The following is a 112,929-nucleotide window of genomic DNA, read 5'->3' on the forward strand; positions in this document are numbered from 1 at the left end:
GCCCCGGCGGGTTCGGTGGCCGCGGCGGTGGCCGCGGCGGGTTCGGCCGCCGGGCCCTCGGCCCGCGCCACCGCCCCCGGGGTGGCCGGGGCCAGCGGGCTGCTGCGGATCTCCAGCGGACGCGCGGTCACCCCCCGCGCCCCGTACACCAGATCCGGCCGTACGGCCACGACGGCACCGACCGTCAGCGCGGTGATCGCCGCCTCGCCGATGCCGATCAGCACATGCACACCGACCATCGCCGCGAAGACCTTGCCGATCGCCACATCGGCCGTGCCGCCGAGCGCGTAGATCGCCGTGAAGGCCACCGCCGCGGCCGGTACGGAGATCAGCGCGGCCACGAAGGACGCGACGGTGACCGTACGGCGGCGATGCGGGGCCAGCTTCACGATCGCGCGGAAGAGTGCGTACGCCACGACCGTGGTGACCAGGGCCATGTCGGTGATGTTGACGCCGAGCGCGGTGAGCCCGCCGTCCGCGAACAGCACGCCCTGCATCAGCAGCACCACGGAGACGCACAACACCCCCGTGTACGGCCCCACGAGTATCGCGGCCAGCGCCCCGCCCAGCAGATGGCCGCTGGTGCCGGCGGCCACGGGGAAGTTCAGCATCTGCACCGCGAAGATGAACGCCGCGACCAGCCCGGCCAGCGGTGCGGTCCGCTCGTCGAGCTCCCGTCGGGCACCGCGCAAACTGACCGCGACGGCCCCGGCCGCGACCACACCGGTCGCCACCGACACCGGTGCGTCGATGAATCCGTCGGGCACATGCATGGCGGGACTCCGCTCCTGAGCTGCAACTATCGGCCCGATGGTAGCCCGTACCTGCAAGTCGTTCGCAAGAGCGCCGACGTCGCGGGATCGCGCGGGCCCGCGGAAAACGCCGAACGGCGGCCTTCCGGGTTCGGAAGGCCGCCGTCGGGCCGAGGCATGACACCAGGTGTTCAGCCGCGGATCAGACGCGGATCAGACGCGGGGCCAGACGCGGGTCAGACGCGGGTCAGCTCGGCGTCGGAGTCCCTGTCGCGCCGCTGGTCCGCGGAGGGCTGCTCGAGCTGCTTGCGCAGGCCCTCGCCCTCCACATCCACGTTGGGCAGCGCCCGGTCCAGCCAGCGCGGCAGCCACCAGGCCGCCTTGCCGAGCAGTGCGAGCACCGCCGGGACGATGGCCATACGGACCACGAAGGCGTCGAAGAGAACGGCGGTGGCGAGGCCGAAGCCGATCATCTTGATCATCGACTCGGACGAGCCGATGAATCCCGCGAAGACGCTGATCATGATGACCGCGGCCGCGGTGACCACCCGGGCGCCGTGCCGGAAGCCGGTGACGACGGCCTGGCCGGGGCGCTCGCCGTGGACGTACGCCTCCCGCATCCGGGTCACCAGGAAGACCTCGTAGTCCATGGCCAGACCGAACACCACACCGATCATGAAGATCGGCATCATGCTCATGATCGGGCCGGTCTCCTCGACTCCGAACAGATCCGCCAGCCAGCCCCACTGGAACACCGCGACCACCGCGCCGAGCGCCGCGACGACGGAGAGCAGGAAGCCGAGCGCCGCCTTGAGCGGGACCAGGACGGACCGGAAGACCACCATCAGCAGCAGGAAGGCCAGTCCGACGACGAGCACCAGATAGGGCACCAGCGCGTCGTTGAGCTTCTGCGAGATGTCGATGTTCATCGCGGTCTGGCCGGTCACCAGCACCTCAGCGCCGGTGTCGGACTTGAACCCGCTCGCCTTGTCCCGGATGTCGCCGACCAGGTTCTCGGTGTCGATGCTGCTCGGCTTGTACTTGGGGACGACGGTGAGCGTCGCGGTGTCACCGGCCTTGTTGAACGCGGCCGGGCTGACCCCCGCCACCCCGTCCAGACCGGTGATGGTCTTACGGACCTGCTGGGCCGCGCCCTTGGCGTCATCGCTGCCCTTGGCGTCGACGACCACCATCAGCGGACCGTTGTAGCCGGGGCCGAAGCCCTCGGAGATCGCGTCGTACGCCTGGCGCTTCTGGCTGCTGACCGGCTGCGAGCCGTCGTCCGGCAGGCCGAGTTCCAGGCTGGTGGCGGGCACGGCGGCCGCGCCGAGGCCGAGCACGGCCACCAGGAGCACCATCAGCGGGCGGCGCAGCACGAAGCGGGCCCAGCGGGTGCCCATGTTGGGCTTCTCCTCGGGGGCGCCCCCGCCGCTCGCGGCGGCCGCCGCGGCACGCTCCTCCATCCGCCGGCGCGCCTTGCGCCCGAACACCCGCTTGCCCGCGAAGCCCAGCACCGCCGGAATGAGACTGATCGCGATGAGGACGGCGATGACGACCGTACCGGCCGCGGCGAAGCCCATCTTGGTGAGCATCGGGATGTTGACGACGGCGAGGCCGACGAGCGCGATGACGACCGTGAGGCCGGCGAAGACGACCGCGGAGCCCGCGGTGCCCACGGCCCGTCCGGCGGCTTCCTCCCGCTCCCGTCCCTCGGCCAGCTCGGCTCGGTAGCGGGAGACGATGAACAGCGCGTAGTCGATGCCGACCGCGAGGCCGATCATCATCGCCAGTGTGGAGGTGGTGGTGGACAGCCCCAGGGTGGTGGCGAGCGCGGTGATCGACGAGATGCCGATGCCGACGCCGATGAGCGCGGTCAGCAGTGGCAGTCCGGCGGCCACCAGCGAGCCGAAGGTGATGGCGAGGACGACCGCGGAGATCGCGATGCCGATGATCTCGGTGGAGCCGGTCTCCGGCATCTCCTGGAGCGCGTCACCACCGATCTGCACCGTCAGCCCCGACTTCTGGGCCTTCTCCCCCACCTCCTTCAGACCGTCCTTGGCGGGGTCCTTCAGCTCCATGGCGTTGACCTTGTAGCTGGTCAGGATGTACGCCGTGGTGCCGTCCTTGCTGACGGCCCGCGCCTGGTAGGGGTCGGCGACCGAGGCGACCTGCGGCGAACTGGCCTTGAGCTCGGCGACGGTCTTGGTGACCACCGCCTTGTTGGCCGGGTCGGTCATCTTCTCGCCGCTCGGGGCGCGGAAGACCACACGGGCGGTGGCGCCGTCCGCGTTGCCCCCGGGGAACCGCTGTTCCAGCAGGTCGAATGCCTTCTGGGCCTCGGTGCCGGGGATGGAGAAGCTGTCGTTGGCGGGCTGGGAGGCGGTGGCGGCGCCGACGCCCGCGACCGCGAGCAGCGCCACCCATATCAGCGCGACGAAGCCGCGTCGCCGGAAGGCGAACCGGCCGAGTTTATAGAGGAAGGTGGCCACGAGAAGGGGTGCTCCCGTCGGTTGGCTGGCAGGGCAGGGATGGGTGACCGAACCGGCGACGAGAGCGGCGCGCCGGCCGGGGTCCTATGTGGTTGTGCGGGGAGATCGGGGGGAGTGAGGAGGCGAGAGGAAGGGCTATGCGGCGCCGAGCGCGGGGAGGATCACGGCGTCGATGTACTCCAGGAGATACGTCTGGTCCGGCTGCTTGCCCTCGACGAGCGGTCGGGTGATGAACGCGCCGCACATCATGTGCACGACGTAGTTCAAGGCGGGCCGGTCCGGGGCGACTTCGCCGCGGTCGACGGCGCGCCTCAGCAGCGCGTGGAGCGCGTCGATCTCGGGGAAGATCAACAACTCTCGCAGGGCCTGGTGAAGGTCCGGGTTGTCATGGCTTGCGTGGGCGAGTCCCCTCATCAGCGCGGCGTCCCGCTCATGGGCGGTCTCCGAACACCGTGCGATCTCCCGCAGGTCCCCGCGGAGCGATCCGGTGTCGACGCCTTCGAGCAGAACGGGCTTGGTGTGCCGCAGCGCGGTCGCGACCAGTTGCGGCTTGCCTTTCCACTGGCGGTAGAGCGTGGCCTTGCTGGAGCGGGTACGGGCCGCGACGGCGTCCATCGTCAGACCGTCGTACCCGACCTCACCCAGCAGCTCGACCACCGCCTCGTACAGCTCCCGCTCACGCTCGGGGGAGAGTCTGCTGCGGCGCACCCGGGCGGTGTCGCGGTCCTCCGTCGGCTGATCCGTGGTCCGCATGGGGCGTCGCCTCCCTCCGGCCTTCCAAACTTCCGAACGAAACGGTTTCGTACTCCTCCAGCATAAGCCCGGTCGTATCGAAACTACGCCGTTTCGCTCGTGGTGTCGGTCACACAACCGAGTTGCTCCGAATGGCGTAGCTCGAAAACATGGGTGGGGTGGAGCCTTACGCATGCGACGACGACCAGGCGTACCTGCGATTTCCGCATCTGCACGGCGACTTGCTGTGCTTCGCGGCCGAGGACGATCTGTGGGTCGCCCCACTGACCGCCTCGGGTGAGCCACCCGGGCGGGCGTGGCGGCTGACCGCGGACCGGACCCGTGTCGGACCTCCCCGCTTCTCCCCCGACGGCTCCCAGATCGCGTTCACCACCTGGCGCAGCCTCGACCCGGAGATCTATCTCGTCCCCTCGGCCGGCGGTCCGGCCCGCCGGCTGACCTACTGGGGCAGCACGGACGCCACGGTGTGTGGCTGGACCCCGCCGGACCAGGACGGCGCCTCCCAGATCCTCGCGGTCTCCTCCCATGAGCAGCCGTTCTCCCACTTCTCCTGGGCCTACAACCTGCCCACCGACGGCAGCCCCGGCGGGCGGCTGCCCTGGGGACCGGTGGCCGACATCGCGGTGGCCGACCTCGACGGCGAGCGCCGCACCCTGCTGCTCACCGGCAAGCCACCGCACGAGCCCGCCACCTGGAAGCGCTACCGGGGCGGGGCGATGGGCCGGCTGTGGCTGCACGGCACCCGGCTCGCGGAGAAGCTGAACGGCCATCTGGACGCGGCGATGTTCGTCGACGGCCGGATCGCCTTCCTCTCCGACCACGAGGGCATCGGCAATCTCTACTCCTGTCTGCCCGACGGCACCGAGCTGCGCCGCCACACCGACCACGCCGACTTCTACGCCCGGCACGCCTCGACCGACGGCTCCCGCGTCGTCTACCAGTGCGCGGGCGAGCTGTGGCTGGTGGACGACCTGAGCCCGGACGGCGAACCGCGCAGGCTGGACGTACGGCTCGGCGGGGCGCGCACCGGGCGACGGCCCTACCAGGTGCCCGCCGCCTCGCACATCGACTCGCTGTCGGTGGACACCACCGGCCGAGCCAGCGCGGTGTGCGTCCGCGGCAGCCTGTACTGGCTCACCCACCGCGACGGACCCGCCCGCACCCTCGCGGACACCCCGGGCGTCCGGGTGCGGCTTCCCGTGATGCTGGGCTCGACCGGCCGGGTCGCGTACCTCACCGACGCGGAGGGCGAGGACGCCATCGAGATAGCGCATCTGCCCCGGGCCACCGGCCCCGCCGAGCCGCGCCGGCTGGCCGCCGGTCGGCTGGGCCGGGTGCACGAACTGGAGCCCTCGCCGGACGGCGAACTGCTCGCGGTCGCCGCGGGCGACGGGCGGCTGCTGCTGGTGGACACCTCCCCCGACGGCGACGGCGAGGTCACCGAGCTGATCCGGTCGGACAACGGGCCGGTGGGCGACCTGGCCTTCGCCCCCGACTCGGCCTGGCTCGCCTGGTCCCACCCCGGGATAGGGCGCACCCTGCGCTCGATCAAGATCGCGCGGCTGGCCGACCGGTCCGTGGTGGACGTGACCAACGGGCGGTTCGAGGACGAGGAGCCGGTCTTCACCAGCGACGGCCGCTATCTCGCCTTCCTCTCCTGGCGCGGTTTCGACCCGGTCTACGACGTGCACACCGGCGACCTCTCCTTCCCGCTGGGCTGCCGCCCCTATCTCGTACCGCTGTCCTCCGCCACCCCCTCGCCCTTCGCGCTGTCCCCCGAGGGGCGCCCGGCGGCGGGCGGTCTCGACCCGGACGTCAGCGGGGGCGAGGGCGACGGCGACGGCACGGTGACGGTCGAGGTCGAGGGGCTGGCCAGCCGGGTGACGGCCTTCCCCGTCTCCGCGTCCAAGTACTCCTCGCTGCGCCCGGTCAGCGGCGGCGGGCTGGTGTGGCTGCGCTGGCCGATCTCCGGCGTGCTCGGCGAGACGTTCGCCACCCCGGGCGAGACCTCGAGCCGCCCCACCCTGGAACACTTCGACCTGGCGAAGGCCAAGCGCACCGAACTCACCGGTGAGCTGGACTGGTTCGTGGTCAGCGGCGACGGCACCCGGCTGGTGGCCTACGACGACGGCGATCTGCGCGCGATGCCCGCCACCGAGTCCGGCGACAGCGACTCCACCGTCCACCTCGACATGCGGCGGATCCAGCACACCGCCGATCCGGCGGCCGAGTGGCGGCAGGCGTACGACGAGGCCGGGCGCATCACCCGCCACTACTACTGGGACCCGGGGATGTGCGGTGTCGACTGGGACGGGGTGCTCGACCAGTACCGTCCGCTGGTCGAACGGGTCGCCTCGCCCGACGAGTTCGCCGATCTGCTCCGCGAGACCCTGGGCGAACTGGGCACCTCGCACGCCTATGTCAGCGCCGCCCGGCGCAACGAAGGGCCGTCCCACTACCAGCGCCCCATCGGGCTGCTCGGCGCCAACCTCACCCGCGCCAAGGACGGGCGGTGGGCGGTGGCCCGCATCCTGCCCGGTGAGTCCTCCGACTCCCGGGCGCGGTCGCCGCTGGCCGGTCTGGGCATCCGGGACGGCGCCGTGCTCACTCATGTCGACGGGCGGGCGGTGGACCCGGTGGCCGGTCCGTATCCGCTGCTGACAGCCGCGGGCGGCACGACGGTGGAGCTGACCTTCGAGTCGCCGGACGGCGAGGGGCCGCCGCGCCGGGTCGCGGTCTCCCCGCTGATCGACGACCGGCCGCTGCGCTACCAGGACTGGGTCGCCCAGCGCCGTTCCGTGGTGCGGGAGTTGAGCGACGGGCGGTGCGGCTATCTCCACATCCCCGACATGGGCGGCTCCGGCTGGGCGCAGTTCAACCGCGATCTGCGCCGCGAGATGTCGCTGCCCGCGCTGATCGTGGACGTCCGGGGCAACGCGGGGGGCAACATCAGCGAGCTGGTGGTGGAGAAGCTCACCCGCAAGGTCATGGGCTGGGACCTGACCCGTAACGCCCAGCCCGTGTCGTACTCCAGCAACGCGCCGCGCGGGCCGATCGTCGCCGTCGCCGACGAGGCGACCTCCTCCGACGGCGACATGATCACCGCGGCCTTCAAGATCCAGGGCATCGGGCCGGTGGTGGGGCTGCGCACCTGGGGCGGGGTGGTCGGGATGACCGGGCGGCACCGCCTCGGCGACGGCACGTCGATCACGGTGCCGATGAACGCCGCGTGGTTCGACGCCTACCGCTGGGGTGTGGAGAACCACGGTGTGGAGCCGGACATCGAGGCGCCGCGCTCCCCCGTGGACTGGGCGGAGGGCCGCCATCCGCAACTCGGGGTCGCCGTCCGTACGGCGCTCGATCTGCTGGAGCGGCATCCGGCCGCGACCCCGCCGGACTACGCGGACGTCCCCGACCTGCGCCGCCCCCAACTGCCCCCGCGCAACGGGAACTGAGGGTGTGGGCGCAGGGGTGTATCCCCATGGTCGAGCATGGGGATACACCCCTCCCGCCCTATGTGCCGCCCTCGGTGTGTCACATCTCTTCGAAGGGCTCCTGGTCCATCATCTCGTCGCCCATGCCCGGCTGACGGCGCTCACGGCCCATCCGCTGGGACTGCCCCTGGGCCTCCGGCCGGTCCTGCCGGCCACGGCGCTGCTCCTGCCCGGGCTCCCGGCGGGAGCGCTCCTCCATGCGCTCACCGGACTGCATGCGCTCGGCCGACTGCGTGCGCTCACCGGACGGCGACTGCTGACCGCGCCGCGGCTCCTGGCTCCGCCCGCCCTGCTGCTTCCGCTTGGCCTGCTGAGCCTTCTCGTTCGACTGGTCCTTGGGGCCCATGTGTCACTCCTCATCGGGTGAATGGCGTCGGGCCCGACAAGAGTTACATGCGCCGACTTTCTCCGCATTCCGGACCGGAGGGGCCGAAGAAAGCGCAGGTCAGGGCGGTTGACGGAGCGTTACTGGTGACGCTCCGTGCCCACGGTACCCGTCGTGCGCGCCTTCTCGTCCGCCGCGCCGCCCTCGCCCACCAGACCGCCCCGCTCCTTCCGGGTCGCCGCCAGCCGCGGCTCGGCGCGGCGCATCTCGCGCCGCCCCACGGCATGGATGAACGCCGGGAGATAGCCGCGCATCGACTGCATACCGCGCAGCCACCACTGCGCGTACACATGCGCCGACCGGCGCTCGATGCCCGCCACCAGCCGCTCCACCGCCGGGCCCAGCGGATAGGTGCGGCCCGCGGGCCAGGGCAGCCGCTGCCGCAGCTCGCGCATCACCTCGTCCCGGTCGGCGCCGCGCACCATATCGGTGTCCGTCCAGCTCAGATAACCCACGCCGACCCGGACCCCACGGTGGCCCACCTCGGCCCGCAGACTATGCGCGAACGCCTCCACCCCGGACTTGGACGCGCAGTACGCCGTCATCATGGGCGCGGGCGCGATCGCGGCGAGCGAGGCGATCTGGAGCAGATAGCCACGGCTCGCCATCAGCGCGGGCAGGAAGGCGCGGGCCGTGGTGGCGCTGCCCAGCAGATTGACCTCGATCACCCGCCGCCAGGCCGTCTCATCGGTGTCGAGGAACGGACCAGCCTGGGCCACACCCGCGTTGGCACAGACGATGTCCACCGCGCCGAACCGCTCCACGACCTCCGCCGCCACCCGCGCCATCGCCTCGGCGTCGGTGACATCTGCGTGCCAGTAGGCGGAGTCGGTGGGCAGCCGCCCCGAGACCCGCTTCAGCTCCTCGGGCTCCAAACCCACCAGGGCGACCCTCACGCCGCGTGCGGAGAGCTTGCGGGCGAGCAGCTCGCCGACGCCCCGCGCCGCGCCCGTCACCACCGCGACCTGGCCCTCGAGGCCCCTGCGCGCACTCATGCCGTCTGCTCCTTCGCTTCCTTCGGTTCCACTGCCGCTTCCACTGCTGTTGCCGCCGCTGTTGCCACCGCCGTGTGCCCGGCTTCCGTCGCTGTTGTGGGGTGGGATTCCTGAGAGGGATCGGTTTCCCGGGACGTCCCGTATTCCTGGACCAGGCCGCGGATCACGCCGGTGACCGCCTCGGGATCCTCCAGCGGGGTCATATGGCCGAGCCCCGGGAGCTCGGTCAGACCGGTGCAGTGCGGCAGCGCGGCGGCGAGGGCGTGGGCGTGCTCGGTCGGGGTGAGCCGGTCGGCGGTGCCGACGATGACGGCCGTGGGCATGGTCAGTTGACCGACCCGCGCGTCCAGTTCGAGGGCGGCCAGGACCCGGCCCCATCCGGCGCGTACGACGCGGGGGCAGGTGTGCAGGATCCGCGCGGCCACCTCCACCGTGGCCGGGTCGGTGCCGGGGCCCATCGTGACGTACCGCACCAGCCGCTTGGAGACTGACGTGACCGGGCCCAGCGGGGCGCGTGAGCCGAGCAGCAGACGGTGCACCCGCGCCCGCGCCCGCGGGGAGCGCAGCGACACCACCCGAGACCGCTCCATCAGCCGTGAGACACCGGTGCTGCACAGCACCGCGGCGGCCGCTCGCTCGCGCAGCACGGGACGGTCGGCGGCGGCGATCAGCGTCATCGCACCCATGGAATGGCCCGCCAGCACGGCCCGCCGACCGGGCGGAATGACCGCTTCCAGCACCGCCGCCAGATCGTCGGCCAGGGCCTCGGTGCTGTAGCCGCCGGGCCCCGGGGCCGGGCTGCGGCCATGGCCGCGCTGGTCATAGAGGATCACCCGGTGGTCGGCCGAGAGGGCGCGCACCACCGGCGCCCAGAAGGCCGTGGAGCAGACCCAGCCGTGCGCGAGCACGACGGCCGGGGCGCCCTCGGGGCCGTGCAGCTCCGTGTGGATCCGGCTCCCATCGGCCGAGACGACCGTCAGCTCGCGCTCCGGCACGGGCGGGACGTACGACCCCGAGGGCAGCGAAGGAGCCCGCCTCACCGCGATCCCCTCCCCGCACCGGCCGTGGACACCGTGGCCTTGACCGGCCCGGTGCGCGGCCGCACCACCGTGTACTCGCCGAGGTCCACGCGCCGGGTGACCCTCCGCAGCTCGGACGTCGTCCCGGGCCACAGGGTGGTGTTGCGGCCGTTGTCGAGGTACCAGCTGTCACAACCTCCGGTGTTCCACACCGTGCGTGCCATCCTTTCCTGGATCATGTCGGTGTAGGCGCGCACCGCCGACGGCCGGGCGTCCAGCGCGACCTTGCCGCCGAGGGTGTCCAACTGGCGCAGATAGTCGGCCATATAGGCCAGCTGCGACTCGATGACGAGGATCATCGAGCTGTTCCCGAGGCCGGTGTTGGGCCCGATGATGGTCAGGAAGTTGGGGAAGCCCGCCGGGCTGGTGCCGCGCAGGGCCTCCATCCCGCCCTTCCACTCCTCCGCGAGCGTCGTCCCGCGCGCCCCGGTCACCCGCTGGGCTATGGGGATGTCGGTCACATGGAAGCCGGTGCCGAAGATGATCACGTCGGCCTCGGTCTCGGTGCCGTCGGCACCGACCAGAGTGGAACCGCGCACCTCCTTCAGCCCCGTCGGAACCACGTCCACATGCGGCTGGGCGAGCGCCGGGTAGTAGTCGTTGGAGAGCAGGATGCGCTTGCAGCCGATGCGGTAGTCGGGGGTCAGCACCGCCCGCAGCCCCGGGTCCTTGATGGCCCGTCGCATATGGGCGCCGGCCAGCCGCTCCACGAACCGCATCTCGCCCGGCCGCTTGGTGAAGGCCCCGACCTGGAGCTCCCGGATGCCCCACAGCACCCCGCGGCGCAGCGACCGGGTGGCCGGGATCTTCGAGTGCAGCCATCGCTCGAGGCCGCTGATCCGGCGGTCCATCCGCGGCAGCACCCAGGGCGGGGTGCGCTGGAAGAGGGTGAGCCGACCGACCTCGCGCTGGATTGCGGGGACGATCTGGATGGCCGAGGCGCCGGTGCCGATCATCGCCACCCGCTTGCCGCGCAGATCGGTGGTGTGGTCCCAGCGCGCGGAGTGGAAGACGGCGCCGGGAAAGCCGTCGAGCCCCGGGATGTCCGGGATCCGGGGGTCGGCGAGCGGACCGGTGGCGCTCACCACGACATCGGCGGTCAGCGAGCCCCGTGCCGTCTCCACCTCCCAGTGCACCGCCTCGGTGTCCCAGCGCAGGGACCGCACCTCGGCGCCGAAGCGCAGATGCGGCCGTAGCCCGAAGGTGTCGGCGACCCGCTCCAGATAGGCGCGGATATGGGGCTGACCGGAGAAGTTCCGGGGCCAGTCGGGGTTGGGCGCGAAGGAGAAGGAGTACAGATGCGAGGGGACATCGCAGGCACAGCCCGGATAGGTGTTGTCCCGCCAGGCGCCGCCGACCGCGTCCGCGCGCTCCAGCACCACGAAGTCCGTGACGCCCGCGCGGCGCAGCCGCACCGCCGCCCCCAGCCCGCCGAATCCGGCCCCGATCACCGCCACCCGTACATGCTCATGCGTCAGCCCAGCCATGCCGCCGCCTTCCACGAACGCGAATACGACCGTGCCAGCAATCACTGGCACGATGGGAGCGTAGGACAGGGATCTACCAAGCGGTAGGGGCTGTGGATAACGAAGTTACCGGCGGTCGCACCCGACCGGCGGCGGCAGTCGCACCCGACCGGCCGCGGCATAGGCTTCCCCCGTGGCGACGAGCGAAGCGGACGAGGTACGCGAGTACCGCATGGCGGAACTGGCCGAGAAGGCCGGGATCACCGTGCGCACCCTGCGCTTCTACCGGGAGCGCAAGCTGCTCCCACCGCCGCGCCGCGAGGGCCGGATCGCCTGGTACAACGACCACCATCTGGCCCGGCTGCGGACCATCGCGGCGCTACTGGAACGCGGCCACACCCTCGGCGGGATCGCCGAGTTGCTCGCCGCCTTCGAAAGCGGCCGCCGGGACGTCGGCGAGCTGCTCGGACTGCCCGGCGCCGCCGCCTCCTGGCCTGCGGAGACCCCGGTCCGGCTCAGGCCCGAGGCGCTCGCGGACTACTTCCAGGGCGAGGTCACCCCGGAGAACCTCAGCACCTCCCTCGACCTCGGCTATCTGGCCGTCGACGGCGACGAGATCGTCCACCTCAGCCGCCGCCTGCTCGACGTCTCACACACCCTGGTCGAACAGGGCGTCCCGCTGGCCGCCGTGCTCGGCGCGGCACGCGAGGTGCGTGAGCATGTGGAAGCGATCGCCGAGACCTTCGTCACACTGCTGCGTACCCATGTGCTGGCGGACGCCGTGGCGCGCGGCGAGGACGTCGGCGAGACCGTGGAGCGGCTGCGGCCGCTGGCCACGAGCGTGGTGGACGCCGAGCTGACGATGGCCATGAACCGCCGGATGCGGGCGGAACTGGGCGAGGCGCCGCCCAGGGGCCACTCCGGCGATCAGTGAGCCCGCGTGGGCCGCTGAACCCGCGGGACCGATGAATCCGCGGGCCGCTGAACCCGCGGGACCGGTGAACGGAGGCCGACCAACCCACGGAGGCCGACCAACCCACGGAGGCCGACCAACCCATAGGACCGCCGCCCCGGGAGCCTCAGTGAGCCGGGCCGTAGGCCACCGTCACCGGGGCGTGGTCGCTCCACCGCTGGTCGTAGGCGGCCGCCCGCTCCACGACCGCCTTGACCGCGCGCCCGGCGAGCCCCGGGGTGGCGATCTGGTAGTCGATGCGCCAGCCCGCGTCGTTGTCGAAGGCCCGGCCGCGGTAGGACCACCACGAGTAGGGACCCGCGACGTCCGGGTGCAGGGCGCGCACCACGTCCACGTACGCCGCCTCCTCGAAGACCCCGCTCAGCCAGGCGCGCTCCTCCGGCAGGAAGCCGGACTTCTTCTGGTTGGCCTTCCAGTTCTTGAGGTCGGCCTCCTGGTGGGCGATGTTCCAGTCGCCGCACACCAGCGCCTCGCGCCCGCCGGCCGCCGCCCGCTCGCGCAGCTCCTTCAGATACGGAAGGAACTCCGCCATGAAGCGCTCCTTCTCGTCCTGGCGGTCCGTGCCGACCTCGCCCGAGGGCAGGTACAGGCTGCCGACGGTCACGCCGGGCAGATCGACCTCCACATAGCGGCCACTGCCGTCGAACTCGGACGACCCGAAGCCGACCCGGACGCCCTCCAGCTCCCGCCGGGCGTACACCGACACCCCGGCCCGGCCCTTGGCCGCCGCCGGGGCGTGCACCACATGCCAGCCGTCGGGTTCGCGGACCGCCTCGGGCAGTTCCTTGGGCTCGGCGCGCACCTCCTGGAGGCACACCACATCGGCCGCGGTACCGTCCAGCCAGGAGATGAAGCCCTTCTTGGCGGCGGCGCGCAGCCCATTCACATTCACGGTCGTCACGGTGAGCACGCCCGGCACGATACGCGACAAAATCAACGGCCCCTTCCCCCGCGTGGAAGTACGATCCACCGCATGGACGTTCGAGTCACTCGCTACGATCACCCTGACGCCCGCAAACTCGACGCGGAAGTGCAGGTGGAGTACGCCGAGCGCTACGGCGACGGTGATCTGACGCATATGGACGCGGCCCACTTCGACCCGCCGCACGGGCTCTACCTCATCGCGTACGACACGGACGGCACCCCGGTCGCGAGCGGCGGCTGGCGCAGCCAGGAGCGGAGCGAGGAGGGCTACGAGGACGGGGACGCCGAGATCAAGCGGATGTTCGTGGTGCGCGCGGCGCGCGGGCGGGGGCTGGCCCGGCGGATCCTCGCGGCACTGGAGGACAGCGCGCGGGAGGCGGGACGGGTGCGGATGGTCCTGGAGACCGGCCTTGAGCAGCCCGAGGCCATCGCGCTGTACACGTCGTCCGGCTACACACCGGTGACGAAGTTCGGTTACTACCGCTTCGAGGAGACCAGCCGCTGCTACGCCAAGCTCCTTACGGACGCCACGAACGCCACGGGCACGACGAACGCCACGGGCTCGACGGGCACGACGGGCCTTACGGACGGGCTGACGAATGGGCTGACGGGCGCGCCCGTCGGCCCATGACGAGGGGGCCCGCTCCGAACTCGGAGCGGGCCCCCTGACACCTGTCGCGTCTCCGCGCCCCGGTCAGCGCTGACCGGCGAACTTCTTGCTGATGGCGTCGAACACGCCCTTGGCCTCGGTCCCCAGGTGCGGCCCGGCGAGCCAGGTGTGTCCGTACGAGCCGATCGAACTGTTGGACACCAGCACCGTCTTACCGCCGTGGTTGACGAACCAGCCACCGCCCGAGGTCCCGCCGGTCATCGAGCAGCCGATCCGGTACATCGTCGGCGAGGTGGGCGAGAACGACAGCCGGCCCGGCCTGCTGGTGCAGTTGAACATCTTCGCCCCGTCGTACGGCGGGGCCTGCGGATAGCCATACGCGCCGATCGAGCTCACCTGGTCGGCCGACGGCGCCCCGAACCACACCGGCACCGAGGCCCCGACCGTCTCCTGCAACGACTTGCCGCCACCGTTCTCGGGCTTCAGATGCAGCACCGCGAAGTCGTACGCCGACCCCACCCCGCCGGTCTTACCGCCGTCCGCGATCCACTCGGACGAGGTCTGCGACCAGTCCGCCCACCACACTCCGTAGGGGGTGACCTCGTTCTGCGCCGCCGACTGGGTCTGCTCGGCCGGCAGTCCGTTGTCGTTGTACGAGGGCACGAACACGATGTTGCGCATCCAGCCGCCCTGCTTGCCGGAGTGCACACAGTGGCCCGCGGTCCACACCAGGTTGGACTTCCCCGGGTGGGCCGGGTCGTCGATGACCGTCCCGGAGCAGACCATCGGCCCCTCGGGACTGTCGAAGAACACCTTCCCGACCGGCGCCATGTTCTGGTGGTACGGCCGCGAAACCTGCTTGGCAGGCACGGCGGGCGGCTCGGGGTCGGTGGCCGCCTGGTCCTGTCCGGCGCTCTGCGTGGAGACGGTGTGCGACGAGTCCTTCGCCTTGGCCATCCTGGACGGCTGCCAGAAGTTCTTGATGATCGGATTGGCGAATTCCGATGCCTTGCGGGCCCACTTGTCCCAGTCCTTCCAGCCGCCCTCCTTCCACTTCTTCAGGTCGTCCAGACTCGTCGGGACGCCATCGGGCAGCTTGATCCCGTCCTTGGCCTGCTGCCCGCTGGACGCGGCCGAGGAGTTCGACGAGGAAGCCGCCTCGTCGTCGCCGGGCCCGCAAGCCGAAGCGGAGACCACCAGCAGCGCGGTCATGGCCGCGGCCGCCACGGTGGAACGGCGTATGAGTGGCATGGAGCCTTATCCCCCTGTTGTGGTGCAGTTGTTGTGCTGTGATGTGCTGTGCCGTCCTCTGCCCTACGGCGCTTTCACGCCATGGAGCCACAGGACCGGGCACCTACTATGCCCGTGCCCCTGGCCTGCGCCATCACCTGTCCCCCGGCCCGCACCAAACACGAACGCGGTAAGCACGATTCCATGACATCGCGCCCGCCCCACGCCTCCGGAACGCTCAGGGAGAGACCAGCAGCAGCATCGCCATCGTCACCTGAGCGGCCCCCTGTAGCTTGACCGCCCACGACCGCGCCGAGGGAAACGGCAGCCACTCCCGAGGACAGCCGACGGCGAAGACCCCGAACGCCGCAGACGCCAGAAACGACCCGAAGATCACCGAGCCGGGTATGGAAGAGCACTGGTTGCCGTACATGACGCAATCGGCGGCCCGCTCCGTCATGAGGGCGAGGACGATGCTGACGACGGCCGTGGGCACCAGCAGTACGAGGCCGACCTTGGCCACCGTACGGACTCTCCGGTCATGCGCGGCGCCGGCCGCCTCGTCGGCACCCGGTCCCGCGGAAGCTGTCTCGTTCACCGTTCCACCCAACCGCGCACGAGCCGCCCGCGGATCGTGCCAGGTACTCATTCCCCTTGAGTACCGCGGCTCATCCGCCCCTGCCCCGCCCCGTCGGCCGGACGCCCACCCGAGCGGATCAAGCCCGGTGGCGACGCGGAGAGACCTCCCTGAGGCTTGATCGCATACGAACACGGGCCTCCATGTGCCAGGGGTCTGCTCTGCGGCGCTTTCGAAGGAGACACACCATGGCCGCTTCTGGGGGTTCCCGACGTTCGGAGAGCGATGTCGCGGCGTTCACGGCCTCGCCACAGCTCGCCCAAGCGTTGCAGCAGATCGTGGTGGACCTCGTCGAACTGCATCTCCAGGGCAAACAGGCCCACTGGAACGTGGTCGGCCACAACTTCCGCGACCTCCACCTTCAGCTGGATCAGATCGTGGACGACGCCCGCGAGTCGGCCGACACCATCGCCGAACGCATGCGCGCCCTGGCCGCTATCCCGGACGGCCGCTCCGAGACCGTGGCGGCGACCACCACACTCCCCGCGTTCCCGGCGGGCGAGGCGAGCGTGAGCGCCGTCGTCGACCTCATCACCGCCCGCCTACGCGCCACCGCCGACACCCTCCGCACCCTCCACGACCAGGTCGACAGCGAGGATCCCGCCACGGCCGACCTGCTGCACGCGATCATCGACTCCCTGGAGAAGCACGCCTGGATGGTCAGCGCGGAAAACCGCTCAGCCTGATCCCCACCGCACGATCCCCAAACACCAAAAAGCCCCCGCCGGATTTCCCCGGCGGGGGCTTTGAGCTGCTGTGGACCTGAGGGGATTTGAACCCCTGACCCCCTCGATGCGAACGAGGTGCGCTACCAGTCTGCGCCACAGGCCCTTGCAACGAGTGAAACTCTAGCATCCCCTCCGGGGTGCTTGGTAATCCGTTCCTCGCTGGTCAGTGAAGGGCCCGTCACTCGTTGGCAGCACGCGGCCGGTCCTCGTCGGCGTACTGGTCGAAGAGGGGGGTGCGGCCGCGGTCGCGGGTGCCGCGGGGTGGGGCGGCGACCGGGTCCGGGGCCGGGGCGGGGTCATGGGCGGAGGCGGGGTCGACGGTGCTGGAGCGGGCCGAGCTCCAGGCGTCGGGGGCGGCCAGGTCGACGCTGCCGGTGGCGCGCGGGGCGACCGGGGCGGTGACGTAGGTGGGCAGCGGTACGGGCACCGGCTCCCAGCCGTCACCGGCCGCCGGGCCCCGCTCGCGCTCGCGCTCCTGGTCCACCCACTCGGCGTGATCGGTCTGCTCCACCAGCGCGCGGCGCCCGGCCGCGTGCGGCGAGGGCGCCTTCGCGGGGGCGGGCTCGGTCTCGGCGGAGGCGGGAGGGTCGATGGGGCGGTCCTCGGCGGAGGGGCCCTCGGCGGGCGGATGGGCCCGCGGACGACGGCGCTCACGCAGTCGCTGCGCGGCCTGCTCGGCGTGGCGCTGGTCCATGGTGAAGGCGAAGCGCCGGCGCTCCTGCGCACGAAGGTAGGCGATATAGGCGCTGAGCAGTATGGCCGGGATGCCCGGGGCCCACAGGAAGGCGAGGCCGCCCACGGCCGCGACGATCGCGCCGAGGGTGAAGGCGACGAAGAGGATCACAGTGGTGCGGCGGCGGCGCGCGAGCACTCGCGCGCGCCGTCCGCGGTCCAGCGCGCTCCAGCCTCCGCCGCCCGCCCCGCGTGCACCACTCGCGCCCCCGGCGCCCGCGGCCCGCGCCCCGCTCGTACCTCCGCCGCTCGCGCCGCGCGCACCGCTCGCGCTCCCGGCCGCCGGTGCCGACGCGCCCTCGGCGGAGGCGTCGGCGCCCGTGGGGGCGGGGGCGCGCAGGGTTACGGGCTCGGCGAAGGCCCGGACGTCGACCGCGTCGGTCACCGCTTCCGGGTCGGCCGCATAGCGCCCCGGCTCGGCGGGGCCACCACCCGTGACGGGGGCGTCCGCGTCCTCGGCGGTGCGCTCGGCGGGGTCGTCCGCCGGGTCCCCGGGGCGCTCGAGGTCCACACGGCTTTTGGCGTAACGACGCTCCATGCCCGCCCGTCCGGACAGCAGCCGGATGGCGGTGCTGAAGCGTTCCGTCGGACGGGCCTCATTGAGCTCGTCCTGCCTACGAAGCCACATCGGCACCAAATAGGCGGCCCAGGCCCCGACGATGACTGCGTAGATGAGGCCACTGCTGCTCACGCTCACACGGTAGAGGGGTCCGCATGAGGCCATCTGCCAATTGGCGCGGTGTGTCGCACGATCTGGCTGATATCTCGAAAGTTTTTTGTGATCGTTGGGATGATCAGGTTGGAAATGTTCTCCCGTTATTCGAACGGATATTTTATTTCTGCGATGCTCCTGGTCGGGTCCGGTGCCACCGGTTCAGCAACCCCTCGGACAGTTCCTCCACCGTGAGCGCGTAGACCAGGTGGTCGCGCCATGCCCCGTCGATGTGGAGATAGCGCGGCCGCAGCCCTTCCTGGCGGAATCCGAGTTTCTCCACCACCCGGCGACTGGGCAGGTTCTCGGGCCGGATACACACCTCGATGCGGTGCAGTCCGACGGTGCGGAAGCAATGGTCGACGGCGAGCGCGACCGATGTCGGCATCACTCCGCGCCCGGCCACCGCCTGGTCGACCCAATAGCCGACATGGCCCGAGCACATCGACCCCCAGGTGATCCCGGCGACCGTCAACTGCCCGGCCAGCCGCCCCTGGTACTCGATGATGAACGGCAGCATCCGCCCCGCGTGCGCCTCCGCCCGCAGATGGCGGACCATCTGCCGGTAGGTGGGCCGATGGGTCACGGGGCCGCCCGGAGGGGGCGGTGGGATGGTCGCCTCCCAGCGACGCAGCCACTCCCGGTTGCGCTGGTTGACCTCGCGCCAGGCGCGCTGGTCGCGCAGCTTTATGGGGCGGAGGACGGTGTCGCCGTCCGCCAGCACGACCGGCCAGGGGGCGTTCAGCGCGTGCTCCCGGCCCGCCCCGCGGGATCGGCGGGATCATCGGCGGTGGCTGCGGAATCGGCGGGTCTGCGGTGGTCCCCGCCGTGGATCTGGTCGACCGCGTGGACCAGGAGGCGCCCGAGCACCTTAAGGCCGTCACGCACCCCTCCGGTGGAGCCGGGCAGATTGACGACCAGGGTCGTGCCGACGACCCCGGCCAGCCCCCGGGAGAGCGCGGCGGTGGGCACCTTGGCGAGCCCCTCGGCGCGGATGGCTTCCGCGATCCCCGGAATCTCGTAGTCCAGGACCCGGCGGGTCGCTTCAGGGGTGCGGTCGGTCGGGGTGAGACCGGTGCCGCCGGTGGTCACCACGACGTCGTACGAGGCCGCCACGGCGTCCCGCAGGGCGGCCTCCACCGGATCGCCGTCGGGCACCACGCGCGGGCCGTCCACGGCGAAGCCGAGCCCGGCCAGCCCCTCGGCGATCAGCGGGCCCCCGGTGTCGGCGTAGACACCGGCGGCGGCGCGGTTGGAGGCGGTGACGACCAGGGCGCGGCGTGACGCCGCCGAGCCGCTCACGCCCGGCTCCAGTCGCCGGACTTGCCGCCAGTCTTCTCCTCCACCCGGACGTCGGTGATGACGGCTCCCTTGTCGACGGCCTTGACCATGTCGATCACCGTCAGGGCGGCGACCGAGACCGCCGTCAGGGCCTCCATCTCCACGCCCGTGCGGTCCGTGGTCTTCACGGTGGCGGTGATCTCGACCGCGTCGTCGGCGACCTCGAGGTCCACCGTGACGCCCGACACCGCGAGCGGATGACAGAGCGGGATCAGGTCCGGGGTCCGCTTGGCGCCCATGATGCCCGCGATCCGGGCGGTGGCGAGGGCGTCGCCCTTGGGGAGGCCCTCGCCGCGCAGCAGTTCCACGACGCGCGGCGCCACGCGCACGCGGCCGCTCGCCCGGGCGGTGCGCGCGGTGACGTCCTTGGCCGAGACGTCGACCATGCGGGCGGCGCCCGACGGGTCGAGGTGGGTGAGATGGTCCTGGGCGCTGCTCATCGTTCTCCCGGTCCGGGCCAGGTGGCTCCTGTGTGGGACGACACCGTACCCGCCGCGGTCGGCGGCTAGGCCAGCAGGACGACGTCCACCTCGGCGCCGGGGGCGACCTGGGTGACGTCCTCGGGGACGACGATCAGCGCGTTGGCGTGCGCCATGGCCTTGATCAGGTGCGATCCCGCACCGCCCACCGGGCTGACGGTGGCGGGCCCGTCGAGCGTGGCCGGCTCGTACCAGCCGCGCAGGAACTGGCGCCTGTCCTTGGGCGAGGAGGCGACGCCCTCGGGACAGACCGCCTGGGCGATGGTGCGGTGGACGTCGGTGCTCCCCAGCATGGTGCGGATGACGGGGCGCACGAAGAGCTCGAAGGAGACGTACGAGCTCACCGGGTTGCCGGGCAGGGCCATCAGCGGGGTGTTCTCCGGGCCGACGCGGCCGAAGCCCTGGGGCTTGCCGGGCTGCATGGCCAGCTTGCGGAAGTGCACCTCGTGCATCGCCTCCTTGACCACGTCGTAGGCGCCGACGCTGACCCCGCCGCTGGTGACGACGATGTCGGCGCGGACCAGCTGGTCCTCGACGGCGGCGCGCAGCGTGTCGGCGTCGTCGGCCACCGCGCCCACCCGGTAGGCGATCGCGCCGGCCTCCCGGGCGGCGGCCGTGAGCTGGAAGCTGTTGGAGTCGTGGATACGGCCCGGGCCCGCCTCCTCACCGGGCTGGACCAGCTCGCTGCCGGTGGAGAGCACCACCACCCGCGGCCGGGGCCGCACCATCACGGTGGCGCGGCCGAGCGCGGCCAGCAGCCCGAGCTGTGAGGCGCCCAGGACCGTGCCGGCGCGCAGCGCGAGCTCGCCCGCGTCCGCGTCGCTGCCCCGGGTGCGCACGTGCTGGCCCTCCCGCGCCGGGCGGAAGACGCGCACCCTGCCGCTGCCACCGTGGGGGTCCGAGCCCCGTGCGGGCATATGGGTGACCGGCCCGCTGTCGAGGCCGCCGTCGGTCCACTCGACGGGGACGATGGCCTGGCCACCGGGCGGGACCGGGGCACCGGTCATGATCCGGGCCGCCTCGCCCGGGCCCACGGCGGGCAGGTCACCGCTGCCCGCCGCGATGTCGCCGATGACGGTGAGCACCGCGGGATGGTCCTCGGTCGCGGCCGCGACGTCAGCCGTACGGACGGCATAGCCGTCCATGGAGCTGTTGTCGAACGGCGGAAGCGCGCCGGGGACGGTGACGTCCTCCACCAGGACGCAGCCCTGGGCCTCGAGCAACTGCAACTCGATCGGCTCCAGCGGATGGACGTGCCCGAGGATGTCGTCGAGGTGCTCGGCCACCGTCCAGACCCGGTCCTGGTCCGGGCCGCGGTCCGCGGCCCGTTCTGCGGTGCTGCTCAAGGTGCTACATCTCCTCGGTGACGTAACTGCGAAGCCAATCCCGGAACTCCGGGCCCAGGTCTTCACGTTCGCACGCGAGTCTGACAATGGCACGCAGATAGTCGCCACGGTCGCCTGTGTCGTAACGGCGTCCCTTGAAGACGACCCCGTGCACCGGGCCGCCGAGGTCCGGACTGGAGGCTAGCGCCTGAAGGGCGTCGGTGAGCTGGATCTCGCCACCGCGGCCCGGCTCGGTCTCGCGCAGCACCCCGAAGACGGCCGGGTCGAGCACATAGCGGCCGATGACGGCGTAGTTGCTGGGCGCGTCCGCGGCGTCGGGCTTCTCGACCAGGCCGGTGACCTGGACGACGTCGTCGTCCACGGTCGGCTTGACGGCCGCGCAGCCGTAGAGGTGGATCTGTGCCGGGTCCACCTCCATCAGGGCGATGACGCTGCCGCCATGCTGCTCCTGGACGTCGACCATGCGGGCCAGTAGCGGGTCGCGGGCATCAATGAGGTCGTCGCCGAGGAGGACGGCAAAGGGCTGGTCACCGACGTGCGGGGCGGCACAGAGCACGGCATGGCCGAGCCCCCTGGGGTCTCCCTGGCGGACGTAGTGCATGGTCGCCAGGTCGCTGGACTCCTGGACGCGGGCGAGTCGGGTCTCGTCGCCCTTACGGGTCAGGGCCTCTTCGAGCTCGTAGTTGCGGTCGAAGTGGTCTTCCAGGGGCCGCTTGTTACGACCGGTGATCATGAGGACGTCGGACAGTCCGGCGGTGACTGCTTCCTCGACGACGTACTGGATCGCCGGCTTGTCGACGACCGGCAGCATCTCCTTGGGGGTGGCCTTGGTGGCCGGAAGAAAGCGGGTTCCGAGCCCCGCGGCAGGGATGACAGCCTTGCTGATCCGAGTACGCGATTGAGTCATGTACCGAACCCTATCCGGTGCCTTTGGGACAGATGATGAGTATTCGGTGAATATGGCATGAGACAGGGAGATTGCGCACCCAGTGATCAACACTGACGCTAGTAAGCGCGCGTTGCGGAGACGTCACCTGACGATGAGGTCCAGGTTGACGGCGGATGACATCGAGACGGCCGGCGCCGCTCTGGCGTGTCGCGCCCTGGAGCTTCCCGAGCTTGCCGGGGCGGCCACGGTGGCGGCCTATGTGTCCATGGGCGGCGAGCCCGGTACGCACGCCCTGAGGGAGGCCCTGCGCGCCCGCGGGGTCCGGGTGCTGCTTCCGGTGCTGCTCGAGGACGACGATCTCGACTGGGGCGAGGACGCGGGGCCCGGTCGGCTGGCGCCCGCCCGGCGCGGCCTGCTGGAGCCCGAGGGGCCGCGGCTCGGCCCGGACGCGGTGACCGGAGCGGACGTGGTGCTGCTGCCCGGGCTCGCGGTGGACCGGCGCGGGATGCGGCTGGGCCGCGGCGGCGGCTCGTACGACCGGGTGCTGGCTCGGCTGGCTGCGGCGGGGGCCGATCCGGCGCTGGTGGTGCTGCTGTACGACGGCGAACTGCTGGACGAGGTGCCCGAGGAGGCCCACGACCGTCCGGTGCACGCGGCGGTGACGCCCTCGGGCCTCCACCGCTTCACGCCACGGCCCCACTGAAGGCGCCCGGAGGCGCCTGTCGGCGGGGCCGCGAGGGTCGAAGGGCCCGGGGACCGACCGGGGGCGGAAACGCCCCTCAGACGGCCACCGGGCCCTTCGGGGGCCCATGCGGGGCCCCGGGTGCTCCATGGATCGCTACGGGGTGAGCGCCAGCTCGTCCTCCGTCGACTTGTCCACGGCGCTCTTGTTGAACGCCCAGGGCAGCAGCTCGCCCTTCGCCCACTTCTCGGTCTGGTCCGTGTAGTGCGCGTTGTAGGCGTGGCCGGAAGCGCCGGTGAGGTTGATCCAGCGCGACTTGTCGAGGTTGTCGAGGTTGACGACCATCCGCATCGAGGGGACCCAGGTGACGTCGTAGCCGCCCGCCGCGTTCCAGCCGGTGGCGTTGACCGCCGCCTCGCCGCCGGAGAGGTTCCACGGGCCCCGGTTGAGGAGCCACTGCACCACGCCGGGGCCGTCGGTGCCCAGGGTCTGGTTCTTCAGCGTCAACCGGTGCAGCCGGCCCCAGCTCCAGCTGTTGATGTCCTTGCCCAGCTTGGCGGTGAGCTCCGAGCGCGCGGCCCGCATGGCCTGCCCCAGCAGCTCGTCACGGTTGGTGGCGCCGGGCTTGTTGCGGGTGCCCGCCGTCTTCCACCAGTCGTTCTTCGGGTCCTTGATGATCTTGCGCACGACCTCGTACCAGCGGTCGCCGCCGTCGGGCTGGGCCATGTCGGGGTCGCGCTTACCGCATTCGCGCACCAGCCGGGCGTTGCCGTTCAGGTCCTCCAGCGGACCCGAGTCGTCGGCCGGGCGCACCCGCAGGCACTCCCCCTTGACCCGCAGCTCCTTGGGGAGCTTGTCGCCGAAGGCCAGCTTGAGGGTGTTGCGCCAGACGGCGTTGAAGTACGCGGCGGCCGCCGAGTCCGAGTCCTGGGTGTAGTCCCAGCTCTCCAGCAGCTTCTGGGCCTCGCGTACGTAGTCGTCCTTGACCTCGACCTTCAGCAGATAGGGCGTCAGCAGCTTGGCGATCTCACTGCTGTTGTCCATCTGAAGGGACTGCATGTCATCCGTGGAGATCTTCCCGCCGTCCTTGACCTTCGACTCGATGAGGTCGGTGATGCGCTGGCTCCGCGCGCCGTAGCCCCAGTCGTCGGTCAGCAGATACGGGTAGTTCTTCTTGTCTATGACGGCCTGGTTGGCGGTGACGATATAGCCGCGGTCGGGATTGAGCTCCCAGGGCAGCGCCGACTGCGGAATGTACTTGCTCCACTTGTAGCGCGAATCCCAGCCGGGCGCCGGATAGCGGCCGTCGCCCTTGGAGCGCACCGGGATCTGGCCGGGCGCCTGATAGCCGATGTTGCCCTTGGTGTCGGCGTAGATGAGGTTCTGGGAGGGGACCGCGAAGTCGCGGGCCGCCTTACGGAAGTCGCTGAAGTTCTTGGCGGTGTTGAGCTTGAAGACCGCGTCCATGGTGTTGGACGGGGTCAGCGCGGTCCACTTCAGCGCCACCGCGTAGCCGTCGCCGCGGTCGGGGGCCACGTCATCGGCGCCGGTGCCCACCGGGGCGCTCTTACCGACGTCGGCGAGCTCGTCGTCGCGGTCGGAGACGATCGGACCGTTGTTGGTGGTGCGGACGGTGATCTTACGGCTCGTGCCGCCCGCGACCTTGATGGTCTCCTCGCGGGTGGTGAACGGGAGCTGCTTGCCGTCGTAGAGGTAGCCGTCGGAGGTGACCTTCTCCAGGTACAGGTCGCTGACGTCGGCGCCGAGGTTGGTCATGCCCCAGCTGATGTCCTGATTGTGACCTATGACCACACCGGGCAGACCGGCGAAGGTGAAGCCCGCCGCGTCGTACGGACACTCGCTCGTGACCTGCTTGCAGTGCAGCCCCATCTGGTACCAGACGGACGGCAGCTGGGGCGCCAGGTGCGGATCGTTGGCGAGCAGCGGCTTGCCGGTGGTCGTGTACTTGCCGGAGACCACCCACGAGTTGGAGCCGATACCGGTCCCGTTCGGGCCCAGCAGCGCCGGGACGTCGTCCAGGGTCTTGGAGAGCGAGGACAGCTGCGTTTGCAGCCCCTGAGCGGCTCCGGTGGCCCCTCCGTCCACCGAGCCGGTGCCGCCGGTGCCGCTCGTGGAGCCGGCCGGGGTGCCCTTGGGGTCGAACTCGTCCGTGACCCCGTTGACGGCGCCGCCCTGGACGATCGGCTTGTTCCGGCTGTACGGGTAGGACGGGTAGAGCTCGTCTATCTGCTTGGCGCTGAGCCGGTTGGAAGCCAGGGCGCGGTCCACCTCGTCCTGCATGTTGCCGCGCAGGTCCCAGGCCATCGCCTTCAGCCACGCCAATGAGTCGACCGGGGTCCACTTCTCGGGCTTGTAGCCGTCGTTCTTGAAGTCCAGGGCCGCGTACTCGACCGACAGCGCGTCCCCCTGGTGGTCCTTGAGGTAGGCGTTGACGCCGTCGGAGTAGGCCCGCAGATACTTCTTCGTGGCGGCTGACACCTTGGTGTCGTACTCCTGCTTGGCCACCCGGTGCCAGCCCATGGTGCGCAGGAACGCATCGGTCTCCACCTGGCCGGAACCGAACATCTCCGAGAGCCGGCCCGCCGTCATATGGCGGCGGACGTCCATCTCCCAGAAGCGGTCCTGGGCCTGGACGAACCCCTGGGCGCGGAAGAGGTCCTCGGAGGTGCCGGCGTAGATCTGAGGTATCCCGTAGCCGTCACGTTTGACCTGCACGGGGCCCGACAGCCCCTTCAGCTGAAGCGATCCCGTGGTCTCCGGGAATGAGGCTCGAACGGTACTGATACTCCAGTACGCGCCGTAGCCGACGCCCCCGACGAGCAGCAGCACGACTGCGATCACGATCAGGCGGAGACGTCGGCTCTTCTTCTTTTTGGGAGAAGAGCCGGTTGTGTTGGCGGGCATCGCTGTCCTTCGAGGGGCAGGGTGAACCTGGAGTGCTGGAGCAACCATAGGCGCAGCGCTGTCGCCGCCCCTACGCGGAGTCATGACTGACGCCCTGCACCGGCCACCGCCCGGGCTCGTACACCTCGGTGAAGCCTTCTCGTGGGAGGCTCGCGTCAAGATCCCGTAAAATGTTAGATAAGGCAATGAAGTTCCGGTCGGTGGGGACCCCTCGCAGCGTCCCCTCCGCTCCCGCGAGAAAGGGTCGGCCCCTGACTGTTCACCACCTGAATGAACTGCTGTTGATCTGCTCCCTCGTCCTGCTCTTCGCGGTGGCGGCCGTAAGGGTGTCATCACGCAGTGGACTGCCCACGCTGCTGATCTATCTCGGGATCGGCGTCGCCATCGGCACGGACGGGATCGGCGTCACCTTCAACGACGCCGAGCTGACGCAGATCCTCGGCTACGCCGCGCTGGTCGTCATCCTGGCCGAAGGCGGTCTGGGCACGAAGTGGGGCGAGATCAAACCCGCCCTGCCGACAGCCGCCGTCCTGTCCACCGTGGGCGTCGCGGTGAGCGTGGGGATCACCGCGGCGGCGGGGCACTATGTGGTGGGACTGGACTGGCGGCAGGCGCTGATCATCGGCGCGGTGGTGTCGTCCACGGACGCGGCGGCGGTCTTCTCGGTGCTGCGCACGGTGCCGCTGCCCAAGCGGCTCACGGGCGTCCTGGAGGCCGAGTCGGGCTTCAACGACGCCCCTGTGGTGATCCTGGTGGTCGCCTTCTCCAGCCAGGGCCCCATGGATTCCTGGTACTCCCTGATCGGCAAAATCGCCTTGGAGCTGGCGATCGGCGCGGTGATCGGCATCGCGGTCGGCTGGCTGGGCGCCTACGGCCTGCGGCATGTGGCGCTGCCCGCCTCGGGTCTGTACCCGATCGCGGTGATCGCCATCGCGGTGACCGCCTACGCGGGGGGTTCGCTGGCGCACGGGTCCGGCTTCCTCGCCGTCTACCTCGCCTCGCTCATCATGGGCAACGCACGGCTGCCGCACTGGCCGGCGACGCGCGGTTTCGCCGAGGGGCTGGGCTGGCTCGCCCAGATCGGGATGTTCGTCCTGCTGGGGCTGCTGGTCACCCCGCATGAACTGGGCGATGACATCCTGCCCGCCCTCGCGGTGGGGCTGGTGCTGACCGTGGTGGCCCGTCCGGTGTCGGTCCTGGTCAGCACGGCGCCGTTCCGGCTGCCCTGGCGGGAGAAGGCACTGCTGTCCTGGGCCGGGCTGCGCGGGGCGGTGCCGATCGTACTGGCGACCATCCCGGTGGTCAGCGACGTGCCCGACAGCCGCCGGATCTTCAACATCGTCTTCGTGCTGGTGATCGTCTACACCCTGGTCCAGGGGCCGACCCTGCCCTGGCTCGCCCCCCGGCTGCGGCTCGAGGAGCCCGAACCGGCCGACCTGGGCATCGAGTCGGCGCCACTGGAGCGGCTGCGCGGCCATCTGCTGTCGGTGTCGATCCCCCAGTCGTCCAAGATGCACGGCGTCGAGGTCGGCGAGTTGCGGCTGCCCCCGGGGGCCGCGGTCACCCTGGTGGTCCGGGACGAGAACAGCTTCGTACCACTGCCCTCGACGATGCTGCGGCGCGGCGACGAGCTGCTGGTGGTGGCCACGGACCCGGTGCGCGACGCGGCGGAGCGGCGGCTGCGGGCGGTGGGCCGGGGCGGCAAGCTGGCGGGCTGGCTGGGCACGGGAGCGGGTTGAGGCAGCTGTCGGAGGTCGCCTCGGGCGGTGTTTTCGATCACCGTATGTCTCGTGCCAGTGGACTGACGGACGGGAATACTGCACTATGGAGCGTCGTTAGCACTCATTGAGTGAGAGTGCCAGGAGGAAGAACGTGCCGACCTACCAGTACCAGTGCACCGAGTGCGGCGAGGGCCTCGAGGCGGTGCAGAAGTTCAGCGACGACGCGCTCACCGAGTGCCCCAGCTGCAAGGGACGCCTGAAGAAGGTGTTCTCGGCGGTCGGCATCGTGTTCAAGGGCTCCGGCTTCTACCGGAATGACAGCCGCTCCTCCTCCAGCAGCTCGAGCGGCGGCTCCAGCAAGCCGGCGGCGAAGAGCGACAGCTCCGGCTCGTCGTCCTCTTCGTCCTCGGACTCCTCTTCCTCGTCCTCCTCCTCGACGTCTTCGACGTCGACGTCGTCTTCGTCATCCTCGACGTCTTCGTCATCCTCGGCGTCGAGTTCGGCCGCCTGATCCGGCCGCCTGGTTCTTCGGCTTCACCGACACCCCGCCACCTCCCCCGGGAGGCGGCGGGATGTCGTTCGCGTGGGCGCGGATGGCTAGGGTGATCACATGGTCGAGACCAGCAGGCAAGCAGACATAGGGGTCATCGGGGGATCGGGGTTCTACACGTTCCTCGACGACGTGACCGAGATCACCGTGGAGACTCCCTATGGGGCGCCGAGCGACTCGCTCGTCCTCGGCGACATCGAGGGGCGCCGGGTCGCCTTCCTCCCGCGGCACGGCCGCAAGCACCACCTGCCGCCGCACCGCATCAACTACCGCGCCAACCTCTGGGCCCTGCGCTCGCTCGGGGTTCGGCAGGTCTTCGGCCCGTGCGCGGTCGGCGGGCTACAGCCGGAGTACGGACCTGGCACGCTGCTCGTCCCGGACCAGCTGGTGGACCGCACCAAGGGGCGCACGCAGACCTACTTCGACGGCGAGCAGCTGCCGGACGGCCGGATCCCGAATGTGGTGCACACCACTTTCGCCGACCCGTACTGCCCGGTGGGCCGGAAGGCGGCCGTGGACGCGGCGCGCGGACGCGGCTGGGAGCCGGTGGACGGCGGAACGATGTGCGTGATCGAGGGGCCGCGCTTCTCCACCCGCGCCGAATCGCGCTGGCATGCGGCGCAGGGCTGGTCGGTGGTCGGCATGACGGGCCACCCGGAGGCGGTGCTCGCCCGTGAACTGGGGCTCTGCTACACGTCGTTGACGCTGGTCACCGACCTGGACGCGGGGGTCGAGACCGGCGAGGGCGTCACCCACACCGAGGTGCTGAAGGTCTTCGGGGAGAACGTGGGCCGACTGCGCGAGGTGCTCTTCGACGCGGTGGGCAGGCTGCCGGAGACCTCCGACCGGGACTGCCTGTGCACCCACGCCCACGACGGCTGGGACCTGGGGATCGAGCTTCCGTAGCGGCGCGGGCGCAGTTGGACGGGGCATGAGGCAGCCGGACGCGGCGCGAGACCGTCGGACGGAGCGCGAAGCCGTCGGACGGGGCGCGAGACCGTCGGACGGGGCGGGTATCGCACGCTCGGGTGACCGAGTTATCCACAGCTCGCTGGCCGTCCACAGGCCCAAGCGGGATCGGGTGGGGGCGGGCATGGTGAGGGGGCCAGAAGCACCCGGACCCTCACGGCAGGCGGTGATGTGCCATGTCCCATCCGTCCCCCACTCTCGCGTTACCCCGCTCCGCTCCCCCGGCCCGTGCGGTGCCCCGCTTCGATCCGGTGCGCACCGGGCGCACCGGCGGATTCGGGCTGCGGCGGACCGTGCGGCGACGCCGCCGCGCGATGGCGGCCGGGCTGGCGCTGACGGCCGCAGCCCTCGCGGCCGCCGCACCGTCCGGCCGGGGGCACACGGACGCGGTGTCCTCCCGGGCGCCCGCGCCCGCGGGTGAGGAGCGGCGGGACGGCCCGCGCCCCGCCATGATCTCGGCGCCGGTCCGGATCGCCGACGCCGCGGCGGTACGGCTGCTGCACCCCGGCGACCGGGTGGATGTGCTGGCCACGCCGCTGCCGGACGCCGCACGGGCCCGGTCGTCCGGTACTACGGCGCGGGTGGTCGCGCGTGGTGTCCGGGTGGCCGAGGTGCCGGGTTCCCGTAACGCCCGCGCGACGGACGGCGAAGCCCACGGCGGCGCACCGGAGGCCGATGCGGACGCGAATGCGAGCGGCGACGGGGCGCTGGACAGCGGCGGCACTCTCGACGGCGCGGCGGATGGCGGCGGGGCGCTGGTGGTGCTGACGGTGCCGCGAGCGGACGCCACCACGCTGGCCGGGGCCGCGGCCGACTCCCGACTGGCGGTGGCACTATGCCGCCGCTGACTCCCAAGACTCCCCTGATGCCCCTCTCACCTGCGGGTGTAGGTTGCGGAACCGTCCGCTCAAGCACCGACGCGGCGAGAGAGAGGCAGTGGGTTGAGCCAGGAGCAGGTGACCGAGGAGAAGCAGAGCGTCATGGAAGGGTTCAAAGCCTTCCTGATGCGCGGCAATGTGATCGACCTGGCCGTCGCGGTCGTCATCGGAGCCGCTTTCACCGCCGTCGTGAACTCGATAGTGAAGGGCCTCATCAACCCCATAGTCGGAGCCTTCGGCACGAAGGACCTCGAGAAGTACCGCTCCTGTCTCAAGGCGCCCTGCGAGACCAACGCCACGGGCGATATCGTCCACGGCATCCCGATTCTCTGGGGAAGCGTGCTCTCCGCCGTGCTGACCTTCCTGATCACCGCGGCGGTGGTGTACTTCCTGATGGTGCTGCCGATGTCGCGCTATCTGGCGCGGAAGGCCGCCAAGGAGGCGAAGGCGGAGGAGGAGCAGGCCGTCGCGGACGCCGAGGAGATCATTCTGCTCCGCGAGATCCGCGACGAGCTGGTGGCACAGCGCGCCACCGTCCGCGACGGTGGCGGCAGCGGCTCCAGCGCCTAGGAATCCCTCAGAGGTGGTGGGGCGGCTTCTCGTCGAGGAACCGGGCCAGATCAGCGGCATCGTCGGCACTGTCGCCGCCGGGAACCCGCTCGCCCCACCCGTGGTCCGTATCGTCCGATGACCGCTGCGCGAAGGGATCGTCGAAGATCAGCGCGGCGGCCGGATCGCGCGGTCCAGGGGCAGGGGCGGTGCTCATGCCTCAAGAGTACGGCCCGGGCAGCGGCTCGGTGTATCGGCCGAGCTCGTCGTGCCACCACACATCACGCCCGGGCCTCCAGGACACCGGGCAGGCCAGCCGGTGGACCACCAGTACGGACCGCACCTCGGGGCAGCCGGCCAGCGCCCGGTCGACATGGCGCTTGAGCGGCTGTATCTCCCCGCCGTGCTGCCCGGCGTCCGCGGTGATGACGACCTTGGCGCCGACCTCCCTGATCCGGTCGCGCAGCTCATGGGGGCGCAGCCCCACGGGGAGGCTGGCGCGGACGACGTCGAGCCGGCCGCAGGCGAGCGTGGCGATCACGGACTCGGGCACCAGCGGCAGGTGGACCGCCACCCGGTCCCCGGCACGGACACCGAGCCGGGTGAGCGCGGCGGCGGCCCGGGCGGCCTGGTCGAGCAGCTCGGCATGGGTGAGCTCCTCGGTGCAATCCGGCTCGCTGATCCAACGGAGGGCCACCCGGGCGGCCCGCCGAGGGTCGGCGGCCGGTGTCGGGAGCTCCTCCGTCCGAGAGCTACGGGGCACGGCGGTCTTCTTTCGGACGGGGGCGAACGGCATAGGGCTCAGACTGCTGTCAGGCCATCAACGTCTGATGAACGCCCTCTATATGAGAGGTCCTCATCCCGTCCGGCGCGCTTCGGCGGCGATCGCGAAAGGGCGGATACGAGGGCGGTTCGCGCCTCGCCACTCGACCATGCCATGGCTTCCCGTGCTACGCATAGCTTCCATGGATGCCGAGCGGACAAACCCCGAATCTGCCCCCACCGGTCCGGCCGACGGCCTGACGGATGTCCACGGACTGCGGGTGGGCCATGCCCAGCGGTCCGGCGGCGGCCGACTCACCGGAACGACCGTGGTGCTGGCCCCCGAGGGCGGGGCGGTCGCCGCCGTCGATGTACGCGGCGGTGGCCCCGGCACCCGGGAGACCGACGCCCTCGATCCGCGCAATCTGGTCCAGCGCGTCGAGGCCGTCGTACTGACCGGCGGCAGCGCCTTCGGGCTCGACAGCGCCTCTGGGGTGGCCTCCTGGCTGGAGGACCACGGCCGGGGCTTCCGGGTCGGCCCCAATCCGGCGCAGGTCGTTCCGGTGGTCCCGGCCGCCGCCCTCTTCGACCTGGGCCGGGGCGGCGACTGGCGGGCCCGCCCGGACGCCACGCTGGGGCGCGAGGCGATCGAGGCGGCGGCCGGTTCGGAGACGGGGGCTCCGGTCGCACAGGGCAATGTGGGTGCGGGCACGGGCGCGGTGGCCGGTGGGCTCAAGGGCGGCACCGGTTCGGCCTCCACGGTGCTGCCGTCCGGCGTCACGGTGGCCGCGCTGGCGGTGGTCAACGCCGCGGGATCGGTGGTCGATCCCGGTACGGGTGCGCTGTACGGGGAGCACTACGGACCGTCGGAGGAGGGCGGGCCGCACCGGCCCGGCGCTGCGGTGCACGTGGAGGCGATGCGCCGACTCGCCGCCGCACGGGCCGAGTCGGAGCGGCGGCAGGCCGCGTCGGTGCGGCCTCCGCTGAACACCACGCTGGCCGTGGTCGCCACCGACGCCGTGCTCACCCGGGCCCAGGCGCAAAAGCTCGCGGGGACGGCACACGACGGTCTGGCGCGGGCCGTCCGGCCGGTGCATCTGCTCTCCGACGGTGACACGGTCTTCGCCCTGGCCACCTGCGGGCGCCCGCTGATACCGGAGGGCGACCCCGAGGACGTCGGTGATCCGGCGTTCGGGGTGCACAGGGAGAGCGGTGCGCTGAACGAGGTGCTGGCGGCCGGGGCGGACATGCTGACCCGGGCGGTGGTCAAGGGGGTGCTCGCGGCGGAGACCGTGGACGGCCCGGGCGGTGTCTTCCCCGCGTACCGGGATCTTTACGGCCTCTGATCTGCGGAGGCCGGTGGGAAGGAAGCGTCCGGCCGGTAGGAACGAAGCGTCCGGCCGGGAGAAGCGGGCCGGAGCGATGAAGAGAGGGGGCTTCGGATGGGTACGGACCTGCTGATCGTCGGCGGTGGCCCGGCGGGCTGCGCCGCCGCCGTGATGGCGTCGAGCGTGGGGATGCGCTCGGTGCTGATCGAGTCGGGCGACGCCCTGTGCGGGGCGCTGCGGCGCATCCCGGTGGTGCGCAATGTCCTCACCGCCACCAACGGCCCGGATCTGGCGGCGGCGATCGAGGCCGATCTGGCGCAGTGTGATCAGTGCCGGGTGGAGCTGGGCCGCCGCGCCACGCTGATCGATGCCTTCGACGACCGCGTCGAGGTCACGGTGGAGGCTGTGGAACCTGCCGAGTCTCCGGGGTCCGATCGGGCGGGCGAGTCGCGGCTGACGGTTCCCTATGTGGTCGTCGCCACGGGGGTTGGGCCGCTGGGCCCCGAGGGAGCGGGATGGCTCGGGGGCGCGGCGGGCTGGGCGCTGCCGCAGCTGTGGGAGGCGGATCCGGACGCGATCGACGACCGGACGGTGCTGGTTCTGGGGGCGGACCGGCCCCTGGGGACCGTGGCGCGGGCCCATCCGGAATTCAAGGCCCGCTTTGTGGTGGCGTATCCGCCCGAGGACGCCTACAAGACCGAGGAGATCCGGCGGGATCCCCGGGTGGAGCTGGTGGCCGTGCGGCGGCTGGAGTTGGGCCCCGACCCCGGCCCCGGGTCCGCGTCGGCACCGGTCACCGCCGAGGTGGCACCGGTCACCGCCGAGATCGAGACGGTGGAGGGCGAGCGGCGCACGCTCACGGCCGATCTCGCCTTCCTCAACCTGGGCAGCGCCCCGGCGCCCCCGGTCGGGGCCGTGGCGACCGACCGGTCCGGGTACTGCCCTCCCGGGAGCCAGCATCCCCGGGTCTTCACCGCCGGTGATCTGCGGTCGGTCCGCTTCCAGCGGATCGCGACCGCCATGGGGTCGGGTGGCGAGGCCGCGCTCGGCGCCTACTACGCCTCGCGCGGCCTGCCCACGGAGACCGGCGGCCCGCCCACGGAGGGGCGCGGGCCGCCGGGCCCAACAGGGGGTGACTGAGATGCGGTCAGAGATGCGGTCAGACCGCCACCGCCACCCTCGACTCGTCCTCGGTGGTACCGCCCGCGGCGGCACCGCCGCCCGCCTGGCCGGTTGCCTCCGGCTCCGCCGTCTTCCGCAGCCCCTTGAGGAAGACCACCAGACCGGTCGAGACCACCGTGCCCGCCACGATGGCCAGCAGGTAGAGGAATGGCTGACCGATCAGCGGGACCACGAAGATACCGCCGTGCGGGGCGCGCAGCGTGCAGTCGAACGCCATCGACAGCGCACCGGTGACCGCACCGCCCACCATCGACGAGGGGATCACCCGCAGCGGATCCGCCGCGGCGAACGGAATGGCGCCCTCGCTGATGAAGGAGGCACCCAGCACCCAGGCGGCCTTGCCGTTCTCCCGCTCGGTCTTGGTGAACAGCCGTCCGCGCACAGTGGTGGCGAGGGCCATCGCCAGCGGCGGGACCATACCGGCGGCCATCACCGCGGCCATGATCTTGAGGCTTCCGGTGGAGGGGTCCGACACCGCGATACCGCCGGTGGCGAAGGCGTAGGCCACCTTGTTGACCGGCCCGCCCAGGTCGAAGCACATCATCAGGCCGAGGAGGACGCCGAGGCCGATGGCGTTGGCGCCGGAGAGGCCGTTGAGCCAGTCGGTCATCGCCTCCTGCGCGGAGGCGATGGGCTTGCCGATCACCACGAACATCAGGACGCCGACGATCGCGGAGGAGATCAGCGGGATCACCACCACCGGCATGATGCCGCGGAGCGACGCCGGGACCTTGAACCGCTGGATGGCCATGACGACCGCGCCCGCGATCAGGCCCGCGACCAGACCGCCGAGGAATCCGGCCTTGATGGTGGTCGCGATATAGCCGCCCACGAATCCGGGGACCAGACCGGGTCGGTCGGCCATCCCGTAGGCGATGTAGCCCGCCAGGACCGGTACCAGGAAGGTGAACGCCGCACTGCCGATCTGGAACAGCAGCGCCGCCCAGCTGCTGGTCTCGGTCCAGACGAAGTGGTCCGCCACGGACTTGGCGCTCGCGATCTCGTAGCCGCCGATCGCGAAGGCGAGCGCGATCAGCAGACCACCCGCGGCGACGAACGGGACCATGTAACTGACGCCCGTCATCAGCCACTTGCGCAGCCGGGTGCCGAAGCCGTCACCGGCGGCACCGTCCGCGTCCATCGGTGCCGAGCCCTCCGCCGCGCCGTCGGCCGGTGCGGCGATCTCGCCCCGCGCGGCCTTCCCGCGCACCTCGGCGATCAGCTCGGCGGGGCGGTTGATGGCCGCCTTCACCCCGACGTCCACCGTCGGCTTGCCCGCGAAGCGGGCCTTCTCCCGCACCTCCACATCGTGCGCGAAGATCACCGCGTCGGCGGCGGCGATGGTGGCGGCGGGCAGCTTGTCGAACCCGGCCGAGCCCTGGGTCTCGACCACCAGCTCGACCCCGGCCTCGCGAGCGGCGTTCTCCAGCGACTCGGCGGCCATGTAGGTGTGGGCGATACCGGTGGGGCAGGAGGTGACGGCCACGACCCGGAACGGGGCCACCTGCTCCGGCGCGGTCTGGGAGGCAGCGGAGGCCGCAACCGAGCCGGAAGCGGCGGGCTCGGCCGCGGCGGGCTCGGCCGCGGCAGGCTCGGCCGGAGCAGGTTCAGCGGCCGCGGGCTCAGCGGCGGGCTCCGCAGTGGCGGACTCTTCGCCGCGGATCAGGGCGGCTACCTGTTCCGGCTGGTCGGCCGAGCGCAGCGCACCGGTGAAGTCGCCGTTCATCAGCTGCCGGGCAAGGCTCGACAGGATCGTCAGATGGTCGCTGTCCGCGCCCTCCGGGGCGGCGATCAGGAAGATCAGATCGGCCGGTCCATCCGCCGCGCCGAAGTCGATCCGGGCCGCGCTGCGCCCGAAGGCCAGGGTCGGCTCGGTGACATGGGCGCTGCGGCAGTGGGGTATGCCGATGCCGCCGTCCAGGCCGGTCGGCATCTGCTCCTCGCGCGCCGCCACATCGGCGAGAAAGCCGTCGAGGTCGGTGACCCGGCCGGCCTCGACCATGCGTTCGGCGAGCGACCGGGCGGCGGCTTCCTTGGTGTCGGCGGACAGGTCAAGGTCGACCAGATCCGCGGTGATCAGCTCACTCATCTCGCGGCTCCCTTGTGTGCGGTGCCGCCCTGGGGGAGGCGGGCGGACGGAGTGGGGACTGGGGGGTGGGAGTGGGGTCGGCCGGTCACGCGGGCTCCTTGAGCACACGGTCCAGCGGGATGTCCGACGTGGTGACCACGGCGGACGGGTCGAGGTCGGCCGGGGTCGGCATGGCGCTGCCCGGCAGCTGCACCGCGGCCGCTCCATGGGCCACGGCCGAGGCGAGTGCGGCGGGCCCGGAGCCGCCCGCCGCGAGGAATCCGGCGAGCGAGGCGTCGCCCGCGCCGACGTTGCTGCGCACGGCGGCGACCCGGGCGGTGCCGAAGTACGCGCCGGTCTCATCGACCAGCAGCTGGCCGTCGGCGCCAAGGCTGGCGAGCACGGCGCGGGCACCCAGCCCGCGCAGTTCCTCGGCCGCCTTGACCGCCTCGCCCACGGTGGCCAGCGGACGGCCCACGGCCTGGGCCAGCTCCTCTGCGTTGGGCTTCACCACATCGGGGCGCTCGCGCAGGGCGGCGGTCAGCGAGGGGCCGGAGGTGTCCAGGGCGATCCGGGCGCCCGCCCGGTGGGCCCGCGCCACCAGCTCGGCGTACCACTCGGGTGCGAGCCCCCGGGGCAGGCTGCCGCAGCAGGCGATCCAGTCGGCGCTCTCGACCCTCGTCCGGACGGCCTCCAGCACCGCCTCGGCCTCGGCGTCGCTCAGTTCGGGCCCGCTCGCGTTGAGCTTGGTGAGGGTGCCGTCCGGTTCGGCCACGGAGATGTTGACCCGGGTCGAGCCCGCCACGGGCACGCCCGCCGCCTCGATGCCCAGCTCCTCCAGCAGCCGGGCGAGCAGCGCGCCCTCCGGCCCGCCGAGCGGCAGCACGGCCACCGTGCGCTGCCCCGCGGCGGCCACGGCGCGCGAGACATTGACGCCCTTTCCGCCGGGGTCGACCCGGTCGGCCGTGGCCCGCAGCACGGCGCCGCGCTCCAGCGCGGGGATCTCGTACGTACGGTCCAGGCTGGGGTTGGGGGTGACGGTGAGAATCATGCGCGTGCCACTTCCGTGCCCTGGCGCTCGATGGCCAGGGCGTCCTGGGGGCTGAGCCCGGTGTCCGTGATGAGCAGATCGACATCGTCCAGGCCGCCGAACCGGGCGAAGTGCTCCCGGCCGAACTTGGCGGAGTCCGCGAGCAGCACCACCCGCCGGGCCGCCGCGATCATGGCGCTCTTGACGGCGCCCTCCGCGAGATCGGGTGTGGTGAGCCCGCCGTCCAGCGAGAAGCCGTTGGTGGCGAGGAAGACCACATCGGCCTTGATCTCGCCGTAGCCGCGCAGCGCCCATGCGTCCACGGCGGCCCGGGTGCGGTGGCGGACCCGCCCGCCGACGAGGTGCAGCGCGATACCGGGGTGGTCGGCGAGGCGGGCGGCGACCGGCAGGGCGTGGGTGACGACGGTGAGCTTGGCCTCCAGGGGAAGGGCGGCGGCGAACCGGGCCGCCGTCGAGCCCGCGTCGATGATCACGCTGCCGTCGGACGGCAGCTCGGCGATGGCGGCCCGGGCGATGCGGTCCTTCTCATCGGCGGCGGTGGACTCGCGCTCGGCGAGATCGGGCTCGAAGTCCAGCCGCCCGGCCGGGATGGCGCCCCCGTGTACACGGCGGACAAGCCCCGCCCGGTCGAGGGCGCGCAGATCACGCCGTACGGTCTCGGCGGTGACCTGGAACTCCTCGGCGAGGGACAGGACATCCACCCGCCCGCTCTCGCGGGCGAGCCGGAGAATCTCCTGCTGACGCTCCGGTGCGTACATGTGGGTTTACGTCCCTTCCATGCCCGAACCTGTGATTTCGCGGCCAGATTACGTGGGCGATGCGGGAAAGTAAACAGACTCGGGCACGAAACAAACTCGCCCGGGCATGCGTCCGTGGCTCACCGCCTCAACCCCGGTCGATCGCCCCAGCCCTGGCCGCCCCGCCCCCCTCCTGACCGCCCCGCCCCAGGTCGCCGCCCGCCCCCGCCGCCCTCCGACGCCGCCCGCCGACGCCGACCACCCCCGCAGCGCACCCCGCAGCGCACCGTCCGAATCCCGCCGGACTTCCGGGGCCCGCCGGGCCAGGATCGAGTCATGTCCTCCGGGACCACCGCATAGCGGAATCTTTTCCGCATTCCAGGAATACACGGAACAACAGAGGAGAAGGCATGACACTCGACGGCAAGGCGGCCCTGGTCACCGGCGGCAGCCGGGGCATCGGTGAGGCCGTGGCGATCCGGCTCGCCGAGGAGGGCGCCGATGTCGCCCTGACCTACCACAGCCAGGCCGAACGCGCGGCGGATGTCGTCGACCGGATCAAGGCGCTCGGCCGCCGCGCCTGGGCCGTGCGGGCCGACGGCGTCGACGCGCAGGCGGTGCGGGCCGCCGTGGAGGGGGCCGCCGCCGAGTTCGGCCGCCTGGACATCCTGGTCAACAACGCGGGCGTCGGCGCCCTCGGCCCCATCGCCGAGCTGTCGCTGGACGATGTGGACCGGGTCCTCGCCGTGAACGTCCGGGCGCCGTTCCTCCTGGCACAGGCGGCCACCGCGCATATGGCCGACGGCGGGCGGATCATCAACATCGGCAGCTGTATGGCCGAGCGGGTCGCCTTCCCCGGCGGCAGCCTCTACGCGACCAGCAAGACCGCGCTGACCGGCCTCACCAAGGCCCTGGCCCGTGAGCTCGGCCCGCGCGGGATCACCGCCAACCTGATCCACCCCGGCCCCGTGGACACCGATATGAACCCGGCCGACGGCGAGAACGCCGCCTTCCAGAGCGGCTTCACCGCGCTCGGGCGCTACGGCCGTACCACGGAGATCGCGGCGACCGTGGCCCATCTCGCGGGCGACAGCGGCCGCTACATCACCGGGGCATCGATCGCCGTGGACGGCGGCTTCGCCGCCTGATCAGCCACTCCCTCCTCCCCCGCCCCCAGCCCCAGACCCAGGCCCAGACCCCAGATAGACAGAAGCGAGCCCCGACGCCGGGGGGGGAGGCGCCGGGGCTCGGTCTAGGGGTTGGAGGGGGTCTGGTGGCTGCTGGGGTCTGCTGGCCTGAGAACTCAAGCCGCTGCGTCGAAACCGGTCTGGCGGGCCATCTTCTTCAGCTCAAGCAATGCGTGCTTCTCGATCTGGCGGATGCGCTCACGCGTGAGGCCATGCTGCTTGCCGACCTCGGTCAGGGTGCGCTCCCGGCCGTCGTCGATGCCGTACCGCGCCTTGATGATGGAGGCGGTGCGGTCGTCGAGGCGGCCGATCAGGTCCTCCAGCTCCTCGCTGCGCAGCAGCGTCATCACCGACTGCTCGGGCGAGACCGCCGAGGTGTCCTCCAGCAGATCGCCGAACTGGGTCTCCCCTTCGTCGTCGACCGACATGTTCAGACTGACCGGGTCGCGGGCCCAGTCGAGCACATCCGAGACCCGCTCCATCGTGGAGCCGAGCTCCTCGGCGATCTCGGCGTGCTCCGGCTCGCGGCCGTGCTCACGGTTGAACTCCCGCTGCACCCGGCGGATCCGGCCGAGCTCCTCGACCAGGTGGACGGGCAGCCGGATCGTACGGGACTGATCCGCGATCGAGCGCGTGATGGCCTGACGGATCCACCACGTGGCATAGGTCGAGAACTTGAAGCCCTTCGTGTAGTCGAACTTCTCCACCGCGCGCACCAGGCCCGCGTTGCCCTCCTGGATCAGGTCGAGCAGGGGCAGCCCACTGCGCGGATAGCGGCGCGCCACAGCCACGACGAGGCGCAGATTGGAGCGGATGAAGATGTCCTTGGCGCGGGCACCTTCGGCGGCTATCGCCTCCAGCTCCTCGCGGCTCGCACCTGCGGCAGAGGTGTCCTCAACCTCTCCGTCCAGGATCTGCTGGGCGTACACCCCCGCTTCGATGGACTGAGAGAGCTCGACCTCCTTCGCCGCGTCCAGCAGCGGGGTGCGGGCGATCTCGTCGAGATACATGCCGACCAGGTCGCGATCGGCGATCTCCCCGCCTGAGGCGCGAACACTGTTGGCCCCATCAGCGCCACCACCGGCGGCGGACTGATTACGGGCGACGGCACGGGTTGCCATGCGTGCTCCCTTACAGATGGATCGGGCGCGGACTATGGACGGACTCTCCGATGTCGGGTGCCCCGTCCGATGGAAACAACGACTGGAATCAGGACAGAATTCCCATCAGGCCCCCACCTTTTTACGATCATGCAGTATCCTGTCCAGCCACACGCGGGTCAGCGCGCCGCCGAGACACCGGGAAGCGCAGGTCAGACCCCCTGAGCGGTTGCCTCCCCCGGCTCTTCCGCCCTTCTCTCATCTGTCAAGACGAATCTCGCGGGCCGCCGGTTGCCCGTATGGCCCATCGCGCCGGGTTGCCCGGCACTCGGCATGGGTGTGCGCTGGAAAGTGACAGGCCAGGGCGGGGACACGGCGTCGAGGAGGTTCCGCCATGAATGCCCCCACAGCCCCCACAGCCCGCACCGCCCCCGTGAGCCACCACCGCCATCCACGGCTCCCGCTCCGACCGCACCCCTCGGCCTCCTGGGGTGTCCCAGCCGTTCTCGCGGTGCTCTACGGCGGCTGGGTGATGTTCGTGACCCACAACCAGGGCTCGACCATCCCCACGGCCGCCGTCTTCGGCGTGGTCTCGGCGGCGGTGGTCGGGGCGCTCTGCTACGCCCTCGGCAGGATGACGCCGGGCCTGATGCCGGAGATCCGGGCCGTGCTCTACGGGACGGTCCTCGGCTGTGCGCTCGGCTTTCTGCACTCCGTGAGCGGAGGCTCGGTGTACCGGTCAGCGGGGATCGGGCTGGGGGCGGGGCTCGTGATGGTGGGCATGTCGTTCTACGTCTTCCACGTACGGGCGGAACACCCTCGGGCGTAACCCTCAGCCTTGAGCTCGCCTGACTTCGAGCCCGCCTGACTTCGAGCCCGCCTGACTTCGAGCCCGCCCGGACTTCGAGCCCGCCTGAGGACCGGCCCCCGGCCCGGCCCGGCTTAGGTCGTTGGTCCCCGCACGCCTCCGTCCCCGGCCCGTTCCGGGGCCGTCCGGCCCTCCCTAGCGTGAGTTCATGACAGACGACACGAGTGGAACTCTCGACGAAGCCCTCGAGCGACTGCACGCCTCCGGCCCCGAGCGTCACGGATGGCTGAGCAATCACGCGCCGATGGCCGTGGAGGCACTGGTGCGCCACGGCCAGGGGCGCACCGTGCACCGCTGGCTGGACCACTATCGCGACAAGCTGGAGGAGATGCCGCGCCCGTACGCCGCGATCACCGAGGAGAACTGGCGCGAGGCGCTCGGCGATCCACGCCGGCTCGCCGACTGGCCCGCCTACTTCGACCGGGAGCTCGCCGACCGCCCGTGGCAGGACGTGCTCACCGTGTGGTGGCCGCGGCTGCTGCCGGGCATCGCCGCCGGCGCGACCCATCCGGTGATCCGGGTCGGCCACGCCGTACGGACCCTGCTGGACGACCCGGGCACGACGACCGCTCCCCGCACCGCCGAGCTGGCCCACGCCCTCGGCTACTGGGCCGCCCGCCACGCCCCGCTGCCGCCGCTCCGCCTACTGCCGGGCCCCGCCTCCGGGTCGGCGGCCGACGCGCTGGCCGCCGTGGAGCCGATCGCCGACCAGAGCGGTGGGATACGGGAGCGGCTGGCCCGGCTCACCGCCTTCCCCACCTGGCCGCCCTCCGCCCCGCGGCCCGCCCGGCCGTCCGCCTCACAGCCCAGCCGGACGACCGGCCCCGACCGCGACCGCCCCGACCGCCCCGACCGCCCCGACGGCCCCGGCGGGTCCGACGGCCCCGGCCCCGACAGTCCCGGCCGCCCCCACGGCCCCGACAACCCCGCCGACCGGCCCGAAGAGGCGCGCCAGCACCTGACGGAGCTCGTACGGGCCGCGACACACCGCTACGCCACCCACGGCCACGGCGAACCGATCATGCTGGTCCACGCCGCGACCGCGCCCAACGCCGTACTGCGCGCCCTGCCCGCGCTGCCGCGCGAGCTGTGGGCGCCGAGCCTGGACGCGGCATGGGCGGCGAGCGCCGCCGTCACGGCGGTGTACGCACCCGCGGAAGCGCTCCCGGCCGACCGGCTGCCGTCCGTGGACGGGGCGGGCGTCACCCCTGAGGAGGTCTTCGCCCACGCCGCCGCGCACGGCGATGAGCACGCCATCAAGCTGACCGACACCGCGCTCGATGTCGCCCGGACCACGGACCCGACGGCCCTGGCCGCCGCACTGCACGCCTGCGCGATGATCGACCCGGTGCTCTGACACAAGCGCCCCAGGACACAAGCGCCCCCGTGGGGCCAGGCCGTACCCGCTCAGCCACACCCGCCCGAGCGCGCCCCCTCCCCCTCCCCTCATCCGAACTGCAACGACCGCTTCGCCAGCCCCATCCAGAACCCGTCGATCACACTCCGCTGGCTGCGCAGCTCCGCCTCCGCCGCGCCCAGCGTGACGAACAACGGCGCGAAGTGTTCGGTACGCGGATGGGCGAGCCCCGCCGCCGGGGCCGTGTGCTCGAAGTCCAGCAGCGCGTCGATGTCCCGCGCGTCCAGGGCCCGCTGCCCCCAGTCGTCGAACTCCGCCGACCAACTGGGCGGCATCGGGCCCGTGTGCCGCAGCGCGGCCAGGTTGTGGGTGAAGAAGCCGCTGCCGACGATCAGGACGCCCTCGTCCCGCAGCGCCGCCAGCTTCCGGCCGATCTCCATCAGCTTCCGCGGGTCGAGGGTCGGCATCGAGACCTGGAGAACCGGGATGTCGGCCTCCGGATACATCTCGACCAGGGGCACATACGCCCCGTGGTCCAGCCCCCGGTCGGGGATGTCCTGCACCGGGGTACCCGCCGTGCGCAGCGTCTTGCGGATCCGTTCGGCGAGTTCGGGGGCGCCCGGCGCGGCGTACCGCACCTGGTAATAGTGCTGAGGGAAACCCCAGAAGTCATAGACCAGAGGCACCTGTTGGGTGGCGCCGATCGCCAGGGGCGCCTCTTCCCAGTGAGCGGAGATCATAAGAATGGCGTTGGGCCGGGGCAGACCGGCGGCCCAGGCGGCGAGCTGCCCCGGCCAGACCGGATCGTCGGCGAGCGGCGGAGCACCATGGCTGAGGTAGAGCGCGGGCATGCGCCCGTCGAGCGCGGACATGAGGACTCCTCGTCAGTCGACAGAAGCTCGCCAAGATGCTTGAAGTCTCAAGCATTCACTTATCACTGTAGCGCACAGTTATTTAAGATTCAAAGAGAATTCCCTAGAATGGACGCGTGGACGACGCCATGAAAACCCCCTCAGACGCCGACGAGCCGCGTTGGCTGACCGAAGACGAACAGCGCAGCTGGCAGGCGTATGTCCAGGCGAGCATGCTCCTGGAGGACCACCTCGACCGCCAGTTGCAGCGTGACGCGGGCATGCCCCACGTCTACTACGGCCTGCTGGTGAAGCTCTCCTGGGCACCGCGCCACCGGATGCGGATGACCGAACTGGCCGAGGCCGCCAAGATCACCCGTTCCCGGCTGTCCCATGCCGTCGCGCGCATGGAGAAGGACGGCTGGGTCCGGCGCGAGGACTGCCCCGACGACAAACGCGGCCAGAACGCGGTCCTGACCGACAAGGGGCTCAAGGTGCTGGAGGACACCGCTCCCGGCCATGTCACCGCCGTACGGACGGCCATCTTCGACCGGCTCACCCCCGAGCAGGTCGAGCAGTTCGGCGCCGTATGCCGGATCATCGCGGACGGCCTCCAGCCGGCGGGCGCCGACCTCCCCTGGCTGCGCTGACGCCACGTCCGCACCCCCTGGAACGCCATGCCCGCGAACCCCTGAAGCGACGTGCGAAGGCCCCGCTCCCCTCGAGCCTCGAGGAGGAGCGGGGCCTTCACCCGGCCCTGGGCCAACCCAGGGCCGCCCAGAAACGACAACCCAACCGGCAGGGTCTCAGCGCATCAGTGCGCCATCACCGGAACAGCGTCCTCCGCCGCACCGTCACCGGAGCCCGCGACCGCGCCGCCGCTCTCCGGCTGTCCGGCGTTGACGAACGTGATGGCGATGACCGCGGCCAGCACCAGGATGCCGACCGCCCACCAGATGGCGGCGGTGTAGCCGTGCACCATCGACTGGAGCTGGAGCGCCGTGCGGGAAGGGGCCCCCGCCGCATGCGACTTCGCGTACTCGGTGGTGGCGCTCGCCGCGATCGTGTTCAGCAGCGCGGTGCCGATGGCGCCGCCGACCTGCTGCGAGGTGTTGACCATCGCCGAGGCGACACCCGCGTCACGCGGCTCGACACCATGCGTGGCCAGGCTCATCGCCGGCATGAAGGCGGTACCCATGCCGAGGCCGAGCAGCAGGAAGCCGGGCAGGATCAGCGCCGGGTACGAGGTGTCCAGGTCGATCTGGGTCAGCAGCAGCATGCCGACCGAGGCGACCAGGAAGCCCGGACCCATCAGCAGCCGCGCCGGGACGCGGGTCATCAGCCGGGCGCCGATCTGCGTCGAGCCGGTGATCATGCCCGCGACCATCGGCAGGAAGGCGAAGCCGGTCTTGACCGGGCTGTACCCCTTGACGACCTGCATGTAGTAGGTGAGGAAGAGGAACAGGCCGAACATGCCGATGATGGCGAGGGCCAGCGAGGCGTAGACGCCGCCGCGGTTGCGGTCGGCGACCACGCGCAGCGGCAGCAGCGGCGCCTTCACCCGCGACTCGACGACCACGAAGGCCAGCAGCAGCACGGCGGCGGCGACGAACAGACCGATGGTCGGGCCCGCGGACCAGCCGTCGGACTCGGCGCGGGTGAAGCCGTAGACCAGCGAGACCAGACCGGTGGTGGCCAGGACCACGCCGGGGATGTCCAGCCGGGACGAGTTGTGGCTCTCCACCGGCTCGCGGATCACGGCGACCGCGCCGACCACGGCGATGATGGCGAACGGGATGTTCACGAAGAAGGTCCAGCGCCAGTCCATGTACTCGGTGAGCACACCACCGAGGATCAGACCGACGGCGCCGCCACCACCGGCGATGGCACCGAAGACGCCGAACGCCTTGGCGCGCTCCTTGGGGTCGGTGAACATCACGGCGAGCAGCGAGAGCGCGGACGGGGCGAGCAGCGCGCCGAACACACCCTGGAGCGCCCGCGCGCCCAGCAGCATGCCGGTGTTCAGCGCGGCACCGCCGACGGCCGAGGCGGCCGCGAAGCCGAGCAGGCCGACGATGAAGGTCTGCTTGCGCCCCCACAGGTCGGCGATCCGGCCGCCGAACAGCAGCAGTCCGCCGAAGGCGAGGGCGTAGGCGGTGATGACCCACTGCCGGTTGCCGTCGGAGATGCCGAGATCGGCCTGGGCGCTGGGCAGCGCGATGTTCACGATGGTCGCGTCGAGCACGACCATCAGCTGGGCGAGGGCGATGAATATCAGCGCTTTCCAGCGCCGGGGATCGACGAACTGAGCCGTTTCAGGCATGGATGGGCCTACCTAGCGGTGCGGAGAGTGAGAAATGGGACGTAAGGGGCCGGTCAGGGTCAGACCGGCACAGGCCGTTGGGTAAGAGGTAGCGAGAGGCGACGACGCACGTAAGGAAGACGTGTGAACGTGCGCGGAATAAGCGGTGCTCCGGGATCGGCCGGATGCGATCTATGTCACGTCACGGCCGGTGTTGCAGATCCTCCAAGGTCACGGACTTTCCGGGTAGTTCCGAGCGCGCCGGGGTCTGTAGACCGTCCAGGAACAGTTGCAGATGCCGGTGCACAAAGGGCTCGAAGTCCACACAGGCGCTGCCGGGCAGCGGCCGGGTGAGCTGGTTGAGCGCGACCATCAGGTCACCGACGCCGATGTCGGTGCGCAGTCTGCCTTCGGCTTTCGCTGCCCCCATCAGGGCTTCGACGCCGTCCGCCAGACGGTCGCGGGTGGCGATGAGATCAGGGTGCTCCTTGTCGAGGCCGTCGGAGAGCAGCAGGCACAGCGCGCCGATGTGCTCGTCCGCCGCGGCGTGGACGAAGCGCCGCAGCGCCGAGAAGGTGTCGTCCTCCTCGGCCAGGGCGGATTCGGCCTGGTCGGCGACGCGGGACATCACCGAGAGCGCCACATGGTGGATCAGCTCACGGCGGTCCGTGAAGTGCCGGTAGATCGTGGCATTGCCGACCCCCGCCCGTCGAGCGATTTCATCGAGGGGGATGTGCGCCCCGCACTCGACGATCACCTCTCGGGCGGCCGCGACAATGCGCTCACGGTTACGCAGGGCGTCCGCGCGCAGCCGGGGCTGTGCGGACTTCGCGTTCATCGTGTCGGCGGCCATGACAGCACTCCCTTCTGCGTACGGCTTCCACGCGTACCGTTCTCCGTGGCCGGCGCTCCGGCGACTTGGCGGCGGCGCCGCGCCCCGGCCCTGACGTTCGAGCTTCAACTTTTCCGGGGAGTGAGTCCCCGTTTATGCGTTCACTCGGTTAAACGGGGAATGAGTCCCCGGAATTTCTGCGTCCGTACGTGACCTGCCTCACACCTGCCCGGCACCCCCCGCCGCCCGGACGGAGCAGCTCATTCCGCCGTTCGGCGGCACCCCACGGGCGCCCCGGTCCGCGTCGTCACACCGTGGTCGGCAATGGACCAGACGCATGGGACCGCCCGCCCCCGCATACGAATACGCCGCCCCCGCAGAGGCAGCGCGTTCGCCACCGCCGCCGTGCTCACGGTGGCGGTGGTCACCCCGGCGGCGGCTCCGCTTCCCGCGCCCCCCACACCCCCCGAGCTGGCCCCGGCGCCCTCCGCGCGTCCGGCCCTCGGCTCGCTCGCGCCCTGCGCCCTCGCCTCGGGGCCGGGGCTCCAGATGGCCGACGGCATACCCACCAGCCGCGGCTACAGCCGCAGCACCGGCACCGTCCGCGCCCTCAACCTCATGATCGACTTCCCCGATGTCCGCGGCCAGGGCACCGCCCGCCAGCGCTTCGAGGAGTTCTTCCCGCAGACCTCCCGGTGGTTCGCGCAGAGTTCGTACGGGCGGCTGGACTACCGCCCCGAGATGCCGATCACCCACTGGCTGCGGATGCCGCGCCCGTTCCGCGCCTACGGCATCAAGCGCGGCAGCCCCTTCGACCCCGGCTATCGCAAACTCGTCGCCGACATCGCCGAGTCAGCCGATCCCGAGGTCGACTTCCGCCGCTACGACCTGGTGAACGTCCTGGTCACCCCGAACGCGGGGCCGCCGGCCGCGCATGCCGTGCTGTCCGTCACCTACGCCGACAACCAGCACGCCCCGACCGCCGACGGCGTTCCGCTGGCCAATGTCTCCTTCGTCTACAGCCGCCAGGACGACGGCTCCGGCTCGCTGCGCCGCACCGGCTTCCGCGTCCTGCCCCATGAGAACGGCCATGTCTTCGGGCTGCCCGACCTCTATACCCACGGCGGCGGCGACAAGGCGGGCCACTGGGATGTGATGTCCGAGGACTGGGGCCCCGGCAACGACCTGCTGGCCTGGCACAAGTGGAAGCTGGGCTGGCTGGGCCCGCGGCAGATCGCCTGCGCCGCCCGCTCCGGGGTCTTCGCCCACACGCTGTCCCCGCTGAGCCGCGCGGAGGGGACCAAGCTGGTCTTCGTCCCCGTCTCACCGTCCACCGGCTACGCCATCGAGGCGCGGGCGACCGGCGGCAATGACGAGGCCATATGCAAGCCCGGGGTCCTGATCTCCTGGGTGAACACCGGTGTCGACTCCGGCGGCGGCCCCGTCACCATCGTGGACTCCACCCCCCAAGGCCGCGGCTGCACGCGGGAGCGCAATGTCCACCCCGGACTCAGCGACGCGGCCTACGCGCCCGGCGAGACCTTCGAGGTCACGGCGAACGGCATACGGATACGGGTCCGGGTCACCGGCCGGGACGCGGTCGGCGACTACGGCGTGGAGATCACGCGTCGTGCCAGTGGCGGCGCCCGAGGCTGATCAGCAGCAGCTGTTTGCGCGCCGTGGCGGCCACCCGCCGCTCGTCCGCGGCCTCGGGATGGTCGGCCTGCGCCTCCAGGAACGCCGTCGCCGTCATCACCATGTGGTCCACATACAGCTCCGCAAGCATCCGGACATCTTCCGGTGGCCAGGATTCCGCCGGGAGCCGCGGGCAGAAGGCGGTGGCCACCTCGTCCGCGAATCGGTCCAGCTCGGCGGCTATGGCCTGGCGCACCGAGCGCACCCCGCCATGCCGCTCGCGTGCGATGAAGCGGATGTGCGCGGGGTAGCGGCGGACATGCTCGGCGACCGCCTCGACGGTGGCCTCGATCCGCTCCTCGTCCCCGTCCTGACCGGCGAGGATCGCGTTGATCATATGGTGCAGGCTGCCCAGGCTCTCCTCGACCAGCGCGACACCGAGATCGCTCAGATCCCGGAAGTGCCGGTAGAACGCGGCCGGTGCCACTCCCACCGCCCGCGTGACCTCGCGCAGCCCCAGACTGCTCAGGCTCTGGTCCTCCAGCAGCCGCAACGCGGCGTCCATCAACGCGCGCCGCGTCTTCTCCTTCTGGGCCTGCCGGACCCCGGACGTGTGACTCATATCATTCAGTAAACAGCCGTTCGCTGAATTTTTCCAGGGTTCGGCGGGGTACTCTAGAACTCAGTGAACAGTTGTGATTCCAACTGTTCACCGAACAATTACCATCCGCACGCCAACCGCATCCGGATCGTCACTTCGAGAGAGGCACACATGCTCTTCATCGTCGCGGCACTCGCCCTGATGGGAGTTCTTCTGGGGGCGGCGGCGCACACTCCGCTCCCCCTGTTCCTCGCCGCCGCGGGCGCCATCGGCGCCTGGCTGCTGGTCTTCTTCATCCGCGAACGCACCGGACACAAGGGGAGCTGAGACCCATGGCACTCACCGCACCGTCCCGCACCTCCCCGGTCCGGGCGCGCCGGGACGCCGACGGCATGGCCGTCGCCTCCTTCGTGCTCGGTCTGATCGGCCTGCTGCTGTTCAACGCGGTCTTCGGGCCCTGCGCGATCGTCCTGGGGACGCTCGCCATCGCCCGGGACACCCGCCGCAGGGGCCGGGCGCTGCTCGGACTCACCCTCGGCATCGCCGATGTGGTCCTGCTGATCGTCCTGCTGACGCTGGATCACTCCGTGTTCTGGCAGTTCGGCGGCTGACCCGCCCGGCGGACCACCGCCGGCACACCGCCGGCGGTCCGCGGCGGCACACCTCCCCGCACGGCCCTTCCACTCAGTGGAAGGGCCGTTGCCCGTGCGTGACGGGCGTCACCACGCTGGCACGCATGACCGCCTTCGCGAAAAACCAGTGGTACGTCGCCGCCTACGGCCGTGAGATCGGCCGCGAGCTGCTGGGGCGCACCATCCTCGACGAGCCCATCGCCTTCTACCGCGCCGAGTCCGACGACAAGGTCATCGCGCTCGCCGACCGCTGTGTGCACCGCCGCTATCCGCTCACCGCCGGTCGTCTCGACGGCGACACGGTCGTCTGCGGCTACCACGGCTTCACCTACGACACCGGCGGCACCTGTGTGTTCGTACCGGGCCAGAAGCGCGTCCCGCGCACCGCCCGGGTCCGCTCCTACCCCGTCGTCGAGCAGGACTCGCTGGTGTGGGTGTGGATCGGGGACCCGGCGCTCGCCGACCCCGGCGCGGTGCCGCGCGCCCCCTGGCTGGCCGATCCGCGCTGGACGACGGTCGGCGGCATGGAGCCGATCGACGCCGACTACGGCCTGCTCGTGGACAATCTGCTGGACCTCTCCCACGAGACGTATCTGCACGGCGGCTACATCGGCACCCCCGAGGTCGCCGAGACCCCGATCACCACGGAGGTCGACGAGGGTGCGGGTGTCGTCCGGGTCAGCCGCCACATGGACGACGCCGAGTGTCCGCCCTTCTACGCCCGTTCCACCGGTATCGAGGGCCGCATCACCCGCTGGCAGGACATCGAGTACCACGCGCCCTGTCTGTATCTGCTGCACAGCCGGATCGCCCCGGTCGGGGTCCTGCCGGAGCCGGACGGCTCCGACCCCAACGCCTTCCATGTGGAGATCACCTACGCCATCACCCCGTCCACCGACCGCCATGTGTACGACTTCTGGGCGGTCTCACGGGACTTCGCGCAGGACGACGAGGAGGTGTCCACCTTCCTCCACGACCTCAACCGGACCGTGGTGCTCCAGGACGTGGCGGCGCTGAACGTGCTCCAGAAGGCGCTGGACACCGAGCGCGAGGGCTACCAGGAGCTCAGCATCAACATCGACACCGGCGGACTGGCCGCGCGCCGCATCCTCGCCCGCCTCGCCGCCGAAGGGGAGAAGACCGCGCCGGTCGTGGCGTCCCCGTGAGCACGCCCACGGCGGAGGTGTACCGGATCGACTGGCTGCCCGGCACCGATGTGCTGCACGGGGTCTGCCACTGCGGCGCCGAGCGCACCGCGGAGGACCCGGTCGAGCTGTGGCAGTGGATGCTCGCCCACCCCAGCGGACACCATCCCGTCGATCCCGTCGATGATCAGCCCAACGGCCACCGTAAGGAGCCCCGTTCATGAACCCCGGCGCCGAGTACGAGGACACCCTGCTGGTGGCCCGCAGGGAGGAGGTGGCCTCGGACGTGGTGGCGCTGACCCTGCGCCACCCGGCGGGCCGTGACCTCCCCGCCTGGGAGCCCGGCGCCCATCTCGACCTCGTACTCGACGCGGGCCCGACCCGGCAGTACTCGCTGTGCGGCGACCCCGCCGACCGCGCCTCCTGGCGGATCGCGGTGCTCCGCGCCCCCGCCGGGCGCGGCGGCTCCGCCCGGGTGCACGACACCCTCACCGAGGGCAGCACGGTACGGGTGCGCGGGCCGCGCAACCACTTCGCGCTGCGCCCGGCGGCCCGCTATCTGTTCATCGCGGGCGGCATCGGCATCACGCCCATCCTCCCCATGACGGCCGCCGCCGAGGCCGCGGGCGCCGACTGGCGGCTGCTCTACGGCGGGCGCACCCGTGCCTCCATGGCCTTCGCGGACGAGCTCGCCGCCGCCTACGGAGACAAGGTGCGCCTGGTGCCGCAGGACGAGGAGGGGCTGCTCGACCTCGTGCCGTATCTCACCGCGCCGTATCCCACCGCCCCGTCCGGGCCCGGCACCCTGGTCTACTGCTGCGGCCCCGAACCGCTGCTCCAGGTCGCCGAGGAGGCGTGCCGCGACTGGCCCGAGGGGTCCCTGCGCACCGAGCGCTTCCAGCCCCGTACCGACCCCCGTACCGACGACACGGGCGCGGAATCGGGCAGCCGGGCCTTCGAGTTGGTGCTGACCCGCTCGGGTCTGACCCTCACCGTGGAGCCGGAGCGCAGCGTGCTGCGCACGGTCGAGGCGGCGGGGGTACCGGTTTTGTACTCCTGCGAAGAGGGCACCTGTGGGACGTGTGAGACGGATGTCGTCGAGGGGGAGGTGGACCACCACGACTCCGTGCTCACCGACGAGGAGCGGGCCTCGGGCGAGACGATGATGATCTGCGTCTCACGCTGCCGTGGCCCGCGATTGGTGCTGGACCTGTGAAACCGCCCTGAACGGCCGTATGAGCCCCTCGATGTGAGGTCCGGAACGACCCCGCCCACTGGACAAACAGGTTGGTTAGGCTAACCTAACTACGTCCTCGGGTTGCCGTCCCGTGACCATGTCCCCGTATGCATCGAGAGAGAGCACCTTCATGCGCCAGGCCAGAGCACTCCCCCTCTCCCGCCGCGGTCTGCTCACCGCGGGCGGCGCCCTCGGGCTCGGAGCCCTGGTCACCGCCTGCGGGGACAACGGCGGTTCGGGCTCCGGCGGCGACGACGGCGGCGGCTCCTGGTCGTTCACCGACGACCGCAAGAAGAAGATCGGCCTGGACAGCCGGCCGCAGCACATCGTCGCCTACATCGGCGCGGCGGCCGCGCTCTACGACTTCGGCATCGAGAAGCAGATCACGGGCGTCTTCGGCCCGACCACGCTGAAGAACGGCAAGCCGGACGTCCAGGCGGGCGACTTCCCCGTCGACCGGGCCACGTCCCTGGGCAACACCTGGGGCCAGTTCAACGTCGAGAAGTACGCCTCGCTCAGCCCCGATCTGCTGATCACCAACATGTTCGACCCGGGCGCGCTCTTCTACATCCCGGACGACAGCAAGAAGAAGATCCTCCAGCTGGCCCCGAGCCTCGCCATCTCCACCGGCCGGATCTCCATGCTCGAGCCCATCAAGCGCTATGCAGCGCTGGCCGAGGCGCTCGGCGCCGACCTCAAGGCCAAGAAGGTCACCGATGCCAAGGCGCGGTTCGAGAAGGCCACCGAGACCCTGCGGAAAACCGTCAAGTCGCACAAGATCAAGGTCATGGCCTGCTCCGCCAGCGCCGATCTCTTCTATGTCTCCAACCCGAAGATCAATGCCGACCTGATCTACTTCAGCGAGCTCGGCGTCGACTTCGTCGTCCCCGAAAAGCCCGACAAGGGCGGCTACTTCGAGAGCCTCAGCTGGGAGAACGCCGACAAGTACGACGCCGACGTGCTCTTCCTCGACAACCGCACCGCGACCCTCCAACCGGGGGCCCTGACCTCCAAGCCGACCTGGTCCAAGCTGGCCGCGGTCAAGGCCGGTCAGATCACCCCCTGGAGCAGCGAGCCGCGCTTCTCGTACGCGGGCGCCGCCCCGCTCGTCGAATCCCTCACCAAGGCCATCCAGGACGCGAAGAAGGTCAGCTGACGGTCAGTCGACCGGCTGGCCCCGGCCTCCCCACGGCAAGCGAAGGGAAGACCCCCCTCCCATGACCACCGCAGCCACCAAAACCGCCCCCACCACCGCCATCCCGTTCCGGTTCTTCGACGCGCGGGTCGTACGGACCCGCTCGCTCGGACCGTCCATGGCGCGGATCACCTTCGGCGGCGCCTGTCTGAAGGACTTCACCAGCGGAGGCCGCGACCAGCGCTTCAAACTCTTCCTGCCGCACCCCGGCCAGACCGCCCCGGTGGTGCCGGTCGAGGCGGGGGAGGGCTGGTTCACCACCTGGCGGGCGATGGACCCGGCCGAGCGCGGCATCATGCGCTCGTACACGGTGCGCCAACAGCGCCGCGACCCCGACGAGATCGACGTGGACTTCGCGCTCCACGACGACAGCGGCCCGGCCGCCCGCTGGGCCGCGCGCGCCGAGGCCGGCGACCGCGTCACCCTGCTGGGCCCGGTCGTGGAGGACAACGGCGGGGTGGACTTCCGGCCGCCGTCCAGGACCGACTGGGTGCTGATCACCGGCGACGAGACCGCGCTGCCCGCCATCGCGGGCATCCTCGAATGGCTCCCCGCGGACTTCCCCGTCAAGGTATGGCTCGAGGTCCAGCACGCCGAGGACATCCAGGAGCTGCGCACCGAGGCGAAAGCCGAGATCACCTGGCTGGTCCGGGACGCCGTCGCCCCCGGCACCCCGCGCTCCGCCCCGCTGCTGAACGCGGTGGGCGCCGCCGAGCTGCCCTACGGCACGCCGTACGCCTGGATCGCGGGCGAGGCCGGAACGGTCAAGGCGCTGCGCCGCCACCTGGTGCGCGAGCGCGGCTTCGACCGTAAGGCCGTCACCTTCACGGGCTACTGGCGCCTGGGCGCCTGTGAGGAGCAGCTCGTCGAGGAGGCCGTGTCGGGCACCGGCCCCGCGACCGATGACTGACCCCGTCGTCGTACCCGCTCCCCATCCCCACAGCTGAACCCGCCACCGCGACCCACAGCTGAATCCACGACCGCGGCGCACAACCGAATCCATCCGAAGGACCGCAGAGGACCGACCGCTGGACGCCGGCGGCCGACCGCTCAGCGCGCCCCCGCGCGCCCTGCCACCACGTCCAGCGCCCCCGCACGCCCACCGGGCCGTCAGGCCGCAGGCCGCCCCCTCCCCCACCCAGCCGCATGCCCGCGCCGTCCGCACGCCCGCATGCTCGTTTCCAGAAGGGACAGACCGTGAGTTTCCTCGCGCAGACCGCTGAGGACCCGTCGCCGGAGCCGATACCCGGGGCGGCGGATGGCAGGGCCCACCTCTTCAACGGCCGTACGGCGGAACGCTATCGGCGCTCCGTGACCGACGGCGTCGGCCTGGTGGCCGCCACCGTCGCCCGCGCCGAGCGCCCCTTCACCGGCATCACCCCCGCCGAGCTCGCCCCCGAGATCTCCGGAATCGACCTGGAGCGCCCGCTCGGCGATCCGGACGCCGCGCTCAAGGAGCTGGAGAGCGTCTACCTCAAGGACGCCGTCTACTTCCACCACCCGCGCTACCTCGCCCACCTCAACTGCCCCGTGGTGATCCCCGCACTGCTGGGCGAGGCCGTACTCTCCGCCGTCAACTCCTCCCTCGACACCTGGGACCAGAGCGCCGGCGGCACCCTGATCGAGCGCCGACTGATCGACTGGACCGCCGAGCGCATCGGCCTCGGCGAGGCCGCGGACGGCATCTTCACCAGCGGCGGCACCCAGTCCAACCTCCAGGCGATGCTGCTCGCCCGCGACGAGGCGTGCACCCTGGTCGAGAAGGAGGCCAGCGCCGCCGGTGAGACGATCGCCAAATCCGCGATCCTGCCCCGGCTGCGCATCCTCACCTCCCAGGTCAGCCACTTCTCCATCCAGAAGGCCGCCGCCATCCTGGGGCTCGGCTACGAGGCCGTCATCCCGGTCCCGTGCGACCAGGACCGCCGTATGCGGACCGTCTCCCTCGCCCATGAGCTGGACCGCTGCTGCCGCGAGGGCCTGATCGTCATGGCCGTCGTGGCCACCGCGGGCACCACCGACTTCGGTTCCATCGACCCGCTGCCCGAGATCGCCGAGCTGTGCGCCCGGCACGGCACCTGGCTGCACGTGGACGCCGCGTACGGCTGCGGACTGCTGGCCTCCCCGACCCGCCGCCACCTCCTGGATGGCATCGAGCGCGCCGACTCGGTGACCGTGGACTACCACAAGTCCTTCTTCCAGCCGGTCAGCTGCAGCGCCCTTCTGGTCCGCGACCGCGCCACGCTCAGCCACGCCACGTATCACGCGGACTACCTCAACCCCGAGCGCAGCGCCCGGAACCTGATCCCCAACCAGGTGGACAAGTCCATCCAGACCACCCGCCGCTTCGACGCGCTCAAACTGTGGCTGACGCTGCGGATCATGGGTGCGGACGCCGTCGGGGCGCTCTTCGACGAGGTGGTGGAGCGGGCCGCCGAGGCATGGACCCTGCTGGACACCGATCCGCGCTACGAGGTGGTCACCGAGCCCCAGCTGTCCACGCTGGTCTTCCGCTACGTACCGCCGTCCGACGGGCCGTGCGACCCCGACCTCGTCGACCGCGCCAATCTGCACGCCCGTGACGCGCTGGCCGCCTCCGGCGCGGCCGTCGTCGCCGGAACCGTCGTCGACGGCCGTCACCACCTCAAGTTCACCCTGCTCAACCCGGAGACCTCGCTGGGCGACATCGCGTATGTCCTCGATCTGCTGGCCGAACACGCCGGTCAGTACCTGGCCCTCCACATCGAGCCCGAGCTCAGCGGCCCCCGCCACTCGCGCGCCAGTTGAGCCCCTTCACCCCGCCGGAGACCCTCGTGCCCACCCCGCACACCCACGACTTCATCGCGGTCGGGCTCGGCCCCTACAACCTGGGCCTTGCCTGCCTCACCGAGCCGATCGACGAACTCGACGGACTGTTCCTGGAGAGCAAGCCCGACTTCGACTGGCATCCGGGCATGCTGCTGGACGGCGTCACCCTCCAGACCCCGTTCATGGCCGACCTGGTGACCCTGGCCGACCCCACCTCCCCGTACTCCTTCCTCAGCTACCTCAAGGAATCGGGACGGCTGTACTCCTTCTACATCCGCGAGATCTTCTATCCGCTGCGCGCCGAGTACAACGACTACTGCCGCTGGGCCGCCGCGAAACTCCCGTCCATCCGCTTCGGCCACCAGGTGACGAGCGTCGCGTACGACGAGGCCGACGGCCTCTACACGGTGCGCGCCCTGCGTCCCGCGAGCGGCGAGACCACCACCCACCGCGCCCGCCATCTGGTGCTGGGCACCGGCACCCCGCCGTATCTGCCCGAGGTGTGCCGGGGCCTGGGCGGCGATCTGCTGCACAACACGGACTACCTGGAGAACAAGCGGGAGCTCCAGTCCAAGGAGTCCATCACCGTCGTCGGCAGCGGCCAGAGCGCGGCCGAGATCTACCAGGACCTGCTCGCAGACATCGACACGCACGGCTACCGGCTGAACTGGGTGACCCGCTCCCCGCGCTTCTTCCCGCTGGAGTACACCAAACTCACCCTGGAGATGACCTCGCCCGAGTACGTGGACTACTTCCACGCGCTCCCCGAGGACACCCGCTACCGGCTGGAGGGTGAGCAGAAGGGCCTGTTCAAGGGGATCGACGCCGACCTCATCAACGGCATCTTCGACCTCCTGTACCAGAAGAGCGTGACCGGCCCGGTGCCCACGCGGCTGCTGACCAACACCGCGCTCACCGACGCGGCGTACGACGAGCGGTCCGCCACGTACACCCTGGGGCTGCGCCACACCGAGCAGGAGCGGGACTTCTCGCTGACCACCCAGGGGCTCGTCCTGGCCACCGGCTACCGCTACCAGGTGCCCGCCTTCCTGGACCCGGTGCGCGACCGCATCCGCTGGGACCGCCACGGCCGCTTCGACGTCGCCCGCAACTACAGCATCGACACCACCGGGCGCGGCATCTTCCTCCAGAACGGCGCCACCCACGCCCACAGCCTGACCTCCCCGGACCTGGGCATGGGCCCGTACCGCAACTCGTGGATCATCCGTGAGCTGCTGGGGCGGGAGCACTATCCGGTGGAGAAGTCCATCGCCTTCCAGGAGTTCGGCGCACCGGAAGGAGCCGTGTCATGACCCCCCCGCCGCTTTTCGAGCACACCGACGCGCGCCTGGGCACCTTCGCCCTGCGCGCCCTGGACCCGGCGGCCGACGCCGCGCTGCTGCACGGCTGGGTGACCCACCCCAAGGCGTCGTTCTGGATGATGCAGGAGGCGGACGAGGCGGAGGTCGCCGCCGAGTACCGCAGGATCCACGAGCATCCGCACCATGACGCGTTCATCGGCCTGCACGAGGGGCGTCCGGCGTTCCTGGCCGAGCGCTACGACCCGTCGCGGGTGGAACTCGCCGGTCTCTACCCCTCCCGGCCCGGCGACGTCGGCATGCACTTCCTGTGCGCGCCGACCGACACCCCGGTGCACGGCTTCACCCTCGCCGTGATCACCGCCGTCATGGAGTTCTGCTTCTCCGATCCGGCCGTCCGGCGCGTGGTCGTCGAGCCCGATGTGCGCAACGACGCGGTGCACGCGCTCAACGCGGCCGTCGGCTTCGAGATCGTCGAGCGGATCGCCAAACCCGAGAAGGACGCCTACCTCAGCATCTGCACCCGCGAGCGGTTCGAGGCCGCGCGCACCGCACTCGCCGCCGATGCCGACCGGACCGACCGGACCGACCGGACCGAACCGACCGCCCGAACCGAACCGACCGCCCGGACCGAACCGACCGCCCGTACGGCCCGCGACGCCCAAGGAGTGACCCGATGAGCCCCCGCGACGCCGTCGCCCACCTCACCCCCGACCTGTGGGACCGGGCTGGCCGCCTCCTCATCCGCAAGGCCCTCGCCGAGTTCACCCACGAGCGCCTGCTCGCCCCCGAGCTCGGCCCCGACGGCCGCTACGCCGTGACCAGCGACGACGGGGCGGTGACCTACCGCTTCGCCGCCCGTGTCGTCTCCCTGGACCACTGGCTGGTCGAGGCGGACAGCATCACCCGCCACGACCGGACCGGCGCCGAACTCCCCCTGGACGCCCTGGACTTCTTCATCGAGCTGCGCGGACGGCTGGGCCTGAGCGAGGACATCCTCCCGGTTTACCTCGAGGAGATCAGCTCCACCCTGTCCGGGACGGCCTTCAAACTGGCCGGTGAGCCGGAGGCCGCCGCCCAGCTGGCCAAATCCGGCTTCCAGGAGATCGAGACGGGGATGACCGAGGGCCACCCCTGCTTCGTCGCCAACAACGGCCGCCTCGGCTTCGGCATCCACGAATACCTCTCGTACGCCCCCGAGACCGCGAGCCCCGTCCACCTGATCTGGCTCGCCACCCGCCGCGACCGCTCCACCTTCACCTCCTCCGCGGACCTGGACTACGACGCCCTGGTCCACTCCGAACTGAGCGCGGAAACCCGGTCCCGCTTCGCGCGGACCCTCACCGACCTCGGCCTGGACCCGGCCGACTACCACCTGCTGCCGGTGCACCCCTGGCAGTGGTGGAACAAGCTGTCGGTGAGCTTCGCCGCCGAGGTCGCCCGGCAGTACCTGGTGTACCTGGGCCCCGGCGACGACGAGTACCTGGCCCAGCAGTCGATCCGTACGTTCTTCAACACCAGCGACCCGTCCAAGCACTATGTGAAAACGGCCCTGTCAGTCCTCAACATGGGCTTCATGCGGGGCCTGTCGGCGGCGTACATGGAGGCGACACCCGCCATCAACGACTGGCTGGCGTCTCTGATCGCCTCGGACGAGACCTTCCGCGCCGCGCGTTTCTCCATCATCCGGGAACGAGCCGCCATCGGCTACCACCACCGCCAGTACGAGACGGCCACGGCGAAGGGCTCGCCGTACCGCAAGATGCTGGCGGCCCTGTGGCGCGAGAGCCCCGTCCCGTCCCTGGAACCCGGCCAGCGCCTGGCCACGATGGCCTCCCTCCTCCACACCGACCCCGACGGCGACTCCTTCGTCAGCGCCCTCATCGAGGAATCCGGCCTCACCCCCGCCACATGGCTGCGCCGCTACCTGGACGCCTACCTCACCCCGGTGCTGCACAGCTTCTACGCCTACGACCTGGTCTTCATGCCACACGGCGAGAACGTCATCCTGGTGCTCGAGGACGGCGCCGTCCAGCGCGTGATCTTCAAGGACATCGCCGAGGAGATCGCCGTCATGGACCCCACCGCGGTCCTCCCCCCGACCGTGGAACGCATCCGCGTGGACGTCCCCGAGGACAAGAAGCTCCTCTCGATCTTCACGGACGTCTTCGACTGCTTCCTCCGCTTCCTCAACGGCATCCTCGTCAGCGAGGGCCTCCTGGAGGAAGACACCTTCTGGCAGACGGTCGCCGACTGCGTCCTGTCCTACCAGCGCTCGGCCCCCCACCTCGCGGACAAATTCGCCCAGTACGACATGTTCGCCGAGGACTTCGCCCTCTCCTGCCTCAACCGCCTCCAGCTCCGCAACAACCGCGAAATGGTGGACCTCCAGGACCCGGCGGGCGCCCTCCAGCTGATCGGCACACTGAAGAACCCGATCGCGGGATTGGGGCCAGGGGCCTGACCCACCCGACGCCCCCCGACAGCACCGAGGGCTCCGAGGGCACGGAGGGCGCGGAGGGCTCGGACGGCCCCGAGGGCTCGGAGGGCCCCGAGGGCTCGGAGGGCCCCGAGGGCTCGGAGGGCCCCGAGGGCTCGGGCCGGGACGCCCCGGCCCGAGGTGAAACCCGGGCCCCACCACCCCGGAGCACCCGAACGCCCACGTACCCGACCCGCTACACTGTGACGGCGCGCCGCGGCGGCACCATGCCGCCCTGACGCCGGGCCTCCGTAGCTCAGGGGATAGAGCACCGCTCTCCTAAAGCGGGTGTCGCAGGTTCGAATCCTGCCGGGGGCACCATGCATTACGCCGCTGACCTGGGGTTTCTCCCCCAGGGAGGCGCCTTGTTCCGGTCTCCCGCTCCGAAGGCCCGGAGGGCTAGTCGGCGGCTCGGAAGGACGGCAGGTTGTAGGGGTTGTTTCGTTCGATCCAACCCTTTCCTTCCGCCGCGATTCCTTCCAGGAGGCGGAAGGTGTGGATGAAACCGCCCGAATTGAGGTCGATCTCGGCGATTTCCTGGGCGTTCTCGTCCGGCGCGATGTGATGGGCTTCGGCGTCTTTTACGCGAATGTTCCTGGCCGGTCCGTTGCTGAGGATGAGCTCCAGGTCGTAGCCGACCTCGCTGCGTTCCGTGACCTGCACGGAGGACAACGCGTCGAACCGGTAGTTGCTTCGCTGTTCCTTCCCACGTTTTGCGTCGGTGAAATCGAATTCCTTGCTGATCTCACGAACGCCATCCTGTGTGACCAGGAAAATACGGAAGCTGTACCGCGAGTATCGCCAAGGACCGCCCTTCACACGCGCTCGCTTGTAGGGGCGTGCCGGGGTCATCAGGATGGTGTGGGTGATCAGGTCGCGCCAGGCGAGCTGATAGTGGCGAAGTGCCTCGTCGACGAGCAGCGTCTTGTCGCAGGTGAGCCAGGTCTCCATTTCCAGCTCACTGGGTCGCATGGTGTCCAGGAAGGACTTCCAGTTCCGGTACGCGACTTGCCGCGCGGCCAGCCGCTCTTGATATTCCCGGGTCTCCTCGGCCAGTCGGTGCTCTTCACCCCGGGCTTCCAGCCAGGAGGACGCCGCCGCGCGTCCGGACCAGACCGAACCGACTACGGCCAGGATGGCCAGCAGTACCTGCGCCGCGTCGCCACCTGAGGCCACTGTTCCGAGCAGGGCCAGAGTCGTGATGCCGAGAGTGATGAGGGCGACCACGCACAGCGCCTGCGCCCCCGCCGGCGTCTGGTTCTGGTTGCGGTGATCGAACAGAGTCCCTTTGTTGTAACGGTCTCGGGCATCCTCAGCGAGATAGCGGATCAGCCAGTTGACCCGCTCCACGCTGATTCGGCTCTCCCGGTAGAGAAGCGCGATCTCGGCGACGAGGCTGTTCCGGATGTGAACCGTATGATTGAGCCATACGTGCGGGACGAATCCGTAGGGCACCCGGGTCATGAAGTAGTGGTCGAACGAATGACGGACGCGGTTGGTGAACCCGTCCCCGGTAGCGGTGGGATCGCCCGTCTGCGGAATGTGGAACAAACGGTTCTTGGCCTTCAGCTGATGCGCCCGGTACCACCACTGGTGGCCGAAGTGAGCCGCGGTCAGGCCCGCACCGAGCGCCACCAGTAACTCGATGATTGCCTCAGCCGGATCCGCGACCAACGCCAGGATCCAGAGGAACGCGGTGACGACGACGAACAGACCGGCGCGGACCGGGAGGGCTGCCTTCGCGGCAGCGGCGGTGCTCGGGCGGGGCGGCAGGGCCCGTGCCCCGATCGGGTCGGGTTCGAAATAGGCCCAGACCCGTTGGGCCCGGTCGTTGCCGAAGCGAGCTTTCTCGGCCCGCTCGCGGCTCTCGGCCCACAGGCTGTCCTTCAGCCCTCCGGTGAGTACGAGGTCGAAGTGGTGGAGGATCTCGTCACGCCGACGGGGTGACAGGGCTCGCAACCGCTCCAGTACGCGTCCTGTTTCGTCGTTCGCGGTGCTGAGCATCGCCAGCAGCTCGAAAGCGACGCGCAGAGCGTCCTTCCACTCTCCCTCGGCGTAAGTCCGTACGAGCCCGGAGGCACGGCGCAGCCGCTGGATTTCTTCGGTGCTGAGGTCGTGGTAGGCGCGTGCGCTGAGCATGGCGAGCACCCAGTGGAAACGGACCTCCGCGTTGTCGTATCCGTGAGCGATCGCGTCACTGATCATGTCGCGAGCACGGCTGGGGACGCCCTCCTCCAGGCACCGCACACCGACCTTGTACTTTTCCTGAGGCGAGGCATCCGGATGGAGGATGGAAACGTTGGCGTTGTGTATGACCCCGCCCTGGATTCCGATGACGGAGTCGTATGCGGAATTGTGCGTGACGCCGCTGCCGTCGTTCATGACAGCTCACCCGCCGCGACAACCAGTGGTGCCAGCCTGGCCATCAGCTCGGGAGACTCCGCGATCAGGCCGCGTAACCTCTTGAGCGCCATGGTCGCTCGCTTGGACGATTCGGGAGTCTTCTCCCCCGCCGCCCGGCGGGCGAAGCCCAGCTCGGCCAGTGCCTCTCGGTAGGTGTCGTCGTCGAGGGCGCTCTCGGCGTGGTGACGCTTCAGGTGCTCACGGAAGTCGTCCAGCTCCGCGACCAGGTCCGCCGGACTGGTCACCTTCGGGCTCGCGTTCACGTAGACACTGCTCTCCTTGACCGAGCCGGCCATGATGCCAACAGTGCTGCTGTGGGCGGTGTTGCTGACGTGCTCTTTGGGTTTGTCGGCCGTATGGGCCTTGTCTGCCTCTGCCTGGGACATCGCTATCTGCGCCTGCTCTCCCACCAGTTCCACGGCCAGCCGGGTGGCGAATGCCGCCGCGTTCGCCGCGGCTCGTGGTTGCCAGTTACGGTCCTTCGCGCTGTTCTTCGTACCGTCCGCCCGGTCGCTGATTCCCCGGATGATGGCCACCGGTGCCCCGCTGAGATGACCGGCCTGCGCCACACCGGCGGCCTCCATCTCGATCGCGAGCGCGTCGTTGTAGTGCTGCCGGATCCACCGTGCCTCGGCCGAGATCTTCGAGTTCTGTACGACCTCGCCGGCGGCGATCGCGCCGAAGCGCACCTGCGGGGCGCGCCCATGACCGGGCGTGCCGTCGGCCCAGTCGTCCACGCGCGCCAGATGCGAGCCGAGCTGGCTGATGGCGTGCGCCGCCTCCCACACCCGGGGACGGGCCTTGAGTCCGTCGTCCTCGCTGGTCCCGCCGTGGTAGGCGTACACGTGGGTCGCCATCACCACATCGCCCAGCCTGGCGCTGTCCCACAGGGCACCCGCAACGCCGACGAACAACACGGCCACCGGTGAGAACTCCTGTATCGCGCGCTCAGCGATCACCGCGGCGGAATGATTCCCCTTGTTCGTCAGACCGAGTGCGACACGACATGAAGTGCCCGGCACGGTTCCCACCTCGAACCGCGTCCCACGCTCATGACGGTGCACCTGTGGACCGGCTAGTTTCCGGCGCACGGCCTGGTACTCGAGGTTGAGGGCGGTGAGAATCACCACCAGGTCTTTCGACATCTATTTCCCTTCCTCTCTCGTGTCCTCTTCCGTCGTGGACGGCACAGGTCGGATCAGCGGTGGAAACAGCACCGCCTTCGGCCCGGCCCGGTACAGCCGCGCGGGCCGTCCCCCCGTGGCCTTACGTCCCGGCCCGGCGGGGATGATGAATCCCTTTGCGGCCTGGACTTTTCGGTAGAAATTACGGGTGTCGAGTTCGGTTCCCCAAACCGCCTCGTACACCCGCTGCAATTCGACGATGGTGAAGACTTCTCCGCAGAATGCGGTGGCCAGCGCCGAGAATTCGAGCTTGGTACGCGCGCGCTCGATTCCCTCCGTCACAATCCGGTGGTGGTCGAAGGCCAGTTCCACCTCACCGGACAGGACGGCTTCCGCGGTAACCCACGCGGCGTCCTTGGCATCCGTTCCCGCGACCGGTTCGGGGAGTTCCGGCGCGATCGCCAAATGGGCCACGGAAACCACTCGCCCCCGTGGATCACGGCCCGCGTCCCCATAGGTGCCCAACTGTTCAAGATGCACCAACCCGGCAACCAGAGCGGTTTCCTCACGCAACTCACGGTGGGCGGCGTCCAGGATCTCCTCACCGGCGTGATTGAGGAATCCGCCGGGCAGAGCCAGCATTCCCTGAAAAGGATCTTCGCCCCGCTCCACGAGCAGGACACACAGCCGCCCCTCGCGCAGCGTCAGGATCACAAGATCGACCGTCAGTAGCACAGGTGTGGGTGACCACACGTCAGCTTGCATGCCGCTTACGGTACTTCAGTTTCTGTCAGTTTAACAAGAAGACCGACTTACGCCCCAGGCCCCAGGCCCCACGCCCCGCAGCCCACGCCCCACGCCTCAGGCCCCACGCCCCGCGGCCGTCGCGCACGGCTCGTCGGACGATCTCAACCGGGGGCTCCGCCGGATTCCGGCCCGGCGCCGCCTTTTATCCTCTCCGGGTGAGCACCACCAGTCGCATCCGCCAGCTCTGGAACACGCTGCGCAGCAGGGCGCTCCTGCCCTCCGGCGACGGGGGCCCGGCGCGGCGCCTCGCGAAGCGGCCCGTACCGCGTTCGCCCCTCCTGCCGGCGCGGGCCGCGGACCTGGTGCTGACGGTCGTCGCGTTGCTTCTCGCAATGTGGACCAGTTTCCAGAACCCCTACCTGGGACCGGCCGCTCCCTGGGCGAACCTGCTGATCGCCGCGGTGAGCGCACTGCCACTGCTCGCACGGCGCCGGGCCCCCGAACTGGTACTCGCCGTCGGACTGCTCGCCAAAATCCTCCAGGTCTCGGCTTTCGCGACGCCCCTCGCCTACTACGCGGAGGGCGCCTATCGCGGCCCGCACAGCCGCCGGACCGTCTGGGCCTCGGCCGGTATCGGGCTGGTGGTCCTCGCGCCCTGGGATGCGGCGGCATGGTCCCACTTCCGGACAGTGGCGCTCTGGTTCGCGGTGAACTTCGTCTTCTCCTGCCTGGTGCCGCTGCTGCTGGGGCTCTATGTGGGCCAACGGCGCGCCGTCGTCGCCGGTCTCGTCGAACGGGCGGAGCATGCCGAGCGGGAACAGCGGCTCGTCGTCGAGGCCGCGCGAGAACAGGAGCGCCGGCGCATCGCCGGCGAGATGCATGACGTGGTCTCCCACCAGGTGAGTCTGATCGTCGTACACGCCAACGCGCTCAGCGCCGTCGCTCACAATCCGGAGGTGACGGGCGAGACCGCGCAGATCATCCAGACGGCGGGTCGGCGCGCGCTCACCGAACTCCGCGAGATGCTGGGGCTGCTCAGGGACGGCCCGGCCGGTGGCCCGGCCACCGGGGCCGGGGGGCCACCGACACCCGTGGGAAGCGGCGTCGCGAAGGGCGAGCAGGGCGGGTCAGCGGCCGCGGTGCGCGATCCTGCCGCGTCGGCCGAGCGGAGGCCCGTCCCCGGCCCGGCCATCGGCAGGATCGCCGAGCTGGCCGACGGTTCCCGGGCCGCCGGGCTGCCCGTCACCATGCTCGTCGAGGGCGCGCCGCAGCCGCTGGACGAGCCCGTCGAGCGTGCCGCACACCGGGTCGTGCAGGAGGCTCTGACCAACGTGCACAAGCACGCCCCGGGCGCCACCACGCGGATTGAGCTCGGGTTCGGCCCGCGAACCGTGCGGGTGCGGATCGTCAACGGCCCGCCCGAGAGGCCCGCCGAGCCGGCTGCCGACGGTGAGCCGCTGCTGCCCAGCGGGGGCCACGGGCTGATCGGTCTGACGGAGCGGGTCCGCCTGGCCGGAGGCACCATCGAGTCCGGGCCCACCGGTGACGGCGGCTTCCGGATCGATGCCGCCTTGCCCACGTCGGTGCCCGGAGCTGCCACAACCGAACCTTGACAGCTCGTGGGGTGCGGGACCGCCGACGAATCGGACGTTATCGAACGTTCAGGTCAGTCCGGCGTCGTGGGTGATGAGCGCGACCTGGGTGCGGTCGGCGGCGTCCAGCTTGGTCATGATCCGGCTGAGATAGACCCTGACGGTGGACTGGCTCACCGACAAGTCGTCCGCGATCTGGATCGTGACCGCCGGGCACTGCACGGTGAACGTGAAGCCCCAGCAGCTTTCCGTCCGGGTCGGTGACCACGATCGCACGAAGGGTGCCGAGGCGAAGGTCACCAAGGTCATCGCACACCCGGACTTCTCCTACGAGCCGTTCCGCAACGACGTGGCCGTCATGAAGCTGGACCACCCCGTGGACGCGAAGCCCATCAAGCCGGCCGCCGAATCCGGCCCGCCGGGTACCGACACTCGGATCCTGGGCTGGGGAATGACCTGCGAGGACGGCAGCGAATGCCCGCACCCCCCGATCCGCCTCCAGGAACTGGACACCGAGATTGTCCCCGGTGACCGGTGCAGCGAGAACTACAACGCGGCCAACGAGCTGTGCACCGACAGCCCCACCAAGAACGCGCAGGCGTGCATACTCGACTCCGGCGGGCCGCAGATCAAGGGCCGTCCCGGGCGGTGGGAACTGATCGGGGCGACCAGCCGCGACGGCGACGCCGATCCGGAGTGTGCCACCGGCCCCGGCATCTACACCGACCTGACCGCCCACCGCGCATGGATCGAGCGGGTCACCGCGAAATGACCGCGGCCGAATTGCGCATCGCCGACCACCACCACCCGGGTGGGGCCACCGCGGCCGAGGCGGCGGGATCGTGGGTGAGCTCTGTCATCCGCAGCCGCCCACCGACCGTGCCGACACCGAGAATGTGCTCGCCTCTCATGGTCACCCTCGCGGTTCCTTCCTGCCGCGCGCTCATGTGCCCCAGCCACCTCCGACGGCCCTGCTCGACAGGTACGAGTCACGCAGCGCCTTGCGCAGGCCGGGGACGGCGTCGTCGAAATGCGCGGCGAGGGCCTTGAAAGCCTGCTCGTGCTCACGGCGTTCCCCACCGGAGAACACACTGGTCACCTCCACTTCGGCCGCGAATACGGCCATGGTCAGCTCCTCCATCGGGACCGCCGCCGGATCGGTCCCGCGGAGCGCGGCGTCGCGCACCCTCTCCTGAAGGGCGCGTACCCGCCCCGGATCGTTGACGGTGACCCGGTCGACGGCGAGTAGCCCCAGCCGCTTCTCGCGCCGGATTGTGACCACTCCCGTCGCGGCAAGCTGCTCGCGGATGGGCTTTTCGGCGGTGTGGGCCTTGTTGTGGACGAGCGGAAGCCAGCTCTTGGGCTTCTCCGCGGGTACGTCGCGCCACACCTCGGCGAAGAAGGGATCGCCCGGCGGCTCGGCGGGCAGCCGGACGACCTTCTTGCCCTCGGCGCTGAGCAGCCCGTCGAGGGTCAGCACGGTCAGTGCCGCGGCGCGCAGCAACTGGCCGCGGCCCTGGAGATTGGTGAGTTCGAATTTCTCCTTGTCCACGGTGTAGCAGAGCAGGAACAGGCTCTGGGGCAGGGACTGGTTCATCTCTCTCCTCAAGCTCCTCAGGGCTCCGGCAGGGGTCGTCGGTCAGGCCGATCGCGCGGGCCGCGGGCCGGTCAGGACCTTGAGCCGATTGCTCGAGCGGCGGCCCGCCCACAGCACGACCAGGAAGGCCAGAGCGAGAAGGGGGTAGCCCATCGCGATCTTGGTGAAGGCGAGCCAGCCGGTGGCGTCCTTTTCGTAGAGCCACTGCTGCACGGCGACCCGGGCGGCGAAGACGCCCACCAGGGTGAGGGTGGCGATGTCGTAGTAGTGGCGCGAGGGCTTGTCCTTGAGCCAGCCGGTGCCGCTGCCGTTGAGCGAACCCCAGACGATTCCGGCCAGCGGGCGGCGTACCAGGACCGAGAGCAGGAAGAGCACCCAACCACTCGATGCGGCCGTCGATCGATCTGGGCTTCTTCGGGCCGGTGAGCAAGCCCGGGTCATCGTCGCGGCCGTCTCGGACGCTACGGATCCCGCGTCCTGGAGTCGTCCCCACACAGCGGTCACCCGTGCGTGGCTCGCCCGAGGGACAGCCCCCTCAAGCCCCCTCCGACCGGCGACGAGCCGTCAGGGCCCGAAGCGCCGACGGCGAAGGGGGCCGCCGCCGGGCCTCACGTCCCGGACTGGGTGCGGCGGGCGTAGGCGCGGGCGGCGCGGGCGCGGTCGCCACAGCGGGTGGAGCACCAGTGGCGACGGCCGTGACGGAGCAGATAGCGGTTGCAGGGCGTGGAGCCGCATGCGGTGAGGCGTTCCGCGGCCGGGCCGGTGAGGAGGTCGGCGGCATCGGCGGCGACGGCCGCCAGAGCGTGGTCGACGATCTCGGTGGTGGGGTGGGGAGCCGTGCGGTAGGGGCCGGTCTTGTCGTCCCATCGCAGGAGCGGGGCCGTGGGGACGCGGGTCATCGCGTCGTTGATGGCCATGACGGCGGCCGGGAGTCCGGGGAGCCCCGCGGCACGGGAGGCGAACAGCGACCTGATCTGTTCGCGGAGCGAGCGCACCTGCGCCGCGCACATTTCCATCATCCCGGCGTCGACCGGCGCGAGGCCGCGCTCCGTCAGCCAGTGGTTGGCCCGTGCGGGAGTCCCCAGGAGATCGACCGTATGCCCACCGGCCATGGCGATGGCGCTGTTGGCGAGGGCGAGGGAGAGGTGCTCCCGCTCGCCCGGCGCGGGCGGCAGGGCCGGTTCTTCCATCACGGGCTCCTTCATGACTCTCATGGTAAGGCTTGCATGTATCCGTGAGAAGTGCCTACAGTCACCTCACGGTTCAATCGAATCCATCCGTGAGGTGTTGTTTCTCGTGACCGCTCTCCACGCGACCGACCAGTTCCCGGTCCGGGCCCTCGGCGGCCCGACGGCCCTTTTCGAGTACGGCGGCCTGCGGTTCCTGACCGACCCGACCTTCGACGGCCCCGGCGACTACGGGCCGCCCGGCCGCGGCCTGACCAAGACCGCCCCCGCCGCCGCGACCCCCGCCGACCTCGGCCCCATCGACGTGGTCCTGCTCTCGCACGACGAACACCCCGACAACCTCGACACCTCCGGCCGGGCCCTGCTCGCTGACGTCCCGCTCACCCTCACCACCCCCGGCGGCGGACACCGCCTCGGGGAGAGGGCCAAGGGGCTGGCCGACTGGGAGTCCATCGAGCTGAACCGCCCCGACGGCGGCACCGTGACCGTGACCGGCGTGCCCGCCATCCATGGGCCCGGGACGCACGCGGAGGTCGAACCGGTCACCGGTCAGGTCGTCGGCTTCATCCTCACCGGGGAGGACCTGCCCACGGTCTACATCAGCGGCGACAACGCCTCGCTCGGCGCGGTCGAGCGGATCGCCGAGCGCTTCGCCCCGGTGGACACCGCCATCCTCTTCGCCGGAGCCCCCCGCTTCCCCATCCTCTTCGACGGCGCGCTGATCGTCCTGGACAGCGCCCAGGCCGCCGAGGCCACCCGGATCCTCGACGCCCGCCGCGTCGTTCCGGTCCACTACGACAGCTGGGCGCACTTCACCGAGGGCCACGACGAGTTGGAAGCCGCCTTCACGGCCGTCGGCCTGGCCGACCGGCTGGACTGGGGCCGAGGGGCCTGAACCGCCAAGGACTGGACCCGTTCGGACCCGTTTGGCGGCACACCGGGTGAGGGACCGATCACCTGTCGTTAGAAAGAGAACGTCATCTTGCCATCCCGGTCGACCAGCATGACCGCTGGGTGCCGGTGATGCGCCGCTTCACTCCAGCGCTGAGGAAGGCGTAAGCGATGAGGTTCATTTCGCGGTCCGGCGCCATGACCGCCGCGGTCGGCACCGGGCTCTCCCTCGCGGTCCTGCCGACCGGGTCGGCCAGTGCCGCCGAAGACATCCACGTGGGATGCAACGACATCCCCGGCCTGGTGGACGCGATCAACCAGGCCAACACCAACGGCGGTCGCATCACCCTCGCGCCCCGCTGCACCTACACACTCACCACACCGGACAACCCCGACGACGGACTCCCGGAGATCACCGGAGACGTCACCATCTCCGGCAACGGCTCCACCATCCGACGCGATCCGAACGCCACGGAAAGCTTCCGCATCTTCCACGTCGTATCCGGGGGCACCCTCACCCTGAAGTCGCTCACCGTCAGCGGCGGCCTCAGCGGCGACTCTGGCGGCGGAGCCCTCAACGAGCAGGGCACGCTGAACCTCACCAACACGGCCTTCAAGGACAACTCCGCGGTCACCGGTGGCGGCGTCTCCAACAACGGTGGGCAGCTCAACCTCGACCGCACCGCCGTCGAGCGCAACACCGCGGCCAGCTTCGGCGGCGGTGTCCTCAACACCGGTGACGGCACAGCGACGATGAAGAAGGGGTCCCTGCTCAAGAACCGCGCGGTGACCAGCAATGGTGGCGGTTTTGAGAACCAAGTGGGCACCGCGTCCCTGGAGTCCGTCTCGGTCGGGGGCAACACCGCCATCGAGGGCGGGGGGATCCGCAACGTGAACGGCTCCACCCTGAACCTGAAGTCGACCACCCTCAAGGACAACATCGCCGTGAGGGGCGCGGGCCTCTCGAACCTCTCCACCACCTTCGGCAACGCCACGGCCACACTGGTCGACAGCCTGGTCACACACAACACCGCGATCACCGCCGGCGGCGGCATCGACAACCAGGCGGGTCAGGTGACGCTCACCAACACCAAGGTCATCGACAACGAGCCGGACAACTGCGCTCCCGAAGGCAGCGTCCCCGGCTGCACCAACCCCACCGCCGCCATTGACCCGCCCTCCGCTCAAGGGCTCCAGTCCGACGACGACATCAAAGACCCCGAGTGAGCCGCCCACCACAATGACCAAGAGCCCACCACGATGCCCAAGCAGGGCGGGGCCCCACTCACCGGGCCTGGACGTCGCCGAGGGATACGAGGCTCGGCGACGTCCGGCTCGCGTTATCCGCGTATTTTAGTAGCAGTTCCACTCATGTGACCCGATGAAATAGTTGCCCGCGAGATTGACCTTCTTGCCCTTGGTGACGCAGTCTCCGATCTCGCTCTCCATGCCCGGGTACCGGTAAAGACGCACGCCCAGCCCCGAAGTGCCGTGGTTGTAGACCGACTTCGGATGTGCGCTGTCGGCCCACGAACATTCCTCGTACCAATTGAAGGAATCGTCCTGCCACTTGCAGATATGGCCGGCCCCGCTGTAGCCGTCCCAGACACAGAAGTATGAGGACGGACAGTCGTCGCCCCAGGCGCTGGGAGCGGCATTGGCGGCTCCCGGCACGACCAGGGTGAACGCGGCTGACACAGCCAGGGTGAAAGCAGCTGCCACGGCGAAGGTGGCATGCCTGACAGGGCGCATGGATCCCCCTTTTCTTGGGATGCGTTGTCCCGTTCCGACAACGCGCTGACGAGTCTGCGGGCCAATCCGACGAGTCCGGCAGGGACCGTGGCGGATTGAGGATTTCCCGGGACGTCCCAACCGCTGGCCTGCTGGGACGTCGTCCTACAGGCACGCCGCCGGGACGACCGCACAACAGCGGCAAGAGATTGCGTCGGAGGTCAAAGACTCTGCGCGCGCTGCCAATGACTCCCTGAGCAGTGGGCCGCAGACTCGACACGCCCCTCGCGACCACAGCCACTATGGAGGGACGGTGCCGTGCGGATCATCTACGCCGATGGCGAATCCGAACGGGAGATGGAGCTGCGGGTCGGTCGGCCGAACGCCACGCTGGCCGACTTGGCCGCCGCTTTGGACGTACCCGCGACCGGACTGGTCATCGACGGACGGACGGCACCGCCGGAGACGGAGCTGAGCGAGTCCGGTCTCGCCCAGGGGTCGCGGGTGGCCCGCGCGGGCTGGGGCTCCGTCGGCGGGCCGCGCACCGCGGCCGCCGTGCTGCGGGTGGTCGGCGGGCTCGAGGCCGGGCGCGCCTTTCCACTGAAGGTGGGCAGAACGGTCATCGGCCGAGGTGCCGAGGCGGATGTGCGTGTCGTGGCCACGGGGGTGTCCCGGATGCACGCCGCGCTGGAGATCTCGGCCGATGGACAGGCGCACATCACCGACCTGGGATCCGCCAACGGCACCGACGTGGGCGGCGAGCGGATCTCCAAGACGGTGCGGGTCCAGCCGGAGGACCTGATCTCGCTGGGTGGCGAGGTGCTGCTGCGCGTCCTGCCGCCGGACCGTCTCGGGCCCGTCCAGCGCGTCAACGCCCTCCGTGAGGTGGGTCCCGGCGGCACCCTGCCGTTCAACCGGGCACCGCGGGGTGGCCGGCCGGCCGATCCGCCTCGGATCGCAGTCCCCACGGCACCCCGGCGTGCCGACAAGGCCCCGTTCAGCGTCTCCAGCATGCTCGGTCCGCTGGTGATGGCCGCGGGCATCGTCGCCCTCACCCACGACTTCCGGTACGCCGCCATCGCGGCTCTCACCCCATTGATGTTCCTCGGGAACTTCTTCGAGGAGCGGCTGCGCGGCCGGTTCACGCTCCGCCGCGGCATGCGTGCCCATGCCACGCGGGTCGCGGAGTTCGAACGGGAGGTGGCGGCGCGGAACGCGGCCGAGGTCCGTACCCGCCGAGCCGCCCATCCCGACCCGGCCGAGGTGATCCACCGCGCCACGGCACCGGGGGTCGCGTTGTGGGAACGGCGTCCGGGCGCCCCGGACTTCCTGCGGACCGTCGTCGGCCACGCGGACCTGCCCTGGACCCCGCCGCTGGACAACGGCACCGCCGAGCCCGCGCCGGAGGCGACCGCCATCCTCGGCGCGCGGAGCATCCTGCCGCAGGTGCCCGTGGTCGTCGGGATCGCGGCGGGCGAGGCGGCCGGATTCGAGGGGGACCGGCGCGCGTGTCTGGCCGTGGCGCGGTCACTGCTGTGCCAGGCCGTGGTCGGCAGCGGCCCCGCCGATGTGACCCTCGCGGTGTTCGCCGACCCGGACCGGCTCGCCGACTGGGAGTGGACCAAGTGGCTGCCCCACGGCGCGGATATGCGTACGGGTACGACCCGGCTGGTGGCCATCGGTCCGGAGCAGGCCGACACCTTGGCGAAGAGCCTGCTGGAGTCCACTTCCGAGCGCAAGCCCGGCGAGGACCGCCCAGGGCCGGTGCTCCTGGTTGTCGTGGACGGCGCCACGCTGCTCGAGGGACGCCCCTGTAAGCTGCGCGAGCTGTTGGCCAGCCGCTCCGGCGGCCCCGTGGAGTGCGGTGGCATCATCCTCACCAGCCGCTTGCCCGCCCTGTGCACCACCGTGATCACCGCTTCGGCCGAGGGCATCGGGAGCGTACGCGACGTGGCGTCCGGCGAGGTCGTGCGGGACGTGCTGCTCGGCGGCATGCCGACAGCCGAGGCGCGTGCCGTGGCGCGGGCGCTGGCCCGCTTCGAGGACCCTGAGCTGAGAGTGGAGGGCGCCGGGCTGCCCGACCGGGTCTCACTGCTGTCGCTGCTGGACCTCGAGAGTGTCACCGGGCCCGCTGTCGGGGACCAGTGGAAGAAGCGCCTGCCGGCGCTGCGGATCAGCGCGATTCTCGGGGTCAGCGAACGCGACCTGTTCACGGTGGACTTGGATCACGACGGTCCGCACGCCCTGATCGCCGGTACGACCGGCTCGGGCAAGAGCGAGCTGCTGCGCACCCTCATCGCGAGCATGGCCATCGACGCCGACCCCGAGCATCTGACCTTCGCCATGGTCGACTACAAGGGCGGAGGAGCGCTGGACGAGTTCGCCGAACTTCCGCACAACGTGGGCCTGGTCACCGACCTGGACGCGCAGCTCAGCGAGCGAGCGCTGCGCTGTCTGGAGGCCGAGGTCCACCACCGGGAGCGGCTGCTGCGCCAGGTGGGGCTCAGTCACATCCGCGACTACCAGCGGATGCGCGACAGCGGAAACGGCGGCCTGGAGCCGATGCCTCGCCTAGCGGTGGTGATCGACGAGTTCGCGACCCTGGTCAAGGCGCTGCCGGACTTCGTGGACGCGCTGGTGTCCATCGCGCAGCGCGGGCGCAGTCTCGGCGTCCACTTGATCTTGGCCACGCAAGATCCCGCCAGCTCGGTCAGCGACGCCATCAAGAACAACATCAAGCTGCGCATCGCGCTACGCCTGGAGTCCACCGCCGCCTCCCATGACGTCATCGACAACCCGGCCGCCTTCGGGATCGGCACCCGGCAGTGGGGGCGCGCCTACTACCGGCTCTCCGCCCGCGAAGTGCTGCCGGTGCAGACGGCACTGTCCACCGGCGTCACCCCGCAGGCGGAGGTGACCGCGCCGGTGACAGTGGCGCCGTTCCTGCTCGGGGCGGACCTCGGGGAGCCGGTCGCTACGGGGGAGGACGGCGAGTCGGACCTGCGGCGGCTGGTCAGGGCCGCTCGCGAAGGTGCTGGGCTGTCAGGGTTCGCCCCGCCCCGGCGGCCCTGGCCCGACCCGCTGCCGACCGTGCTGCCCACGGCCGAGCTGCCCGAGGTCGCCGAGCGCGGCCTGCACACCGAGGCCGCCGGGATGCCCGCGTGGGCGCTTGCCGACGACCCCGAGCGGCAGCGGCAGTACGCGGTCGGCTGGGACCCCGCGGCGGGCAACGTCCTGATCTACGGTGTCGGCGGCTCCGGCACCTCCACCGCACTCGCCTCGCTCGCCCTCTCCGTCGCCGGCGCGGCACCCCCCGACCGACTGCACATCTTCGCGCTCGACATGGGCGCGGGCGACCTGGCCCCGCTCTCCGACCTCCCGCACACCGGCGCCCACATCGGGGCCGCCGAGCGCGAGCGCCAGGTCCGCCTGATCAAGCTGCTGCGGCGGGAGTTGGACGCGCGCAAGGCACACGGGCCCGGGGACTTCCCGCAGTGGCTGGTGCTGCTGGACAACCTCGGCGCGCTGCTGTCGGACTTCGACAAGGACTTCGCCGGGATGAACCTCATCGAGGAACTGGCCCGCGTCTACGCCGACGGCCCAGCGGTCTCCATTCGCTTTGCCGTCACCGCCGACCGGTCGGGCGCGGTGCCGTCGGCGTGGGCGGCGTTGACGCAGACCAAGCTGCTGATGCGGCTGGCCGACTCGGGCGAGTACGGATACTTCGACATTCCGCGCGGCTCGGTCCCCACGTATGTACCGGGCCGGGCGCTGGTCGCCGCCAACCATCAGGAAATACAGCTGGGTTGGCCGGGCGAGGATCTGGCCGGGGCGGTCGCCGGGGTCGCCGCCCGCTGGCCGGACGCGCCCGCCGGCGCGCCCCGCATCGGCCTGTTGCCGAAGGAGATCGATCTGGCCGCGCTGAAGGCGCCCGTCCAGGTCGCCTCCGACCCCTGGCAGCTCCCGGTCGGCCTGGACGACGCCACCCTGGAGTGCGCGTGGCTGCGGCTGTACGACAACGAGCACGCCCTGATCGTCGGCCCGCAGCGCTCGGGCCGCTCCACGGCGCTGTGCAGTATCGCCGCTCTCGTCGCGGCGGCCGACACGCCACCCGCCATCGTCGCGTACGCCCCGCGCCGCTCCCCACTGCGCGACCTCCCACCGGGTGGTGAGGTCGCGGTGGTCACCGCCTACGCCGAACTGGAGGAAACCCTCTCCGGGTGTTTCGGCCCCACCCTCCTCCTGGTGGACGACGCCGACACGGTAGAGGACGAATTGAGCGTCCTGGAGCGGTGGCTGTCGGCGGCCGCCACCTCGGGCAGCCACCTCATCGCCGCCGGCCGCGCCGACGGCCTGCGCCGCCTCTACGGCCACTGGACACAACCCGCCCGCGACAGCCGCTGCGGCGTCCTCCTCGCCCCCGACCACGACCTCGACGGCGACCTCCTCGGCGCGTCCCTCCCCCGCCACGACCGCATGGCCCCGCTGCCGGGGCGGGGGTACCTGGTGGTGGACGGAGTGGCGGGAGGGGTGCAGTTGGCGCGGTCAACGGGGTAGCGGCCCCTTGCACAGACAGACAACGACATTGCGCTCGGAGTCAATGACGCCGAGAGCTTGATGAAGGAAGATTCATAAGAAACCAACTTGGAGGTAGCGGTGGCACTCAATCAAGACGCCGCAGCCGACTGGCTGGAACGGCAACTGACGGTGCTCATCGACAAACTCGAAGGGTTGGCGCGGTTCCGCTCCGACCAGTGCAATGCGCTTCTGGGCGACCGTGAAAGCCACAACTGGCAGGGCACGCGTCGGCACACATTCCAGAGGGAATTCCACGCTCAGCAGAAGGAGCTGAGAGGGCTCAAGCAAGTTGCCCTTTCGCTGCGCACATCTGTGGCAAACGCCCGCGAGCAGGACAGAAGGGAACACGAGTGAGGCAAGGGTGGCATGACGAACGTCTCCGCAGTCCCTGAAAACCTCAAGAAATACTCTGCGGCGTGCACTTGGGGCGCCCAGGACTTCCAGAACTGGGTCAGGGGCGTACTGACCCCAGCACTTCAGGCGTACACGAACACCAGCGGATGCAAGGGCTTCGCCAACCTGGACATCGATTCTCTCGTCGCGGCGGCAATTTCCAAGGCGTACTACACCGACCGGGATGTCGACACCGTCGCCCGGGCGTTCCAGCAGACCCAGCACGGGGGCGCGCTCGGTCCTCATCAGATGGTCTGGGCCAGAGATTCGGACGTCAACTCAGCGTTTAACCAGTTGCAGCAGGAGAACCAGGCCAAGATGCTGGCCGGTGCGGAGCTCGCCAAGAAACTCATGGCGCTGCAACCGCCCAGCGAAAAGAACCGTCTCGGCGCGGGTCCCAACGCGGCCAAGCCGATCCTTCAAGAGCTTGCGAGGCACGTCAAAGATCCTTACTTCTGCGCTGGTTTCTACAACAGCCTGGACGCGCCGCACCTCGACACCGCCCTGGCACTCGGCGGTATCCCGGCATTGGTCAGTGCCTATTCCAGCGGTGCCGTAAGTCCGCAGACCACCAGGTTGGTCGCGATGCGGATCGGGGCGCCCGCAGGCATCGGCGGCCCTCAGGGCGGCACCGTCCCGTGGCACCACATCAGCAACGAGCAGAAGGCACAGCTGCTCGATGCCTTCGCCGCCAACCCATCGGCCTCCTACCATTTTTCGAAGTCACTGACCGCCCGCCAGGTTCGTGAGATGTTCTACGGTGACCGCCAATACAGCGCCAAGGTGATGAAGATCCTCACTGTGGGAATGGGCGGGGAGAACTCGCCGCGAGACGCCCAGGTCCTGATGCACAAGGTGTCGATCGGGCTGTTCGGTGAGGGAGTGCCGAAGCTTGACTACAGCGAGTGGAAGAAGCTCGGCAGCTCTGTGAGCGACTTCTACAATCGTGGAGTCCTGCAAGGAATCAGTGAGCCCAATGATTTCAGCGACAAAGCGCTGGAGTCGTGGGAAGGGGTCACGGGGACAGAAGTAGGCCAGGATGTCGGGCTGTTCCTGAGGGCCATGCACGAGGCGGACCCGGACAACAAACTGGTCAAGAGCATGATGCAGGGTGGATATGTGAACGTCTTTTTCATGCCCACCAGCCTGCTGGGGCCCGAAGGGATCGCATTCACCGCAGCCGTAGGCGCCTTGCAGAGCGTCTACTCCTCAATCGACCCTATCACCACGTTGGTCGACAAGGCGTGGCCGGACGGAAAGCAACCCGATACGTACGAGTTGAACAAGCAATTCGCCAACGCTGCCTTCTCTCGGACTCTCAGCATACTGGTTGCGCGGCGCCAAGTCCGCGACCGCCACGGCAATTTGGTCACGTTCGGCGGCGACAAGGAGAAGAACGCGAAAACATTGGAAAATATGCTCCGCTACGACGACTACGAGGTCGGGAAGGACAAGGTCAGGATCAGTGAGCTGGCCAGCTTCTTCTCGTCCCAGGAGTTGGACGGGCAATCGAGGGCCGTCACGCAACCAGACTACGTGCCGCCGTACGAATAGACGGCGGTGTGCGGCTCGACCAGGTAAGCAAGTAACACGCATCTAAACCCGGGAATGAGATAAACATGACAACCGTAAAGTCCACCGACTTCGCGCACACAGAGGCCAACAAGATGCTGAGCCTCATCAACAACCAGCTGCCCAGCCTTATTCAGCAGCTGAACAACCACGGCACCCAGCTGAGCGACCCCAACCACTGGGACGGACCGCTGGCACAGAAGTTCCGGGGTGAGGTGTGGCCGCAGGCCAAGGGGGACCTGGACAGGATGAAGGGGTCGCTGGAACAGCTTCAGCAGCAGGTGCAGAAGATCCTCACCAACATCTCGCACGCCGGCGGTGCGTGAGCGGGCGAAGTCCGAGGACATCACGGGGAATTCCACATGCCTGAGACCGACCCGGCCCACCCCTGGACCGGAGAGCTGACCGCCGCCGATCTCGAACGGCTCGGTGCCCAGCCGTTGCGCCGGAGTGACCCGGTGACGATCGGGCCCTACCGGGTGCTGGCCCGGCTGGGTGGTGGGGGGATGGGGCGGCTGTTCCTCGGTCGGGCCGTGGCCGCGGACGAGTCCCAGTCGGCCGCGTACACGGCCCGGGACCTGGTGGCCGTCAAGGTGATCCGGCCGGAGTACGCGGAGGACGCCCGGTTCCGCCGCCGGTTCGATCGCGAGGTCGAGGCCGTGCGGCGGGTCCACGGACGGTACACCGCCGAGTTGCTCGGGTCGGGGTTCGACGAGGACGAGCATCTGTGGATGGCGACCGCGTACGTTCCGGGCCTCAGCCTGGACGAGGCGGTGCGCCGCCACGGCCCACTGCCCGCGCCGGTCGTGTGGCGGCTGGCGGCCGAGATCGGGCAGGCGCTCGCCACCATCGCCGCCGCCGGTATCGTTCACCGCGATCTGAAGCCGTCCAATGTCCTGTTAGGCGCGGACGGGGCGCGGGTCATCGACTTCGGGGTGGTCCACACCGCCGACGCCAGTGCGCTCACCACGACCGGCCAACACGTCGGCACCCCGGCGTATATGTCACCCGAGCAGGCGGGCGGCCGGGACGTGGACGCCGCGTCGGACGTCTTCTCACTCGGCTCGGTCCTGGCACTCACGGCAACCGGTCAGGCGCCGTTCGGCGAAGGTTCGACCGGGGGCGTCATCCATCGGGTGATCTACGAACCGCCGAGTACGGAGGTCGTCGACCGGGTGGCGGAGAGCGCTCCGGAGCTCGCCGGGCTCATACGCCGCTGCCTCGACAAGGACCCTGACGCCCGGCCTGCCCCGGAGCGGGTGGCCGAGGTGGCTCGCGAGCACGACCCGGCCGAAGAATGGCCGGATCCGGTCGCGGAGTTGATCGCGTCGCGCGCGGGATGGTGTGGCCGGTCGGCCGCTGTGTCGCCCATGGACCAGTTGACAGTGCTTCGGCGTGGGGCTCCCCAGCGTACGGTCAAGGAGGCCGGTCGCCGGAAGGGTCGGCGGGCGATGGTCCTGGGAGCGGTCGCGATGGTCGTGGCGGTGGTCGCGGTCGTGGTCGCCTTCGTCGTCCCGGGACATAAGGGGGCGCAGGAGGCGCACTCGAAGGCCACAGTCCGCGCGGCGTCGCCCACCGTCTCGCACACCCCTACCCCGACGCACCGACCCAAGAAGCACCCCACGCCGAGCACATCGGCTCCGCCGCCTCAGGCGCCTCCTGCCGCGAATCCGCCGAGTGGCGGCGGAGGGGATACGGACCCCACCCACGCGGCCAGTGAGCCGAAGCCCCAGCCGACCAAGGTCATCACCATCACGCCGAAGCCCTCGGGCAAGTCCTCGAAGACACGACCGTGGACCTCGTGCCACTACTACTCGGGGACCGCCCTCACGAAGTACGGCGACAAGGGAGAGCGCGTTCGTGAGGTGCAATGCATTTTGAGGGCTCGCGGATACAACATCGGCCCGTACGGCGTCGACGGGGATTTCGGGGATGACACGCGGCTGGCGGTCAGACAATTCCAGCAGGATTACCATCTGGGTGTCGACGGCATCGTGGGTGAGGACACCTGGCCCGCCCTTCGGGGAGCCTGAGGAGGTGAGTCGCTCGTGTGTGTCGCTAATCCCATTGCGTACAGAGGCCCTTCGCGCAGGCACGGACCCACACACCGTGACCGGCGGCCAGGTGGACCGTCCGGTGGTAGCGCGCGCCCTTGCCCGGCGCCGCGGAGGCGAGATCGATGATCTGCGAGCAGACATCCGGGTGATTGGAGACGCAGAGCTGGGCCGTGGCTTTCCCCGCGCTGTCCGGGTTCTCCACGTACCCGTTCACCGTGGCACTGGCCGATTTCCAGCAGACTTTCCCCGTCGTGTACGCATGGATGTCCACGTAGTAGTCGCGGCATCCGGACGTCGGGGGTTTGGGAGCGGCCGTCCGGCCGGACCATGGGAAGACCAGGACGACCGCGGATAACGCGATGACCATTCCCAGTCCGGCGAGCAGAACCAGGTTTCGCCGGTTGCGGAACGGGCCGTGCGGTCGATGAGTTGATTCATCGGCGGGTATCGGTGACTCCGCATCCGTCGCGGTCTCCGGAGCCGGAGGCGGAGTGGCTTCCCGCGCCTCCATTGCCGCTTTCAGAGCAACGTTCAGAGCCTCGTCCCAGAATTCCAGCAGCGGCCCGGGGTCGGCGCCGCACGCCTGCGCGATGTCCTCGACCGCGTCGCGCCCGGGAAACAGCTTGCCGTTGACGTAACGCTCGAGCGACGCCTTGCTGTAGTGGGTCCGGCTTTCCAGCCGGGCGAAGCTCAGCCCCGACGTCTGTTTGACGCGCCGCAGCTCGGCCGCCAGCTGCCGTCCGGCCGGGGAAGCCAGAGCGAGAGTGCCTTCATGAGGTAACCCCTTCGGTGCGTCGGCGCTCGCCGCCCCCATGCTGTTTCCCCCCGTATGTCCCGTCTTGTGGTGAGCCCCGGACCGTATGGCGTCTCAGGATGTCCCATGGGACGCCTGATCCCTTCCTGGGCCGGACCGAGGTGTCAAGAGTGTAGAGCGAAGCGCTTCGCACGGGGGCGAACGCGAGCCCACGTGGTGAGCGGACTCGCTGTCCCGGGGAAGTTCGCAGTCCCTCGGTTGCACGAAAGGCACTTAGGTAGTGAAGACGTACGACACCTGTGTGGATTCCCGCGGCATAAGGGTGCTGGACCTTGGCCAGGTGCGTATTTCGGTGGTGAAGCACCTCGCGCCGGTCCGGGAAGGGGAATACCGTACGTTCCTCCAGCCCAACCCGGGTAGCTGGCTCATCGTGCTCTCGTTCCATCAGGAGCCATCGCCGTTCCCGGCACGAGACCGAACTCATCAGGGAGCCACCGCTTTTGTCCTGCGGGAGGAGACACAGCCACTCGACATATCGCTGCTCGGCCGGGATGAGCCGGAACAGGCGGTGGTGGTGCAATTGCCCCGCAGCGCCGTCCCCATTCCGGCGTGTGCGTCGCGCAATCTGACGCGGGGGCCGGTGCCGCTGAGGAACGGGCCCGGGGTGGTTCTGGCCCGGTTCCTGGAGGGAGTCGCCGACCAGTGCGCGATGCTGGAATCGGCGCCGGTCGGGCGCCTCGGATCAGCCGTCATAGACCTCTCGGCCATGTTTCTCACCAGCATGGTGGAGCGGCGGGAGGTGATTTCCTCCTCGCCGAAGACCGAACTCATCAAGGAGATCGAGAGGTTCGTCATTCAGAATTTGGACCAGCCCCACCTGTCCCCCGCGCTGATCGCCGCCGAGCATCACATCTCCCTGCGCTACCTTCAACATCTCTTCCAGCAGGATCAGCGAACGGTCCGTGGGTTCATCCGCCAAGAGCGATTGGAACGCTGCCGCGCCGATCTGGCGGACGCGTCCCATGCGGGCCGGACGGTCGGGGAGATCCGCGCCCGCTGGGGATTTCAGGATGACGCGGTATTCGGCAGGGTCTTCAAGAAGACCTATGGGATCTCTCCCGGCGAGTACCGCAAGGGGCGGATCCAGGGGCCCCGGCCCCGGGCCACGGTGGTGGCCCATGCCGCCGTGCCCCCTCACGCCGGGGCATCGGCGCCGTCGAAGCATTCCCTGCCGGGTTGACGAGCGGACGGGTAGTAGCAGGCACGGAGACGTGCGGGATGAGCCGCGGAGATCATGGCGGTGGTGACCGGGCCCTGGTCCGACGGCAAGGTGGTCACCACGGCGCTCTGGCGGTGTCCCCCCGGTCCGGTGATCTCGATGCGGAAGCCCTTGTGCGTGGGCCGGGTACGGATCCAGCCCGCCCGGCAGCTCGGGCTAAGGCGTATTTCCAGACGGGTGCCGTCATCGGCCGTGTGCGACGCCACGGTGACGGGGTCCTCGCAGGCCGTGGTACGAGGGTTGCGGCCTTCGCAGGACCCCAGTCGGCAGACGGGTGGGCGGGCGCGTGACGCACGGGTGGCACCGTGCGCCATGTGGTAGATGGCGGCCGGCGTGATCATTGCCGCGCAGGCGAGCACGACTCCGGCCGTGGCGGTTCGAGGCCGTCTGGTGATGAAGACCGAGGCGGCCAGGAGCGCTCGGTGCAACGGACCAGGGTGCCGAGGCGGGGCCGGGTCGTGGGGCCCGACCGCGGCGGCATGCTCAGTGGTGGGGGACGAGCGGACGCGGTCGGCCGCGATGCCGTGCTCGCGACAGCTCCAGGCCGCGTCCGCCAGGGCCCACCGGGCCAGGATCCCGGCGTCGGTCTCCCCCACCACCTGGCACAAGGCCGCGACGGCGTGGCGTGGCGGGAACTGCTTCCCGTTGAGATACCGCTCCCAGGACGACTTGCTGATGGCCGTCGCCTCCGCCAACTCGGCCAGGTTCAGGCCGCTACGGGCCTTCAGCTCCCGCAGATCGGTGACCAACCCCGCGCATTCCGCGGGCAGGGTCAGGGGCAGTTCGCGCCAGCGGGACGTCCTCCGCGAGTTCTCCACGCGCCGAGCCCTTCCTTGTCACGACCGGACGTTCACTCCACATGGCGCAGCAGCGCCCACGTCTGCTCCCCCACGACGCCGTCGGCGGGGACGTGGTCCTGCCGTTGCAGCCGCTTGACCTGCGCTTCCGTATGCGATCCGAAGTATCCGTCGATATCCCCCGGGGGCAGCTTGTGGCGCAGGAGGAGACACTGCACCTCGGCCGCGTCGGGGCCCGTGCTGTTGAGCATGACCCGATGGGACGTGGTCGTGCTGTTCCCGGCGAATACCAGGTCGTCACGCCGGGTGTACTTGCAGGTGTACTTCCCGACCCGGGCAGCGGCCCCTTGTCTGCCCCCGGCCCTCGGATGCCGGGCGTCCATGACCAGCAGTACGGAAACCACCGCGGAAAGCAGGAGCGTACCCGCTGCCACGGACAGCGCCACGCCCCGTATCCGTGGCACCTCGGCTTCCGGCGCACCTCGCGCCGGATCGCTTCCGGCCGTGGAGTCGGCGTCCGAGGCGGTGTTCCAGGTCCTTTCGGCGGCGTCCCGCAACTCGAGCAAAGGTGCGGCATCCTCGCCGGCGATCCTGGCCATGGCTTCGACGGCCGCCTCGGGAGGCAGGACTTTGCCATTGAGGTAGCGCTCCCATGAGGAACCGCTGAAGGGAGTCTTCGCCTGGAGGGAAACCAAGCTGAGGCCGCTGCGGTCCTTCAACAGCCGCAGCTGTCCCACGAACCGCCGCCCGTTCGAGTCGAGTGACGGGGGCAGTGCTCGCCATCTCACTACGCTCCCCCTCTCACTACGTTCCCCCTCCGCAGCCCGCCCAGAGTCTCCTCCCATCCGGCTGATCGTGGAGCGCTTTCGCCGCCGCTGTCCCGCTTCCAGGCGCCAGATCCGGACATCGCGTGAGTGGACACGGGGTTTCCCAGGACCACGTCAGGACCACGTCAGGACCACGACGAGATCACAGGTGACCCACCGGGAGGTCCCGGGACATCTCGGGTTGTTCATCCCGGCTGGTGAAGCACCGCGTCACCCATGAACCGTGGTTCCGACCACGGGCCACCAGAGCCGTGGAGTCGCCCGCTCGCCCCTCCCGACGAAAGGTACTGACTGATGCTCATGCGCAAGGCTCTCGTCGCCTCGGCCGCCGCGCTCGCCCTGACCGGCATGTCGGTCGGCATCGCCGATGCGGCCATGGCTGCCGACGTCACCTCGGCGAGTTCCACCGCCGTGCAGTCCTACAGCTGCTCCAGGACGTACTACAGCGGCACGGCCCTCACCGAATCCGGCGACACCGGGAACCGGGTGATCGAGGTGCAGTGCCAGCTCTACCACCGCGGATTCCTCAGTGCCGGACAGGTGGACGGCATCTTCGGGAGCATCACCTACAACGCGGTGCTCCGCTTCCAGAGGGAGTACAACAGCATCTGCCACGGTGGCCTCTCGGTCGATGGCGCCGTCGGCACCTACACCTGGGCCGCGCTGCGCTCCGCCTGCCCGAGCTGAGCACACACGGTGGTGCCCGCACCGCCGTGCGGCCGGGCCCTCGTCCGGCACGCTGAGTGGGCCTTGACGCTTCCCGAGCCCTTGCCCGTTACCGGCCTGCCGACATCTCAGGCTGTCGGAAGGCGGCGCGCGCCGCAGCACGGGATTCGGTTCTGACGGGCAGTACTGGTATTCGCCGTCTCTCCCCTGGGCCCTCTGTGCGGCTGCGCCCGCCACCGGGCGCGGCTCCTGGACGGAGCCGTAGGCATGCTCAGGCCGTGGCGTGGACCAGCAGGGTGCCGATCTCGGCGTCGTCGTGGATGGTGCCCGCCCCACGCTTGGGAGCTCTCGACTGCTGGCCTGACCACCGCAGTGCCCCGACGATGCTGGACCAGTTGATCACCCCGTAGCGCCGGAGGAGTGTGGAAACGTCCCGCCACTGCTGTGCCACCTGGCCAGTCTCCATCCGACTCAGCCTGGCTGCCGAACTGCGGATGACCTCGGCGGCGTCGGAGAGCGTGAGGCCCTTGGCCAGCCGGAGCGCTCGCAGATACGCCCCCAGGACGAGGGGCGCGGGGTCGCGATCGTAGGTGGTCGTCACCGGCCGACCTCCCGTCCAGGGCCGAACTCGGCGGCGACCACCTGAGCCAAGGCCCCGCGCAACAAAGGGCTATCGGTGAGGTAGCAATCCGGCCCGAGCGGGACACGCCAGTGCAGTACCGGCCCGGCGGTGTGGCCGATGGGGGGGAACGCCGATGTAGGAGGTCGGGGCCGCACCGAGCGTCTGCACCTGCGGGAGGCGACGCCAGTACTGCGCGCTCCCCGCCACGATAAGCCAGTACATCTGTGCGTAGTCGGCGATGACGGCGCCGGTCGCCCCGCCGAGTAACTCCAGCGCTCGCTCACCGATCTCCACAGGAGCGCGCACGGCATCCCAATGGGAGCCGACCTCGACCATCTCTACGTTGTCCCCGCAGGGGGGTGTCCATCGCTCTGCTTTACGGCTGCTGGTCTGCACGGGGCCCCCGGCGTCATCGGTGATCAGGTGATGACTGACCGTAAGAGCGCCGAGGACGGAGGAGGGGCAGAGATTCTGCCCCTCGAACGCCGGTTCAGGCAGCCAATACGCCGATCTTCACCGCCAGTTCGGCAGCGCGGCGGCGATGCACCGGAGACTTCGACTCGGTCTCCTCCAAGATGATCCGGCGTGCGTAGCCGTTGTAGCGGATCGTCTCCGGCGCGGCTTCGTACGCCTTGTCCAGCGTCGCCAGCGCGGTCTCCGGCTGCCCGTCCAGGTGGTAGCCGCGCGCCTCCTCGATCCGGTGCCGGGCCCGCCTCGGCCGTGACGGGATCGTCTTGGCGTCCGCCTTCGCGGCCTGCCGTACGGACTCCCCGCCCGCGTGCAGTTCGACGGCGACCGTGACCGCGTGCGCGCCCATGATGCCTCGGGAGAACGACGTCATGGGGTGGTAGTAGTTGGCAGGCAGCCGCTCGGCCATCTCGCGGGCGGTGTCCCAGTAGCCCCAGGCGGCGCCGGCTACACCGCGGCGGGCCGCGGTGTAGCCGGCCTCGAACCGCAGGGCGCCGGCGATCGCGCGTACGTCGTCCGGCGCGTCCGGCAGTAGTGGGGTGAGGTGGCGCAGCGTCTCCATGGTGACCGCGTCGGCCGCGTCGTAGTGGGCGGGGCCACTGTCGCGGTGGGCCTGGGCGGTGAGCCATGCCGCCATGCCGATGGCGTGCGGGTCCTCGCTCTCCTGGGCCGCGACCATGCCGCGTTCGGCAACGCGCCAGAGGAGCGCGGCGTCGGGCTGGTAGGCGATGAAGAACTGACTGAGGCTGTAGACCTCGGCGAGGACCGCTTGAGCTGCCCGCCGTTCGGGGGCGCGGTCGGCCTGGCGTACGGCGAGTTGCGCGTCCCGGATGAGATCTGGCAGAAGGCCGCCGATCACTTCACGGTGGTTGGGCGCGGAGTGACGGGCGGACCAGGCGCTTTGGAGACGTGCGCCCAGATGCGCGGGCGACGGCGCTTCCCGATCAGCGGTGAAGGGGAACGCTTCGACCGCGGCTCGTACCGCGGGCAGCTTGGCGTGACCGGGGCCGATGAAGAGCTCGATGGGCATGGTCTGGTCGCCGGTGAGCTCGGAGAGGTCGCGGACGCGCAACACCTCGGCGATGCGCAGGATCATGGAGAGTGCGGGGGTGTGGAGGGTGCCGTTCTCCACCTGCTTCACCCAACTCGATGACTTGCCGAGGAGACCGGCGAGGACGGTACCGCTCATGCCCCGGCGGGTACGGAGGACTTGCATCCGCTGGCCGAAGACCAGCGGATGGTCAAGCGGGTCCGGGGTAGCGTCAGATGACATGGCCTTGCCCCTCTCTGTCCAGCTCGTCACTGTCAGGGTATGGGCAGGGCCGTTGTCGCGTGAGGCGGTTCACTCCCAGGCGATGGCTGCCGTGCGTGACTGGGCTGCCCAACCAAGATCTGCCTGGAGGGGCCCATGCACATCAGGGAGCTGGTCGGCACCGACGAGTGGCACACGGTCGATGGGCGGCCGTACGTGGTCTACAAGTACGCGGCCACGCTGGACGGCCGGATCGCCGCGGCGGACAGCACCAGCCAGTGGATCACCAGCGCGGAGTCCCGTACGGAAGTGCACGCGCTACGCGCGGCCTGCCAGGCGACCGTCGTCGGCTCCGGCACCCAGCAGGCCGACAACCCCCACCTCGCCGTGCGCTCGGTGAAGGACGACCCCAACCTGAAGGTCGCCGTGCCGGTCGATGAGCAGCCATGGCGCGTGATCGTCGACACCAACGCCCGGACCCCGGCCGATGCCCGGGTCCTGGACGATGCCGCACCCACCATGATCGCCGTCGCCCATGACGCCGACGCGTCCCACCTGGACGACGTGGCCACCCTCGTACGGCTACCCCGTGCGAAGGTCGGCCTGGACGTGGCGGCACTCCTCCGTGAACTGCACCAGCGCGGTGTGCGCGGGATGTTCCTCGAGGGAGGTCCCACCCTCGCCGCGTCGTTCGTGTCGGCCGGACTCGTAGACCGCATCGTCGCCTACATCGCCCCCGCGCTCCTCGGCCGCGGGAAGAGCGGACTCGAAGGCGGCACCATCGAGACGATCGGCGACATCCTCCGGTGCGAACTGGTGGACGTGGCGCGCTCCGGCCCGGACGTCAGGCTGATCGCACGCCCGCAACACTGAGCGGCGTCTACCGGCCCGGCTGGGGACTCCGGCCGGCTTCGGGTCAGGTGATCCGCGGACTCCGACGCTCGATGAGGACGACGTCACGCCATACGCCGTGGTGGCGGCCGACGCGTTCGCGGGTGCCGATGACGCGGAAGCCCGCGCGCTGGTGCAGGGCGAGGCTGGCGGTGTTCTCGGGGAAGACGCCGGATTGGATGGTCCAGATGCCCGCCGCTTCCGTGGAAGCGATCAGCGCGTCCAGCAGAGCGAGACCGGCCCCTCGGCCGCGGGCGGCGGGGTGGACGTAGACGGAGTGCTCGACAACTCCCGCGTACGCGCAGCGGTCGGACACCTTCGTGGCGGCGACCCAGCCGAGCACGCGTCCGTCGTGGTCCACCGCGACGTGCCGGTGGTCCGGGAGTTTGGCGGCGTCGAAGGCTTCCCAGCGGGGGGCGGTGGTCTCGAAGGTGGCGTTCCGTTCGTCGATGCCGAGCTGGTAGATCTCCAAAACCTCATCGGCGTGCTCGGCCGTCAGGCCGGTGATGCGGATCGTCTCGGCGTGCGGGGTCACCCGCGGCCTCCCGTGGTGAGTTCGCCGACGAGGTCGTGCACGCGGGCCCGGATCTCGTCGCGAATCGGCCGTACCGCCGCAACGCCCTGCCCGGCCGGATCGTCGAGCTTCCAGTCCAGGTAGGTCTTGCCGGGGAAGTACGGGCAGGCGTCGCCGCAGCCCATGGTGATGACCACGTCCGAGGATCGCACGGCTTCGGCGGTCAGCACCTTGGGGATCTCTGCCGCGATGTCGATGCCGACTTCCGCCATGGCTTCCACCACGGCGGGGTTGAGGTGCTCGGCCGGTGCCGAACCGGCGGAGCGGACCTCGACGCGGTCGCCCGCGAGGTGGGTGAGGAAGGCGGCGGCCATCTGGGAGCGGCCCGCGTTGTGGACGCAGACGAACAGCACGGACGGCTTCTGAAGGTTCTGGGAGTTCTGGGGGTCAGACACGGGCGGAACCTTCCTGGGCGGGCGCGTGCTCGGCGGTCATGGCGGTGGGCCGAGGGAAGTAGCGGCGGGCGGCCAGGGCCACGTGAACGAGGCCGATCAGTACGGGCACCTCGATGAGCGGGCCGACGACTCCGGCCAGCGCCTGCCCCGAGGAGGCACCGAAGGTCGCGATGGCGACGGCGATGGCCAGTTCGAAGTTGTTGCCCGCGGCGGTGAACGCCAATGTCGTGGAGCGCGGATAGTCCAGGCCCACGGCCTTGCCCAGTGCCATGGACCCGGCCCACATCACGGCGAAGTAGACCAGCAGAGGCAGCGCGATCCGTGCCACGTCCGTCGGCCGTGAGGTGATCGCGCCGCCTTGGAGGGCGAACAGGACGACGATCGTGAACAGCAGCCCGTACAGGGCGAACGGGCCGATGCGCGGGATGAGCTCGCTCTCGTACCAGGCCCGGCCCCTGGCCCTCTCGCCGAGGCGCCGGGTGAGGAAGCCCGCCGCCAGGGGGATGCCGAGGAAGATCAGCACACTGCGGGCGATCTCCCACACGCTGATGTCGAGACCGGTCCGTTCCAGACCAAGCCAGCTCGGCAGCACGGTGAGGTAGAACCAGCCGAGCGCGGAGAAGGCAATCACCTGGAAGACCGAGTTCAGGGCGACGAGGACGGCGGCCGCTTCACGGTCGCCGCAGGCCAGGTCGTTCCAGATGATGACCATGGCGATACAGCGCGCCAGGCCGACGATGATCAGGCCCGTTCGGTACTCCGGCAGGTCCGGCAGGAGCAGCCAGGCGAGCGTGAACATGAGCGCCGGGCCCAGGGCCCAGTTCAGCACGAGTGAGGGGACCAGTAGGCGCCGGTCCCGGGTGACCGCATCGAGGCGGTCATAGCGGACCTTGGCCAGCACCGGATACATCATCACCAGCAGGCCCAGCGCGATGGGCAGGGAGACGCCGGTGACGGTCACCTTCGCCAGGGCGTCGCCCAGGCCGGGAACGAGCCGCCCCAGGCCGAGGCCGACGCCCATGGCGAGCAGGATCCACACCGCGAGGAAGCGGTCCACGAACGACAGGCGCGCGGCGACGGGACCGGCCGGGGGCACCCTCATCGGGTCGGCGGCCATCAGGCGTCCCCCGCCGTCCCGGCGGGCTCGGGCAGGGGCTGTCCGCCGGGGCGGGTGAGGATCCCGGCGAGCCGGTCGGTCATCTCCGGCAGCAGCCAGTAGTAGACCCACGTGCCACGGCGCTCGCAGTCGATCAGCCCGGCCTGCCGCAGCAGCTTCAGGTGGTGGGAGATCGTCGGCTGCGACAGGTCGAAGGCGGGGGTGAGGTCACAGACGCACACCTCGCCGCCCGCCCGGGAAGCGATCATCGACAGCAGCCGCAGCCGGATCGGATCGCCCAGCGCCTTGAACACCTTCGCCAGCTCGACGGACTGCGCCTCGTCCAGCGGAGCGGTCAGCAGTCCTGGGCAGCAGCCGTCGACGCCGTCCTGGCCGAGCAGCGCGAGCTCTTGTTTCGACATTCTTCTATGTTGACGTTTTTCGATCCAGGGCGCAATGTTGCATTGAAGGATATCGATACAACCCGGTGGGAGATCCTGTCATGACTCGCGTGCAGCTCGCCCTGAACGTACCCGACCTCGACGCTTCGGTGGCGTTCTACTCCAAGCTCTTCGGCGTCGAGCCCGCCAAGCGCCGCCCCGGATACGCCAACTTCGCGATCACCGAGCCGCCGCTGAAGCTCGTCCTGATCGAGGGCGAGGCCGACCGGGAAACCCGGCTGGACCACCTCGGCGTCGAGGTCACCTCCACCGAGCAGGTCACCGCCGCCACCGACCGCCTCAAGGAGGCGGGGCTCGCCGCCTTCGAGGAGAACGACACCTCCTGCTGCTACGCCCTCCAGGACAAGGTCTGGGTCCGCGGCCCCGGCAAGGAGCCCTGGGAGGTCTATGTCGTCAAGGGCGACGCCGAGCAGATGGGCAAGAGCGCGGCACTCGACACCGCCGGCGCCTGCTGCGCCCGCGAGCCCGCCCCGGTGCAGTCCCTCAAGCCAGCGACGGGCAGCGAACGCTGAGGCAAGGGCTGGACCCGTTCGGCGGCACACCAGGTGAGGGCGCGATCACCCGTAGCTAGAAATGAAACGTCATCCTGCCGTCCCGGTCGGCCAGCATGGTCGCTGGTGCCGTGATGCGCTGCTTCACTCCAGAGCTGAGGAAGGCGTAAGCGATGAGGTTCATTTCGCGGTCCGGCGCCATGACCGCCGCGGTCGGCACCGGGCTCTCCCTCGCGGTCCTGCCGACCGGGTCGGCCAGTGCCGCCGAAGACATCCACGTGGGATGCAACGACATCCCCGGCCTGGTGGACGCGATCAACCAGGCCAACGCCAACGGCGGTCGCATCACCCTCGCGCCCCGCTGCACCTACACACTCACCACACCGGACAACCCCGACGACGGACTCCCGGAGATCACCGGAGACGTCACCATCTCCGGCAACGGCTCCACCATCCGACGCGACCCGAACGCCACGGAAAGCTTCCGCATCTTTCATGTGGTGTCCGGTGGCACGCTCACCCTGAAGTCGCTCACGGTCAGCGGCGGCGACATCAACAACATGGGCGGCGGCGCCCTGATCGAGCAGGGCACGCTGAACCTGAACGACACGGCCATCAAAGACAATCTCGCGACTACCGGCGGTGGCCTCTACAACACCGGTGGGCAGCTCAACCTCGACCGCACCGCCGTCGAACGCAACACCGCCAACGGGTTCGGCGGCGGCGTCGTCAACGACGGTAACGGCACCATGACCATGAAGCACGGGTCCCTGCTCAAGAACCGAGCGACCGTCAACAATGGTGGCGGTCTGGAGAACATCCTGGGCACCGCGTCCCTGGAGTCCGTATCGGTCCGGGGCAACACCGCCTTGAACGGTGGCGGCATCCGCAACCTGAACGGCTCCACCCTGAACCTGAAGTCGACCACCCTCAAGGACAACATCGCCGTCAGAGGCGGCGGCCTCTCCAACCTCGGCCCCAACACCACCGCCACACTGGTCGACAGCCTGGTCACACACAACACCGCGATCACCGCCGGCGGCGGCATCGACAACCAGGCGGGCGGCCAGGTCACCCTGACCAACACCAAGGTCATCGACAACGAACCGGACAACTGCGCCCCCGAAGGCAGCGTCCCCGGCTGCACCAACCCCACCACCAGCAGCACCATCGACCCGCCGTCCTCGCAGCAACTCCTGCCCGACGACGACATCAAAGACCCCGAGTGAACCCTCACCGGGTCCCGCCCGCGCGCCGGTGCCCTCGACGTCGACGACCGCGTCTACCCGCTACCCGCCCCGCGTCGCGAACACCGCCGCGCCCAGCAGGGCCTGGTCCTCGCCGTCGTCCTGTACCGACAGGGTGAGGTGGGCGAGGCGGGGGTCGCGGTGGGCGAGGCCGGTGGCGAGGGGTGGGCCTATCAGGGGCCAGGCGGCGGTGATGGAGCCGCCGAAGACCACCGCGTCGGCCTCGAAGGCGATCAGCCACGGGGCCAGGGCGGCGCCGAGGGCGCGCAGGGCCGAGGTGACGACGTCGCGGGCGGTGGCGTCGTCGACGGCGGCGAGGGCCGTCAGCTCGCGCAGCCCGTCGACGGGACGGCCGGTGCGGTCCGGGTAGTGGGCGGTCATCGCCCGGGTGGAGACCGTGTCCTCCAGCGGACGGCCGTCGACGGTCAGCAGGTCGACGCGACGCTCGGGCGGCACGCGCGGGTCGTCCTCCGCGCCCTTCCCCGACTCGACGTCACCGCGACAGCCCGGCACGGTCTACTCCTGGGTGCACAACAACCTGTGGGACACCAACTTCCCCTCCCAGCAGGCGTTCCACACCACCTTCCGCTACGCGGTGGGCGTCCGGCGGAGCGGCGAGACCATCGACGCCGAGGCCCTGGCGCTGCGCACGGCCTACGAGGTCGACCACCCGCTGATCGGCGTCCCCGCACACGGCGCCCCCGACGCGGACCGACCGGCCGAACTCGCGCTGCTCTCCGTGGACGACGCCCGCGTCGCGGTCCGCGACGCGTCCCCGGTGCCGGTCCCGGGTGACGACGGCGTCGACCTGCTGGTGAGGCTTCAGTCCTTCGCCCCGGAGCCGCGCACGGTCCGGCTCCGCTGCGGCTTCCCCGTCGCCGCCGCGGAACGCGCCACCTACCTCGGCGACCCGGACGGCCCCGCCACCCTGACCGGCGACGACATCCTCGTGGAGATCCCCCGCCTGGGCACCACGGCGGTACGGGTGCGCCTGGCACCGCGGGGCTAGCGGGGGCGGCGGGGTGGCTGGGTCATGCCTCGCCCGCCCCCGGCCCGGGGCCGGTGGCGGGGCGGGCGGCCCGCCCCCGAGCGGGCCGGGCCCAGTGGCGCCGGACCCAGTGGCACCGGCGGCGTCAGCGAGCGCCTCATCGGCGCATGGCTCCGGGGCCCATCCCGGCGCGCGCGACGCGGTGCGGACCGAAGGAGCTCCCGTCGCCCGGTGGAGCCCACCAGGCGACGGGAGCCCTGGGGCAGTCAGGCTCGATAGGCCACCAGCGCCATCATCCCGGCCTCGCCGTGGTAGGCGTTGTGGCAGTGCAGCATCCACTGGCCGGGGTTGTCGGCGTCGAAGACCACGGACAGCTTCTTCTTCGGCAGCACGATCGCGGTGTCCTTGCGGGGCCCGGAGCCACCGAGTTGATAGGTGTGGCCGTGCAGATGCATCGGGTGCCACATGTCCGTGCGGTTGACGAAGTCCAGCCGGACCCGCTGCCCCTCCTCGACCATGAGCGGGGCGGCCGTGGGATCGCTCATGTCGAACGCCTTGCCGTTGATGGCCCAGTTGTACTTCGTCATGCCGCCGGTCAGTTCGACGCGGTGTACCCGGTCCGTCCTCTTCGGGGACAGCCTGACGTCGTCCGCCGCGCGGAGCTTGGAGGCGGTCACGATCGTGCCGTCCAGTTCCTTCGGGCGGACGGTGGCCTTGGGCGCCCGGCCGGAGCCGGTGCGGACCAGGGCCAGGCCGGTGGCGTTCTTCCCCTCGGCGAGCGCGACGAGCGGGAAGACGCCATCCGCGAGCGTGACCAGCACGTCGTAGCGCTCACCCATGCCGATCAGCAGGGCATCGGTCCGCTGGTGCTCGACGGGGAAGCCGTCGGTGTGGGTGATGGTCATCCGGTGTCCACCGAGCGCGACGCGGTAGGCGGTGTCGCCACCGGCGTTGACGATCCGTAGCCGGACCCGCCTGCCGGGCTTGCCGGTGTAGACATCCGGGTCGGCCGGGACACGGCCGTTGATCAGGTGGTACGGGTACTTCACGTCGCCCGCGTCACCGCCGAGCAGGTCGCTGTCGGCGCCCATCAGCATGAACTTCATCGACATGCCGTCGCCGGAATCGGCAGAGGACGGTGAGGCGCTCGCCCCGCCCTTGTCTCCGCTCATGTCCATGCCGCCCATGCCACTCATGCCACTCATGCCACTCATGTCGTGGCCACTCGTGCCGTGGCCGCCGCCCATGTCCATCCCGCCCATGCCCTGCCGCAGCTCGGCGAAGACCTCGTCGGGTGTGCCGGTGACACCGTCGACCCAGTCGTCCAACACGACCACCCACTCGTCGTCGTAGGACAGTGGCTCCTTCGGATCCTCGACGATCAGCGGCGCATACAGCCCGCGGTCGAGCTGGACCCCGACGTGCGGGTGGAAGAAGTAGGTGCCGGGGGTGTCGGCGATGAAGCGGTAGGTGAAGGTGGATCCGGCCCGTACCGCGGTCTGCGTGGCCGGGGGAACGCCGTCCATGTCATTGCGGAGGGCGAGACCGTGCCAATGGATGGACGTGGCCGTCTTGTCCGGCAGCTGATTGGAGAGTTCGGCGGCCACGGTGTCACCGGCCGACACCCGCAGCTCCTTGCCGGGGGCCCGCCCGTCGAAGGCCCAGCTCTTGGCCATGACGCCGCCACCGAGGTCCAGCATGGCGGGCGCGGCGGTCAGGGTCCGCTTGTGCACCTTGCCGGTGCTGGTGCGCTTCTTCTCGGCGGCGGCCACGGCCGGGTCGGACGGCTTGACCAGGGCGGTGGTCCGGTCGGCGTCGCCGCTGGGGCCCCCGCAGGCGGCGAGCGCGCCCGCGCCCGCGGCGCCGAGCCCGGCCAGCAGGACAGAGCGGCGGTTGACGATGTTCACGATGTCGGTGTTCCTCTTCTCGATATGCCTTGTGTTCGGTCGCACGCGGGCACGGCTGATCGCATACGCGGACGCGAAGTTGCCGTGGGGGCGGCCTACAGAAGCAATCGAGAGAGCACGGAAAGGTCGGGCGGCGCGCGGCTCACGGTGCCGGGAACAGGACGACCGGCCGGGATGGCGTGCACATCGCCCTCGCGGCCGACCCAGGGCTCGTTCGGCGGCAGGTGTTTGACGACGTCGACGCCGGCGGCCGAGCAGTGCTGCCCGCCCATGCCGGAACAGGGTCCATCGGCACCGTGCGCGGCCGGGGCGGAAGCCCGTGCGGTGTCGTCGTGCCCACCGCCGTGCGCCGACATCCCCCCGTGCGCCGACATCGGCGCCGAGGGCGCATGGACCATGCGCGCCGTCCCGCTCATGCCGGTGGCACGCACCGGGGACGAGACGGCCGCGTTCGTCCCGTGGTGGATGAGCACGGCGAACGCGGCGAGCAGTGCGACGGCCGCGACCCACACCCAGCGTCCGGCGCCACCACGGGCACGGCCCCGTCCGGCCCCGGCTGTGGTCATGGCTTCCATCCCTGCTCTCGGTGAGCGACTCGGCCAATATACCCGGCAGGGGTAATACTGAACGCTCTCCTAATCTACTACGTACTTAGGGGCTCAGTAGCCGAACGACGACGCGCGAAGCGCGACGCACCGAAGCCGCACCCGGGCGACGAGGGAAGGCAACGATGGAGACTCTGAGCTGGTCCGTAGCGGCGGTCGCCGCGCTGGTGGCCGCCGTAAGCCTGATCCGCATGGTGACCACCGAGGGGGACGCCCGCTTCGCCGCGGGAGGCGATGTGCTGATGGGCGCGTGCATGGCCGCCATGGCGCTGCCCGCGACTGCGGCCTGGTACACCGGTCACGGCATGTGGTGGGCCGTGGCATTCGCCCTCCTGGCACTCGGCGGTGTGGTGATGGCCGCCAAGCACACGCGTGCGGGCGGCTGGAGCCACGGCCGCCAATGGGTGCACCTCATCGTCGGCAGCGCGGGCATGGTGATCATGACGCTCGCCATGACGAGCACGTCCTCCGGGCCGGTACTCGCACTGGGCGGGTCATCCATGGCCGGGATGCCGGGCATGGAGAACATGCCCGGAATGGACTCGGCACAGGGCATGGAAGGCATGGACGGGATGGAGGGGATGGAGGGGATGGAGGGGATGGAGGGGATGCGGGACATGCAGGACATGCAGGACATGCAGGACATGGGAGGGATGAACGGGATGCACACACCGGGCATGGCCACGGCGGCCGATGCCACCGCCGCGTCACCCTCGGGCCCCTTCTGGCGTTACGTGGCCGCGGCGCTCGCGGTGTACTTCCTGCTGTCCATCGGCGCGTCCGTCTGGAGCCGGCTCCGGGGGACCAACGGGAAGCACCTCCCCGCCGCCCGCGACGGCGGCCGGGGCCGCACATGGGGACGTTGGCTGCTCGCCATGCCGGACACGGTGGTGGTCTTCGTGGTGTCGCTGTCCGTCTCGGTGTGGGACAAGGCCCGGACGGCGGAAGGGGGAGGCCACGGGCGCCGGCGCAGGCTCGGCACGGCGCCGGACGCCGCGCTGGCCGCCCATATCGGTATGGGCGGAACCATGTCCGCGATGCTGCTCATGATGGTGGTGTGACGGGCCTGCTCCCGGCGCATCTCCCGTTCAGCCGACCCCGGGAGCGGCGGTAAACTGACGGCCGATGCCGGAAACCCGCCAACCCTCCCCGCCGCCGACGACGACGCCGCGGAAGACGTCACCTCGTAGCGGAGGAGGCTGGCTTCCGCACGGCTACCGCCTCGACACCCACTCCCACCCCCAGGGCCAGCTGCTGTACGCGGCAGCCGGCGCCCTGGCCACCACGACCGCACGCGGGACCTGGGTCGCCCCGGCCAACCGGGTGACATGGACGCCGCCCGGGTTCGACCACTCCCATCGCATCTACGGCAGGACCGACGCCCGCCTGGTCGTCATCCCGGCCGAGCTGTGCGACGCGCTCGTGGCACACCCCAGCGTCTTCGCGGTGAGTCCCCTGCTGCGAGAAGCTTTCCTGGCGCTGACCGATCGGCGGGAGGTCCGGCCCGGTGCCCATGAACGGCTGCGCGCGGTGGTGATCGACGAGCTCACCGCGACCCCCGAGCAGTCCCTGCACCTGCCAGAACCCCGCGACGACCGGCTGCGTGCCGTCACCGACCTCCTGCACGCCGACCCCGGCCGGACCACGACCCTGACCGAGCTGGGACGGGCCGCGGGAGCGAGCGACCGCACGCTGAGCCGTCTGTTCCACACCGAGCTGGGCATGAGCTTCCACCGGTGGCGCACCACCCTGCGCATCCACCACGCCTTGGTCCATCTCACCGACGGCCGGTCCGTGACCGACACCGCGACGGAGTGCGGGTGGTCCAACCCCTCCAGCTTCATCGAGGCGTTCACCGAGGTCGTCGGGCAGACCCCGGGCCGCTATCAGGCGGAGCTGCGCGACGACGCACAGTAGTTGGCGGCCTTTCGGTATTCGCTGTCCGTTCATCGGTGGGCGGCGACGGCCGTCGGGGCCACAGTGGTGATCGGCACATCGCATTGCTTTCTTCACGCCTCAAGGAGGCTTGGAAATTCATGTCCGAAACGGGCGAGAGCACCGCCGTAGTCATCATCGGGGCCGGGGTCGCCGGACTTACGCTCGGCAATTTCCTGTTGCGCAACGGCATCGGCTGTGTCGTTCTCGAAAAGCGCAGCCGTGAATACGTCGAACGGCGGCAGAGGGCCGGGACCATCGACAGCCGCGGAGTGCGCATGTTCCGCGCGTGGGGGCTCGAGGAGGTCGTGGAGAATTTCGGCGCCCCGGACGAGACGATAGGCTTCCGGATGGACGGAGAAGGGTTCACACAAGATCTCTTTGACGACGAGAGTGGCGACTTCGACGATATGGTGTTCTGCCCTCAGCAGGTTCTCGTCCGGAACCTCACGGACGCTTTCCTGCGGGACGGCGGAGACCTGCGTTACGAGTCCGTCGACATCTCCCCCGAGGACATCGACGGCGAGGACATCGACGGCCCGCGCCCGCGAGTCCGCTACCGGGGCGCCTCCGCCTCCGGCGCGACACGGGTCATCAACTGCGACTACATCGCCGGCTGCGACGGCTACCACGGGGTCAGCAGGGAATCCATCCCCGCCGACGCCCTCACCCGTTACTCCTACGACTACGGGTACGCCTGGCTGAGCGTCCTGGCCGAGGTGACGCCGGACCCCGCGGCCATGGCGATCCACTCCCGCGGCCTGGCGGGAATCATCCCCCGTGGCACCACGGCCAGTCGTCTCTACCTCCAGTGCGCCCCCGACGACACTCTCGAGCAGTGGCCGGACGAGCGTGTCTGGAGCGAACTGGAAGCTCGTTTCGGCGTCCCCGTGGCGACCGGCCCGGTCATCCACAAGCAAATCCTGCCGCTCCGGAGTGTGGTGTACAGCCCCATGAACCACGGCAGGCTGTATCTCCTCGGAGACGCGGCGCACATCGTCCCCCCGACGAGCGCGAAGGGAATCAACCTCGCCCTCCACGACACCGAAGTGTTCGCCCGCGCCCTCATCGCCCGGATACAGAAGGACGATCCGGCCCTGCTCACCGACTACTCGGAGACCTGTCTGCGCCACGTCTGGAACTACCAGGCATACGCGGCATGGATCACCGAGCTCATGCACAACGCCGGTGACGCGTCCTACGAAGGAGAGTTCCGCAAGCAGATCGCCCGGGCGGAACTGGAGCGCCAGTTCACCTCTCCCACGGCGAAGCGCCTTTTCGGCGAATTCGCCGCCGGGGTGAATTAGGGCCCCGGACGCCGAAGCTCACCGCCGCCGTCGAGGTAGCGGGATGCGGATGGGTCTGGGCGGACGTTCCGCCTTCTGTTTGAATGCCTCCTGTACTGAGCCGGTCCAGGAGGGACGGACATATGGTGTCCACGGAGAGCGTTCTCGCGTTCGCGGCGATGTCGCTACTGGTGATCGTGATCCCGGGGCCGAGCGTGCTGTTCGTGGTCGGCCGGGCCCTCGCATACGGCCGTCGTACGGCCCTTGAGACGGTCCTCGGCAATGTGGTGGGCTCCTATCTGCTCGTGATCGCCGTGGCATGGGGTCTCGGTGCGCTGGTGGAGAGCTCGGCGGCGGTGTTCACGGGCGTCAAGCTGGCAGGGGCGGTGTATCTGGTCTATCTGGGCGTGCAGGCGTTCCGGCACCGCGGGGACATGCGCGTGACGGACATGGCGGCCCCGGCCCGTGCGCGGCGCGGTGATCTGCGGACGATCCTGGACGGCATCTTCGTCGGCGTCACGAACCCGAAGGGCATCGTCTTCTTCGCGGCGGTGCTACCGCAGTTCGTCAACCACTCGGCGGGCCACCTGCCCCTGCAAATGATGGTGCTGGGCCTGGTCCCGATCACCATCGGACTGATCACGGACACCCTGTGGGGCCTGGGCGCCTCCGCGGCCCGTTCCTGGTTCGCCCGCTCCGACCGGCGGCTGTCGATGGTCGGCGGGGCGGGCGGCCTCGCGATGATCGGCCTGGGCGTGACCGTGGCGGCGACCGGCCGCGCCGACTGAGCCGGTGCCGGGCGTCCGGGTCCGGCGCCGGCGGCGGATCACGCGCCCGGGCGGGGAGCCCGTAGGTGTTGGCGCCGGGCCAGTTCCTCGTCGTCGACGAGGGTGAGCATGGGCTGGCCCGGGGCGCAGAACATGGTGACGATGAAGCGGCTCCAGGCGTCCGTCCGGTTGTTTCCGTCCTGGTAGTGGATGACGTCGCCGCCCGGCTCCCAGAACGTCTCCCCCGCCCTGATCACTCGCTCCGGCTCGCCTTCCAGCTCGAAGAGCATCTCGCCCTCCAGCACGTAGCCGAAGGCGGGACCCGAGTGCCGGTGCGGAGGGAGGCCGGGGTCGCCGGGCGGGTAGTCCACGCGGATCGTCATCCCCTCCGCCCCCTCCGGCACGAACGGCGGTTTCGCCGATTGCAGCACGGTGATCGCCGAGCTCAGCTCCGCCAAGCGCGCTTGGCTCTCGGCGCTGCCTGTCATCTGCTCCTTGCTCGACATGGCGAGACCTCCAGGGGTGGGCCGGGTGGTTCGGGAGAGCCCGTCGGCGTGGTCGACGGGCCGCGACCGGCCGGGCGCCGACGGCTCATGGGTCCAGATTGCGACGGTGCGGGGCGGGGCGCACGCGGGCCGGGGGACATGGGGGCCTCACGGTCGGTGACGGACGGCGGCGGCCCTCCGCAATGCGTCCGGCTTCTTCACCTTTGGCCCCAAGTTCCCCGCCCGGCAGGGAGGTTGGGCCACACCTTGCGTTGATCACGACCCTGTCTCGTTTTCCTCCGGTTGTGCAACCGTTCAGCTTTCGGACAGCTCTCCTTGCATGACCCTTCCGTTCCGGCCGCCGGGGGAGACAGGTGGCGGTCGGGCCCAAGGGCGACCAATGCGTTACTCATGGAGGATTTGTGCGCAATAGAACCCGAGGTGTCGTGGGCCTGGCGGTGGGTGCCGCCGTGACCGCCGCCGTGGCGGCCGGGGCCGGCGCCGTGGTGTCGAACGGCGACGGGACCGACCAGAAGCAGCCCTCCCCCACGGCTGCCGCGACAGGGAAGTCCACACCGGGCGATATCGACGGCGACGGCTATGCCGACCTCGGCGTGGGCGCGCCCGACGGGACCGTTTCGGGGAAGTCCAAGGCGGGCTACGTGGGTGTGACCTACGGCGCCGAGGCCGGGGTCGACACCGGGCGGCACGGCACGTTGTCGCAGGCCAGCCCGGGGATTCCCGGTACGCCCGAGGCCGGGGACCACTTCGGCTCGGCCGTGCTGCGCGGCGATGTGGACGGGGACGGGTACGGCGATCTGATCGTCGCCGCGAACTACGAGGCCATCGGCAGCGCCAAGCGGGCCGGTTCGGTCACGGTCGTCTTCGGCTCCAGGGACGGCCTGTCCAGCGACGCCATCGCCTTCCACGCGCCCAAGGCCACCGCCTACGCGCTGTTCGGCGACACGATGGCCGTGGGCGACTACAACCACGACGGCCGCGACGACATCGCCATCTCGGACGGCACCGAGATCCAGGTCGTGAACGGCGCGGCGAACCTGCGCGAGACGGCCACCCCGAAGATGTCCAGCGTCACCCCGCCCGGCGGCGGGGCGGGCACGGAGCACCTGTCCTCCGGCGACATCAACGGGGACGGCTTCGCCGACCTGGTCACCGTCGCCTACCAGGACGACCCCGCCGACGAGGGCACGCTCGGCGTGCTGCCCGGCTCGTCCTCAGGGCTGAAGAGCACCTCGCTGGGCAAGGACGTCCCGCTGCCGTTCGCCTCGTACCGGGCCGTGGTGGGTGACATCAACGGGGACGGCAAGGACGACGTCGTCACGGACACCAGCTTCACGGACGGCCCGGACGACGCGCGCCTGCGGACGTACCCGGGCACGGCCGAGGGGCTCGACACCGCCAATCCGGTGAACTGGACGGGCAAGGCCCAGAACGGCATCGCCGCCCGGCTCACCGACATCAACGGCGACGGCCACGACGACCTGGTCGTCAGCGACACCGGCGCCGAGGCTCCCGGGGGCTACAACGACGCCGGTGCCATCACCGTGCTCAAGGGCACCAAGGACTGGCTGACCGACGCGGGCGCCCAGACGTTCTCCCTGGACACCGAGGGCGTCCCCGGTGAGATGGCGGGCAACGACAAGTTCGGCGAGGCCGTCTCACCGGCCGACTACAACGGCGACGGCAAGCCCGACCTGGCCGTCGGGGTCCCGAACCGGACCGAGGGCGCGGGCGCGGTGGCCCTGCTGTACGCGGGCGCCGACGGGCTCACCGCCGAGGGCTCCGCCCTCATCGGGCCGGGCGACCTCGGCTCCCCGGCGGACGACGCCGCCTTCGGCACGGAGCTGTCCGGGCCCGCTACGAAGTAGCACCGGCTCGTAGTTGGTTTCGGTGGCCTGGCCCGCGTTCTTCCGGGCCAGGCCATCGGTCGGCTCTCGGTACGGGGCTCGCCACTCCCCTCCTGGGCCGGTCTTCGCAGGCGCACCGCCTCAGCCGGCGGCCTTGGCGATGATGCGGCCCATATCCTCCCGCCCGAAGGCCCGCAGGGTCGTGGTGCGGACATTGCCCAACGCGCTGAGCTGGAGCGACGCCGCCGTCGCGGTCTCGTCGTCCGGGGCCTCCACGATGCACACGAGGTCGTACGGCCCGTCCGTCCAGTAGATGTCCACGAGCCGCGCCCCGAGCTTGTCCAGCGCCGCGGCGAAGTCCTCGGTGCGCTGCGTGGTGTCCCTGTACGCGCGGACTCCCTGCTCGGTCCAGTTCAGCAGCGTGATGTACGTCGCCACGGCGTTCACCTCCACGAGAAGACTCCGTGCGTTCAATTCTGGAAGTAACGCCGTGAACCCGCATATCTGGGGCATCGGCGAGCGGCCGAAATGATTTGCCGAACCGGCAACGGGTGTGGTCCGAATCCCCGATGGCACGGCAGGCTCGGACCCAACGGCCGCCACACAGGACGCCCAGCGCGCCCCCGGAGGGAACCATGCCGCAGACGCCGCCCACGACCGACCTCACCCACCGTCTGGTGCCCTCACCCGCCGGACGGATCCACCTCGTGGAGCGGGGCACCGGCCCGCTGGTGCTGCTCGTCCACGGCTTTCCGGAGTCCTGGTACTCATGGCGCCACCAGCTGCCCGCGCTGGCCGCGGCCGGATATCGGGTGGCCGCGATCGACGTCCGTGGGTACGGCCGCTCGTCCAGGCCCGCGGCGGTGGACGCGTACCGGATGCGGGAGCTGGTGGCGGACAACGTCGCCGTGGTGGAGGCCCTCGGCGAGGAGTCCGCCGTGGTGATCGGGCACGACTGGGGCTCGCCCATCGCCGCCAACTCCGCCCTGCTGCGCCCGGATGTGTTCCGGGCGGTCGGGCTGCTGAGCGTGCCGTACGCCCCGCGCGGCGGCCCCAGGCCCTCCGAGGTCTTCGCCGGGATGGGCGGGGACGAGGAGTTCTACGTCTCCTACTTCCAGGAGCCGGGCCGGGCCGAGGCGGAGATCGAGCCGGATGTGCGCGGCTGGCTCGCGGGGATCTACGCCGCGCTTTCGGCCGGCACCATGCCCGGACCCGAGCTGCCCGACCCGCACTTCATCACGCGCGGCCGGACGATGCGCGAGCGGTTCCCCGCCGAGCGGCTGCCCGCCTGGCTGAGCGAGGGGGACCTCGATGTCTACGCCGGTGAGTTCGAGCGGACCGGGCTGAGCGGAGGGCTGAACCGCTACCGCAACATGGACCGGGACTGGGAGGACCTGGCCGAGTACGACGGCGCGCCCATCACCCAGCCGTCGCTCTTCGTCGGCGGTGGCCTGGACGCCTCGACCACCTGGATGGGCGACGCGATCAAGGCGTACCCGGACACCCTGCCCGGGCTCGTCGGCTCGCACATCCTCGAGGACTGCGGCCACTGGATCCAGCAGGAGCGCCCGGAGGAGATCAATCGGCTGCTGGTCGACTGGCTGAACTCGCTTCCCGCGTGACGCGTGTGGCCTGAGGAAGGGACCCTCAGAGCTCCCACGCCCCCTTCGCCAGCGTGGACAGCCCGCCTGCCAGTGCCAGCAGCAGGACGAGCAGGCGGGCTCGGTGGTCGGGGACGCGGGTGGTGAGGGACCTGCCGATGATGGCGCCCGCCGTCATTCCCGCCGCCGCCAGGGTCCACAGGGGCGGGCTGAGTCGGGGGACGCCGTTGGTGGCGATGGAGAACGTGTTCACCACGATTCCGTAGAACTGCGCGTTGGGCACGAACTCGCGGACCGTCCAGCCCGCGTTCACCGCGTACAGGGATATCGGCGGGCCGCCCACCCCGGCCGACGCGTTCATGAAGCCCCCGGCGGCGCCCGCGGTCAGGGCGCCTTTGACGCCGTTCAGGGCGGGGGCGCGCATACCGGCCATCACCAGCAGGACGGCCAGGCTCACCAGGGTGCCCGTACCGGCCAGGAGGACGGGTTCGGGGAGGCGGGCGGCCACCCAGGTGCCGGCCGGGACGGTGCAGGCGGAGGCGGCGACCAGGGGGACCATCGCGGTGAGCCGCACCCGGCGCCAGCCGCCGTCGGTGAGCCCCAGCGCGCAGATGGCGCCGGACCCGCAGTTGGCGAGGGCGACCCCGTCGGCCGGGCCGAGCAGCAGGACGAGAGCGGGCACCGCGATCAGCGCGAACCCCATGCCCGTCAGCCACTGCACGGACGCCCCCGCCATGACGATTCCGCCGAGTATCAGCTCCGCGCCACAACAACCACTCATCGCGGGAGTCTCTCGCATCCGGGGCGGAGGAGAACCGGTGGGAGACCGGTGGGAGATCAGTTCTGTGGGCGCTGGAGGGCTCGGAAGTCGTGATGCGTCGGCGAAGCCTGCCCGTTGCCCACGGTGCCCACGTTTTTTCGCGGACCCGCGTGCTCGGGCGGGGCGCTGGCGCCCCGTCAGTGCGTGATCTGCACGGTGACGGTGAGGGCTCCCTTGTTGTCGTCGAGGCAGTCCTCGCGGTCGTTGACGCGGAATTGCAGGTTGCCGGAGCGCTTGGCCTGGAAGCTCCAGGCGCGGTGCACGGCGTGCGGGTTGCCGGGGTTTCCGGGGTAGCGGCCCAGGAGGGCGCCGAAGGTGACCGCGGGGTCCACCTTGCAGTCCTCCCAGGCGAAGCGGAGGGATTGGTCATCGGCGGCGGTGTGGCCGGCCGGGCCGACGAGCGGGAGGTTGGCGGAGTCCACGGTCCAGGTGCCGCTGACGTAGCGGACCGACACCCTGTCGCCCTTCTGGATCGGGGTGTCCGTCGCGGACTGCCAGCCGCGGGCCGATTCCACGGTCACCTTCCTGGTGGAGGTGGCGGGAGGCCGCGCCGCGTCGTCGCCGTCGTTGTCGGACGGGGGGCCGAAGGCGAAGAAGAGTCCGGCTGCGAGGGCCGCCACCGCGAGCGCCGCGCCAGCCGTCCACCACCAGGTCCGGGCCCGGCCCCGGGACCGCGGGGGTGGCGATCCGGCCGCCTGGTCCATGACGGTCGGTTCCCGGTCCAGGGCGGGTGATCCGGCGAGGGTGGGCGAACCGGCGAGGGTGTGGGGGGCGGCGAGGGTGTGGGGGGCGGTTGGTGTCGGGGGTCCGCCGAAGGTGTGGGGTGTGGTCGCCGTGGGGGTCGCGGCCAGCGTCGGGGGGTCCGCCACGTCCGCGGGAGTCCCCGGGATCCCGGCCGGAGTGGCCGCCGGAGTGCCCGCCGGAGGCAGCGGGCCCGGGTCTTCCGCCCCGTCCGCCACGCGGCGCAGCGCGGCCCCGATCGTGGCCGCGGACGGGCGCAGGCCCGGGGACTTGTTCAGCAGGGCCTCGACGATGGGCCGCAGGGGGCCGACCCGTTCCGGGATCTCCGGGTCCGCGAAGGTGACCGCGTGCAGTGCGGCGGCCCCGGTGGCGCGCTGGAAGGGCGGTACGCCGGAGGCGACCGCGGACAGGGTCGCGCCCAGCGACCACAGGTCCGACGGCGGGCCGACCTCCTCGGCGGTCAGCCGCTCGGGCGCCATGTAGCCGATGGAGCCGAGGAGTTCACCGGTGGTGGTGAGCGACTCGTCGTCCTCCAGGGCGGCGATGCCGAAGTCGGTGAGGACGGCGCCGCCGTCCCGGCGCAGCAGGACGTTGGCGGGCTTGACGTCGCGGTGCAGCGCCCCGGCGGCGTGCACGGCCTCCAGCGCGCCGAGCAGCTGAAGCCCGAGGGCGGCGGTGTGGCGGGGGGTGAGGGGGCCGTCGTCCGCGATCCGGCGGGCCAGGTTGGGGCCGTCGACCAGCTCCATCACGATCCACAGCCGGTCGTCGTGTTCGACCAGGTCATGGACGCCCACCACATGCGGGTGGTGCACCCGGGCGACGGTACGAGCCTCTCTCTGCGCCCGGCGCAGCCGTCGCTGGTACTCGTGGTCGTCGCTCGCGACGTTCAGCTCCTTGGCAGCGACCTCGCGCGCCAGCATCTGGTCGTACGCGCGCCAGACCGTGCCCATGCCGCCTCGTCCCAGCCGGTTGCCCAGCTGGTAGCGGCCGCCGATCAGCCGTATGTCGTCCCCACCCGATGTCACCCGATCTCTCCTGTTCTCACGCCCGGTGAGCATAGTCGTAAGTGTTCGAACATCATCGGGCACAACTGATGCATCAGTCAGCTCGCATCGCAATTCCCGGGTCAAATTCCCATGGATTTAGGGAGGAAACGGGCATCTAGTCGCCACATTCATTGCGCTTATCTCAACGCATCCGTACCGTGTCGGCCATGCGGCAACAGTTCGACGTGGCGGAACGCGTACGTCAGGTGATCGGCGAAGCCGGTTGTACCCAGCGCGAATTCGCGCGGCGGGTCGTGATGGACCCGTCCAAGCTCTCGCGTTCGCTCAGCGGGAGCCGGCGCTTCACCGTGGCCGAGCTGGCGCGGATCGCCGACGCCGGGAACGTGGACGCCGGATGGCTGCTCGGCACCACGACGGACGGTGCGGCGGACGGAGCGGCGGATGGCGCGGCGGACGGCGGAGCCGGCAGAGCGGACGCCGGGGCGGCCGGGGCGCCGCGGCCGCCCGCCCCCACCGCGCCCCCCGACAGCGGGCGGCCGCTGCAAATCGTGCGGGAGACGGTCCGGCTCATCGCCGAGCGCGGCTTCCACGCCGTACGCGTCGCCGACATCGCCGCCGCCTGCGACACCAGCACCGCCACCATCCACTACCACTTCCCGGGCCGCGCCGAGCTGCTCGAGGCCGCCGTGCGCTGGTGCATGGACGAGGACACCGCGCGCCGCGCCGCCCGGATCGCCGAGGCCGACGACGCGCGCGAGGAGCTGCGGCAGCTGATCGCGCTCCAGGCGCCGTACACCGAGCGGCAGCGGCAGCAGTGGCTGGTGTGGATGGACCTGTGGGCCGAGGCCGCGCGGTCCACGGCCATCGGACGGCTGCACGCCGACTTCTACCAGCAGTGGCGGCGGACCGTGGCCGAGGTGATCCGGCGCGGTATCGAACAGGGGGTCTTCCGCCCCGTCGACCCGAAGTTCAGCGCGCTGCGCCTGACCGCGCTGATCGACGGACTCGCCATCCAGGTGCTGGCCACCGGGCCCGGTGCGGGCAGTACGACCGCCGAGGCCATGGACATCGCCTGCAACGCGTACGTGGACACCGAACTGGCCGTACGGCGCCCCGGCGCCGACGCGACCGCCGCGCGACGATCCGGCGCCGACGCGGCCGGGCCGACCGCCGACCAGCCAGGACCGTAGCTCCGCACCACCAGAGTCGCACCACAAGAGTGCGGTGCACCGCGAGAGAGGGAGAGAAGCCCATGCCCATGAACGACAGCGTCATCATCACCTGTGCCCTGACCGGCGCCGGTGACACCGTGGGCCGCAGCCCCCATGTCCCCGTCACCCCCGAGCAGATAGCCCGCTCCGCCGTCGAGGCCGCGGAGGCCGGGGCGGCCGTCGTCCACATCCACGTACGCGACCCCGAGACCGGCGCCCCCGCCCGCGATCCGCGGCTGTACCGCCAGGTCGTGGAGCGGGTCAAGGAAACCGGCACCGACGTCGTCATCAACCTCACCGCGGGCATGGGCGGCGACCTGGTCATCGACCCGGAGAACCCGCTCACCCACCTCCCCGGCACCGACCTGGTCAGCGGTCTGGACCGGCTCCCCCACGTCGAGGACCTGCTCCCGGACATCTGCACCCTGGACTGCGGCTCGCTCAACTTCGGCGACGGCAGCAACCTCTACGTCTCCACCCCCGACATGCTGCGCACCGGCGCCAAGCGCATCCAGGAGCTGGGTGTACGCCCCGAGCTGGAGATCTTCGACACCGGGCAGCTGTGGTTCGCCAAGCAGCTGCTGGCCGAGGGGCTGCTGGACGACCCGACCGTCTTCCAGCTGTGCATGGGCATCCCGTGGGGTGCCCCGGCCGATCCGGGCGTGCTCGCGTCGATGGTCAACATGCTGCCCGAGGGCGCCCAGTGGGCCAGCTTCGCACTGGGCCGGATGCAGATGCCGTGGGTCGCGCAGTCCATCCTGCTCGGCGGGAACGTACGGGTCGGTCTTGAGGACAACCTCTACCTCAGCCGGGGCGTCAAGGCCACCAACGGCCAGCTCGTCGAGCGCGCGGTCCAGATCACGGAGCTGCTGGGCGCGAAGGTCGCCACACCGGACGAGGCGCGGCAGCGGCTGGGCCTCAAGCCCCGCGCGTAATCCCCCGCGTAGTCCCCCCACCGTCTCCCCGCTCTTCCCCCTCACACCCTTAGGACCGCCATGCCCTCATCCCCCTGCGCCCCCGAAGAGGTACGCCGCGTCGCCTGTGTCGGCGCCGGAGTCATCGGCGGCGGCTGGGTCGCCCACTTCCTGGCGCGCGGCTACGACGTCACCGCCTGGGACCCGGCCCCCGACGCCGAGGAGAAGCTGCGCCGTCTCGTGGCGGCCGCCTGGCCCGCCCTGGAGCAGATCGGTCTCGCCGACGGCGCCTCCCCGGACCGGCTGACCATCGCCGCGACCGTGGCGGAGGCCGTGGCCGACGCGCAGTTCGTCCAAGAGAGCGCCCCGGAGAAGCTGGAGCTCAAGCGGTCGCTGCTGGCCCAGCTGGACGCGGCGGCCCCGCCCGGGGTCGTCATCGCGTCCTCCACCTCCGGCTATCCGATGACCGATATGCAGACCGAGGCCGCCGACCCCGGCCGCCTCGTCGTCGGCCACCCCTTCAATCCGCCGTATCTCATTCCGCTGGTCGAGGTCGTCGGCGGGAAGCGGACGGACGCCGCGGCGGTCGAGTGGGCCTCGCGCTTCTACAAGGTGGCGGGCAAGTCCGTGATCACCATGGAGCGCGAGCTGCCCGGCTTCATCGCCAACCGGCTCCAGGAGGCGCTGTGGCGGGAGGCGCTGCACATGGTGGCCAACGGTGAGGCCACGGTGAAGGAGATCGACGACTCCATCACCGAGGGACCCGGACTGCGGTGGGCGTTCATGGGTCCGTGCCTCACGTTCGCCCTGGCGGGCGGCGACGGAGGCATGGGACATATGCTCGACCACTTCGGACCCTCGTTGAAGTCTCCGTGGACCCGTCTCGAGGCGCCTGAGCTGGACGACACGCTGCGTGCGGCCATGGTCGACGGCTGTGACGAGGCGGCGGGCAGCCGTACCATCGCGCAGCTCGTCGCGGAGCGGGACCAGGGCGTCATAGACGTCCTGCGGGCGACTGGCCGTCTGCCGCGGCAGCGCACCGAGGGGACGGACGGCATCGCACATACCCCCAGCACCATGGGAGACGAGAAGTGAGCAGCACGCTCCCCGACTACCGGCAGATCGTACGTCCCGAGTGGATCGACTACAACGGCCATATGAGCGAGGCGTTCTACGTCCTCGTCTTCGGCCACAGCACCGACGAGATGATGGTGGAGACCGGGCTCGACTCCGCCTACCGCGCCAAGACCGGCTGCTCCCTCTACACCGTGGAGTCGCACATCCGGTACCTGAACGAGGTCGAGGAGGGCGCCGAACTCACCATTCGTACGCGCGTCATCGGCGTGGACGAGAAGAAGGTCCGGTTCACCCACGAGATGCATGTGGGCGAGCCGGACGGCGCCCCCGTGGCCACGACCGAGCTGCTCGCGCTCCACATCGACCAGAAGGAGAGCCGCTCGGCCCCGTTCCCCGATGAGGTCAAGGAGCGGCTGACGGATCTGCTCGAGAAGGCCCCCGAATGGGCGGGCCGGGCGATCGGCCCGGTCCCGGCCGAGGCGGGTTGAACGACCGCCGTACCGCCTGAACGCCCCGGCCCCGGATTCGTCCGGGGGCCGGGGCGTTCGCCGTTCCGGACGGGGGACGGGGTGAGGTTGAATGGCGGTGGCGGGGGAAACGCCGAGGGACGCGCGGGGCGAGGAGTGACGACGCCATGGCGGACGCCGGACCGGCCGGAAATGGGGCCGGAAACGGAAACAGGGCCGGGGACGGCAAGGGCGGTCGGCGCGTCGAGCTGAGCGAGGTGCCCGAGACCCTGCTGTGGAACCTCTATATGCGGGCCGCCGAGGCCCGCCGGGCGCGGACCGTGCTGGACGACCCCAAGGCCGTGGAGCTGGTCGAGCGCGTCGACTACCCCTTCGAGGAGACCTTCGGGCCGCCCAGCCCGCTGCTGGCGCAAGGCCACGCGCTGCGGGTCCGCACCTTCGACACCGCCGTTCGGGCCTTCCTCGACGAGCATCCGGACGGCACGGTCGTCACGCTCGCCGAGGGTCTGGAGACGCAGTACTGGCGGGTGGACAACGGGCGGGCGCGCTGGCTGTGCGTGGAGCTGCCGGAGACCGCCGAGGTGCGGCGGGCGCTGCTGCCGGACGAGGAGCGGCGGCGCACCCTCGCGCGCTCGGCGCTCGACCTGTCCTGGCGGGACGAGGTCGATCCGGCGCACGGGGTGCTGATCACCGCGCAGGGGCTGCTGATGTATCTGCGGCCGACCGAGGTGAAGGACCTGATCGCGGGGTGCGCCGAGCGGTTCCGGGGCGGGGCGCTGGTCTTCGACGCGGTGCCGCGGTGGTTCAGCGCCCGGACGGTACGCGGCGAGATGCGCACCGCGGGGGGCTATCAGGCGCCGCCCATGCCGTGGGGCATGGACGCGGGTGAGCTGCCGAAGGTACGGACGGCCCATCCGGCGATCACGGACGTGCGCGAGGTGCCGCCGCCGCGCGGGCGGGGGTTCTACTACGGGGCGCTGGCGCCGCTGATGCGGTGGCTGCCCGCGGTGCGGAACCTGCGGCCGACGATGACGGCGATAGCGCGCTTCTCGTGAGCTTCCGCGGCCCGTCCCAGCGGACAGATCACTCCGGCGGGACGCTGGTGCGTGCGCCTCGATTGTCATGTACGTCCACGCTAGCCGCGAACACCCCGGAATGGCCCCGCACCGGCGGCACGGCACGGTGACCGAGGGACAGCGGAGAGAATGGACGGGTGAGACGCCCGCCAGACACCACCGGCCCGATACGGCCCCGGCTGCCGTCCCCCGTGCGGGACGTGGCCGATCCATGGCTCGCCGACCGGGGTGTGCGGCTGCGGCTGAAGCGGGACGACCTGATCCACCCGCTGGTGCCGGGCAACAAGTGGCGCAAGCTCGGCCCGAATCTGCGCGTGGCCGTCGAGGGCGGCCACACCCGGCTGGTCACGTTCGGCGGGGCGTACTCCAACCACATCCGGGCGGTGGCGGCGGCGGGGGCCGCGTACGGGCTGGCGACGGTCGGGGTGATCCGGGGCGACGAGCTGGCCGACGCGCCGCGCAACTGGTCGCTGGCGCGGGCCGAGGCACACGGCATGGAGCTGGCCTTCGTCACCCGTTCCGCCTACCGCGAGACGCTGCGCGGCCTGGGCGAGGACGACTCGGGCACGCTGCGGGCGCTGGAGGAGCGGTGGGGGCGCGCGTATGTGCTCCCGGAGGGCGGTACGAACGTGCTGGCGGCGCGCGGGGCGGCGGAGCTCGTCGCGGAGCTGCCCGACCTGCCCGTCCTGGGGCCGGGCGATGTGGTGTGCTGCGCGGTGGGCACCGGCGGCACGCTGGCCGGGATCGCGGCCGGGCTCCCGGGCGGCGCCCGGGCGGTGGGGTTCGCCGTCCTGAAGGGGGCGGAGGGCTACCTGGAACGCGAGGTGACCGCGCTGCACGAGCGGGGGTGGGGGCGGGCCTTCGCCAACTGGCGGATCGAGCACGGCTACCACGGCGGCGGCTACGGGCGGGTCCCGGCGGAGCTGGAGGCGTTCGCGGCGGAGTTCGAGGCGCGGCACGGGGTCCGGCTGGAACGGCGGTATGTGGCGAAGCTGCTGTGGGGTCTGTACGGGCTGGTGGAGCGGGGTGAACTGGCCCCGGGCAGCCGGGTGACGGCGGTGATCACCGGACCGCCGGATCCGGAGCCGGGGCCGGGGCCGGATCCGGAGCCGGAGCCGGAGCCGGGGCCGGATCCGGGGCCGGGGCACACGGCGCACGGGGTCGGCCGAAGGTGATCAGTCGAAGGTGATCAGTCGGGGATGCGGAGGCGCATGACCCTCGTCGCCGCGTGGCGGACCGTGCCTTCCTGCCGGACCTCGACGGTCAGGTCCGGGGCGATCGGGCGGTAGGCGGTCTCGGCGCCGACCCGGTCCAGGGCGGTGGGGAGTTCGGCGGGCGGGGGCCCGGGGTCGGGCAGGTCGCGCAGGGCCGTGCTGAGCTGGGCGCGGACGGCCGTGGAGAGCGGGGCGGAGATCAAGGGCACGTCGTCGCCGGGGAGCACCAGCGCGAGGGCGCGCGGGCGGAGGCGGGGGCCGACGACGCCGACGACCACGGCGTCCCGGGTCTCCGAATGGCGCACCTTCCGCCAGTGGCGGCCCGGCCGGTAGGGCTGGTCCAGCTCCTTGATGACCAGGCCCTCGATGCCGATCTCCAGAAGCGACTCGTACCAGGTGGCGGCGAGCTCCGGATCGGTCGTCATCGGCACGGCCTGGAGCGGTGGGCCGAGCGGTTCGAGGAGCGCCATCAGCCGGGCGCGGCGCTGTTCGTACGGAAGCGGCCGCAGGTCCTCCGCACCGATCGCGAGCAGGTCGAAGGCGGCGTAGGAGGCGGGCAGTTCCCGGGCGAGCCTCCCCGCCCGGGACTCGGACGCGGCGAAGGCGCGCTTCTGGACGGCGGCGAAGTCCGTACGGCCGCCCGCCCACACCACCACCTCGCCGTCGAGGACCGTGCCGGGCGGCAGCGGCCGCGCGGCGGCCACCAGGTCGGGGAAGGCGCGGGTGACGATGCGGCCGGAGCGGGCCTGCATCCTTACGGTGTCGGCCAGCCGGAAGATCAGCAGCCGATGGCCGTCGAACTTGGGCTCGTAGGCCAGCCGCCGTCCGGGCGGGGCGGTGGGCAGGATCGGGACGACACGGGCCAGCGCCACCTCGACCGGCGGCTGAAGGGGCGGCTCAGGGGAGGGCGGCGACGTCATCGGTCGGTCACGCCTTCGTCGTCGCCTTGGCCGAGGTCTTCGTCCTCCTCGACGGCGGCCCCGCCCGTCGGCAACGGACGCGCCTCGGCCGGGTCCAGCAGCGGGGCGAGCAGATCCCCGTGGCGGTCGAGCCGCGCGGGGATGTCGTCGATCAGGAAGGTCAGCGCCGCCGGGTCGCCGCACGCCTCGACCTCCTCCCAGGTGACGGGCGCGGAGACGGCCGGTTCGGGGACGGCCCGGGGGGTGTAGGGGGCGGCGGTGGTCTTCGCGGCGGCGTTCTGGCTGAAGTCCACGTACACCTTCCCCGGCCGCAGCGAGCGGGTCATCTTACGGATGACGAGGTCCGGCATGGCGTTCGCGGCCTCCAGGGCCAGCCGTCTGGCGTAGGCGGTGGTCTGCCGGGAGGGGGTCGGCTCCACCGGCACCAGCAGATGCAGCCCCTTGGAGCCACTGGTCTTCGCGTACGCCGTAAGGCCGTCATCGGCCAGCCGCTCGCGCAGCCATACGGCGACGACGCGGCAGTCCACGACCGTGGCGGGCGGTCCGGGGTCCAGGTCGAAGACGAGCCGGTCGGCGATGCCCACGCCCTGGTCGATCCGCCACATCGGGGTGTGGAGCTCCACCACGAGGTTGGCCGACCACATCAGCGAGGGCAGGTCCTGGATCACCACCTGTCGCGCGGTCTCCCCCTTATGGCGGGTGACCTCGGCCGTCGTCACCCAGGAAGGCGTGCCCGGAGGCGGGTTCTTGGTGAAGAACTTCTGGCCGTCGGGGCCGTCCGGGTAGCGCAGGAACGCCAGCGGCCGCCCACGCAGATGGCCGAGGAGCGCGTCCGCGGTCGACGCCAGATAGTGCAGCAGCTCGCCCTTGGTGGTGCCGGTGGCCGGATGGATGACCTTGTCGAGGTTCCTGAGCGTGATCCGCCGCCCCTCCACCTCCGCGATCGGGGACATACGATAAGAATCTCACGAAAGGGATCAAGCATGCGATCTATCTGGAATGGGAACATTTCCTTCGGCCTGGTGAGCATTCCGATCAAGATCTATCCGGCCACCGAGGACCATTCGATCTCGTTCCGGCAGATCCACACCCGCGACAACGGCCGCATCCGCTACCGCAAGGTCTGCGAGCTCGAGGACAAGCCGGTCGAGTCGAGCGAGATCGGGCGGGCGTACGAGGACGCGGACGGCGCGCTGGTCCCGATCACCGAAGAGGATCTCGCGGCGCTTCCGCTGCCCACCACCCACACCCTGGAGATCGAGGCGTTCATCTCCGCCTCCGAGATCGATCCGCTCCAGATGGGCGACGCCTACTACCTGGGCACCAGCGGCGCCGCCGGGGCCAAGCCGTACACCCTGCTGCGCGAGGCGCTCAAGCGCAGCGAGAA

General features: G+C 70.6%; 109 protein-coding genes, 2 tRNA genes and 1 pseudogene (1 of these 112 only partly in view). 57 read left to right on the top strand and 55 right to left on the bottom strand.

What is annotated here, in order from left to right:
• The 3 genes from ABD329_RS13530 to ABD329_RS13540 all read right to left on the bottom strand — a co-directional run.
• Positions 1-773, bottom strand: a 773-nt coding sequence (locus tag ABD329_RS13530) for an energy-coupling factor ABC transporter permease (RefSeq protein ID WP_344316386.1), incomplete at its 3' end; no start/stop codon positions are given.
• 215 nt (positions 774-988) lie between these two features.
• Positions 989-3,241: an MMPL family transporter gene (locus ABD329_RS13535; protein ID WP_198277546.1), complete on the bottom strand. Its 2,253-nt coding sequence runs from the start codon at positions 3,239-3,241 to the stop codon at positions 989-991.
• 135 nt (positions 3,242-3,376) lie between these two features.
• The gene (locus tag ABD329_RS13540) at positions 3,377-3,994 is read right to left on the bottom strand and encodes a TetR/AcrR family transcriptional regulator (RefSeq protein WP_214664930.1); all 618 of its coding nucleotides are present in this window, start codon (positions 3,992-3,994) and stop codon (positions 3,377-3,379) included.
• Between the two features lie 158 nt (positions 3,995-4,152).
• On the opposite strand from ABD329_RS13540, the gene ABD329_RS13545 reads away from it, so the two are divergent.
• The gene (locus tag ABD329_RS13545) at positions 4,153-7,449 is read left to right on the top strand and encodes a S41 family peptidase (protein WP_309142738.1); all 3,297 of its coding nucleotides are present in this window, start codon (positions 4,153-4,155) and stop codon (positions 7,447-7,449) included.
• 79 nt (positions 7,450-7,528) lie between these two features.
• On the opposite strand, the gene ABD329_RS13550 is transcribed toward ABD329_RS13545, so the two are convergent.
• The 4 genes from ABD329_RS13550 to ABD329_RS13565 all read right to left on the bottom strand — a co-directional run bounded on the left by ABD329_RS13550 (position 7,529) and on the right by ABD329_RS13565 (position 11,434).
• Positions 7,529-7,834, bottom strand: a complete 306-nt coding sequence (locus ABD329_RS13550; protein WP_198277544.1) for a hypothetical protein — start codon at positions 7,832-7,834, stop codon at positions 7,529-7,531.
• 119 nt (positions 7,835-7,953) lie between these two features.
• A complete protein-coding gene (locus tag ABD329_RS13555; protein ID WP_198277543.1) occupies positions 7,954-8,868 on the bottom strand; it encodes an SDR family oxidoreductase in 915 nt (304 codons plus the stop codon).
• Positions 8,865-9,908 (bottom strand): alpha/beta fold hydrolase, encoded by a 1,044-nt coding sequence (locus ABD329_RS13560; RefSeq protein ID WP_198277542.1) that lies wholly within the window; start codon positions 9,906-9,908, stop codon positions 8,865-8,867. The genes ABD329_RS13555 and ABD329_RS13560 overlap by 4 nt, the downstream gene beginning before the upstream one ends.
• Positions 9,905-11,434, bottom strand: a complete 1,530-nt coding sequence (locus tag ABD329_RS13565) for a flavin-containing monooxygenase (RefSeq protein WP_198277550.1) — start codon at positions 11,432-11,434, stop codon at positions 9,905-9,907. Before ABD329_RS13565 ends, ABD329_RS13560 begins: the two co-directional genes overlap by 4 nt.
• 172 nt (positions 11,435-11,606) lie before the next feature.
• Here ABD329_RS13565 and ABD329_RS13570 point away from each other — a divergent pair, with 172 nt between their 5' ends.
• Positions 11,607-12,347, top strand: coding sequence for a MerR family transcriptional regulator (locus ABD329_RS13570; RefSeq protein ID WP_198277541.1), 741 nt, complete (start codon positions 11,607-11,609; stop codon positions 12,345-12,347).
• 145 nt (positions 12,348-12,492) lie between these two features.
• On the opposite strand, the gene ABD329_RS13575 is transcribed toward ABD329_RS13570, so the two are convergent.
• Positions 12,493-13,296, bottom strand: coding sequence for an exodeoxyribonuclease III (locus tag ABD329_RS13575; RefSeq protein WP_198277540.1), 804 nt, complete (start codon positions 13,294-13,296; stop codon positions 12,493-12,495).
• 63 nt (positions 13,297-13,359) lie between these two features.
• Between ABD329_RS13575 and ABD329_RS13580 the strand changes: the two genes are divergently transcribed.
• Entirely contained in the window at positions 13,360-13,941 is a 582-nt protein-coding gene (locus ABD329_RS13580; protein WP_198277539.1) for a GNAT family N-acetyltransferase, read from the top strand.
• A 63-nt stretch (positions 13,942-14,004) separates the two neighbouring features.
• Here the strand turns inward: ABD329_RS13580 and ABD329_RS13585 are convergent, their stop codons facing one another.
• Complete coding sequence (locus tag ABD329_RS13585; RefSeq protein ID WP_198277538.1) at positions 14,005-15,171, bottom strand: trypsin-like serine peptidase; 1,167 nt, start codon at positions 15,169-15,171, stop codon at positions 14,005-14,007.
• 217 nt (positions 15,172-15,388) lie between these two features.
• Complete coding sequence (locus ABD329_RS13590; RefSeq protein ID WP_198277537.1) at positions 15,389-15,748, bottom strand: hypothetical protein; 360 nt, start codon at positions 15,746-15,748, stop codon at positions 15,389-15,391.
• A 227-nt stretch (positions 15,749-15,975) separates the two neighbouring features.
• Between ABD329_RS13590 and ABD329_RS13595 the strand changes: the two genes are divergently transcribed.
• Positions 15,976-16,473, top strand: coding sequence for a Dps family protein (locus tag ABD329_RS13595; RefSeq protein WP_198277536.1), 498 nt, complete (start codon positions 15,976-15,978; stop codon positions 16,471-16,473).
• 71 nt (positions 16,474-16,544) lie between these two features.
• Here ABD329_RS13595 and ABD329_RS13600 read toward each other — a convergent pair.
• The 7 genes from ABD329_RS13600 to galU form a co-directional block, all read right to left on the bottom strand.
• Positions 16,545-16,618, bottom strand: a tRNA-Ala gene (locus ABD329_RS13600).
• Between the two features lie 75 nt (positions 16,619-16,693).
• Positions 16,694-17,938, bottom strand: a complete 1,245-nt coding sequence (gene sepX, locus ABD329_RS13605; RefSeq protein WP_425574327.1) for a divisome protein SepX/GlpR — start codon at positions 17,936-17,938, stop codon at positions 16,694-16,696.
• 142 nt (positions 17,939-18,080) lie between these two features.
• Complete coding sequence (locus ABD329_RS13610; RefSeq protein ID WP_037948207.1) at positions 18,081-18,704, bottom strand: GNAT family N-acetyltransferase; 624 nt, start codon at positions 18,702-18,704, stop codon at positions 18,081-18,083.
• Positions 18,701-19,261, bottom strand: coding sequence for a MogA/MoaB family molybdenum cofactor biosynthesis protein (locus tag ABD329_RS13615; RefSeq protein WP_198278123.1), 561 nt, complete (start codon positions 19,259-19,261; stop codon positions 18,701-18,703). The genes ABD329_RS13610 and ABD329_RS13615 overlap by 4 nt, the downstream gene beginning before the upstream one ends.
• A complete protein-coding gene (gene moaC / locus ABD329_RS13620; protein WP_138914182.1) occupies positions 19,258-19,740 on the bottom strand; it encodes a cyclic pyranopterin monophosphate synthase MoaC in 483 nt (160 codons plus the stop codon). Before moaC ends, ABD329_RS13615 begins: the two co-directional genes overlap by 4 nt.
• A gap of 65 nt (positions 19,741-19,805) precedes the next feature.
• Entirely contained in the window at positions 19,806-21,125 is a 1,320-nt protein-coding gene (gene glp, locus ABD329_RS13625; RefSeq protein WP_198278124.1) for a molybdotransferase-like divisome protein Glp, read from the bottom strand.
• Between the two features lie 4 nt (positions 21,126-21,129).
• Positions 21,130-22,032, bottom strand: a complete 903-nt coding sequence (gene galU / locus ABD329_RS13630; RefSeq protein ID WP_198278125.1) for a UTP--glucose-1-phosphate uridylyltransferase GalU — start codon at positions 22,030-22,032, stop codon at positions 21,130-21,132.
• Between the two features lie 85 nt (positions 22,033-22,117).
• Between galU and ABD329_RS13635 the strand changes: the two genes are divergently transcribed.
• The gene (locus ABD329_RS13635; RefSeq protein WP_425574330.1) at positions 22,118-22,717 is read left to right on the top strand and encodes a 5-formyltetrahydrofolate cyclo-ligase; all 600 of its coding nucleotides are present in this window, start codon (positions 22,118-22,120) and stop codon (positions 22,715-22,717) included.
• A 135-nt stretch (positions 22,718-22,852) separates the two neighbouring features.
• On the opposite strand, the gene ABD329_RS13640 is transcribed toward ABD329_RS13635, so the two are convergent.
• Complete coding sequence (locus ABD329_RS13640; RefSeq protein WP_198278127.1) at positions 22,853-25,621, bottom strand: penicillin acylase family protein; 2,769 nt, start codon at positions 25,619-25,621, stop codon at positions 22,853-22,855.
• A gap of 185 nt (positions 25,622-25,806) precedes the next feature.
• Between ABD329_RS13640 and ABD329_RS13645 the strand changes: the two genes are divergently transcribed.
• The 5 genes from ABD329_RS13645 to mscL all read left to right on the top strand — a co-directional run bounded on the left by ABD329_RS13645 (position 25,807) and on the right by mscL (position 30,309).
• Positions 25,807-27,360, top strand: coding sequence for a potassium/proton antiporter (locus ABD329_RS13645; protein ID WP_198278128.1), 1,554 nt, complete (start codon positions 25,807-25,809; stop codon positions 27,358-27,360).
• Between the two features lie 133 nt (positions 27,361-27,493).
• Positions 27,494-27,853, top strand: a complete 360-nt coding sequence (locus ABD329_RS13650) for an FmdB family zinc ribbon protein (RefSeq protein ID WP_198278129.1) — start codon at positions 27,494-27,496, stop codon at positions 27,851-27,853.
• A 99-nt stretch (positions 27,854-27,952) separates the two neighbouring features.
• Positions 27,953-28,798, top strand: coding sequence for an S-methyl-5'-thioadenosine phosphorylase (locus tag ABD329_RS13655; RefSeq protein ID WP_198278130.1), 846 nt, complete (start codon positions 27,953-27,955; stop codon positions 28,796-28,798).
• Positions 28,799-29,037: 239 nt separating this feature from the next.
• Entirely contained in the window at positions 29,038-29,709 is a 672-nt protein-coding gene (locus tag ABD329_RS13660; protein ID WP_198278131.1) for an RcpC/CpaB family pilus assembly protein, read from the top strand.
• Between the two features lie 108 nt (positions 29,710-29,817).
• On the top strand, positions 29,818-30,309 hold the full coding sequence (mscL, locus tag ABD329_RS13665; RefSeq protein WP_037948182.1) for a large conductance mechanosensitive channel protein MscL: 492 nt from the start codon (positions 29,818-29,820) through the stop codon (positions 30,307-30,309).
• A 7-nt stretch (positions 30,310-30,316) separates the two neighbouring features.
• Here mscL and ABD329_RS13670 read toward each other — a convergent pair whose 3' ends face one another.
• Positions 30,317-30,505, bottom strand: a complete 189-nt coding sequence (locus ABD329_RS13670) for a hypothetical protein (protein ID WP_020868976.1) — start codon at positions 30,503-30,505, stop codon at positions 30,317-30,319.
• A gap of 3 nt (positions 30,506-30,508) precedes the next feature.
• Entirely contained in the window at positions 30,509-31,051 is a 543-nt protein-coding gene (locus tag ABD329_RS13675) for an AMP-binding protein (RefSeq protein ID WP_309142764.1), read from the bottom strand.
• A 202-nt stretch (positions 31,052-31,253) separates the two neighbouring features.
• On the opposite strand from ABD329_RS13675, the gene ABD329_RS13680 reads away from it, so the two are divergent.
• Complete coding sequence (locus ABD329_RS13680) at positions 31,254-32,396, top strand: P1 family peptidase (RefSeq protein ID WP_198278133.1); 1,143 nt, start codon at positions 31,254-31,256, stop codon at positions 32,394-32,396.
• 96 nt (positions 32,397-32,492) lie between these two features.
• Positions 32,493-33,518 carry an FAD-dependent oxidoreductase gene (locus ABD329_RS13685; protein WP_344316389.1) on the top strand — a complete coding sequence of 342 codons (1,026 nt, stop codon included), beginning with the start codon at positions 32,493-32,495 and terminating at the stop codon, positions 33,516-33,518.
• 19 nt (positions 33,519-33,537) lie between these two features.
• On the opposite strand, the gene ABD329_RS13690 is transcribed toward ABD329_RS13685, so the two are convergent.
• The 3 genes from ABD329_RS13690 to ABD329_RS13700 form a co-directional block, all read right to left on the bottom strand.
• A complete protein-coding gene (locus ABD329_RS13690; protein WP_198282055.1) occupies positions 33,538-35,649 on the bottom strand; it encodes a PTS fructose transporter subunit IIABC in 2,112 nt (703 codons plus the stop codon).
• An 85-nt stretch (positions 35,650-35,734) separates the two neighbouring features.
• Positions 35,735-36,679: a 1-phosphofructokinase gene (gene pfkB / locus ABD329_RS13695; RefSeq protein WP_182471707.1), complete on the bottom strand. Its 945-nt coding sequence runs from the start codon at positions 36,677-36,679 to the stop codon at positions 35,735-35,737.
• Positions 36,676-37,437 (bottom strand): DeoR/GlpR family DNA-binding transcription regulator, encoded by a 762-nt coding sequence (locus tag ABD329_RS13700; RefSeq protein ID WP_137979202.1) that lies wholly within the window; start codon positions 37,435-37,437, stop codon positions 36,676-36,678. The genes pfkB and ABD329_RS13700 overlap by 4 nt, the downstream gene beginning before the upstream one ends.
• A gap of 389 nt (positions 37,438-37,826) precedes the next feature.
• Between ABD329_RS13700 and ABD329_RS13705 the strand changes: the two genes are divergently transcribed.
• Positions 37,827-38,564 carry an SDR family NAD(P)-dependent oxidoreductase gene (locus ABD329_RS13705; RefSeq protein ID WP_344316391.1) on the top strand — a complete coding sequence of 246 codons (738 nt, stop codon included), beginning with the start codon at positions 37,827-37,829 and terminating at the stop codon, positions 38,562-38,564.
• 155 nt (positions 38,565-38,719) lie between these two features.
• Here ABD329_RS13705 and ABD329_RS13710 read toward each other — a convergent pair whose 3' ends face one another.
• Positions 38,720-39,724: a sigma-70 family RNA polymerase sigma factor gene (locus tag ABD329_RS13710; RefSeq protein ID WP_086884571.1), complete on the bottom strand. Its 1,005-nt coding sequence runs from the start codon at positions 39,722-39,724 to the stop codon at positions 38,720-38,722.
• A 373-nt stretch (positions 39,725-40,097) separates the two neighbouring features.
• Here ABD329_RS13710 and ABD329_RS13715 point away from each other — a divergent pair, with 373 nt between their 5' ends.
• On the top strand, positions 40,098-40,532 hold the full coding sequence (locus ABD329_RS13715; RefSeq protein WP_344316392.1) for a hypothetical protein: 435 nt from the start codon (positions 40,098-40,100) through the stop codon (positions 40,530-40,532).
• Between the two features lie 187 nt (positions 40,533-40,719).
• The gene (locus ABD329_RS13720; protein WP_344316393.1) at positions 40,720-41,928 is read left to right on the top strand and encodes a questin oxidase family protein; all 1,209 of its coding nucleotides are present in this window, start codon (positions 40,720-40,722) and stop codon (positions 41,926-41,928) included.
• Positions 41,929-42,017: 89 nt separating this feature from the next.
• Here the strand turns inward: ABD329_RS13720 and ABD329_RS13725 are convergent, their stop codons facing one another.
• Entirely contained in the window at positions 42,018-42,800 is a 783-nt protein-coding gene (locus ABD329_RS13725; RefSeq protein WP_198281597.1) for a dioxygenase family protein, read from the bottom strand.
• Between the two features lie 128 nt (positions 42,801-42,928).
• Between ABD329_RS13725 and ABD329_RS13730 the strand changes: the two genes are divergently transcribed.
• Complete coding sequence (locus tag ABD329_RS13730) at positions 42,929-43,429, top strand: MarR family winged helix-turn-helix transcriptional regulator (RefSeq protein ID WP_198281596.1); 501 nt, start codon at positions 42,929-42,931, stop codon at positions 43,427-43,429.
• A gap of 164 nt (positions 43,430-43,593) precedes the next feature.
• Here ABD329_RS13730 and ABD329_RS13735 read toward each other — a convergent pair whose 3' ends face one another.
• Positions 43,594-45,102 (bottom strand): MFS transporter, encoded by a 1,509-nt coding sequence (locus ABD329_RS13735; RefSeq protein WP_198281595.1) that lies wholly within the window; start codon positions 45,100-45,102, stop codon positions 43,594-43,596.
• A 181-nt stretch (positions 45,103-45,283) separates the two neighbouring features.
• A complete protein-coding gene (locus ABD329_RS13740) occupies positions 45,284-45,934 on the bottom strand; it encodes a TetR/AcrR family transcriptional regulator (protein ID WP_198281594.1) in 651 nt (216 codons plus the stop codon).
• Between the two features lie 303 nt (positions 45,935-46,237).
• Between ABD329_RS13740 and ABD329_RS13745 the strand changes: the two genes are divergently transcribed.
• Positions 46,238-47,569: a M6 family metalloprotease domain-containing protein gene (locus ABD329_RS13745; RefSeq protein WP_344316394.1), complete on the top strand. Its 1,332-nt coding sequence runs from the start codon at positions 46,238-46,240 to the stop codon at positions 47,567-47,569.
• On the opposite strand, the gene ABD329_RS13750 is transcribed toward ABD329_RS13745, so the two are convergent.
• Positions 47,535-48,170: a TetR family transcriptional regulator gene (locus tag ABD329_RS13750; RefSeq protein WP_198277895.1), complete on the bottom strand. Its 636-nt coding sequence runs from the start codon at positions 48,168-48,170 to the stop codon at positions 47,535-47,537. The genes ABD329_RS13745 and ABD329_RS13750 overlap by 35 nt on opposite strands.
• Positions 48,171-48,320: 150 nt before the next feature.
• Between ABD329_RS13750 and ABD329_RS13755 the strand changes: the two genes are divergently transcribed.
• The 12 genes and pseudogenes from ABD329_RS13755 to ABD329_RS13810 all read left to right on the top strand — a co-directional run bounded on the left by ABD329_RS13755 (position 48,321) and on the right by ABD329_RS13810 (position 59,282).
• Positions 48,321-48,476 (top strand): hypothetical protein, encoded by a 156-nt coding sequence (locus ABD329_RS13755; RefSeq protein WP_046084917.1) that lies wholly within the window; start codon positions 48,321-48,323, stop codon positions 48,474-48,476.
• Between the two features lie 5 nt (positions 48,477-48,481).
• On the top strand, positions 48,482-48,760 hold the full coding sequence (locus ABD329_RS13760) for a DUF4190 domain-containing protein (protein ID WP_198277896.1): 279 nt from the start codon (positions 48,482-48,484) through the stop codon (positions 48,758-48,760).
• Positions 48,761-48,885: 125 nt separating this feature from the next.
• A complete protein-coding gene (locus ABD329_RS13765; protein WP_198277897.1) occupies positions 48,886-49,947 on the top strand; it encodes an aromatic ring-hydroxylating oxygenase subunit alpha in 1,062 nt (353 codons plus the stop codon).
• Complete coding sequence (locus tag ABD329_RS13770) at positions 49,944-50,150, top strand: hypothetical protein (protein WP_198277898.1); 207 nt, start codon at positions 49,944-49,946, stop codon at positions 50,148-50,150. The genes ABD329_RS13765 and ABD329_RS13770 overlap by 4 nt, the downstream gene beginning before the upstream one ends.
• Entirely contained in the window at positions 50,147-51,142 is a 996-nt protein-coding gene (locus ABD329_RS13775) for a PDR/VanB family oxidoreductase (RefSeq protein WP_198277899.1), read from the top strand. Before ABD329_RS13770 ends, ABD329_RS13775 begins: the two co-directional genes overlap by 4 nt.
• A 151-nt stretch (positions 51,143-51,293) precedes the next feature.
• Positions 51,294-52,319, top strand: a complete 1,026-nt coding sequence (locus tag ABD329_RS13780; protein WP_198277900.1) for an ABC transporter substrate-binding protein — start codon at positions 51,294-51,296, stop codon at positions 52,317-52,319.
• A 61-nt stretch (positions 52,320-52,380) separates the two neighbouring features.
• Complete coding sequence (locus ABD329_RS13785) at positions 52,381-53,268, top strand: siderophore-interacting protein (protein ID WP_198277901.1); 888 nt, start codon at positions 52,381-52,383, stop codon at positions 53,266-53,268.
• A gap of 287 nt (positions 53,269-53,555) precedes the next feature.
• Positions 53,556-55,142 (top strand): pyridoxal phosphate-dependent decarboxylase family protein, encoded by a 1,587-nt coding sequence (locus ABD329_RS13790; RefSeq protein ID WP_309142750.1) that lies wholly within the window; start codon positions 53,556-53,558, stop codon positions 55,140-55,142.
• Between the two features lie 26 nt (positions 55,143-55,168).
• A complete protein-coding gene (locus ABD329_RS13795) occupies positions 55,169-56,476 on the top strand; it encodes a lysine N(6)-hydroxylase/L-ornithine N(5)-oxygenase family protein (RefSeq protein ID WP_198277902.1) in 1,308 nt (435 codons plus the stop codon).
• Positions 56,473-57,027: pseudogene (locus ABD329_RS13800) on the top strand (GNAT family N-acetyltransferase); the annotation flags it as partial. The gene ABD329_RS13795 and the pseudogene ABD329_RS13800, both read left to right, overlap by 4 nt.
• A 131-nt stretch (positions 57,028-57,158) precedes the next feature.
• The gene (locus ABD329_RS13805) at positions 57,159-58,946 is read left to right on the top strand and encodes an IucA/IucC family protein (protein WP_198277903.1); all 1,788 of its coding nucleotides are present in this window, start codon (positions 57,159-57,161) and stop codon (positions 58,944-58,946) included.
• A gap of 260 nt (positions 58,947-59,206) precedes the next feature.
• Positions 59,207-59,282 (top strand) — tRNA-Arg (locus ABD329_RS13810).
• Positions 59,283-59,360: 78 nt separating this feature from the next.
• Here the strand turns inward: ABD329_RS13810 and ABD329_RS13815 are convergent.
• From ABD329_RS13815 to ABD329_RS13825, 3 genes are read right to left on the bottom strand one after another with little or no spacing between them, the layout of a single operon-like run.
• Positions 59,361-61,343 carry a hypothetical protein gene (locus ABD329_RS13815; RefSeq protein ID WP_198277904.1) on the bottom strand — a complete coding sequence of 661 codons (1,983 nt, stop codon included), beginning with the start codon at positions 61,341-61,343 and terminating at the stop codon, positions 59,361-59,363.
• Complete coding sequence (locus tag ABD329_RS13820; protein WP_198277905.1) at positions 61,340-62,509, bottom strand: 5'-methylthioadenosine/S-adenosylhomocysteine nucleosidase family protein; 1,170 nt, start codon at positions 62,507-62,509, stop codon at positions 61,340-61,342. The genes ABD329_RS13815 and ABD329_RS13820 overlap by 4 nt, the downstream gene beginning before the upstream one ends.
• The gene (locus ABD329_RS13825; RefSeq protein ID WP_198277906.1) at positions 62,510-63,253 is read right to left on the bottom strand and encodes an NUDIX hydrolase; all 744 of its coding nucleotides are present in this window, start codon (positions 63,251-63,253) and stop codon (positions 62,510-62,512) included.
• 197 nt (positions 63,254-63,450) lie between these two features.
• Between ABD329_RS13825 and ABD329_RS13830 the strand changes: the two genes are divergently transcribed.
• Positions 63,451-64,848, top strand: coding sequence for a sensor histidine kinase (locus ABD329_RS13830; RefSeq protein WP_198281525.1), 1,398 nt, complete (start codon positions 63,451-63,453; stop codon positions 64,846-64,848).
• Positions 64,849-64,896: 48 nt separating this feature from the next.
• Here ABD329_RS13830 and ABD329_RS13835 read toward each other — a convergent pair whose 3' ends face one another.
• Positions 64,897-65,004: a LuxR C-terminal-related transcriptional regulator gene (locus ABD329_RS13835; protein WP_309142941.1), complete on the bottom strand. Its 108-nt coding sequence runs from the start codon at positions 65,002-65,004 to the stop codon at positions 64,897-64,899.
• Between ABD329_RS13835 and ABD329_RS13840 the strand changes: the two genes are divergently transcribed.
• Positions 64,991-65,599 carry a S1 family peptidase gene (locus ABD329_RS13840; RefSeq protein ID WP_309142940.1) on the top strand — a complete coding sequence of 203 codons (609 nt, stop codon included), beginning with the start codon at positions 64,991-64,993 and terminating at the stop codon, positions 65,597-65,599. The genes ABD329_RS13835 and ABD329_RS13840 overlap by 14 nt on opposite strands.
• Here ABD329_RS13840 and ABD329_RS13845 read toward each other — a convergent pair.
• The 4 genes from ABD329_RS13845 to ABD329_RS13860 all read right to left on the bottom strand — a co-directional run bounded on the left by ABD329_RS13845 (position 65,586) and on the right by ABD329_RS13860 (position 67,629).
• Positions 65,586-65,744 (bottom strand): hypothetical protein, encoded by a 159-nt coding sequence (locus ABD329_RS13845; RefSeq protein WP_198281527.1) that lies wholly within the window; start codon positions 65,742-65,744, stop codon positions 65,586-65,588. The genes ABD329_RS13840 and ABD329_RS13845 overlap by 14 nt on opposite strands.
• Positions 65,745-65,770: 26 nt before the next feature.
• Positions 65,771-66,424, bottom strand: a complete 654-nt coding sequence (locus ABD329_RS13850; RefSeq protein WP_198281524.1) for a GOLPH3/VPS74 family protein — start codon at positions 66,422-66,424, stop codon at positions 65,771-65,773.
• A gap of 42 nt (positions 66,425-66,466) precedes the next feature.
• Positions 66,467-66,799, bottom strand: coding sequence for a DUF3159 domain-containing protein (locus ABD329_RS13855; protein WP_309142939.1), 333 nt, complete (start codon positions 66,797-66,799; stop codon positions 66,467-66,469).
• Between the two features lie 233 nt (positions 66,800-67,032).
• Positions 67,033-67,629, bottom strand: a complete 597-nt coding sequence (locus ABD329_RS13860; protein ID WP_198281523.1) for a CGNR zinc finger domain-containing protein — start codon at positions 67,627-67,629, stop codon at positions 67,033-67,035.
• Between the two features lie 91 nt (positions 67,630-67,720).
• Here ABD329_RS13860 and ABD329_RS13865 point away from each other — a divergent pair, with 91 nt between their 5' ends.
• Both ABD329_RS13865 and ABD329_RS13870 read left to right on the top strand, forming a co-directional pair.
• A complete protein-coding gene (locus tag ABD329_RS13865; RefSeq protein WP_344316397.1) occupies positions 67,721-68,506 on the top strand; it encodes an MBL fold metallo-hydrolase in 786 nt (261 codons plus the stop codon).
• A gap of 167 nt (positions 68,507-68,673) precedes the next feature.
• Entirely contained in the window at positions 68,674-69,729 is a 1,056-nt protein-coding gene (locus ABD329_RS13870) for a right-handed parallel beta-helix repeat-containing protein (protein WP_198276715.1), read from the top strand.
• Between the two features lie 126 nt (positions 69,730-69,855).
• On the opposite strand, the gene ABD329_RS13875 is transcribed toward ABD329_RS13870, so the two are convergent.
• Positions 69,856-70,254 (bottom strand): peptidase inhibitor family I36 protein, encoded by a 399-nt coding sequence (locus tag ABD329_RS13875; protein ID WP_198276714.1) that lies wholly within the window; start codon positions 70,252-70,254, stop codon positions 69,856-69,858.
• Between the two features lie 297 nt (positions 70,255-70,551).
• Between ABD329_RS13875 and ABD329_RS13880 the strand changes: the two genes are divergently transcribed.
• The 5 genes from ABD329_RS13880 (at position 70,552) to ABD329_RS13900 (ending at position 78,809) form a co-directional block, all read left to right on the top strand.
• The gene (locus ABD329_RS13880; protein ID WP_198276713.1) at positions 70,552-74,790 is read left to right on the top strand and encodes a type VII secretion EssC family protein; all 4,239 of its coding nucleotides are present in this window, start codon (positions 70,552-70,554) and stop codon (positions 74,788-74,790) included.
• Positions 74,791-74,889: 99 nt separating this feature from the next.
• Entirely contained in the window at positions 74,890-75,165 is a 276-nt protein-coding gene (locus tag ABD329_RS13885) for a hypothetical protein (protein WP_198276712.1), read from the top strand.
• A 12-nt stretch (positions 75,166-75,177) separates the two neighbouring features.
• On the top strand, positions 75,178-76,758 hold the full coding sequence (locus ABD329_RS13890; RefSeq protein WP_198276711.1) for a hypothetical protein: 1,581 nt from the start codon (positions 75,178-75,180) through the stop codon (positions 76,756-76,758).
• 65 nt (positions 76,759-76,823) lie between these two features.
• A complete protein-coding gene (locus ABD329_RS13895; RefSeq protein WP_198276710.1) occupies positions 76,824-77,102 on the top strand; it encodes a hypothetical protein in 279 nt (92 codons plus the stop codon).
• A gap of 36 nt (positions 77,103-77,138) precedes the next feature.
• On the top strand, positions 77,139-78,809 hold the full coding sequence (locus ABD329_RS13900) for a serine/threonine-protein kinase (protein ID WP_198276709.1): 1,671 nt from the start codon (positions 77,139-77,141) through the stop codon (positions 78,807-78,809).
• 25 nt (positions 78,810-78,834) lie between these two features.
• Here the strand turns inward: ABD329_RS13900 and ABD329_RS13905 are convergent, their stop codons facing one another.
• Positions 78,835-79,647, bottom strand: a complete 813-nt coding sequence (locus tag ABD329_RS13905; RefSeq protein ID WP_198276708.1) for a helix-turn-helix domain-containing protein — start codon at positions 79,645-79,647, stop codon at positions 78,835-78,837.
• A gap of 220 nt (positions 79,648-79,867) precedes the next feature.
• On the opposite strand from ABD329_RS13905, the gene ABD329_RS13910 reads away from it, so the two are divergent.
• Positions 79,868-80,827, top strand: coding sequence for a helix-turn-helix domain-containing protein (locus ABD329_RS13910; RefSeq protein WP_198276707.1), 960 nt, complete (start codon positions 79,868-79,870; stop codon positions 80,825-80,827).
• On the opposite strand, the gene ABD329_RS13915 is transcribed toward ABD329_RS13910, so the two are convergent.
• Together ABD329_RS13915 and ABD329_RS13920 are read right to left on the bottom strand one after the other, a co-directional pair.
• A complete protein-coding gene (locus tag ABD329_RS13915) occupies positions 80,782-81,684 on the bottom strand; it encodes a helix-turn-helix domain-containing protein (protein ID WP_198276706.1) in 903 nt (300 codons plus the stop codon). The genes ABD329_RS13910 and ABD329_RS13915 overlap by 46 nt on opposite strands.
• 32 nt (positions 81,685-81,716) lie before the next feature.
• On the bottom strand, positions 81,717-82,451 hold the full coding sequence (locus ABD329_RS13920; protein ID WP_309142697.1) for a peptidoglycan-binding protein: 735 nt from the start codon (positions 82,449-82,451) through the stop codon (positions 81,717-81,719).
• A gap of 333 nt (positions 82,452-82,784) precedes the next feature.
• Here ABD329_RS13920 and ABD329_RS13925 point away from each other — a divergent pair, with 333 nt between their 5' ends.
• Positions 82,785-83,177 carry a peptidoglycan-binding domain-containing protein gene (locus ABD329_RS13925; protein WP_198276704.1) on the top strand — a complete coding sequence of 131 codons (393 nt, stop codon included), beginning with the start codon at positions 82,785-82,787 and terminating at the stop codon, positions 83,175-83,177.
• Positions 83,178-83,427: 250 nt separating this feature from the next.
• Here ABD329_RS13925 and ABD329_RS13930 read toward each other — a convergent pair whose 3' ends face one another.
• Together ABD329_RS13930 and ABD329_RS13935 are read right to left on the bottom strand one after the other, a co-directional pair.
• On the bottom strand, positions 83,428-83,757 hold the full coding sequence (locus ABD329_RS13930; protein ID WP_198276703.1) for a helix-turn-helix domain-containing protein: 330 nt from the start codon (positions 83,755-83,757) through the stop codon (positions 83,428-83,430).
• Positions 83,758-84,268: 511 nt separating this feature from the next.
• On the bottom strand, positions 84,269-85,519 hold the full coding sequence (locus ABD329_RS13935; protein ID WP_198276702.1) for a helix-turn-helix domain-containing protein: 1,251 nt from the start codon (positions 85,517-85,519) through the stop codon (positions 84,269-84,271).
• A 135-nt stretch (positions 85,520-85,654) separates the two neighbouring features.
• Between ABD329_RS13935 and ABD329_RS13940 the strand changes: the two genes are divergently transcribed.
• A complete protein-coding gene (locus ABD329_RS13940; RefSeq protein ID WP_198276701.1) occupies positions 85,655-86,371 on the top strand; it encodes a RibD family protein in 717 nt (238 codons plus the stop codon).
• Positions 86,372-86,414: 43 nt separating this feature from the next.
• On the opposite strand, the gene ABD329_RS13945 is transcribed toward ABD329_RS13940, so the two are convergent.
• Genes ABD329_RS13945 through ABD329_RS13960 form a run of 4 tightly spaced genes read right to left on the bottom strand, consistent with a single transcriptional unit; the run spans position 86,415 to position 88,876 of the window.
• Positions 86,415-86,924 carry a GNAT family N-acetyltransferase gene (locus ABD329_RS13945; RefSeq protein ID WP_198276700.1) on the bottom strand — a complete coding sequence of 170 codons (510 nt, stop codon included), beginning with the start codon at positions 86,922-86,924 and terminating at the stop codon, positions 86,415-86,417.
• Positions 86,921-87,358: an arsenate reductase ArsC gene (locus ABD329_RS13950; RefSeq protein ID WP_198276699.1), complete on the bottom strand. Its 438-nt coding sequence runs from the start codon at positions 87,356-87,358 to the stop codon at positions 86,921-86,923. The genes ABD329_RS13945 and ABD329_RS13950 overlap by 4 nt, the downstream gene beginning before the upstream one ends.
• Positions 87,351-88,460 (bottom strand): ACR3 family arsenite efflux transporter, encoded by a 1,110-nt coding sequence (gene arsB, locus ABD329_RS13955; RefSeq protein ID WP_198276717.1) that lies wholly within the window; start codon positions 88,458-88,460, stop codon positions 87,351-87,353. Before arsB ends, ABD329_RS13950 begins: the two co-directional genes overlap by 8 nt.
• A gap of 14 nt (positions 88,461-88,474) precedes the next feature.
• Positions 88,475-88,876, bottom strand: coding sequence for an ArsR/SmtB family transcription factor (locus tag ABD329_RS13960; RefSeq protein WP_198276698.1), 402 nt, complete (start codon positions 88,874-88,876; stop codon positions 88,475-88,477).
• Positions 88,877-88,956: 80 nt separating this feature from the next.
• Between ABD329_RS13960 and ABD329_RS13965 the strand changes: the two genes are divergently transcribed.
• On the top strand, positions 88,957-89,427 hold the full coding sequence (locus ABD329_RS13965) for an ArsI/CadI family heavy metal resistance metalloenzyme (RefSeq protein ID WP_198276697.1): 471 nt from the start codon (positions 88,957-88,959) through the stop codon (positions 89,425-89,427).
• Between the two features lie 152 nt (positions 89,428-89,579).
• On the top strand, positions 89,580-90,635 hold the full coding sequence (locus ABD329_RS13970) for a right-handed parallel beta-helix repeat-containing protein (protein WP_198276696.1): 1,056 nt from the start codon (positions 89,580-89,582) through the stop codon (positions 90,633-90,635).
• A 60-nt stretch (positions 90,636-90,695) separates the two neighbouring features.
• On the opposite strand, the gene ABD329_RS13975 is transcribed toward ABD329_RS13970, so the two are convergent.
• Positions 90,696-91,166 carry an ROK family protein gene (locus ABD329_RS13975; RefSeq protein ID WP_344316399.1) on the bottom strand — a complete coding sequence of 157 codons (471 nt, stop codon included), beginning with the start codon at positions 91,164-91,166 and terminating at the stop codon, positions 90,696-90,698.
• A gap of 13 nt (positions 91,167-91,179) precedes the next feature.
• On the opposite strand from ABD329_RS13975, the gene ABD329_RS13980 reads away from it, so the two are divergent.
• Positions 91,180-91,662: a hypothetical protein gene (locus ABD329_RS13980; RefSeq protein ID WP_198282514.1), complete on the top strand. Its 483-nt coding sequence runs from the start codon at positions 91,180-91,182 to the stop codon at positions 91,660-91,662.
• Positions 91,663-91,907: 245 nt separating this feature from the next.
• Here the strand turns inward: ABD329_RS13980 and ABD329_RS13985 are convergent, their stop codons facing one another.
• Positions 91,908-93,548 (bottom strand): multicopper oxidase family protein, encoded by a 1,641-nt coding sequence (locus tag ABD329_RS13985; RefSeq protein WP_198281981.1) that lies wholly within the window; start codon positions 93,546-93,548, stop codon positions 91,908-91,910.
• A gap of 95 nt (positions 93,549-93,643) precedes the next feature.
• Positions 93,644-94,114: a hypothetical protein gene (locus ABD329_RS13990; RefSeq protein WP_198281980.1), complete on the bottom strand. Its 471-nt coding sequence runs from the start codon at positions 94,112-94,114 to the stop codon at positions 93,644-93,646.
• 164 nt (positions 94,115-94,278) lie between these two features.
• Between ABD329_RS13990 and ABD329_RS13995 the strand changes: the two genes are divergently transcribed.
• The 4 genes from ABD329_RS13995 (at position 94,279) to ABD329_RS14010 (ending at position 98,162) form a co-directional block, all read left to right on the top strand.
• A complete protein-coding gene (locus ABD329_RS13995; RefSeq protein WP_344316400.1) occupies positions 94,279-95,214 on the top strand; it encodes a DUF5134 domain-containing protein in 936 nt (311 codons plus the stop codon).
• 64 nt (positions 95,215-95,278) lie between these two features.
• Entirely contained in the window at positions 95,279-96,070 is a 792-nt protein-coding gene (locus ABD329_RS14000; protein WP_198281677.1) for a helix-turn-helix domain-containing protein, read from the top strand.
• A gap of 119 nt (positions 96,071-96,189) precedes the next feature.
• Complete coding sequence (locus tag ABD329_RS14005; protein WP_198281679.1) at positions 96,190-97,395, top strand: 4-hydroxybenzoate 3-monooxygenase; 1,206 nt, start codon at positions 96,190-96,192, stop codon at positions 97,393-97,395.
• A 122-nt stretch (positions 97,396-97,517) separates the two neighbouring features.
• Positions 97,518-98,162, top strand: a complete 645-nt coding sequence (locus tag ABD329_RS14010) for a LysE family translocator (RefSeq protein WP_198281676.1) — start codon at positions 97,518-97,520, stop codon at positions 98,160-98,162.
• Positions 98,163-98,200: 38 nt separating this feature from the next.
• Here the strand turns inward: ABD329_RS14010 and ABD329_RS14015 are convergent, their stop codons facing one another.
• The gene (locus tag ABD329_RS14015; protein ID WP_246619113.1) at positions 98,201-98,629 is read right to left on the bottom strand and encodes a cupin domain-containing protein; all 429 of its coding nucleotides are present in this window, start codon (positions 98,627-98,629) and stop codon (positions 98,201-98,203) included.
• Between the two features lie 419 nt (positions 98,630-99,048).
• Here ABD329_RS14015 and ABD329_RS14020 point away from each other — a divergent pair, with 419 nt between their 5' ends.
• Positions 99,049-100,515 carry an FG-GAP and VCBS repeat-containing protein gene (locus tag ABD329_RS14020; protein ID WP_344316401.1) on the top strand — a complete coding sequence of 489 codons (1,467 nt, stop codon included), beginning with the start codon at positions 99,049-99,051 and terminating at the stop codon, positions 100,513-100,515.
• A gap of 120 nt (positions 100,516-100,635) precedes the next feature.
• Here the strand turns inward: ABD329_RS14020 and ABD329_RS14025 are convergent, their stop codons facing one another.
• Positions 100,636-100,932, bottom strand: a complete 297-nt coding sequence (locus tag ABD329_RS14025) for a GYD domain-containing protein (protein ID WP_344316416.1) — start codon at positions 100,930-100,932, stop codon at positions 100,636-100,638.
• Positions 100,933-101,129: 197 nt separating this feature from the next.
• On the opposite strand from ABD329_RS14025, the gene ABD329_RS14030 reads away from it, so the two are divergent.
• On the top strand, positions 101,130-102,116 hold the full coding sequence (locus ABD329_RS14030; RefSeq protein ID WP_344316402.1) for an alpha/beta fold hydrolase: 987 nt from the start codon (positions 101,130-101,132) through the stop codon (positions 102,114-102,116).
• Between the two features lie 25 nt (positions 102,117-102,141).
• On the opposite strand, the gene ABD329_RS14035 is transcribed toward ABD329_RS14030, so the two are convergent.
• Both ABD329_RS14035 and ABD329_RS14040 read right to left on the bottom strand, forming a co-directional pair.
• Positions 102,142-102,876: a TSUP family transporter gene (locus ABD329_RS14035; RefSeq protein ID WP_344316403.1), complete on the bottom strand. Its 735-nt coding sequence runs from the start codon at positions 102,874-102,876 to the stop codon at positions 102,142-102,144.
• A 176-nt stretch (positions 102,877-103,052) separates the two neighbouring features.
• Positions 103,053-104,681, bottom strand: coding sequence for a serine/threonine-protein kinase (locus tag ABD329_RS14040; RefSeq protein ID WP_344316404.1), 1,629 nt, complete (start codon positions 104,679-104,681; stop codon positions 103,053-103,055).
• Positions 104,682-104,869: 188 nt separating this feature from the next.
• Here ABD329_RS14040 and ABD329_RS14045 point away from each other — a divergent pair, with 188 nt between their 5' ends.
• From ABD329_RS14045 to ABD329_RS14070, 6 genes are all read left to right on the top strand, one after another.
• Positions 104,870-105,853, top strand: a complete 984-nt coding sequence (locus tag ABD329_RS14045; protein WP_344316405.1) for a TetR/AcrR family transcriptional regulator — start codon at positions 104,870-104,872, stop codon at positions 105,851-105,853.
• Between the two features lie 62 nt (positions 105,854-105,915).
• On the top strand, positions 105,916-106,809 hold the full coding sequence (locus tag ABD329_RS14050; RefSeq protein WP_198282142.1) for a beta-keto acid cleavage family enzyme: 894 nt from the start codon (positions 105,916-105,918) through the stop codon (positions 106,807-106,809).
• A 60-nt stretch (positions 106,810-106,869) separates the two neighbouring features.
• A complete protein-coding gene (locus ABD329_RS14055) occupies positions 106,870-107,883 on the top strand; it encodes a 3-hydroxyacyl-CoA dehydrogenase NAD-binding domain-containing protein (RefSeq protein ID WP_198281887.1) in 1,014 nt (337 codons plus the stop codon).
• Positions 107,880-108,353, top strand: a complete 474-nt coding sequence (locus ABD329_RS14060) for a thioesterase family protein (protein WP_198281888.1) — start codon at positions 107,880-107,882, stop codon at positions 108,351-108,353. The genes ABD329_RS14055 and ABD329_RS14060 overlap by 4 nt, the downstream gene beginning before the upstream one ends.
• A 146-nt stretch (positions 108,354-108,499) precedes the next feature.
• Complete coding sequence (locus ABD329_RS14065; RefSeq protein ID WP_246619138.1) at positions 108,500-109,387, top strand: class I SAM-dependent methyltransferase; 888 nt, start codon at positions 108,500-108,502, stop codon at positions 109,385-109,387.
• Between the two features lie 158 nt (positions 109,388-109,545).
• Positions 109,546-110,583, top strand: a complete 1,038-nt coding sequence (locus ABD329_RS14070) for a 1-aminocyclopropane-1-carboxylate deaminase/D-cysteine desulfhydrase (RefSeq protein WP_344316406.1) — start codon at positions 109,546-109,548, stop codon at positions 110,581-110,583.
• Positions 110,584-110,597: 14 nt separating this feature from the next.
• On the opposite strand, the gene ABD329_RS14075 is transcribed toward ABD329_RS14070, so the two are convergent.
• Entirely contained in the window at positions 110,598-111,542 is a 945-nt protein-coding gene (locus ABD329_RS14075) for an ATP-dependent DNA ligase (protein ID WP_344316407.1), read from the bottom strand.
• Positions 111,539-112,495, bottom strand: a complete 957-nt coding sequence (ligD, locus tag ABD329_RS14080) for a non-homologous end-joining DNA ligase (protein WP_198282123.1) — start codon at positions 112,493-112,495, stop codon at positions 111,539-111,541. Before ligD ends, ABD329_RS14075 begins: the two co-directional genes overlap by 4 nt.
• 30 nt (positions 112,496-112,525) lie before the next feature.
• Here ligD and ku point away from each other — a divergent pair, with 30 nt between their 5' ends.
• A protein-coding gene (gene ku, locus ABD329_RS14085; RefSeq protein WP_344316408.1) for a non-homologous end joining protein Ku crosses the window boundary here: on the top strand, positions 112,526-112,929 show its 5' portion. 721 nt of this gene lie beyond the right edge of the window; the window shows 404 of its 1,125 coding nt (coding positions 1-404); its start codon is at positions 112,526-112,528; its stop codon lies off the right edge, out of view.

The organism is Streptomyces javensis, from assembly GCF_039525925.1.
Classification (GTDB): Bacteria; Actinomycetota; Actinomycetes; order Streptomycetales; family Streptomycetaceae; genus Streptomyces; species Streptomyces asiaticus.

Bases quoted from the DNA above. Each gene is read 5' to 3' on its own strand.
- ABD329_RS13540 (WP_214664930.1), bottom strand. From the start codon at position 3,994: ATGCGGACCACGGATCAGCCGACGGAGGACCGCGACACCGCCCGGGTG.
- ABD329_RS13550 (WP_198277544.1), bottom strand. From the start codon at position 7,834: ATGGGCCCCAAGGACCAGTCGAACGAGAAGGCTCAGCAGGCCAAGCGG.
- ABD329_RS13555 (WP_198277543.1), bottom strand. From the start codon at position 8,868: ATGAGTGCGCGCAGGGGCCTCGAGGGCCAGGTCGCGGTGGTGACGGGC.
- ABD329_RS13565 (WP_198277550.1), bottom strand. From the start codon at position 11,434: ATGGCTGGGCTGACGCATGAGCATGTACGGGTGGCGGTGATCGGGGCC.
- ABD329_RS13580 (WP_198277539.1), top strand. From the start codon at position 13,360: ATGGACGTTCGAGTCACTCGCTACGATCACCCTGACGCCCGCAAACTC.
- ABD329_RS13585 (WP_198277538.1), bottom strand. From the start codon at position 15,171: ATGCCACTCATACGCCGTTCCACCGTGGCGGCCGCGGCCATGACCGCG.
- ABD329_RS13595 (WP_198277536.1), top strand. From the start codon at position 15,976: ATGGCCGCTTCTGGGGGTTCCCGACGTTCGGAGAGCGATGTCGCGGCG.
- moaC (WP_138914182.1), bottom strand. From the start codon at position 19,740: ATGAGCAGCGCCCAGGACCATCTCACCCACCTCGACCCGTCGGGCGCC.
- galU (WP_198278125.1), bottom strand. From the start codon at position 22,032: ATGACTCAATCGCGTACTCGGATCAGCAAGGCTGTCATCCCTGCCGCG.
- ABD329_RS13640 (WP_198278127.1), bottom strand. From the start codon at position 25,621: ATGCCCGCCAACACAACCGGCTCTTCTCCCAAAAAGAAGAAGAGCCGA.
- ABD329_RS13645 (WP_198278128.1), top strand. From the start codon at position 25,807: ATGAAGTTCCGGTCGGTGGGGACCCCTCGCAGCGTCCCCTCCGCTCCC.
- ABD329_RS13655 (WP_198278130.1), top strand. From the start codon at position 27,953: ATGGTCGAGACCAGCAGGCAAGCAGACATAGGGGTCATCGGGGGATCG.
- ABD329_RS13660 (WP_198278131.1), top strand. From the start codon at position 29,038: ATGTCCCATCCGTCCCCCACTCTCGCGTTACCCCGCTCCGCTCCCCCG.
- ABD329_RS13670 (WP_020868976.1), bottom strand. From the start codon at position 30,505: ATGAGCACCGCCCCTGCCCCTGGACCGCGCGATCCGGCCGCCGCGCTG.
- ABD329_RS13680 (WP_198278133.1), top strand. From the start codon at position 31,254: ATGGATGCCGAGCGGACAAACCCCGAATCTGCCCCCACCGGTCCGGCC.
- ABD329_RS13685 (WP_344316389.1), top strand. From the start codon at position 32,493: ATGGGTACGGACCTGCTGATCGTCGGCGGTGGCCCGGCGGGCTGCGCC.
- ABD329_RS13690 (WP_198282055.1), bottom strand. From the start codon at position 35,649: ATGAGTGAGCTGATCACCGCGGATCTGGTCGACCTTGACCTGTCCGCC.
- pfkB (WP_182471707.1), bottom strand. From the start codon at position 36,679: ATGATTCTCACCGTCACCCCCAACCCCAGCCTGGACCGTACGTACGAG.
- ABD329_RS13700 (WP_137979202.1), bottom strand. From the start codon at position 37,437: ATGTACGCACCGGAGCGTCAGCAGGAGATTCTCCGGCTCGCCCGCGAG.
- ABD329_RS13705 (WP_344316391.1), top strand. From the start codon at position 37,827: ATGACACTCGACGGCAAGGCGGCCCTGGTCACCGGCGGCAGCCGGGGC.
- ABD329_RS13710 (WP_086884571.1), bottom strand. From the start codon at position 39,724: ATGGCAACCCGTGCCGTCGCCCGTAATCAGTCCGCCGCCGGTGGTGGC.
- ABD329_RS13715 (WP_344316392.1), top strand. From the start codon at position 40,098: ATGAATGCCCCCACAGCCCCCACAGCCCGCACCGCCCCCGTGAGCCAC.
- ABD329_RS13720 (WP_344316393.1), top strand. From the start codon at position 40,720: ATGACAGACGACACGAGTGGAACTCTCGACGAAGCCCTCGAGCGACTG.
- ABD329_RS13725 (WP_198281597.1), bottom strand. From the start codon at position 42,800: ATGTCCGCGCTCGACGGGCGCATGCCCGCGCTCTACCTCAGCCATGGT.
- ABD329_RS13730 (WP_198281596.1), top strand. From the start codon at position 42,929: ATGAAAACCCCCTCAGACGCCGACGAGCCGCGTTGGCTGACCGAAGAC.
- ABD329_RS13735 (WP_198281595.1), bottom strand. From the start codon at position 45,102: ATGCCTGAAACGGCTCAGTTCGTCGATCCCCGGCGCTGGAAAGCGCTG.
- ABD329_RS13740 (WP_198281594.1), bottom strand. From the start codon at position 45,934: ATGGCCGCCGACACGATGAACGCGAAGTCCGCACAGCCCCGGCTGCGC.
- ABD329_RS13745 (WP_344316394.1), top strand. From the start codon at position 46,238: ATGGACCAGACGCATGGGACCGCCCGCCCCCGCATACGAATACGCCGC.
- ABD329_RS13750 (WP_198277895.1), bottom strand. From the start codon at position 48,170: ATGAGTCACACGTCCGGGGTCCGGCAGGCCCAGAAGGAGAAGACGCGG.
- ABD329_RS13755 (WP_046084917.1), top strand. From the start codon at position 48,321: ATGCTCTTCATCGTCGCGGCACTCGCCCTGATGGGAGTTCTTCTGGGG.
- ABD329_RS13760 (WP_198277896.1), top strand. From the start codon at position 48,482: ATGGCACTCACCGCACCGTCCCGCACCTCCCCGGTCCGGGCGCGCCGG.
- ABD329_RS13765 (WP_198277897.1), top strand. From the start codon at position 48,886: ATGACCGCCTTCGCGAAAAACCAGTGGTACGTCGCCGCCTACGGCCGT.
- ABD329_RS13775 (WP_198277899.1), top strand. From the start codon at position 50,147: ATGAACCCCGGCGCCGAGTACGAGGACACCCTGCTGGTGGCCCGCAGG.
- ABD329_RS13780 (WP_198277900.1), top strand. From the start codon at position 51,294: ATGCGCCAGGCCAGAGCACTCCCCCTCTCCCGCCGCGGTCTGCTCACC.
- ABD329_RS13785 (WP_198277901.1), top strand. From the start codon at position 52,381: ATGACCACCGCAGCCACCAAAACCGCCCCCACCACCGCCATCCCGTTC.
- ABD329_RS13805 (WP_198277903.1), top strand. From the start codon at position 57,159: ATGAGCCCCCGCGACGCCGTCGCCCACCTCACCCCCGACCTGTGGGAC.
- ABD329_RS13815 (WP_198277904.1), bottom strand. From the start codon at position 61,343: ATGAACGACGGCAGCGGCGTCACGCACAATTCCGCATACGACTCCGTC.
- ABD329_RS13820 (WP_198277905.1), bottom strand. From the start codon at position 62,509: ATGTCGAAAGACCTGGTGGTGATTCTCACCGCCCTCAACCTCGAGTAC.
- ABD329_RS13825 (WP_198277906.1), bottom strand. From the start codon at position 63,253: ATGCAAGCTGACGTGTGGTCACCCACACCTGTGCTACTGACGGTCGAT.
- ABD329_RS13850 (WP_198281524.1), bottom strand. From the start codon at position 66,424: ATGAACCAGTCCCTGCCCCAGAGCCTGTTCCTGCTCTGCTACACCGTG.
- ABD329_RS13860 (WP_198281523.1), bottom strand. From the start codon at position 67,629: ATGAAGGAGCCCGTGATGGAAGAACCGGCCCTGCCGCCCGCGCCGGGC.
- ABD329_RS13870 (WP_198276715.1), top strand. From the start codon at position 68,674: ATGAGGTTCATTTCGCGGTCCGGCGCCATGACCGCCGCGGTCGGCACC.
- ABD329_RS13875 (WP_198276714.1), bottom strand. From the start codon at position 70,254: ATGCGCCCTGTCAGGCATGCCACCTTCGCCGTGGCAGCTGCTTTCACC.
- ABD329_RS13890 (WP_198276711.1), top strand. From the start codon at position 75,178: ATGACGAACGTCTCCGCAGTCCCTGAAAACCTCAAGAAATACTCTGCG.
- ABD329_RS13895 (WP_198276710.1), top strand. From the start codon at position 76,824: ATGACAACCGTAAAGTCCACCGACTTCGCGCACACAGAGGCCAACAAG.
- ABD329_RS13900 (WP_198276709.1), top strand. From the start codon at position 77,139: ATGCCTGAGACCGACCCGGCCCACCCCTGGACCGGAGAGCTGACCGCC.
- ABD329_RS13905 (WP_198276708.1), bottom strand. From the start codon at position 79,647: ATGGGGGCGGCGAGCGCCGACGCACCGAAGGGGTTACCTCATGAAGGC.
- ABD329_RS13925 (WP_198276704.1), top strand. From the start codon at position 82,785: ATGCTCATGCGCAAGGCTCTCGTCGCCTCGGCCGCCGCGCTCGCCCTG.
- ABD329_RS13935 (WP_198276702.1), bottom strand. From the start codon at position 85,519: ATGTCATCTGACGCTACCCCGGACCCGCTTGACCATCCGCTGGTCTTC.
- ABD329_RS13940 (WP_198276701.1), top strand. From the start codon at position 85,655: ATGCACATCAGGGAGCTGGTCGGCACCGACGAGTGGCACACGGTCGAT.
- arsB (WP_198276717.1), bottom strand. From the start codon at position 88,460: ATGAGGGTGCCCCCGGCCGGTCCCGTCGCCGCGCGCCTGTCGTTCGTG.
- ABD329_RS13960 (WP_198276698.1), bottom strand. From the start codon at position 88,876: ATGTCGAAACAAGAGCTCGCGCTGCTCGGCCAGGACGGCGTCGACGGC.
- ABD329_RS13965 (WP_198276697.1), top strand. From the start codon at position 88,957: ATGACTCGCGTGCAGCTCGCCCTGAACGTACCCGACCTCGACGCTTCG.
- ABD329_RS13970 (WP_198276696.1), top strand. From the start codon at position 89,580: ATGAGGTTCATTTCGCGGTCCGGCGCCATGACCGCCGCGGTCGGCACC.
- ABD329_RS13990 (WP_198281980.1), bottom strand. From the start codon at position 94,114: ATGACCACAGCCGGGGCCGGACGGGGCCGTGCCCGTGGTGGCGCCGGA.
- ABD329_RS13995 (WP_344316400.1), top strand. From the start codon at position 94,279: ATGGAGACTCTGAGCTGGTCCGTAGCGGCGGTCGCCGCGCTGGTGGCC.
- ABD329_RS14000 (WP_198281677.1), top strand. From the start codon at position 95,279: ATGCCGGAAACCCGCCAACCCTCCCCGCCGCCGACGACGACGCCGCGG.
- ABD329_RS14005 (WP_198281679.1), top strand. From the start codon at position 96,190: ATGTCCGAAACGGGCGAGAGCACCGCCGTAGTCATCATCGGGGCCGGG.
- ABD329_RS14010 (WP_198281676.1), top strand. From the start codon at position 97,518: ATGGTGTCCACGGAGAGCGTTCTCGCGTTCGCGGCGATGTCGCTACTG.
- ABD329_RS14015 (WP_246619113.1), bottom strand. From the start codon at position 98,629: ATGACAGGCAGCGCCGAGAGCCAAGCGCGCTTGGCGGAGCTGAGCTCG.
- ABD329_RS14030 (WP_344316402.1), top strand. From the start codon at position 101,130: ATGCCGCAGACGCCGCCCACGACCGACCTCACCCACCGTCTGGTGCCC.
- ABD329_RS14035 (WP_344316403.1), bottom strand. From the start codon at position 102,876: ATGAGTGGTTGTTGTGGCGCGGAGCTGATACTCGGCGGAATCGTCATG.
- ABD329_RS14045 (WP_344316405.1), top strand. From the start codon at position 104,870: ATGCGGCAACAGTTCGACGTGGCGGAACGCGTACGTCAGGTGATCGGC.
- ABD329_RS14050 (WP_198282142.1), top strand. From the start codon at position 105,916: ATGCCCATGAACGACAGCGTCATCATCACCTGTGCCCTGACCGGCGCC.
- ABD329_RS14055 (WP_198281887.1), top strand. From the start codon at position 106,870: ATGCCCTCATCCCCCTGCGCCCCCGAAGAGGTACGCCGCGTCGCCTGT.
- ABD329_RS14065 (WP_246619138.1), top strand. From the start codon at position 108,500: ATGGCGGACGCCGGACCGGCCGGAAATGGGGCCGGAAACGGAAACAGG.
- ABD329_RS14075 (WP_344316407.1), bottom strand. From the start codon at position 111,542: ATGACGTCGCCGCCCTCCCCTGAGCCGCCCCTTCAGCCGCCGGTCGAG.
- ligD (WP_198282123.1), bottom strand. From the start codon at position 112,495: ATGTCCCCGATCGCGGAGGTGGAGGGGCGGCGGATCACGCTCAGGAAC.